The organism is Amycolatopsis sp. NPDC114505, assembly GCF_055633615.1.
Genome location: NZ_JBVKDV010000004.1, coordinates 684,052 through 795,519 on the forward strand (window position 1 = coordinate 684,052; position 111,468 = coordinate 795,519).

At 69.2% G+C, this 111,468-nt stretch carries 114 protein-coding genes, 1 tRNA gene and 1 pseudogene (2 of these 116 cut by a window edge); 43 read left to right on the top strand and 73 right to left on the bottom strand.

The genetic code is table 11. The features are described 5' to 3' along the window. From ACZ7OU_RS40905 to ACZ7OU_RS40935, 7 genes are all read right to left on the bottom strand, one after another. Nucleotides 1–997 carry the 5' end (the start) of a BTAD domain-containing putative transcriptional regulator gene (locus ACZ7OU_RS40905; protein WP_470259409.1) on the bottom strand. It extends 1,448 nt beyond the left edge of the window, so 997 of the gene's 2,445 nt are visible here — the first part of the coding sequence; the start codon lies at nt 995–997; the stop codon falls past the left edge of the window. A 69-nt stretch (nt 998–1,066) separates the two neighbouring features. Next, nucleotides 1,067–1,474, bottom strand: a complete 408-nt coding sequence (locus tag ACZ7OU_RS40910) for a hypothetical protein (protein WP_470259410.1) — start codon at nt 1,472–1,474, stop codon at nt 1,067–1,069. 18 nt (nt 1,475–1,492) lie between these two features. Beyond that, complete coding sequence (locus tag ACZ7OU_RS40915; RefSeq protein WP_470259411.1) at nt 1,493–1,930, bottom strand: pilus assembly protein TadG-related protein; 438 nt, start codon at nt 1,928–1,930, stop codon at nt 1,493–1,495. Beyond that, the gene (locus ACZ7OU_RS40920) at nt 1,930–2,331 is read right to left on the bottom strand and encodes a TadE/TadG family type IV pilus assembly protein (protein WP_470259412.1); all 402 of its coding nucleotides are present in this window, start codon (nt 2,329–2,331) and stop codon (nt 1,930–1,932) included. The genes ACZ7OU_RS40915 and ACZ7OU_RS40920 overlap by 1 nt, the downstream gene beginning before the upstream one ends. A 53-nt stretch (nt 2,332–2,384) precedes the next feature. Then, nucleotides 2,385–3,263: a hypothetical protein gene (locus ACZ7OU_RS40925; RefSeq protein WP_470259413.1), complete on the bottom strand. Its 879-nt coding sequence runs from the start codon at nt 3,261–3,263 to the stop codon at nt 2,385–2,387. A gap of 19 nt (nt 3,264–3,282) precedes the next feature. After that, nucleotides 3,283–3,714 carry a TadE/TadG family type IV pilus assembly protein gene (locus ACZ7OU_RS40930; RefSeq protein ID WP_470259414.1) on the bottom strand — a complete coding sequence of 144 codons (432 nt, stop codon included), beginning with the start codon at nt 3,712–3,714 and terminating at the stop codon, nt 3,283–3,285. Nucleotide 3,715: 1 nt separating this feature from the next. Beyond that, nucleotides 3,716–3,910: a hypothetical protein gene (locus ACZ7OU_RS40935; RefSeq protein WP_395930710.1), complete on the bottom strand. Its 195-nt coding sequence runs from the start codon at nt 3,908–3,910 to the stop codon at nt 3,716–3,718. 190 nt (nt 3,911–4,100) lie between these two features. Here ACZ7OU_RS40935 and ACZ7OU_RS40940 point away from each other — a divergent pair, with 190 nt between their 5' ends. The 3 genes from ACZ7OU_RS40940 (at nt 4,101) to ACZ7OU_RS40950 (ending at nt 7,181) form a co-directional block, all read left to right on the top strand. Next, nucleotides 4,101–5,183, top strand: a complete 1,083-nt coding sequence (locus tag ACZ7OU_RS40940) for a tyrosine-type recombinase/integrase (RefSeq protein WP_470259415.1) — start codon at nt 4,101–4,103, stop codon at nt 5,181–5,183. Nucleotides 5,184–5,187: 4 nt separating this feature from the next. Then, nucleotides 5,188–5,511, top strand: coding sequence for a helix-turn-helix domain-containing protein (locus ACZ7OU_RS40945; protein WP_470259416.1), 324 nt, complete (start codon nt 5,188–5,190; stop codon nt 5,509–5,511). A 302-nt stretch (nt 5,512–5,813) separates the two neighbouring features. After that, entirely contained in the window at nt 5,814–7,181 is a 1,368-nt protein-coding gene (locus ACZ7OU_RS40950) for a hypothetical protein (RefSeq protein ID WP_470259417.1), read from the top strand. A gap of 103 nt (nt 7,182–7,284) precedes the next feature. Here ACZ7OU_RS40950 and ACZ7OU_RS40955 read toward each other — a convergent pair whose 3' ends face one another. From ACZ7OU_RS40955 to ACZ7OU_RS40980, 6 genes are all read right to left on the bottom strand, one after another. Next, nucleotides 7,285–8,172, bottom strand: a complete 888-nt coding sequence (locus tag ACZ7OU_RS40955; RefSeq protein WP_470259418.1) for a type II secretion system F family protein — start codon at nt 8,170–8,172, stop codon at nt 7,285–7,287. Further along, the gene (locus ACZ7OU_RS40960; protein WP_470259419.1) at nt 8,169–9,071 is read right to left on the bottom strand and encodes a type II secretion system F family protein; all 903 of its coding nucleotides are present in this window, start codon (nt 9,069–9,071) and stop codon (nt 8,169–8,171) included. The genes ACZ7OU_RS40955 and ACZ7OU_RS40960 overlap by 4 nt, the downstream gene beginning before the upstream one ends. Then, nucleotides 9,068–10,429 (bottom strand): CpaF family protein, encoded by a 1,362-nt coding sequence (locus ACZ7OU_RS40965; protein WP_470259420.1) that lies wholly within the window; start codon nt 10,427–10,429, stop codon nt 9,068–9,070. The genes ACZ7OU_RS40960 and ACZ7OU_RS40965 overlap by 4 nt, the downstream gene beginning before the upstream one ends. Next, nucleotides 10,426–11,289, bottom strand: coding sequence for a carbon monoxide dehydrogenase maturation protein (locus tag ACZ7OU_RS40970; RefSeq protein ID WP_470259421.1), 864 nt, complete (start codon nt 11,287–11,289; stop codon nt 10,426–10,428). The genes ACZ7OU_RS40965 and ACZ7OU_RS40970 overlap by 4 nt, the downstream gene beginning before the upstream one ends. Then, the gene (locus tag ACZ7OU_RS40975; RefSeq protein ID WP_470259422.1) at nt 11,289–11,987 is read right to left on the bottom strand and encodes an SAF domain-containing protein; all 699 of its coding nucleotides are present in this window, start codon (nt 11,985–11,987) and stop codon (nt 11,289–11,291) included. The genes ACZ7OU_RS40970 and ACZ7OU_RS40975 overlap by 1 nt, the downstream gene beginning before the upstream one ends. Nucleotides 11,988–13,091: 1,104 nt before the next feature. Further along, a complete protein-coding gene (locus ACZ7OU_RS40980) occupies nt 13,092–13,646 on the bottom strand; it encodes a hypothetical protein (protein WP_470259423.1) in 555 nt (184 codons plus the stop codon). 159 nt (nt 13,647–13,805) lie between these two features. Here ACZ7OU_RS40980 and ACZ7OU_RS40985 point away from each other — a divergent pair, with 159 nt between their 5' ends. Further along, nucleotides 13,806–14,426 (top strand): prepilin peptidase, encoded by a 621-nt coding sequence (locus ACZ7OU_RS40985; protein WP_470259424.1) that lies wholly within the window; start codon nt 13,806–13,808, stop codon nt 14,424–14,426. A 93-nt stretch (nt 14,427–14,519) separates the two neighbouring features. Here the strand turns inward: ACZ7OU_RS40985 and ACZ7OU_RS40990 are convergent, their stop codons facing one another. From ACZ7OU_RS40990 to ACZ7OU_RS41000, 3 genes are all read right to left on the bottom strand, one after another. Continuing rightward, nucleotides 14,520–14,858: a DUF6355 family natural product biosynthesis protein gene (locus tag ACZ7OU_RS40990; RefSeq protein ID WP_470259425.1), complete on the bottom strand. Its 339-nt coding sequence runs from the start codon at nt 14,856–14,858 to the stop codon at nt 14,520–14,522. 172 nt (nt 14,859–15,030) lie between these two features. Beyond that, on the bottom strand, nt 15,031–15,771 hold the full coding sequence (locus ACZ7OU_RS40995; protein WP_470259426.1) for a hypothetical protein: 741 nt from the start codon (nt 15,769–15,771) through the stop codon (nt 15,031–15,033). 81 nt (nt 15,772–15,852) lie between these two features. Continuing rightward, nucleotides 15,853–18,144, bottom strand: coding sequence for a tetratricopeptide repeat protein (locus tag ACZ7OU_RS41000; RefSeq protein ID WP_470259427.1), 2,292 nt, complete (start codon nt 18,142–18,144; stop codon nt 15,853–15,855). A 217-nt stretch (nt 18,145–18,361) separates the two neighbouring features. Between ACZ7OU_RS41000 and ACZ7OU_RS41005 the strand changes: the two genes are divergently transcribed. The 5 genes from ACZ7OU_RS41005 to ACZ7OU_RS41025 all read left to right on the top strand — a co-directional run bounded on the left by ACZ7OU_RS41005 (nt 18,362) and on the right by ACZ7OU_RS41025 (nt 22,169). Continuing rightward, on the top strand, nt 18,362–18,784 hold the full coding sequence (locus tag ACZ7OU_RS41005) for a helix-turn-helix domain-containing protein (protein ID WP_470259428.1): 423 nt from the start codon (nt 18,362–18,364) through the stop codon (nt 18,782–18,784). A 160-nt stretch (nt 18,785–18,944) separates the two neighbouring features. Next, nucleotides 18,945–19,769: an alpha/beta fold hydrolase gene (locus ACZ7OU_RS41010; protein WP_470259429.1), complete on the top strand. Its 825-nt coding sequence runs from the start codon at nt 18,945–18,947 to the stop codon at nt 19,767–19,769. 46 nt (nt 19,770–19,815) lie between these two features. Next, on the top strand, nt 19,816–20,304 hold the full coding sequence (locus ACZ7OU_RS41015; protein ID WP_470259430.1) for a hypothetical protein: 489 nt from the start codon (nt 19,816–19,818) through the stop codon (nt 20,302–20,304). Then, on the top strand, nt 20,304–21,413 hold the full coding sequence (locus tag ACZ7OU_RS41020) for an MAB_1171c family putative transporter (protein ID WP_470259431.1): 1,110 nt from the start codon (nt 20,304–20,306) through the stop codon (nt 21,411–21,413). The genes ACZ7OU_RS41015 and ACZ7OU_RS41020 overlap by 1 nt, the downstream gene beginning before the upstream one ends. 198 nt (nt 21,414–21,611) lie before the next feature. After that, nucleotides 21,612–22,169, top strand: coding sequence for an NUDIX hydrolase (locus tag ACZ7OU_RS41025; protein WP_470259432.1), 558 nt, complete (start codon nt 21,612–21,614; stop codon nt 22,167–22,169). On the opposite strand, the gene ACZ7OU_RS41030 is transcribed toward ACZ7OU_RS41025, so the two are convergent. Continuing rightward, nucleotides 22,160–23,608, bottom strand: a complete 1,449-nt coding sequence (locus ACZ7OU_RS41030; RefSeq protein ID WP_470259433.1) for a helix-turn-helix domain-containing protein — start codon at nt 23,606–23,608, stop codon at nt 22,160–22,162. The genes ACZ7OU_RS41025 and ACZ7OU_RS41030 overlap by 10 nt on opposite strands. A gap of 171 nt (nt 23,609–23,779) precedes the next feature. Between ACZ7OU_RS41030 and ACZ7OU_RS41035 the strand changes: the two genes are divergently transcribed. The 7 genes from ACZ7OU_RS41035 (at nt 23,780) to ACZ7OU_RS41065 (ending at nt 28,275) form a co-directional block, all read left to right on the top strand. Continuing rightward, complete coding sequence (locus ACZ7OU_RS41035) at nt 23,780–23,980, top strand: hypothetical protein (RefSeq protein ID WP_470259434.1); 201 nt, start codon at nt 23,780–23,782, stop codon at nt 23,978–23,980. Between the two features lie 72 nt (nt 23,981–24,052). Further along, the gene (locus ACZ7OU_RS41040) at nt 24,053–24,883 is read left to right on the top strand and encodes a Scr1 family TA system antitoxin-like transcriptional regulator (RefSeq protein ID WP_470259435.1); all 831 of its coding nucleotides are present in this window, start codon (nt 24,053–24,055) and stop codon (nt 24,881–24,883) included. Beyond that, a complete protein-coding gene (locus tag ACZ7OU_RS41045) occupies nt 24,880–25,140 on the top strand; it encodes a hypothetical protein (protein WP_470259436.1) in 261 nt (86 codons plus the stop codon). Before ACZ7OU_RS41040 ends, ACZ7OU_RS41045 begins: the two co-directional genes overlap by 4 nt. A 43-nt stretch (nt 25,141–25,183) precedes the next feature. After that, entirely contained in the window at nt 25,184–26,290 is a 1,107-nt protein-coding gene (locus tag ACZ7OU_RS41050) for a radical SAM protein (protein ID WP_470259437.1), read from the top strand. Next, nucleotides 26,287–26,919: a dTMP kinase gene (tmk, locus tag ACZ7OU_RS41055; protein WP_470259438.1), complete on the top strand. Its 633-nt coding sequence runs from the start codon at nt 26,287–26,289 to the stop codon at nt 26,917–26,919. Before ACZ7OU_RS41050 ends, tmk begins: the two co-directional genes overlap by 4 nt. Then, complete coding sequence (locus ACZ7OU_RS41060) at nt 26,910–27,725, top strand: endonuclease/exonuclease/phosphatase family protein (RefSeq protein WP_470259439.1); 816 nt, start codon at nt 26,910–26,912, stop codon at nt 27,723–27,725. The genes tmk and ACZ7OU_RS41060 overlap by 10 nt, the downstream gene beginning before the upstream one ends. A 55-nt stretch (nt 27,726–27,780) precedes the next feature. After that, nucleotides 27,781–28,275 (top strand): NUDIX hydrolase, encoded by a 495-nt coding sequence (locus tag ACZ7OU_RS41065; RefSeq protein WP_470259440.1) that lies wholly within the window; start codon nt 27,781–27,783, stop codon nt 28,273–28,275. On the opposite strand, the gene ACZ7OU_RS41070 is transcribed toward ACZ7OU_RS41065, so the two are convergent. Together ACZ7OU_RS41070 and ACZ7OU_RS41075 are read right to left on the bottom strand one after the other, a co-directional pair. Further along, the gene (locus ACZ7OU_RS41070) at nt 28,265–28,930 is read right to left on the bottom strand and encodes a GNAT family N-acetyltransferase (RefSeq protein ID WP_470259441.1); all 666 of its coding nucleotides are present in this window, start codon (nt 28,928–28,930) and stop codon (nt 28,265–28,267) included. The genes ACZ7OU_RS41065 and ACZ7OU_RS41070 overlap by 11 nt on opposite strands. Nucleotides 28,931–28,943: 13 nt before the next feature. After that, nucleotides 28,944–29,633 (bottom strand): hypothetical protein, encoded by a 690-nt coding sequence (locus ACZ7OU_RS41075; RefSeq protein ID WP_470259442.1) that lies wholly within the window; start codon nt 29,631–29,633, stop codon nt 28,944–28,946. A 285-nt stretch (nt 29,634–29,918) separates the two neighbouring features. On the opposite strand from ACZ7OU_RS41075, the pseudogene ligD reads away from it, so the two are divergent. Beyond that, nucleotides 29,919–31,974: pseudogene (gene ligD, locus ACZ7OU_RS41080) on the top strand (DNA ligase D). A 43-nt stretch (nt 31,975–32,017) separates the two neighbouring features. Here the strand turns inward: ligD and ACZ7OU_RS41085 are convergent. After that, nucleotides 32,018–33,151: a GNAT family N-acetyltransferase gene (locus ACZ7OU_RS41085; protein WP_470259443.1), complete on the bottom strand. Its 1,134-nt coding sequence runs from the start codon at nt 33,149–33,151 to the stop codon at nt 32,018–32,020. Nucleotides 33,152–33,225: 74 nt separating this feature from the next. Then, complete coding sequence (locus tag ACZ7OU_RS41090) at nt 33,226–33,558, bottom strand: ArsR/SmtB family transcription factor (RefSeq protein WP_470259444.1); 333 nt, start codon at nt 33,556–33,558, stop codon at nt 33,226–33,228. A gap of 1,143 nt (nt 33,559–34,701) precedes the next feature. Between ACZ7OU_RS41090 and ACZ7OU_RS41095 the strand changes: the two genes are divergently transcribed. From ACZ7OU_RS41095 to ACZ7OU_RS41110, 4 genes are all read left to right on the top strand, one after another. Then, on the top strand, nt 34,702–35,109 hold the full coding sequence (locus tag ACZ7OU_RS41095) for a hypothetical protein (RefSeq protein WP_470259445.1): 408 nt from the start codon (nt 34,702–34,704) through the stop codon (nt 35,107–35,109). Beyond that, a complete protein-coding gene (locus ACZ7OU_RS41100; protein WP_470259446.1) occupies nt 35,106–36,542 on the top strand; it encodes a sigma-70 family RNA polymerase sigma factor in 1,437 nt (478 codons plus the stop codon). Before ACZ7OU_RS41095 ends, ACZ7OU_RS41100 begins: the two co-directional genes overlap by 4 nt. A 276-nt stretch (nt 36,543–36,818) precedes the next feature. Next, entirely contained in the window at nt 36,819–37,157 is a 339-nt protein-coding gene (locus ACZ7OU_RS41105; RefSeq protein ID WP_470259447.1) for an AbiTii domain-containing protein, read from the top strand. A 212-nt stretch (nt 37,158–37,369) separates the two neighbouring features. After that, a complete protein-coding gene (locus ACZ7OU_RS41110; RefSeq protein WP_470259684.1) occupies nt 37,370–38,371 on the top strand; it encodes an IS481 family transposase in 1,002 nt (333 codons plus the stop codon). Here ACZ7OU_RS41110 and ACZ7OU_RS41115 read toward each other — a convergent pair. Next, nucleotides 38,360–38,539 (bottom strand): hypothetical protein, encoded by a 180-nt coding sequence (locus tag ACZ7OU_RS41115; RefSeq protein WP_470259448.1) that lies wholly within the window; start codon nt 38,537–38,539, stop codon nt 38,360–38,362. The genes ACZ7OU_RS41110 and ACZ7OU_RS41115 overlap by 12 nt on opposite strands. Before the next feature lie 301 nt (nt 38,540–38,840). After that, on the bottom strand, nt 38,841–39,758 hold the full coding sequence (locus ACZ7OU_RS41120; RefSeq protein WP_470259449.1) for an S-4TM family putative pore-forming effector: 918 nt from the start codon (nt 39,756–39,758) through the stop codon (nt 38,841–38,843). 323 nt (nt 39,759–40,081) lie between these two features. Between ACZ7OU_RS41120 and ACZ7OU_RS41125 the strand changes: the two genes are divergently transcribed. Then, entirely contained in the window at nt 40,082–45,304 is a 5,223-nt protein-coding gene (locus tag ACZ7OU_RS41125) for a WD40 domain-containing protein (protein WP_470259450.1), read from the top strand. 1,764 nt (nt 45,305–47,068) lie between these two features. On the opposite strand, the gene ACZ7OU_RS41130 is transcribed toward ACZ7OU_RS41125, so the two are convergent. The 3 genes from ACZ7OU_RS41130 to ACZ7OU_RS41140 all read right to left on the bottom strand — a co-directional run bounded on the left by ACZ7OU_RS41130 (nt 47,069) and on the right by ACZ7OU_RS41140 (nt 50,029). Further along, nucleotides 47,069–48,238, bottom strand: coding sequence for a hypothetical protein (locus ACZ7OU_RS41130; protein ID WP_470259451.1), 1,170 nt, complete (start codon nt 48,236–48,238; stop codon nt 47,069–47,071). An 850-nt stretch (nt 48,239–49,088) separates the two neighbouring features. Continuing rightward, nucleotides 49,089–49,370: a hypothetical protein gene (locus tag ACZ7OU_RS41135; protein ID WP_470259452.1), complete on the bottom strand. Its 282-nt coding sequence runs from the start codon at nt 49,368–49,370 to the stop codon at nt 49,089–49,091. Between the two features lie 586 nt (nt 49,371–49,956). Beyond that, nucleotides 49,957–50,029, bottom strand: a tRNA-Asn gene (locus ACZ7OU_RS41140). A 166-nt stretch (nt 50,030–50,195) separates the two neighbouring features. Here ACZ7OU_RS41140 and ACZ7OU_RS41145 point away from each other — a divergent pair. Further along, complete coding sequence (locus tag ACZ7OU_RS41145; protein WP_166641722.1) at nt 50,196–50,366, top strand: hypothetical protein; 171 nt, start codon at nt 50,196–50,198, stop codon at nt 50,364–50,366. Here ACZ7OU_RS41145 and ACZ7OU_RS41150 read toward each other — a convergent pair. The 3 genes from ACZ7OU_RS41150 to dnaG are packed head-to-tail and all read right to left on the bottom strand — an operon-like array spanning nt 50,363 to nt 53,618. After that, nucleotides 50,363–51,124: a trans-aconitate 2-methyltransferase gene (locus ACZ7OU_RS41150; protein ID WP_470259453.1), complete on the bottom strand. Its 762-nt coding sequence runs from the start codon at nt 51,122–51,124 to the stop codon at nt 50,363–50,365. The two genes, ACZ7OU_RS41145 and ACZ7OU_RS41150, sit on opposite strands and share 4 nt — an antisense overlap. 48 nt (nt 51,125–51,172) lie before the next feature. Then, a complete protein-coding gene (locus ACZ7OU_RS41155) occupies nt 51,173–51,694 on the bottom strand; it encodes a hypothetical protein (protein WP_470259454.1) in 522 nt (173 codons plus the stop codon). Nucleotide 51,695: 1 nt separating this feature from the next. Continuing rightward, nucleotides 51,696–53,618: a DNA primase gene (gene dnaG, locus ACZ7OU_RS41160; protein WP_470246030.1), complete on the bottom strand. Its 1,923-nt coding sequence runs from the start codon at nt 53,616–53,618 to the stop codon at nt 51,696–51,698. Between the two features lie 42 nt (nt 53,619–53,660). Here dnaG and ACZ7OU_RS41165 point away from each other — a divergent pair, with 42 nt between their 5' ends. Next, the gene (locus tag ACZ7OU_RS41165; RefSeq protein WP_470259456.1) at nt 53,661–54,614 is read left to right on the top strand and encodes a sigma-70 family RNA polymerase sigma factor; all 954 of its coding nucleotides are present in this window, start codon (nt 53,661–53,663) and stop codon (nt 54,612–54,614) included. On the opposite strand, the gene ACZ7OU_RS41170 is transcribed toward ACZ7OU_RS41165, so the two are convergent. The 3 genes from ACZ7OU_RS41170 to ACZ7OU_RS41180 all read right to left on the bottom strand — a co-directional run bounded on the left by ACZ7OU_RS41170 (nt 54,586) and on the right by ACZ7OU_RS41180 (nt 57,366). After that, a complete protein-coding gene (locus ACZ7OU_RS41170; protein WP_470259457.1) occupies nt 54,586–55,356 on the bottom strand; it encodes a hypothetical protein in 771 nt (256 codons plus the stop codon). The genes ACZ7OU_RS41165 and ACZ7OU_RS41170 overlap by 29 nt on opposite strands. A 62-nt stretch (nt 55,357–55,418) precedes the next feature. Next, on the bottom strand, nt 55,419–55,985 hold the full coding sequence (locus ACZ7OU_RS41175) for a carboxymuconolactone decarboxylase family protein (RefSeq protein WP_470259458.1): 567 nt from the start codon (nt 55,983–55,985) through the stop codon (nt 55,419–55,421). A 22-nt stretch (nt 55,986–56,007) separates the two neighbouring features. Beyond that, on the bottom strand, nt 56,008–57,366 hold the full coding sequence (locus ACZ7OU_RS41180; protein ID WP_470259459.1) for an MFS transporter: 1,359 nt from the start codon (nt 57,364–57,366) through the stop codon (nt 56,008–56,010). Nucleotides 57,367–57,390: 24 nt separating this feature from the next. On the opposite strand from ACZ7OU_RS41180, the gene ACZ7OU_RS41185 reads away from it, so the two are divergent. Continuing rightward, on the top strand, nt 57,391–57,843 hold the full coding sequence (locus ACZ7OU_RS41185; RefSeq protein WP_470246025.1) for a MarR family winged helix-turn-helix transcriptional regulator: 453 nt from the start codon (nt 57,391–57,393) through the stop codon (nt 57,841–57,843). Here the strand turns inward: ACZ7OU_RS41185 and ACZ7OU_RS41190 are convergent. Next, entirely contained in the window at nt 57,840–58,523 is a 684-nt protein-coding gene (locus ACZ7OU_RS41190) for a carboxymuconolactone decarboxylase family protein (protein ID WP_470259460.1), read from the bottom strand. The two genes, ACZ7OU_RS41185 and ACZ7OU_RS41190, sit on opposite strands and share 4 nt — an antisense overlap. A gap of 103 nt (nt 58,524–58,626) precedes the next feature. Between ACZ7OU_RS41190 and ACZ7OU_RS41195 the strand changes: the two genes are divergently transcribed. The 3 genes from ACZ7OU_RS41195 to ACZ7OU_RS41205 all read left to right on the top strand — a co-directional run bounded on the left by ACZ7OU_RS41195 (nt 58,627) and on the right by ACZ7OU_RS41205 (nt 61,171). Further along, nucleotides 58,627–59,226: a TetR/AcrR family transcriptional regulator gene (locus ACZ7OU_RS41195; RefSeq protein WP_470246023.1), complete on the top strand. Its 600-nt coding sequence runs from the start codon at nt 58,627–58,629 to the stop codon at nt 59,224–59,226. 38 nt (nt 59,227–59,264) lie between these two features. Then, nucleotides 59,265–59,615, top strand: coding sequence for a VOC family protein (locus tag ACZ7OU_RS41200; protein WP_470246022.1), 351 nt, complete (start codon nt 59,265–59,267; stop codon nt 59,613–59,615). A gap of 131 nt (nt 59,616–59,746) precedes the next feature. Beyond that, entirely contained in the window at nt 59,747–61,171 is a 1,425-nt protein-coding gene (locus tag ACZ7OU_RS41205; RefSeq protein WP_470259461.1) for a serine/threonine-protein kinase, read from the top strand. Between the two features lies 1 nt (nt 61,172). On the opposite strand, the gene ACZ7OU_RS41210 is transcribed toward ACZ7OU_RS41205, so the two are convergent. After that, the gene (locus ACZ7OU_RS41210; RefSeq protein WP_470259462.1) at nt 61,173–61,712 is read right to left on the bottom strand and encodes a DinB family protein; all 540 of its coding nucleotides are present in this window, start codon (nt 61,710–61,712) and stop codon (nt 61,173–61,175) included. A gap of 49 nt (nt 61,713–61,761) precedes the next feature. On the opposite strand from ACZ7OU_RS41210, the gene ACZ7OU_RS41215 reads away from it, so the two are divergent. Continuing rightward, complete coding sequence (locus ACZ7OU_RS41215; RefSeq protein ID WP_470259463.1) at nt 61,762–62,448, top strand: alpha/beta fold hydrolase; 687 nt, start codon at nt 61,762–61,764, stop codon at nt 62,446–62,448. Nucleotides 62,449–62,472: 24 nt separating this feature from the next. Here ACZ7OU_RS41215 and ACZ7OU_RS41220 read toward each other — a convergent pair whose 3' ends face one another. From ACZ7OU_RS41220 to ACZ7OU_RS41275, 12 genes are all read right to left on the bottom strand, one after another. Continuing rightward, entirely contained in the window at nt 62,473–64,284 is a 1,812-nt protein-coding gene (locus ACZ7OU_RS41220; RefSeq protein ID WP_470259464.1) for a glycosyl transferase, read from the bottom strand. Beyond that, complete coding sequence (locus ACZ7OU_RS41225) at nt 64,281–65,372, bottom strand: serpin family protein (RefSeq protein ID WP_470259465.1); 1,092 nt, start codon at nt 65,370–65,372, stop codon at nt 64,281–64,283. Before ACZ7OU_RS41225 ends, ACZ7OU_RS41220 begins: the two co-directional genes overlap by 4 nt. 367 nt (nt 65,373–65,739) lie before the next feature. Then, the gene (locus ACZ7OU_RS41230) at nt 65,740–67,014 is read right to left on the bottom strand and encodes a deoxyguanosinetriphosphate triphosphohydrolase (protein WP_470259466.1); all 1,275 of its coding nucleotides are present in this window, start codon (nt 67,012–67,014) and stop codon (nt 65,740–65,742) included. A 34-nt stretch (nt 67,015–67,048) separates the two neighbouring features. Continuing rightward, nucleotides 67,049–67,702, bottom strand: coding sequence for a YdcF family protein (locus ACZ7OU_RS41235; protein ID WP_470259467.1), 654 nt, complete (start codon nt 67,700–67,702; stop codon nt 67,049–67,051). Between the two features lie 32 nt (nt 67,703–67,734). Beyond that, nucleotides 67,735–68,340 carry a response regulator transcription factor gene (locus ACZ7OU_RS41240; RefSeq protein ID WP_470259468.1) on the bottom strand — a complete coding sequence of 202 codons (606 nt, stop codon included), beginning with the start codon at nt 68,338–68,340 and terminating at the stop codon, nt 67,735–67,737. Then, nucleotides 68,337–69,539, bottom strand: a complete 1,203-nt coding sequence (locus ACZ7OU_RS41245; protein ID WP_470259469.1) for a sensor histidine kinase — start codon at nt 69,537–69,539, stop codon at nt 68,337–68,339. The genes ACZ7OU_RS41240 and ACZ7OU_RS41245 overlap by 4 nt, the downstream gene beginning before the upstream one ends. A gap of 29 nt (nt 69,540–69,568) precedes the next feature. Next, nucleotides 69,569–70,309, bottom strand: a complete 741-nt coding sequence (locus ACZ7OU_RS41250) for an ABC transporter permease (protein WP_470259470.1) — start codon at nt 70,307–70,309, stop codon at nt 69,569–69,571. After that, nucleotides 70,306–71,238: an ABC transporter ATP-binding protein gene (locus ACZ7OU_RS41255; protein ID WP_470259471.1), complete on the bottom strand. Its 933-nt coding sequence runs from the start codon at nt 71,236–71,238 to the stop codon at nt 70,306–70,308. The genes ACZ7OU_RS41250 and ACZ7OU_RS41255 overlap by 4 nt, the downstream gene beginning before the upstream one ends. A 94-nt stretch (nt 71,239–71,332) precedes the next feature. Next, a complete protein-coding gene (locus tag ACZ7OU_RS41260; protein WP_470259472.1) occupies nt 71,333–72,721 on the bottom strand; it encodes a glycine--tRNA ligase in 1,389 nt (462 codons plus the stop codon). A gap of 83 nt (nt 72,722–72,804) precedes the next feature. Beyond that, the gene (locus ACZ7OU_RS41265; protein ID WP_470259473.1) at nt 72,805–73,452 is read right to left on the bottom strand and encodes a class F sortase; all 648 of its coding nucleotides are present in this window, start codon (nt 73,450–73,452) and stop codon (nt 72,805–72,807) included. 80 nt (nt 73,453–73,532) lie between these two features. Next, the gene (locus ACZ7OU_RS41270) at nt 73,533–74,171 is read right to left on the bottom strand and encodes a class F sortase (RefSeq protein ID WP_470246008.1); all 639 of its coding nucleotides are present in this window, start codon (nt 74,169–74,171) and stop codon (nt 73,533–73,535) included. Further along, the gene (locus ACZ7OU_RS41275; protein WP_470259474.1) at nt 74,172–75,257 is read right to left on the bottom strand and encodes an LPXTG cell wall anchor domain-containing protein; all 1,086 of its coding nucleotides are present in this window, start codon (nt 75,255–75,257) and stop codon (nt 74,172–74,174) included. It lies immediately after the preceding gene. A gap of 276 nt (nt 75,258–75,533) precedes the next feature. Here ACZ7OU_RS41275 and ACZ7OU_RS41280 point away from each other — a divergent pair, with 276 nt between their 5' ends. After that, a complete protein-coding gene (locus tag ACZ7OU_RS41280; RefSeq protein WP_470246006.1) occupies nt 75,534–75,899 on the top strand; it encodes an ArsR/SmtB family transcription factor in 366 nt (121 codons plus the stop codon). Beyond that, nucleotides 75,899–76,312 (top strand): Fur family transcriptional regulator, encoded by a 414-nt coding sequence (locus tag ACZ7OU_RS41285; RefSeq protein ID WP_470246005.1) that lies wholly within the window; start codon nt 75,899–75,901, stop codon nt 76,310–76,312. Before ACZ7OU_RS41280 ends, ACZ7OU_RS41285 begins: the two co-directional genes overlap by 1 nt. Nucleotides 76,313–77,144: 832 nt before the next feature. On the opposite strand, the gene ACZ7OU_RS41290 is transcribed toward ACZ7OU_RS41285, so the two are convergent. From ACZ7OU_RS41290 to hrcA, 19 genes are all read right to left on the bottom strand, one after another. Continuing rightward, nucleotides 77,145–77,861 carry a TIGR03943 family putative permease subunit gene (locus ACZ7OU_RS41290; protein WP_470259475.1) on the bottom strand — a complete coding sequence of 239 codons (717 nt, stop codon included), beginning with the start codon at nt 77,859–77,861 and terminating at the stop codon, nt 77,145–77,147. Beyond that, a complete protein-coding gene (locus ACZ7OU_RS41295) occupies nt 77,858–78,859 on the bottom strand; it encodes a permease (RefSeq protein ID WP_470259476.1) in 1,002 nt (333 codons plus the stop codon). Before ACZ7OU_RS41295 ends, ACZ7OU_RS41290 begins: the two co-directional genes overlap by 4 nt. A 119-nt stretch (nt 78,860–78,978) precedes the next feature. Then, a complete protein-coding gene (locus tag ACZ7OU_RS41300) occupies nt 78,979–79,404 on the bottom strand; it encodes a YbjN domain-containing protein (protein ID WP_470246002.1) in 426 nt (141 codons plus the stop codon). After that, nucleotides 79,401–80,213: an isoprenyl transferase gene (locus ACZ7OU_RS41305; protein ID WP_470246001.1), complete on the bottom strand. Its 813-nt coding sequence runs from the start codon at nt 80,211–80,213 to the stop codon at nt 79,401–79,403. Before ACZ7OU_RS41305 ends, ACZ7OU_RS41300 begins: the two co-directional genes overlap by 4 nt. 40 nt (nt 80,214–80,253) lie before the next feature. Then, a complete protein-coding gene (gene recO / locus ACZ7OU_RS41310; RefSeq protein WP_470246000.1) occupies nt 80,254–81,015 on the bottom strand; it encodes a DNA repair protein RecO in 762 nt (253 codons plus the stop codon). Nucleotides 81,016–81,067: 52 nt separating this feature from the next. Next, nucleotides 81,068–81,538, bottom strand: coding sequence for a CD225/dispanin family protein (locus tag ACZ7OU_RS41315; RefSeq protein ID WP_470245999.1), 471 nt, complete (start codon nt 81,536–81,538; stop codon nt 81,068–81,070). A gap of 68 nt (nt 81,539–81,606) precedes the next feature. After that, nucleotides 81,607–82,659, bottom strand: a complete 1,053-nt coding sequence (locus ACZ7OU_RS41320) for an RDD family protein (RefSeq protein ID WP_470245998.1) — start codon at nt 82,657–82,659, stop codon at nt 81,607–81,609. Between the two features lie 186 nt (nt 82,660–82,845). Further along, nucleotides 82,846–83,295, bottom strand: coding sequence for a DUF2752 domain-containing protein (locus tag ACZ7OU_RS41325; RefSeq protein WP_470259477.1), 450 nt, complete (start codon nt 83,293–83,295; stop codon nt 82,846–82,848). Then, the gene (locus tag ACZ7OU_RS41330; RefSeq protein WP_470245996.1) at nt 83,292–83,618 is read right to left on the bottom strand and encodes a CD225/dispanin family protein; all 327 of its coding nucleotides are present in this window, start codon (nt 83,616–83,618) and stop codon (nt 83,292–83,294) included. Before ACZ7OU_RS41330 ends, ACZ7OU_RS41325 begins: the two co-directional genes overlap by 4 nt. Before the next feature lie 26 nt (nt 83,619–83,644). Beyond that, entirely contained in the window at nt 83,645–83,950 is a 306-nt protein-coding gene (locus ACZ7OU_RS41335; protein ID WP_470245995.1) for a CD225/dispanin family protein, read from the bottom strand. A 1-nt stretch (nt 83,951) separates the two neighbouring features. Then, the gene (gene era, locus ACZ7OU_RS41340; RefSeq protein ID WP_470245994.1) at nt 83,952–84,848 is read right to left on the bottom strand and encodes a GTPase Era; all 897 of its coding nucleotides are present in this window, start codon (nt 84,846–84,848) and stop codon (nt 83,952–83,954) included. Further along, nucleotides 84,845–85,183 (bottom strand): cytidine deaminase, encoded by a 339-nt coding sequence (locus ACZ7OU_RS41345; protein WP_470259478.1) that lies wholly within the window; start codon nt 85,181–85,183, stop codon nt 84,845–84,847. Before ACZ7OU_RS41345 ends, era begins: the two co-directional genes overlap by 4 nt. Continuing rightward, the gene (locus ACZ7OU_RS41350) at nt 85,176–86,522 is read right to left on the bottom strand and encodes a hemolysin family protein (RefSeq protein ID WP_470259479.1); all 1,347 of its coding nucleotides are present in this window, start codon (nt 86,520–86,522) and stop codon (nt 85,176–85,178) included. The genes ACZ7OU_RS41345 and ACZ7OU_RS41350 overlap by 8 nt, the downstream gene beginning before the upstream one ends. 9 nt (nt 86,523–86,531) lie before the next feature. After that, nucleotides 86,532–87,104: an rRNA maturation RNase YbeY gene (ybeY, locus tag ACZ7OU_RS41355; RefSeq protein ID WP_470259480.1), complete on the bottom strand. Its 573-nt coding sequence runs from the start codon at nt 87,102–87,104 to the stop codon at nt 86,532–86,534. After that, nucleotides 87,101–88,177 (bottom strand): PhoH family protein, encoded by a 1,077-nt coding sequence (locus ACZ7OU_RS41360; protein WP_470259481.1) that lies wholly within the window; start codon nt 88,175–88,177, stop codon nt 87,101–87,103. The genes ybeY and ACZ7OU_RS41360 overlap by 4 nt, the downstream gene beginning before the upstream one ends. A gap of 87 nt (nt 88,178–88,264) precedes the next feature. Further along, entirely contained in the window at nt 88,265–88,627 is a 363-nt protein-coding gene (locus ACZ7OU_RS41365) for a histidine triad nucleotide-binding protein (RefSeq protein ID WP_470259482.1), read from the bottom strand. A 381-nt stretch (nt 88,628–89,008) separates the two neighbouring features. Beyond that, a complete protein-coding gene (locus ACZ7OU_RS41370) occupies nt 89,009–89,761 on the bottom strand; it encodes a 16S rRNA (uracil(1498)-N(3))-methyltransferase (protein WP_470259483.1) in 753 nt (250 codons plus the stop codon). Nucleotides 89,762–89,763: 2 nt separating this feature from the next. After that, entirely contained in the window at nt 89,764–90,933 is a 1,170-nt protein-coding gene (gene dnaJ, locus ACZ7OU_RS41375) for a molecular chaperone DnaJ (RefSeq protein WP_470245987.1), read from the bottom strand. Between the two features lie 31 nt (nt 90,934–90,964). Beyond that, the gene (gene hrcA, locus ACZ7OU_RS41380) at nt 90,965–91,987 is read right to left on the bottom strand and encodes a heat-inducible transcriptional repressor HrcA (RefSeq protein ID WP_470245986.1); all 1,023 of its coding nucleotides are present in this window, start codon (nt 91,985–91,987) and stop codon (nt 90,965–90,967) included. A 218-nt stretch (nt 91,988–92,205) separates the two neighbouring features. Here hrcA and ACZ7OU_RS41385 point away from each other — a divergent pair, with 218 nt between their 5' ends. The 4 genes from ACZ7OU_RS41385 to ACZ7OU_RS41400 are packed head-to-tail and all read left to right on the top strand — an operon-like array spanning nt 92,206 to nt 94,701. Then, entirely contained in the window at nt 92,206–92,694 is a 489-nt protein-coding gene (locus ACZ7OU_RS41385; protein ID WP_470259484.1) for a YbaB/EbfC family nucleoid-associated protein, read from the top strand. After that, entirely contained in the window at nt 92,694–93,020 is a 327-nt protein-coding gene (locus tag ACZ7OU_RS41390) for a type VII secretion target (RefSeq protein ID WP_470245984.1), read from the top strand. Before ACZ7OU_RS41385 ends, ACZ7OU_RS41390 begins: the two co-directional genes overlap by 1 nt. Then, entirely contained in the window at nt 93,017–94,213 is a 1,197-nt protein-coding gene (locus ACZ7OU_RS41395; protein ID WP_470259485.1) for a hypothetical protein, read from the top strand. Before ACZ7OU_RS41390 ends, ACZ7OU_RS41395 begins: the two co-directional genes overlap by 4 nt. After that, nucleotides 94,210–94,701, top strand: a complete 492-nt coding sequence (locus ACZ7OU_RS41400) for a hypothetical protein (RefSeq protein WP_470259486.1) — start codon at nt 94,210–94,212, stop codon at nt 94,699–94,701. The genes ACZ7OU_RS41395 and ACZ7OU_RS41400 overlap by 4 nt, the downstream gene beginning before the upstream one ends. Here the strand turns inward: ACZ7OU_RS41400 and ACZ7OU_RS41405 are convergent. Both ACZ7OU_RS41405 and ACZ7OU_RS41410 read right to left on the bottom strand, forming a co-directional pair. After that, nucleotides 94,698–95,321 carry an aldo/keto reductase gene (locus ACZ7OU_RS41405; protein WP_470259487.1) on the bottom strand — a complete coding sequence of 208 codons (624 nt, stop codon included), beginning with the start codon at nt 95,319–95,321 and terminating at the stop codon, nt 94,698–94,700. The genes ACZ7OU_RS41400 and ACZ7OU_RS41405 overlap by 4 nt on opposite strands. A 245-nt stretch (nt 95,322–95,566) precedes the next feature. After that, nucleotides 95,567–97,063 (bottom strand): CoA-acylating methylmalonate-semialdehyde dehydrogenase, encoded by a 1,497-nt coding sequence (locus tag ACZ7OU_RS41410; RefSeq protein WP_470259488.1) that lies wholly within the window; start codon nt 97,061–97,063, stop codon nt 95,567–95,569. A 133-nt stretch (nt 97,064–97,196) separates the two neighbouring features. Between ACZ7OU_RS41410 and ACZ7OU_RS41415 the strand changes: the two genes are divergently transcribed. Both ACZ7OU_RS41415 and ACZ7OU_RS41420 read left to right on the top strand, forming a co-directional pair. After that, entirely contained in the window at nt 97,197–98,831 is a 1,635-nt protein-coding gene (locus tag ACZ7OU_RS41415) for a PucR family transcriptional regulator (RefSeq protein ID WP_470245980.1), read from the top strand. A gap of 58 nt (nt 98,832–98,889) precedes the next feature. Then, nucleotides 98,890–99,222 carry an SSI family serine proteinase inhibitor gene (locus ACZ7OU_RS41420; protein WP_470246485.1) on the top strand — a complete coding sequence of 111 codons (333 nt, stop codon included), beginning with the start codon at nt 98,890–98,892 and terminating at the stop codon, nt 99,220–99,222. A 93-nt stretch (nt 99,223–99,315) separates the two neighbouring features. Here ACZ7OU_RS41420 and ACZ7OU_RS41425 read toward each other — a convergent pair whose 3' ends face one another. From ACZ7OU_RS41425 to ACZ7OU_RS41435, 3 genes are all read right to left on the bottom strand, one after another. Next, a complete protein-coding gene (locus ACZ7OU_RS41425; protein WP_470259489.1) occupies nt 99,316–100,650 on the bottom strand; it encodes a DUF4153 domain-containing protein in 1,335 nt (444 codons plus the stop codon). A 583-nt stretch (nt 100,651–101,233) separates the two neighbouring features. Further along, nucleotides 101,234–102,250: a sensor histidine kinase gene (locus ACZ7OU_RS41430; RefSeq protein WP_470259490.1), complete on the bottom strand. Its 1,017-nt coding sequence runs from the start codon at nt 102,248–102,250 to the stop codon at nt 101,234–101,236. Next, the gene (locus ACZ7OU_RS41435; RefSeq protein ID WP_470259491.1) at nt 102,247–102,939 is read right to left on the bottom strand and encodes a response regulator transcription factor; all 693 of its coding nucleotides are present in this window, start codon (nt 102,937–102,939) and stop codon (nt 102,247–102,249) included. The genes ACZ7OU_RS41430 and ACZ7OU_RS41435 overlap by 4 nt, the downstream gene beginning before the upstream one ends. Before the next feature lie 220 nt (nt 102,940–103,159). Here ACZ7OU_RS41435 and ACZ7OU_RS41440 point away from each other — a divergent pair, with 220 nt between their 5' ends. From ACZ7OU_RS41440 to ACZ7OU_RS41460, 5 genes are all read left to right on the top strand, one after another. After that, a complete protein-coding gene (locus ACZ7OU_RS41440) occupies nt 103,160–104,713 on the top strand; it encodes an NCS1 family nucleobase:cation symporter-1 (RefSeq protein ID WP_470259492.1) in 1,554 nt (517 codons plus the stop codon). A 10-nt stretch (nt 104,714–104,723) separates the two neighbouring features. Beyond that, a complete protein-coding gene (locus ACZ7OU_RS41445; protein ID WP_470259493.1) occupies nt 104,724–105,506 on the top strand; it encodes a nitrilase-related carbon-nitrogen hydrolase in 783 nt (260 codons plus the stop codon). Next, nucleotides 105,506–106,888 carry a dihydropyrimidinase gene (gene hydA / locus ACZ7OU_RS41450; protein WP_470259494.1) on the top strand — a complete coding sequence of 461 codons (1,383 nt, stop codon included), beginning with the start codon at nt 105,506–105,508 and terminating at the stop codon, nt 106,886–106,888. Before ACZ7OU_RS41445 ends, hydA begins: the two co-directional genes overlap by 1 nt. 7 nt (nt 106,889–106,895) lie before the next feature. Beyond that, entirely contained in the window at nt 106,896–107,894 is a 999-nt protein-coding gene (locus ACZ7OU_RS41455) for a TIGR03842 family LLM class F420-dependent oxidoreductase (protein ID WP_470245974.1), read from the top strand. 72 nt (nt 107,895–107,966) lie between these two features. Continuing rightward, nucleotides 107,967–109,412, top strand: coding sequence for an alpha/beta hydrolase (locus tag ACZ7OU_RS41460; RefSeq protein WP_470259495.1), 1,446 nt, complete (start codon nt 107,967–107,969; stop codon nt 109,410–109,412). Here the strand turns inward: ACZ7OU_RS41460 and ACZ7OU_RS41465 are convergent. Both ACZ7OU_RS41465 and ACZ7OU_RS41470 read right to left on the bottom strand, forming a co-directional pair. After that, the gene (locus ACZ7OU_RS41465) at nt 109,343–109,750 is read right to left on the bottom strand and encodes a hypothetical protein (RefSeq protein WP_470259496.1); all 408 of its coding nucleotides are present in this window, start codon (nt 109,748–109,750) and stop codon (nt 109,343–109,345) included. The two genes, ACZ7OU_RS41460 and ACZ7OU_RS41465, sit on opposite strands and share 70 nt — an antisense overlap. Continuing rightward, a complete protein-coding gene (locus tag ACZ7OU_RS41470) occupies nt 109,732–110,604 on the bottom strand; it encodes a styrene monooxygenase/indole monooxygenase family protein (RefSeq protein WP_470259497.1) in 873 nt (290 codons plus the stop codon). Before ACZ7OU_RS41470 ends, ACZ7OU_RS41465 begins: the two co-directional genes overlap by 19 nt. A gap of 92 nt (nt 110,605–110,696) precedes the next feature. On the opposite strand from ACZ7OU_RS41470, the gene ACZ7OU_RS41475 reads away from it, so the two are divergent. Continuing rightward, nucleotides 110,697–111,263 carry a GNAT family N-acetyltransferase gene (locus tag ACZ7OU_RS41475; protein ID WP_470245971.1) on the top strand — a complete coding sequence of 189 codons (567 nt, stop codon included), beginning with the start codon at nt 110,697–110,699 and terminating at the stop codon, nt 111,261–111,263. Nucleotides 111,264–111,315: 52 nt separating this feature from the next. Here the strand turns inward: ACZ7OU_RS41475 and ACZ7OU_RS41480 are convergent, their stop codons facing one another. After that, nucleotides 111,316–111,468: the end of a restriction endonuclease gene (locus ACZ7OU_RS41480; protein WP_470259498.1), read on the bottom strand. It continues 2,073 nt past the right edge of the window; 153 of the gene's 2,226 nt are visible here — the last part of the coding sequence; its start codon lies beyond the right edge, outside the window; its stop codon occupies nt 111,316–111,318.

Consider the following 111,468-nt stretch of genomic DNA (forward strand, 5'->3'; position numbering starts at 1 on the left):
CGACGACGTCACTCAGCTCAAGCGTCGCATCCGGCTCGGCAACGTCGCCGTCTACTTCCCCGCTGGCCGGATCGGCCTCGTCGAGTCCGGCCTGGGCGTGCTGGTGTGCCAGCTGCAGCTGGTAGACCACTGGGGCGGCGGGCAGGTCGTCGCCGCGCTGACCGCTGCCGGGCCGGTAGCCGGCGCGCTGCCGTCGTCGGGCGACCAGCAGCGCCGTGCTGACCGCGCCCGCCAGCCCGAGACCGACGTACACGCCAGGTCCCCAAGCCGAGCCAGGGCCGGGAGAAGCGGCGGGACTCATAATCGGGCTCGGCGGGGAGACCGTCACGGGCTTCGCCGGAGGCGGTGGTCGCAGTTGCAGTGGTTTCGGCTGGACGGGCCTGGTGGCCGGCGGCAGGCGGACCTGGTCGCCGGGATGAATCAGGCTGGGCGAGGTCAGCTTGCGACCGCCGGGCTGGGTGCGCTGTGTGTTCAAGCGCCAGATCTCCGGCCACCGGTTGCCGTCGTCGAGACGGCGCTGCGCGATCCGGTACAGCGAATCATGAACACCGTCGCGTGGCGGACGCACCAGCTCGACATCCTCCGGCACGCCATCGACAACCGACGCCGCGGTGGCCGACGTAGTCACGCCGGGCTGGACCGCGCTGCTTCCGCCGGATGCGGCGAGGGCGGTGCGGCTGAGGAACGACACCACAACGGTGGTGATGAGCACCGCGGCGATCCGGCGGAGCGGGCTGCCGCGCCGGGCGAGCTCCGGCCGGCCGGCGGCGAGGACGAGCTCCCGTACACACCTGAACAGTTCGACGATGAACGCGCCCCACAGCAGCCACGCGCCGCACGCGAGCACGTGGAGCAGCAGACTCGTCGACAGCGGGCCCGCCAGCACCTCGCCGACCTCTGCCGTCGTCGGCAGATGATCTGGGAGGGGCCAGCCGATGAACCGCGCCAGCACCCACGGCAGCCCGGCACACAGCCCGGACAGCAGCGTGAACGCCACGCCGGCCTGCAGCAGCCGTCGCGCGCCGCGCAGGACCGCACGATGTGTTGGCACCACAGCGTCCCCGGCTCAGCTTCGCTGGCCCTGCGCAATCGGGGGCTGCGTACCCAGCGCTAACGGCCCAGGGCGGGGTTCCGGCGGTGCGGGTGCTGGCGAGGTCCCGGGCTGGGTGTCTGGTTTCGGGCGGCGGCTTCCGGGCGGGCGACCGCGCCGCGCGCGGGGTTTGCCGGCGGTGAGCCACCTGGTGAGGTCGGCAGCCGGCACGTCGGTGAACTCGGCCAGCTCGTCGACGCCGACGACGTCCGCCGCCGCGGCGAGCACGGTGCCGAGCTTCCGTTCGACCTCGGCCAATTCGTCGGCCAGCGTGGCACGGCGGTGTGCGAGCTCGCCGACCTCGCGGGCTGCGGCCGTCCTCCTGGCGCTCTTGTCCGCGTCGGCCTTCTCGACACGGCGCTCGATCTCATCGGTCGTGATCATGCTCTTCTCCTTCGAGGGTTATGGCTCGAGCGCGGTGATGCCGCGCTGGGGGTGGGCGGCGCCGTTGCCGTGGGCGCTGATCGTCGGGATGCCGATGAGTGAGAGCAGCTGCGTGGGCTGGCTGGTTGTGACGGTGACGGTCACGGTGTCGGTCGTGGCCGTCACGGTGCCGGTGGCGCCGATGCCGGCGAGGTACCGGCGGGCGAGTTCGTCGGCGTCTGCTGGTACCAGCCGCAGCGCGCCGGTGGCCCGGTACGCGGCGAGGTCGATCGCCTGTGCGCCGGCGCGGGCGGCGGATTCGGCTTGGCCATGAGCGCGGACTTTGGCGGCGAGCGCGAGGCCGCCGTCCAGCCCGAGACCGGCCAGCGCCAGGAGACCGACCGTCAACACGACGACGAAGGCGGTGACGCGGCCTTCGTCGGCGCGCCACCACGCCGCGCGGCGGCGGGCGTCCATCACGCGCCTCCGGCGGCGGGTTGGGAGCGGTAAGTATCGATGACTTCGCTGGCCGTGGCGCTGAGCGTCCGAGTGCCGGGGACGCCCAAGATCAGTGCTTGGCCGAAGTCGACGGTGCAGCGGACGCTGACGACGACGGTGCTACCCGGGCTCGCCGAGGTGCTCGTGCTGACCGCCGCGTCGCGGCAATCCAGCCCGGCATGTGCCAGCGCCGAGGTGGCGGTCGCGTCCGCCGCGGTGCCGGCGGCCGCTCGGGTGCGCTGCAGGCTCGCCGCCCGTGCGGCCTGGTGTGCGGCGTCGTCCAGCCGCAGCCGTGCGTCGACGCCGCGGTGGACGACCACGGCGACGAACACCAGCAGCATGACCAGCACCGGCGCGACCAGCACTGCTTCGGCAGTCACCGATCCGCACTCGGCTCGCCACCAGCGGGCCGCCCGGCCGGGCTGCGTGGCGGTCACCGGCTCGGCTCCGCGGACACCGGCTCCCACGGGAATGGGCCGGCTCCGGTCAGGTCGCGGGCGGCGGTGACGTACGCGAACACGGACCTCGGCAGCTCCGCCGCGGCGTCGACCGTCGCGCGGAGAGAGGCGGTGTGCAGCTCGGCGTGGACGACGCTGGTGCGCTCGACGAGGTCGGCGTGGCGGAGCTTGGCGTCCCATTCGCGGGTGAGCGTGACGCAGCCCTGGAGGTGGAAGAGCAGCTCGCCGAGCTGGGTGTCGAACTCGGTGATCGCCGTCGCGGTCGCCGACGCGAGGCCGGTCTCCCCCGGTGCCGCCGCGAGCGCGGTGTGCCGACGCGCGGTGCGTGTGCGGGTCAGACGGGTCAGTGCCTCCCAGACGGCTTCGTGGGCTCGGCGGGGCAGGTCGGGGTCCAGCCAGTCGCGTGCGGTGCTGTCGTGGAGTTCGCCGATGAGATCGATCAGAAGGCCGGCCGTCTGGTGAGCCGTGTCGCCGAGGTCGGCGAAATCGTCGCTCCGGTAGAAGAACTTGCCGGGCGAGCGTTCGAGACGGCATCGGTGTCCATGCGGATGCTGGTGATCGGTGGTCAGGCAGGCCGCGGTGATGACCGCATCGCAGAGGCCGCTCAGCAGCAGCGCGATGGCGCTGGCGATCATGAGTGCGCCCGCGAGGGTCCGCGTGACGTCGGTCCCCAGCGCCAAGGCGAGCGTCAGCAGCCCAGCGACGCAACGAATCGAGCAGGACCGGAGGAGGAACTCGCGAACGACCTCGTGTCGCCAGCGTTTCTCCGTGAGTGCGGGATTCCACAGCATGATGTCGGGACCGTCGGCGAAGTCGCCGGCGGCCACCGGATCCGGCTTTTCCAGCAATGGCATGGTTTCTTCCCCTCTTCGGTCAGGCGTCGGGAATGAACCTTTCGACCTCGCCTGCGGTTTCGGCGTGCACGTGCAGGTGCACACCGGGCAGGACGGCGACGATCTCGCCCTGCACGCTCACTGACGCTGAGGTCGCGGTGCGCGTCACCGCGACGTGCGAGGACCGCAGCGGCCCCTGGGCGAGGTCGTCGAGCAGGCGTTGGGCGGCGGCGTGGCCGGCCGCGGCGGTGCCGTCCTGAGTGCGGGCCGCGGCGAGCCCTTCGGCGGACGCGGCTTGGGCGATGTGGGTCGCGTGGGACCAGAGCGCGAACTGGATTATTGCCAGCAGCGCTAGCAGAAGCAGCGGGGTGGCGATCACCAGCTCGACGGTGACTTCCCCCCGCTCCCCCGCCAACGCTCGCCGGACTCGTCGCCGGACCTCGGCGAGACAACCACGTGAAGTGGAGGTCATGTCAGCTGCCGAGGTCGATGCTGTTGGCTTTCGCGGTCAGCTTGGCAGCGATGATCGCGATCAACGCGATGGCCAGCACCGCCATCAACGCAGTGACGATGACCGTGGTGGTGATCTCGCCGCGACTGTTGTCCCTACGCAGCAGCAGGATCCGCGCGGCGAGGATGGTCCAGAGGGTTCGGCAGTAGGTCAGCATGGGTGTCTCCTGTGGACGGTGTGTCTGAACTGCTTCGAGTTCGTTGAGCGCGCCCGCCTGCTGGCAGGGCGTTGTTCCTGGTAGACCCCGGTTCACTCGTTGGCGTGAAGATCTCGACGAAGTGTCCAGATTCCTGACGAACTGCCGATGTTCTCGACGTATCTTGGCGTCGGATGAACCGAGGTATCCAATGGCCTTGACGGTGGTGCGCTCGCTGGGCAGCGCTCGGCGCCCGCGGACTGCGCAAGAGCTGGAAGACTTCGAGCAGGAACTGGTCGACCAGTTCGCACTGGCCCTTGCAGGCTCGGGCGTCAGCGACGGCGTGGTGGCTTCGGACAGGTCGGCGGTCTTCCAGTTCCTCAAGTTTGTCGGGCGTCCACCGTGGACCGTGCAGACCGAGGACGCCGACCGCTTCCTTGCCGCGCAACGGAAGCGCGGCCTCGCCAGATCCACCATCTACCAAAAGGCTGTTCGACTGGCCGTCTTCTTCGACTTCCTGATCACTCGCTATCAGGGCGACATCCACGCTCTGACCGGCTACGTCGTCACACAGCCGATCGACGAGTTCAACCGGCCCAGAAGCACCGAACATGGCATCCTGCGAATCCCGCCGGCCGAGGACGAGGTGGACACCCTGTTCTCGGCATGGCGGGACAGCCTGCCGGAGACCCGCAAGTTCCTGCCCGCAGCCCGAGACTACTTCGCAGCGTCGTTGTGGCGCAGGGTCGGCCTGCGGATCAGCGAGTCCGCGATGCTGGACATCCGCGACTGGCGACCAGATCTCGGCGAACACGGCAAGCTTCACGTGCGCTTCGGCAAAGGCAGCAAAGGCCACGGTCCGAAGACCCGGCTGGTGCCCGCCATCAACTCCGTCGACGCGCTGATCGAGTGGTGGCTGACCGACGTGCGACACCAGTTCGGCGACGACTGGGCAGACCCCGACGCGCCGCTGCTGCCCAGCGAGCGCCGCGACCGCAACACCGGACGGTGTATGCGCGCGGGCCCGAATGCCTTGCGCGCCGGGTTCGTCGACGCCGTGCAACTGTGGTTGCCATCCTGGGTAGGACGTCTGACCCCGCACGTACTGCGGCATTTCTGCGCCTCGGCGCTTTATGCCCGGGGCATGGATCTCAAAGCCATTCAGGAACTGCTCGGGCACGAATGGCTGTCCACCACGACCCGCTACATCCATGTCCATGACGAGCACGTCGAACGAGCGTGGGCGGCCGCCAATGACCGTGTCGCCGCCCGGCTCAACGGTAAGGAGGAATGATCCGATGCGCTGGAACCTGCGCATGAAAGCAGCCGAGGCGGGCATCTGGAAGTCCACAGAGATGCGCCGTCGACTGGCAGAGGCGGGTATGGAGGTCAGCGCCGGGAAGATGTCGGCCCTGTGGACGGGCACACCCACCACCATCCGGCTCGACGACCTCGAGGTCATCTGCTCGGTGCTGGAATGCCAGCCCACGGAGCTGCTCATCTGCGAGCCGGAGAAAGTGGCCGCGCGCAAGCCGAAGAAAGCCGCCGAAACGACCGGGGCGGGCGGGCCACCGGTCATCAAGCCGCGGCTTGGCCGACACCGCAGCATCCCACCGGCATGAGCCGCGTTCGGCGGTGTGAGCACTGCGGCGTCAACCCCATCGCCTATAGCGGACGCCGCTCCTGCTACGTGTGCGTGCCTCGCGTCTGGAAAAGACCGGTTCGGTGCAAGCGATGCGGATCGGACAAGGACTACTTCACCGCGGGCCTGTGCCGGCACTGCCACCGTCAGGCGCCGCTGGTCACGCACTGCCGGGACTGCCTGGCCTGGGGCATCACCCGGTGGCACGGCGGCGTCTGCCAGGCTTGCCGTGGCTGGAATCACCGTTTCTCCACCCCGTCGCGGTGTCCTTCCTGCAGGCGCATGGTGCCGCTGAATGAGCGCGGCTACTGCCGGCTGTGCTGTCGGCAGGCTCACTTCGTCCGCACGCCCCACTACGCGATCGACGTCGTCGAGGCCAACCGGCAAGGTCAGCAACTGTTCATCGCCGACCTGTTCCGGCAGAAACGCCCTACCCCGCCGCCAATCCCGGCCGCGGCATGGCCGAGCCACTACCCGGTCTCGCATAGGCAGCTCACACTGTGCGACCTCGAACGTGACTACACCGCCGTGCGGCCGGCAGAACTCGCCCTGCCGCTGCCCGACCTGGCCGTCGCCATCGACGACGTCCTCACTGACCACGCCAGCCGGCACGGCTGGGGCAAAGGCTTGCACAGCAACACCCGCAACGCGATCCGCATGCTCCTCGCCACTCAGGACACACCCGGCGCACCGATCACCGCCAGCGCTGCCGGGGCCGTCACGACCAGCCGCTCGCTGGACAACCTCAAGTCCGTCCTGGAAATTCTGGACGCCGCCGATCTGCTCGACGACGATCGTGTGCCCACCCTCGACGCCTACGCCGAACGACAGGTCGCCGATCTGCCCGAGCCCATGGCCAATGAGTTTCGTGAGTGGTTCCAGGCGATGCGCGACGGCAGCACCACACCGCCACGCTCGCGACCGCTCAACCCCGCCACCATTCGAGCCCGGATCACTCACGCCGCTCCCGCCATACGCACTTGGGCAACCAGCAATGGCTTTTCCTCGCTGCGAGAGGTCGGTCGAGACGACGTCATCGCGGTCATGCCCGCCCAGGCTTACCGCTACCGCCAGACTCTGACCGCGTTGCGGACGATGTTCCGATTCCTCAAGGCCCGCCGCCTCGTGTTCACGAACCCGACGCTCCGGCTGCGCGGCCCCCAGGTCGGCAACCATCCGTTGCCGATCGACTTGACACCGGTGCGCCATGCGATGCTCAGCACCAAACCCATTCGAGCCGCGCTCGCCGCACTCATCGCGTTCCATGCCCTGCGCCCCAAGGATGTGTGCGTCCTGCTGCTGACGGACGTCCGAGACGGGCACCTTCACATCGACGGACGCGCGATCCTCCTCGCAGAACCTGTCCGCACCAAACTCGCCGCCTGGCTTGAAGAACGTGCAAGGCGCTGGCCGCATTCGATCAACCCGTACCTGTTCATCAACCTGCATACCGCGGTCCGCGCCTGCCGAGTCGACCCGACCTGGATCAGCGCCACCATCGGCTTCTCCGCGCAAGCCATCCGCGAAGACCGCATCCTCCACGAGGCAATCACCACCGGAGACGTCCGGCGACTGTCCGACCTCTTTGGACTCACCATCGGCGGCGCCGAGCGGTACACCCACACCCGGCAGCTCGACACGACCGACTGACACTTGGGTTCGCGAACCCAAGCACTCAACTATGCTGATCACGAGGACCTCCCTTCGGGTTCGTCGCGGAAATTGCTTCAGAAATCGCGAACTCATAAACTTCTCAGAGGCCGTTGAGGACCTGGGTGACGGCGGGGTAGGCGGTGAATCCGAGGAAGCCGAGGAACAGCAGGGTGACCGGGAGCGCCATGCGTTCGGTCGCGGCCTGGGCAGCGGCTTCGGCGTCGGCGACCAGGTGGGTGCGCAGCGCGGCGGCTTTCGCGGCCAGGGAGGTTCTGACTTTGGCGCCTTCGGTGCCCGCGAGAGAGATCGACGCCGCGAGCTCGGCGAGTTCGCTGATGTCCAGCTCGTCGCCGAGCCGGCGCAGGGTGGACCACGGTGCGGTGCGCGTCAGCTGGGCGGCGTCCAGCGCGCGGCGCAGCTGGTCGAACGCGCCACCCCGGCCGACGTTCACGGCGGCCAGGAGTGCCGCTTCGACGCCGGCGCCGCCGGCCAGGGTGATCCAGACGAGGTCGAGGAACGCCGAGAGCGCGGCGCGGAACTCTGCACGTGCACGCGCGGCCTTGGCCCTGACCTCGAGATCGGGTGCGACGAATCCGGCCGCCGCGAGCAGGACCGCGAGCGCCAGGGGCAGTTCGACGCCGAGGTGCACGTCGACGAGGACGAGCAGACCCTGGAGCAGCAGCGGCGTCAGCAGCCCAGCGCAGGCCAGCACGGCTTTCACGGCCAGGTGGGTGTCGGCGCCGCGACCCAGCACCCGCAAGTCCCGGGTCAGCCGGTCTCCCGGGAGGCCGAGGGCGCGCAGGCCCGGGATGAGAGGCCGGGCCAGTGTGGTGGCCCATTGGGTGTCGGTGGCCGCTGCGATCGGGACGAGGTCGACCGTCGCGGTGGCGAGGCGTCCGCGCAGGGTGGCTTGCGGCGGGATCGCCCAAGTCAGGACCAGCCAAAGGCCAAGTCCAGTTCCGGCGCCGGACAGGATCGCGACGATCATGCCTGCTCACCGCCCTGCAACGCCGCGGCCGTGGCCGGGTCGGGTTGAGGAGGGTCGCTCAGCGAAAGGACGCGGGCGGTGGGGCGGCCGGCGGCGATCCGGGTCAGCCAGGCGAACCCTGTACTGAACAGCGCACCGATGACGAGCAGGACGGCTTGGCCGAGCGGGCCGTCGTAGGCGGTGAGGTAGGCGCGGTTGAGGACCACGACGCCGACGGCGAATCCGAGCGTAGTGACCACGATGACCCGCACCGAGGTGCGGGTGCGGGCGCGGCCGGTCTCGACGCGCATCCGCATTGCCGCCTGCACCCGCGCGGTCTCCGCCAGCGAGCCGAGGAGTTCGCCGAGCCGGCGAGCCTGGTGTTCGGCCGCCAGGACCAGGGACGCGATGACCAAGTCGGCGGTCGGGTCGGCCAGCTCCTCGGCCAGGCGCCGCAGGGCGGGGGCGAGCCGGTGTCCGCTGCGCAGCCGCGCGGCGAGGCGGCCGAGGTCGTCGCGGATCGCGGTGGGCGCGAGTGGCGCGGTCGCGAGGATCGCCTGCTCGAGCCCGGCCGCGGCCGCGAGGGTGTCGCGCAGCATCTCCGTCCACGACGCCACCGCTTCGATCCGCGCCACCCGCCGCGCATGCGCACGGTCGGGCCCGACCAACGCCGGCAGGAACCACGCACCCGCGGCGGCCAGCAGCCCGCCGACCACCCAGCCGGTCGTCGCCGCGGCCACCAGGCCGACGCCGAGCGCCGCGCCCGTGCGCAGTGCGTGGGTTCGGTCGGCTCGCCACCGCGTCTGCCGGGCGGGCCGCGTCCGGGACAGCGGTTGCGGCCGGCGAAAGCCGACGAGGGTCAGCAGCAGGCCCGCGGCGGTGCCGAGCCCGGTGATACAGCCGATGAGGATGCTGGTCATGTCGCCCACCACCCCTCGGGCTGGGTTAGGAGGTCGGGATCGAAGCCGGCGTCGACGAGGTCGTTCAGCGTGTCCGCGCGCAGTGCGCCGGCGACCGGGCGCGCTCGAAGATCGGAGCCGGGGCGGTAGACCTCGTTGGAGACGACGGTTCCGCCGTCGGCGTCGACGACCTCGCGGATCGAGGACACGACCCGGGTCGTGCGGTCGGCTGCCTTGGCCAGGTGCACGACGAAGTGCACGCTGGACGCCACCAGCAGCGCGGTCGCTTCCAGCGACAGTCGCTCGGCGCCTTGCGCGGCGTAGGACGCCAGCCGGGTGAAGGCGATCTTCGAGCTGCTCGCGTGCAGCGTCGCCATCGAACCGTCGTTACCTTGGGACATCGCGTTGCACATCGGGATGACCTCAGGCCCGCGGATCTCCCCGACGATCACCCGGTCCGGGGACATCCGCAGCCCCCAGCGGACGAGCTCGGCCTGGCTGATCGCGCCCGCGCCTTCGACATTGGGCTGACGGGCCTGCAGCGCCGTGACGTCGGCGTGCAGGCGCGGATCGAGCCCGAGGCCAAGCTCGAAGGCATCCTCGATGGTGACGATGCGCTCCAGCGGATCCATCTCCGCCGCAATCGCCCGCAGCAACGTCGTCTTGCCGAACCCGGCACCGCCAGTGATCAGGACGTTCTTGCGGGCTCGCACCAGTGCGCGCAGGAACCGTTCGAGGCCGACGTCGAGGGTGCCGCGGCGGCGCAGCTGTGCGAGGCTGGTGGTGAGGTAGCCGTGACGGCGGATCGAGCACGCTGTGACCCCGCCGGCGGTGAGGCCGAGCACGGCGAACAGGCGCTCGCCACCCGGGAGCTGGAGGTTCAGCGCGGGCGAGCCGCGGTCGAAGCGGCGTTCCTCCGAGGAGGCCCGCGCGGCGAGGGTGCGGACGAGGTCGGTCAGCTCGTCGTTCGAGCCCGCGACCGGCGCCACTTGGGCTCGGGTGCCGTTGGAGTACTGGACGAAGACGCGGTCGAAGCTGTTGACGTTGACCGTCTCGACCGTCGGGTCGTCCAGCAGCGGCTGCAGCCCGCCGAGCCCGAAGACCTCGTCGAGCACGGCTTCGACGAGCTGGGCCTCGGTGTCCGGTGTCACCAGCAACCGGCCCGCCTGCAGCTCGGCCTCGCTGTGCGCCGCGCCCGCGCTGCGGAGAACCTCGCGGGCGAGTTCGCGGCGCCGCGTGCCGGTCATTGACTCCGTGCCGGCGCCGGCGCGGCTCGGCAGCTCATCGGCGAGGGTGTGCCTCAAGTACTCCCGCAGGCGTGCCTCGGGACCGGACTCAGCCGCCGGGTCGGGCCGGCGGTGCTCGTCGAGCACGGTCATGGTCGGACGTCCTTCCCGGGAGCGGTGCTGTGGAGGTGGCCGTTGTGCAGGGCCGTCGGTGGCAGCACGCGAACGCCGGACGCTGCTGTGGGCTGGGCAGGTACACCCGGCACCTGCTGCACGACGCTCGGCGATGGCGGTGACGGTTCGCGAGCGGGTTCACCGGAGAGGGCCTCAGCAACGGCGGTCGCGACCCGGGCAAGCCCACCTGCTCGCCGTCGACCAGGCGCCGCTCGCCCGGTGTAGCGCCCGGCGGCAGTCGGGTCGTGGGGAATCCTTGCCATGACCGGTATGCCCAGCTCGCGCGCGACTTCGTGGGTCGCGTGCCCGCGTCCGGCGAGTACCAGGCACGCGCGGGCGGCTGTCCGGCCCAGGTCGTGAACGCGGGTGGCCAGGTGGGCGAGCTCGTCGCTATACGTGCCGGAGATCAACAGCAGGACGTCCGCGTGACGGATCACCGCCTCAGCAGGGGAACCCGGGTCCAGGCGCCCGCAGTCGGCGAACATCGCCACCGCCGGCCGACGGGCAGTGCCGTAGAGCGGTGAGGCCGCCGAGGTCAGAGTGCTCAGCGCGGCCCGAGCCTGATGCCCGCCCGGCGGACCGGCAATGACCTGGACGCCACCCGGAAGCGGCTGGACATGGCTCCAGACGACATCGGGATCCACGGGCTGCCGTGCTGCCGCCGCAAGGCTGAGAAGTCCCGGCGACGCGGCCATACCGAATCGCTGCACCAGGTCCCCACCGGCGGGATCGCACTCGACGACCACACGCCGGACTTCGGTCGGCCAGCTCGCGGCCAGGGCGAGGGCGAAGGTGGTGACGCCCGGCGAGCCCTTCACGCTGGCGAGAGCGATCAACATCAGCGTTCACCGCCCGGGAGCATGACCAGCGCCACCTGGCCGACCGGCACCCGGGCGAGTGCGAATGCGGCGTCGCCCAGGAGTTGCAGGGAGATAACCGTGTTCTGGTCAGTCTCCCCTTTGACCAGCCCCGTCACCGTGGCTGGCCACGTCTGTCCGCTCTCCTGCGCGGCCGACGACGCAACGGCCGAAGGCGTGGCGGTCACGACGAGGACGGGAGCGCCGGGCGCGACCTCGAGCGGGAACTGCCCCGGCTTCAGCGCGACCGCCACGATCGCGTGCCCTGCAGCGGGGATCGTCGCTGGGCCGACGCTGCCCGGGGTGAGCAACGCTCCCGGGTCGAGGCTCGTCGCCATCGGCCGACCAAGCACGGCGGCCGCCTGCTCAACCGGCACTGTCGCGACCACGTCGGCAGCCGAGATCTCGACCTCGTGGACGTCCGTTCGCTCAAGGACGTGTCCGACGCTCACCGGCCGGGCGACGGCCAGCACCGGCACGCGTCCCTGCGCGCTGCTCGACCACCAGAGCGCTCCGCCGACGCACACCACGATCAGCAGGACGCCGACCAGAAGGTGCGGCAAACGCCGGCGTGCCCGGCGTCCTGTCGGCACCGCGGCGAGATGGCCTTTCTTTCCCAGCCACGACTCGGAACCCACTTCGGTTCCGGCGCCGCGTTCGCCGGTGCGGATACTCGTCACGACGTTCCTCCAGGCATGGTTCGACCGCGCCGTACACCTCGTGAAAGCTGGTGCACGGCTCAGAATGGGAATGCGGATGCGCGAAGCGGCTGTCGGCAGCCGGTCCGATTGGTCAGCGGGGCCCGGTACCGAGCGCCTGGACCTCGGCGACCCGGAACGCTGCTGTCGCCGACGTGGTCAGGTCGGGGAAGGTGCCGCTCGCCCCGGCTCCCGACCAGGTCACCGTCCAGTGGATGGTCGCCCCGACCGGGTATTGCTGGCCCGGTGCCGTTGCCGATGATCGGCGGTAGGTATGGCCGCAATCAGGGGACGCCGCCGAGGCGTCTCTCCTGGCCGTGAACGGGGTTCCCGGGCCGGAGCAACTCAAGGTGTTCCCGTCCCCCATCGACCAGGAGACGGACTTCGGCGTCGCGATCGCCGTCACCGAAACCCCGGGAACAGCGGCAGTCGCCTGCTGCGCTCCCCAACTGCTACGGTCCAGCCACAACCAGGTCGGCAGACTCACCAGCTTGTCACCAGCCGGACTGGCCTCGATCCGCGGAGACGGCAAGCGCAGTTGAGCTCGAGCTTGCTCGGCCAACTCTTGCGGAGAGGGCACAGCCGCTTCTGCGGGTACCTCTCCGTCGGGGAGCCAGATCGGCGCCCGGTAAAGACCATCGCGAAAGCCCGCGCCGGTACATCGATAGACGTACCAAGCTCCACCCTGCCGCTGCGCGAGGAGGGTGCTTGCCCGTGAAAGTGACGCGTCGGCGAGAACGATCCGAGGAACAGCTCGGACAGCGTCGTGGAACGCCACAGTCTGCACGCCGTTCGCCGGCGGCTGGAAGTTGCTCCGGACGTACGAGCACTTCGCCGCCGGCGAGTTGTCGCCCATGATCCGGTCACCGGGTGGCGGAGCGACCTGTCCACCGCCGTTCTTCCGACCAGGCTGGTCTGGGACGCGACTGGCACCTCCCGGTGCCTTTCCGGTCTTCCCGGCCCCGAGCTCGCAGTAAGGCGACGATTCTTGGGCGCAGTCAACGGAACCCCAGCCACCCGCCACTGCAGTGGCCGCCGAACTCAGCAGCAGAGTGACGATCATCCCGCCGAGAGCCGGAACTCGCGTCAGCATGTCCCCACGTCCTGGATCGCGAAGTCGACGACCTTCCAGGAGCCGTCCACGGCCTTTTTCACCTTCGCGTCGATGTGGCGACGGCCGCTCGGCCCGTCATCGGCACGCTGGCCGGCATCGACGCGGTACTTGAGCCATGAGCTGTCATCGCCGCAGTCCACGATATTCACCGTCGTCGGAGCAGCCGCGGGCTCGACGGATTCAACCGTCGGATGGTTGATCGGCTTTCCCTTGGTGACGAGGCCGTTGTAGTGGTCGGCGTAGAGGCCGCGCGAAATCCGCGACAGCGCGTCGGCTGTGGCGTTCAGCGCGAGCTTGGACGATTGCCAGTTCGATGTCACCGCGGCGTCGGCCATGTCGCTCCACATGCCGAGGTACGCCGCAACCGCGCGTTCCTTCGCTTGGTCCGCCAGCTGCGGTACCACGCTCGTCGTCGCCGCAGCGCTCGAAGATGTCGGTGGTTGGCTCGGCTCAGTGGAAGTACAGGCGCCGAGCAGAAAGATCAAGGAGGCACCAATGGTGCCACTCGCACCGTGACGCAGATTCATGACGTCCCCTCCCATTGGAATGATCAGCTGACCGTCTTGCGCTGGACACCACCTCCGTGAAAGTTCACTCGTTGGTAGGACGAGCAGTGCGCTCGAGCCGCGATCTGGCCAGCATTGCTTCATGGGGAAAGGCATCAGCGACAGCTCGGTGGCGCGGCGGTGAACGCTTGGCCGGCCATCGTCGGCGCGGCGATGGGCTTCGGTCTCGGGGCCGCGGGAAGCCTGATCACCAAGCGGCTCTCGGACCGACCGACCGGGATCGCGTCGTCGTGGTGGCTTGGCGCGATCGTCACCGCACTGGTGCTCGCGATCCTTGCCTGGCGCATCGGTCACCAAGGCGAGTTTCCGGTCTACGCCTTCGTAGTGACGCTCGGAGTCCCGTTGGCGATCATCGACTGGCTCGAACATCGGTTACCTCGGATCGTCGTCGTGCCCCAGCTGGTGGGCGGCGCTCTTGGTCTCGGATTGCTGTGCGTGGCGCGTTCTGACCCCGGTCCCGGATTTCGAGCGCTGTGGGCGATGCTCGCGGCAGCAGGCTTTTACTTGCTGCTCGCGGTTTTGGTCGAAGGTGGTGTCGGATCCGGAGACGTAGGCCTGGCGGCCGTGGTCGGCTTGATGACCGGCTGGTCCGGCTGGGCCGAGCTGGCCGGTGCGGTCGTGCTCGCCTCACTGGCCGGGCTCGCGCTCGTGCTCATCCCGCGCAACCGCGCAAGCCGCGTTGTGCCGTTCGGGCCGTGTCTCCTCGCGGGGATGACGGCGATGCTCGCGGTCGCTGCCTGATCGTTTGCGCCGACGCGGCGGGCGTCATCGAGGAGGGCGCAAACGCCCGCCGCGTCGACTGGCAGAGGACCGGAGCTGCCCTCGAGTTCTTGTTCAGGCAGGACCTTCGAAGCCCGGACCGCAGCCGACGCCGCCGTTCCACCACGCGCCGGTCACCCTCCATCGGATCACCGGCTGGAGGTCCGTCTTGCCGGGCCCGACGCAGTAGCGGTAGAGGTTGCCCCAGATGTCTTCGACGTCCAGGTCGACGCTCGAGCCGGTGCCGCCGTCGCAGTGCCGGTACTCGCCCCAGCCGAGGTAGCCGCACCCCTCGCGGAACTGGATCTCGGTAGTCGCGCCGGCGGGGCTCGCGACCCCGACGGACACGGCCAGCGCGGTGAGCGGGACGCACATGGCCCGAATGGCCTTGGCGCGCAGAGAGCACGAACTCATCGTTCCTCCAGGGATTCGATTAGAGCCAACGTGATTCGAGAGGCTCTGTTGAATCCACTGTGGACCTGTCGCCGCGTCTAAGGAACTGCCTCATCGACACAGCGTTGTGCTCATTCAGTGCCGAATATGTGCCGATTGAGTCAAGACGCCAATCGTTTTCAGCAAGGCCGCGTCAATGAGGCGGCGTAACGCCCTGCCGGTCCAACGCGGTTTCTGCCGTGCAGGGCAGTTCGCCCGGTTGAACCTGCTGCCATGACGGGCTCCAGACCAACGTTGAGCCGCCGACGCGCGAGCCCAGGAGGCAGTCGATGCCTCCGGTGGACCGGTCACCTGCTCTGTAGGCAACACCAACGTCGTTGCCGCGCAGGGCAACGTCCTGTGTGGGTGGCCGACCTTGCGTTTTCGTTTCGGGGTCGACCGGCGGCGCCGGCATCGAGCGCGACAGGCTCGCGAGCACCTCGTCCCTCGTCGCGGATCTCGACAGGCCGACCAGCACAGACTGCAAGGCGGGGTCGAAGCTCTGCGGCACTTCCCAGACCGGTATCGGAGCTGGGGTCAGAGGAGTCGCATTGGCTGGACAGTCGGTTCGATGCGGAGCGTCGACGAGGCCCCGGGAGTTGAAGCCCACGGTGTAGCAGGCGGTCACCGGGTCTTGAGGGAAGAACTCGTCCTGCGTTCCGGGATGAAACACCCGGAACACGAGATGCGCCGTCGCATCGTTCGGGTTGTCCGACGTGCTGTCGTGCATTTCGACCACGGCGAAGGCTTCCGAGCTGCCATGCGCAGCCTCGATGGCTTTCCACGCGTAGTTCGCCGCAGAGGTCTGCGGTGGCGAGTCGATTTCATCGGCGATCTGCCGTGCTGTCTTGTCGGTCTGCGAATCTCCAGGTGTACACGCGACCAGTCCCGCCATGCACGCCACCGCAAGAAGTCCCACCCTCGCACGCCTCACGGGTCGAGAATACGCGGATCACGAGCCTGAAGAGGCGGATCGTCAAGCAGTGACCGACGCTCCCCGGGGCCACCCCGCGCCCGCGGCGTCCAAGGACGCCAGTCGGGCGCGAACCTCCGATGCCCGCGAATCGCGGATAGCCTCGAGGACTTCCAAGCTCCGGGCGTATGCCTCCCGTGCTTGTTCGAACTCACTGAGCTTGCAAAGGGCCTCGGCGCGTGAGATCAACGTCTCCGCGGCGCCCCAGCGTTGCCAGCTCCGGCCGCGGACGGCCAGCGCCTCGTCGAAGTGCTTCAGGGCGACCCGGTGGTGGTCATGACGCGCAAGCAACGTCCCGATTCGCTGGTGGGCGATGCCGAGGACCGCTTTCGACGTGAACATCTGCGCGCGGTTCAGCGCGTCAAGGGCGTACTCCATCGCCTTGTCCGCCGCGCCCAGCAAGTCGCAGACCTCGGCCAGGGCGGCGCGGTTCACCGCGAGCCCGATCTTGACTCCCGAAGCCGCGAACAAGCGGTCGGCAAGCTCGTGCAGTTCCCGTGCCTCAACCGTCCGCCCGGAGGTCGCGTAGGCCAGGCCAAGACCGTAGGCCGTCCAGGCTCGGGATCGATCGTCGCCGAGCTGTTCATGCCTTCGGAGCGCCTCCTCGAGGTGCGCGATGCCGTCGTCGGTGCGTCCGAGCTCGTGTTCGACCCATCCGAGGGCTTCCAGGCTGCGAGCGATCCCGGGGTCGCTGCCGGCCGCCCGGGCCGCGGCAAGGCCATCGTGGGCCGCGACCAGCCAAGTGTTCCAACTGCGAGTGAGTACGAAGTACGGGAGGAACGCGGTGGGCAACAGCCATAAGGCGTCCTTGGCTCCGTAGGTCCGGGCGTTTCGCGCCACCTGCAGTGCGGTCGCGACCTCCTGTTCACACCAGGCCATGGCCGCGTCGAACCCACCGGCTCGGAACGACATCGGCTCGATCCCGGCGATGTTCTGCGGGGTGATGCCGCTGTCGGCCCAGTTGGGGATCAGCGTGTTGTTCGCCTCCCAGGCCGTCGCGGCGTACCAGCGCAGCGCCCGGTCGTGCGCGCGCTCGACCTCGGCGAGCCGTTCCTCGACCAAAGCGCGCTGGTGCGCGTAGGCCCGGAGCAGCAGGCTCAGGCGATAGCGACCGTCGGGCAACTGCTCCAGCAGATGCGCCTCGACGAGCAGTCGGAGAGCGTCGCTGGCACGTTCGACGTCCAGATCGGCAAGAACTGCGACCGACTCGGCCGTGACGACGTTGGCCGGACCGATGCCGAGATACCGGAACACCCGCCGCGCCATCGGAGGCAGCGCCAGGTACGAGACGTCGACGACGCCGTGGATGTTCACCGCCGGGTCGCTGGACGTGAACAGGTCGAGGCGCGTCTTCTCGGAGTCGAGACGTTCGGCCAGTGCGGTGAACGACGTCTCGCGGTGACGATGGAGGTGCTCGGCCACGATGAGAACCGTCATCGGCAAGCAGCCGCACCGCTCCACCACGAGTTCCGCGGCCGCTGTGCTGGCTTGCACACGTGCCTCCCCGACACGACGGCCGAGCAGGCCGAGCGCTTGCTCAGCCGCCAGCGGCGGAAGCTCGATCACCGTTCCGCCGGTGCGCGCCACGAGGCCGGACTGGCGTTCCCGGCTGGTCGCGAGCACAACGCTGCCCGCGCCGGGGAGCAGCCATTCTGCTTGCCGGCAGTCGGCGACGTTGTCGAGGACCACGATCGCCGGCCGCTCGGCGAGTAACGTCCGATAGCGGGCGATCCTGGCCTGCAGGGTGGTGGTGCCGAGCTCGGCGGAACTCACGCCGAGAGCCAGGAGGAACCCGTCCAGGATCTCTTCCGGATCGGCAGGCGCACCGGGGGCGAGGCCCCGAAGGTCCGCGAACAGGCATCCCCCGGGAAAGCGGGCCAGTACGCCGGCCGCCCAGTGCACCGCGAGAGCGGTCTTGCCGGTCCAGAAGCCGCCTTCGATCACGATGGTGATCGTCGCCCCCGGGCGACCTTGGGCCACCAGTGCGTGATCCATCGCCTGCAGCTGTTCGTCGCGGCCGACGAATTCGGTCGCGGCCGGTGGCAGTTGGACGGGGCGCGCGATCGGACGAGTGTCACCACGCTGTTCCACCGCGATCTTGTCCAGTTCGCCTTCGGCTGCGAGCGCCCTGTCGAGGTCGTGAACGACCGCCGGCAGCAACGGACGATGGCCGTGGAGCAGCTTCGAGAGGTAGCTCGCGCTGTAACCGGCTTTCGCGGCCACCTCGCCGAGCGAAAGCCCACACGACCGCCGTCGGCGATGCACCGCTGCCGCGAAGCTGTCGATCTTCCGCATAGCGCCTCCCCGCGCATCAGACGCACCAGGTGGGCGTCTACTTGGGCGGGGACCCCGATCGAGCGACAGCTGTCTTCAGCAGTTCCCGAAGTACATGCTGCCCGATATGTTGGAATGATCAACACAGACAGTACGAAAAGCTGGACACAGAGTCAAACAAGCCGGATACAACGAGATCAAATTCCAGGAAGTTGGAATCTCGATCGAAGGGGGCGGGGTGTCCGAAGCCAACGATCCGCAGCCGGCCGAGGCCGAGCCGTTCGGCAAGCTGCTCGACCAGCTGATCAGTGTCAAGAAGCACGCGGATGGCCGGTCCTACTCCGTAGCCGAGGTGGCCGACGGCGTCGGAATCTCGAAGAGCCAGCTGTACAACCTGATCAACGGCACGAACGAACCGAAGCTCAGGCTCGCGCAGCAGCTCGCGGCCTACTTCGGAGTGGATCTCGAGTACTTCGGCACCAGTCAGCGGGCTCGCGAGCTTCAGGAGCAGTACGCCCTGCTCGCCAAGCTGTCGGCGCAAGGAGTTCGCGACGTCGCGCTCCGGGCGAGCGCCCTTTCGCCGGACGCCCTGTCCAATGTACGAGCGTTCATCGACTTCCAGGCCAGCAGGCAGAAAGCCGATGATCACACGTCCGAGTGACTTGCGTCGAAAGAATCAAGCCGAGCAACGCCGATCTGTCACCATCGACCGCAGTTGATCACCAACGGGCTGGGAGGACCGTCGTGACAGCTTCGCTCATCAGCGCGGCCACTGCATTCGGTACCGCTCCGCCTCCCGTCGACGAGATCGGGGATGGCCGATGCAGGTAGAGCAGTTCGAAGTCGAGTGCGATGGCGCGCTCCTCTACGTCGAGTCCCGAGGTCACGGCGCACCCGTCTTGGTGATCCAAGGTGGCATCGGCGAAGCCGGCGCGACCGAGCAGCTCGCAGACACCTTGGCAGAGCACTTTTGCGTGATCTCCTACGACCGGCGTGGTCTTTCGCGGAGTGCTGGCTCTCCGGATCCGGCTCCCATCACGATGCACCGTCACGCCGCTGACGCCGGCGCGGTGCTGGCAGCATCCACGTCGGAGCCCGCGCACGTCGTCGGCGCCAGCATCGGAGCACTGATCGGGCTTCACCTGGTCGCTCTGGAGCCATGTCGTGTGGCGACGCTGGTGGCTCACGAGCCGCCGATGAGCGCGGTGGTCCTCGACCCGACCCGAGAAGCGGCACTGGACCAGGTCGCGGCAACGGCCCAGGAAGATGTTCGATCGGCGATCCGCCAGATGGGGTCACTGACGGGCGCGCGCGACTCCCTGGAGGAAGGCGCCCGGCCAGCACCACCGAAGGGGGACCTGATGGCGAACCTTCAGCGCTTCTTCGAGCACGACTTCCCCGCGGTCCGGAGCTCATCCCTGGTCGCCGGGGACCTCGTCGCCGCGACGCAGTCGACGAACATCATCCTCACCGGCGGTGACCTCTCGCGAGGTCAGTGGGAGTACCGCTGCGCCGAGCAGCTCGCCGGCGAACTGGGTGTCCTGTTCACCGAGCTGCCGGGCGGCCACAACGGATTGGTCAGCCACCCGAAGGCGACCGCAGCGGCCCTCACGAGAATCTTCGACCGAGTTGCGCTCACGTCGTAGCCCTGACGGGGGCACCTGGCGCAACGACCTGCAGCTTCGCCGGGGTGTGAAGAAGCTTCTTCGAGATCTGGACGTCGATACTCCCCTTGACGTCCACGACCTGTGTCTGAAGCTGGCCGAACACCGCGGGAGGCCGATCGAGCTCGTGCCGTATCCGCTACCGGTCCCAGGCGCCTTCGGGCTTTGGATCGCCTTCGCGGACGCCGACCGGATCTTGTACCAGCAGCACACCACGGCAGCGCATCAGGACCACATCATCCTGCACGAGATCGGGCACATGATCAGCGATCACAGCGCCGAAGACGGCGCTACCGGTCTGGCTGTCCTGTTCCCCGACATCCCGGCCGAAGTCGTCAGGAACGCGCTACGCCGCGATGGCTACGGACCCGTCGCGGAACGCGAAGCCGAGATGGTGGCCACGGTCATCAAGGAGTGGGCAACCTTGCTCGAAGCTCTGAAGTTCTCACCGGTCGAGAAGAGCAAGTCCGGCCGGCGACTGCACGGAGCCTTCGACGACCATCAGGGCTGGCTGTGATGAGCCTGCCCAACCTCGCGATGTGGGGAGCGGCTGCAGGCGCTTCAAGCTGGAAGATCTCGCAACTCGTTCGAGTTCCGGTCGACCGTGGCCTTCGCGTGATCACCGCGTGCACGTTCCTGGTCTTCCTCGCGCTGACCGCGCAGCTCGCGACGGATTCCGGCTCCGCCCCGCAGACGACCGCGAGTCAACTGCCGAAGCTGTTTCAGAACGTCGTGTTGACGTTCTTCTTTGCGCTGCTGATAGTCCTGTTGGAGTCCATAGTGGATTCCAATCTCGCTGCCTCGCGGGGCCTTATCGAGATCGCGATCGCCGTCGCCGCCAGCTGCGCACTGGCAACCACTTTCGCGATCGCCGACAAGCCGCTCGGCGGCTTCAGTTACGAGGCCGTTGGCTCAGCGACGATGCCGCTGCTCTTCTATCTGATCGGCAACGTCTACATGGCTTACGCCACGGCACGTGGCGCGGCGCAGACCTGGCGGGCCGCGCGCAAGGCTCAGTCGCGAGTACGACTCAGCTTGCGAGTTGCGGGCGCGGGACTTGCCGTCTGCTGCCTCGGAACGCATCTGCCCCGGATCGCCTCGACCGCGAGTCGGCTGGCGTTTCGGCGGGACGCTGTGCCGGGCACCGCCTCTTGGACCGCTCCCCTTCTTGCTCTCGGTATCTCCATCTTCTTCTTCGGCGTCGGCTACCCCGGTGTCCGCGCCGGAATCGTGAAGCTTCGGCTGTGGTTCGTGGACCGCAAGCACTACCGCCAGCTCAGGCCGTTGTGGGCTGCCTTGTGCCGAGCTTTTCCGGACATCTCACTGCTACCGAGAGCTTCGCAAACACGCGAGGCGTTCCGCGTGCGCCACCTGAGGCTGCACTTCTACCGACGGGCCATCGAATGCAGAGATGGCTTGGTCTGTTTGAGCCCCTACCTCGAGCCTGGCGAGGCCACCGACGTCGCATCGACGTTGACCGCAGAACGGTTACGCGAAGCCCTCCTCCAAAGCACCGAAGGCGAGCCGAGGGCTGATGTACACGTCGTTGCTCAACCGGCAGATCCTGGCATGGACGCCGACTTGAAAGAGCTACTCGCACTCTCGCGCGGTCTTGGCGTCTCGTGACCTCGCTGATGTCCGGACTCGACGCCAACAGTTGACGAGGGCTTTCCATGGCACCGCCGACCGGGTGAAGACCTCGCACACCTCTGAGTCGAGGAGCACCTGGTTACTGGCGAACGTCACCCCGCGCGGCGAAGACGCGCAGTGATCCTCGCCCGACAACGCGCGCACCTTCGAGAAGACGCCGTAGCATCTCGTGGTGTGGCCACCGAACCCAACAGGCAAGAGCTGACGCGCTGGAAGATCCACGGCGAGCGGGTCGTCGACGACACACGCCGCCTGCGCCTGAGCATCGCGTCGGTCGAGCTACCCGACGGCGTGAAGTTCGAACAGTACGTGCTCCGCATGCCCAAGGCTGCGATGATGGCGGTTCTCGACAGCCAGGACCGCGTCCTCATGATGTGGCGTCACCGGTTCATCATCGACCGGTGGGTCTGGGAGCTACCCGGCGGTTACGTCGATCCTGGCGAAGACCCCGCGACGACAGCTGTCCGAGAAGTCGAGGAAGAAACCGGCTGGCGGCCGCTGAACGTCGAGCCGCTGGGATCGATGCAGCCCACCGTCGGCAGCGCCGACGCCGAGAACCTCCTGTTCGTGGCCCGCGGAGCGGAGTACGTCGGCGAGCCCGAAGACATCAATGAGGCCGAGCGGGTCGCCTGGATTCCGCTCGACACGGTCCGGGACCGCATCACGAAGGGCGAGATCGTGGGCGCCGCCTCACAGGTCGCACTGCTCCACGTTCTAGCGTTCTACCGCTGAACCGGTGTCGGCACGCCCGCGGCGTCCATCTGCACGTAGAGCGCGCGCACGCGAGGATCGGAGCGGTGAGGAGCCAACCTACGGCCGACGTCGGCGAGGTAGGCGCCGCCACGAATCGACCGGACGTGCTCACTCATGCGCACCGCAGCCGCGGCCTGCACACACGCTTCGTCGACGCGCCCCTGATCGGCCAAGGTCGACGCAAGCAACGCCGTGTTGAACAACCTTCCCCGCTCGTAGCCGTCGTCCATGCCGAGCGACCGGCGAGCGAACTGCTCGGCTTCGGCGGCAGAGCCGAGATCTCGGAACACGTGCGCGAACTTCGCCGACAGGTACGCGCTGTCGAAGTAGTTGAGCCACGACGGTCCGTCTCCAGGTGAGAAGCGCTCGAAGGCTCGTTCTGCTTCGCGGAGGGCCGCGAAGCAGGCAGAGGTGTTTCGCTGGAGCGCGTGGCCGTGAGCTTCGAGCACCGCAGCCTCCGCCTGAAGAGCTGCCAAACCGGACCTCTTCGATGTGCGCCGCGCGGCAAGCGCCATGTCGACGGCGACCTCGGGGGCACCGTTGAAAGCGGCGTGGTGGCTCATGGCTGCCATCATCTCGGCTTCGAGCGCGTCGTCGCCCGCGTCTTGCGACAACTTCAACGCATCGCGCAACCGCCGTTGCCCCTCCGCGGCGTTGCCGACGTCGAAGGCGATCCAACCGGCAACCTGGTGCAGCTCGGCGGCCGCGCCGAGCAGTTCTTCGCGTGCCGCTGCCTTCCTGGTCGTGTCCTTCAACATCGGCGTCACGGTCGATGTCAGGTAGTTCGTGATGGTTGTCGTCGCGCGGCTGTGCCCGCCGCCGAAGCGATTGTCCAGACGCCGAAACGTCGCCGTCATGTCGCGCACGATCTCGACGTCGGTACTTCGTGGTTTCGGGGAGCTGGTCGCGACGGCCGGGCCGGCACCGAGCAATGACGCGCCGATCGCCGTAGCGCCGACACCTGCGGTCCTGAAGAACTGTCGCCTCTGCACCCGTTCGAGACTAATCTCGTCACCTGCACCGACCAATTCATCGGCGGTATGGGAAACGCTGAACCAGAGCAAGCCCGGCGGGATCCGCAGGGCCTTCGCCCATCGTTCGAGGTTCACCAGGTTGCTCGGCGGGCGTGCGTCCGGCGCTTCCAGTCGGCTTACTTGCGCTTGAGTCAGGCCGAGCCAGCGGCCGAGGGCCGCCTGCGACACGTGCGGGCTGGATTCCTTGCGGTAGGCGGCGAACAGGCGACCGAAATGGCGCGCTTTGAGCGCGGCATCAATGCCCTCTGCAGTCCAGAAGGTGTCCGGCTGGGATGGCGCCTCATTCGCGATCAGCAGGCGAAGACAGGGACCGCAGTGGTTGCTGACCCGGTCTCGAGCAAGGCGCGCACCACACTTCTCACACCTTCTTGTCGGCAGCTGCACGCCAGTTCCCCTCCTGCCCATTTTCTAACGCGCAGTGTATTCGACCGAACGCAACATGCGTCAGATTCCATCCGTCCGGCGTATGGAATCCGGCATCACACGACTCCTACCTGCTGAAACTCATACGTCGACGTCGTTTGCGGCCGCAACATCCCGTTGGAAACTCAACCCATGCAAGCGGTAGCACACGGTGATGACCAGATTGCGCCAGAAGGCGACACAAGCCTGGAGGCCGCCTTCCGACAGCTCAAGCGACCACGGGCACGCGGTGAGCAACTGAACGAGGTGGATCACGAGGCGGCGACGATCGTGCTCGACGCCTACTGGCCGAAGTTCGGCGTTGCGCGGCCACTGCCCGAGCGCTGGCGGTGACGACAACAGCGGATCAGCCGTTTCGGCTTTACCTCAGACCCGACGATCAGCAACCTGCAGAGAGATCCAACCATGCCATTGCCAACCGTCCGCCGACCCGCCGTACTGATCGTCAGCGCCTGTCTGCGCGAGGCTCGCGAACAACGAAAAGTGGGATTGCGCCGACTCGCCGAACAGCTCGGCGTATCACCGGCACGCCTGTCCGGATTGGAACTGGCAACTCACATCCCGCGCCCGCCTGACGTTGCCCATATCCTCGGCTTCCTCGGTATCGGCGGCAATGAGCACAAGCAGCTCATAGCGATGGCCGAGCACGTCTACGACGAAAACTTGATCACACAGAACACTACGCAAACGTTCAGTCTGATGTGGACATACGAGCAGATTTCCAATCGGGTCGTGGATTGGGCACCCTACCGCCTTCCCGACCTACTTCGACTTGAACACCCCTTCCAGGGAACGTCCGCTGCGGATGGGGCGTGGCAGTGCCACGGCGAGCTGGAACCACTCGAACGAAGCGTTCGCCAACAAGCCATGCACAGTGGTCCACGCCGCTATGTCTTCCTGATCGGAGAGGAGGCCGTGCGCACGGCACGAGACGGGGTCGGTTCAGGCGAACAGATCCAGCACCTCCGCGCCGCAGCAAGCCTGCATTATGTCAGCGTCCGGATCGTGCCCATGGCGGCAATGGGACTGAACCCGCCCCCGGCCTTCACCCTCTTCGAAGATCGGCCCGCCGCCGTGGCTGTAGCGCTCAAGCACCTGCACTGCACCGCGTACCTGACCGAACGGCCACTGCTCGATGACTACCTGGACACGGCGAAAGCCCTGCAACGTCGGGCACTCAGTGAGTCCGCGACCGCCGATGCGCTGAACGACTCAGCGTGGGACCGAGCATCATGACGGCCGCGGTGATCTACATCGACCCACTCATGATCCATCCGGTGGTGGAGGGTGTGTGGCACCACGCACGCCTCGAGGGAATCCCGGATCCGGGCGAACCGATCACCATGCTTTGCGGTGTCACAGGCGACGCGGCGTTCCTGCCGCTGAACCAGCGACGGCACCGCTCGATCCCCCGCCAGTGCGAAAGCTGCGACGAAGTCGTGCGGCAACAGCGCGGTATCCCGCTGCGGCGCAAAAGGATCGGGCACGGATGACTTCCCAGCCGCACCTATTCCTACCGTCTTTAAGGAGTCAACGATGACCGTCCGTCCGATCGCCATCGACGAGCAGGCGTCGAGCTGCTACTTCCGCACCACCGTCGACACACCGAACCGCAAGGCCCTGGTGCAGATCACGGAGCGGTGCAACCTGCGCTGCGCGCACTGCTTCGTCTCCGCAACCAAACGCGGCAAGGACATGCCGCTGCCAGAGGTGGTCAAGAAGGTCGTGCCCCGCCTCGCTGAAGCCAGGGTCCGGCGCGTCACGCTCACCGGCGGGGAACCGACCGTCCACCCGGACTTCCTCGGCATCGTGCACGCCTTCCGCAACGCCGGAATCGACGTCGGCATCTGCACCAACGCCACCGAGCTCGACGACAAGCTGATCCGGCAACTGGCCACGGCCGGGGTCCACGTCAACGTCTCCCTCGACGGGTTCGCTGCCGATTCCCACGGCTTGTTCCGCGGCGACCGCGCCTCGTTCGACGTGACCGTGGCGAACGTGCGGAAGCTTGCTGCGGCCGGCCTGCTGCAGGGACTGCTGTGCACGCCGAACTCTCTGGCCGCCAACGAGGAGTACGTGCAGCTGTGCGCGTTCGCCCGCGACAATGGCGCCCGCTACGTGCTGCTCAACCCGCTGGGCAGCATGGGCCGCGGTGTGAAGTCCCAGCGCAAACTCGCGAAGACGACCATGCACATGCAGGAGATCTTCGAGCTGACCGCGCCTTTCGACGGCCCCGACCTCGACATCGCTCACATCCGCTTCCCCAACACGGGCCGCAAGCCCCTGGCCGGGTGCGAGGCCGGGACGATCATCTACGTCTTCACTCCGGGCGAGGTCACCGTCTGCCCGTACCTCGTCTTCGCCGCCCGGACCCCGATCTCCCGCCATCCCGACACCGACTTCATCGTCGGCAACGTCTTCACCGATCGCGACATCGCCGCTCGCCTCGACGCGTACCGGTTCCACGAGCGGTTCCAGGTCGGCGCGAACCCGACCTGCACCTCCTGCAGCCTCGGATCCGACTGCGGCAAAGGCTGCCCGGCCGCGGTCGTCGCCGCCGGCGGCCGCATCGGCGACGTCGACGCCGAGCTGTGCCCGGTGACCGCCGAGACCCGCCGTCTGCTGCCTCTGGACGTCGCATGAGCGCGCCGCGCTTGCCGGGCAAGCTGGTGACCTTCGAAGGACCTGGCGGCGTCGGCAAGACGACGATCACTGCGCTGGTCGCCGAGCTCCTCGAAGCCGACGGTGTCCCCGTGCACGCCACCATCCAGCCGTCCCGCTCTCCCCTGGGCGACCTGGCCCGCCATGGCACCGACACCTACCGCGACATGGCCCTAGCCTGCCTCTGCGCGGCCGACCGGCACCACCAGCTGACCATCGAGATCCTCCCAGCACTGGCCGAGGGCAAGATCGTGCTCTCTGACCGGTACGCGGCATCGTCGCTGGTCCTGCAAGGCTTGGACGACATCCCGCTCGATGTCGTCTGGGCGCTCAACCACAGCGTCTACCGACCGGACCTCGTGTGCGCTCTGAGCGCCCCGCCCGCGGACGTTGAACACCGTCTGCGTACGCGCGGCGGGCACAGCCGCTTCGAGCGCACACCCGGGAGCAGCTTTCGCGAAACCTACGGCTACCTCGCGGCGACGACCTTCCTCCACGACCAGGGCTGGCCGATCCAGGTCGTCGACTGCGCCGACGACCCACGGGCGACAGCTGGCACCATCATCGACCTGATCCACCACATCATCGCGGAGACCCCGGCATGCCCCTGACCGTCCTCACCCTCAACGTCGGCAACCCCGCCCTCGAACGGGCACGGCGCCAACGCGACTGGCTCGCCCGCCGCGACGAGGACGTCCTCGTGCTCACCGAGACCGGCTCCGGACCCGGCACCCACCTCATCGCCGACTCCTTCGCCGAGGCTGGCTGGTCGGTCCACTACCCCGACCACCCCGACAAGGAACGCGGCGTCATGCTGCTATCCAAGCTCGAATCGACCGTGGACGCCATCGGCGCCGCGATGACCTACCTGCCCGCTCGGCTGGCCGGCATCGTGGTGCGCACCAAACACGGGCCGGTGCGCATCCTCGGTGCCTACGTTCCCTCTCGGGATGCCACCGAAGTGAAAACCACCCGCAAACGCACCTGGATCGAGGCCTTTCACGCGGCCTACGAAGCCACCGCGGACGACGCCCCCGTTCTCCTGCTGGGCGACCTCAACGTCCTCGAGCCCGGGCACGTGCCTCCGCATCCCAGCCAGTTCGCGCCGTTCGAGACCGCGTTCTACATTGAGCTGACCCACCGGCACGGCCTCGCTGACGCCTTCCGCGCGCTGCACCCGACCGCCGTCGAGCACAGCTGGGCTCGCCGTGCCGAACTCGGCTACCGCTACGACCACGCCCACGCCTCCACCGCGCTGCTCGAGCGCGTAACGCACTGCTCCTACATCCACGACACCCGTTCCGGGGACCCCGCGCTCACCGACCATTCGGGACTCGCCGTCGCGCTGACACTGACCGCGACCGCGCCGCTGATAACGTCCGACCCGGCCGCGGACCGCGAGGCAACACTGTTCTGAGCAGGGGTACTCGTGCCCGGCCGCCACCCGAGCCGCCGAGCACGAGGACCACCGGATGACCGTCGCCAGCGAACCGGCCCTGCGGGTCGGCGCACGCGTCCTGCTCCTCAACCGCGACGACGAGGTCCTGCTCATCCACGCCCGCGACCCCGACGACCCCGGTCACGCCTGGTGGGAGCTCCCCGGCGGCGGCCAAGAGCCCGGCGAGAAGCTTGAGGACACCGCGCGGCGCGAGATCGCCGAGGAAACCGGGCTCGTCTTGGACGAGATCGGCCGCAAGCTCTGGACCCGTGAAAGCCGCTTCATCTACCGCGGGCGTGAGCATCACCGTCTCGACCACGTCTACCTCGCCCGCACCGACCGGACCGCGCCTCAGGTCGCCCTCCGGCACACCGACAACGAGCGCGCCGGCCTGATCGAGCGCCGCTGGTGGTCGGTCGCCGCGCTGGTCGAGTGCGCGGACAAGGTGCTGCCGGCCGAGCTGCCGGATCTGCTCGAGACGTTCCTCGATGGCCGGTTCCCCAGCACTCCCCTGGCACTTACCGCCTGAAGTCGCCGTCGCCGCGGTGCACGCACGGGGGTCCAGCGCGGCGCATGGTGACGCGCGCCCGGAACGACTGAGCCACCGGCCCGTCGGGCAGCGGAGCCGTCCACCGGTAACCGGGCGCGCGGGCTACCGCGGCCGCGACGAGCGTGCGGCCGTAGCCCAGGCGCCGATAACTCGCCACGACGTGGACGTAGTCGAGGGTGGCGGTCCGGCACGGGACGCAAATGCTGAGCGTTGCGGTGGCGACCTGGGCGCCGTCGAGGTGGAGGTCGACTTGGCCGGCCAACGTCCCTGGCACCGGCGGACGGACGAGAAGAACCAAGCCCTCATCGACCGCTGCGTCAGCGGGTCGCTTACTCGCGACGTCGAGGTGAGCCCACTCAGCGAGACGCCGCTCGGACGAATCGCAGGCCTCCAGCGCGCGACACACCTCGCACAACGTGGCGTGCAACCGATAGCGGTGGCTGTACGGCGCGAGCTTGCCGTAGAGGTCAAGGTCGAGCCAGTGACCGCGCAGGCAGACGGTGGCTCGACCGGCCGCCGGCCGAACCGGAAGCAACTCGCCGAACTCCCGGCGCGCGCCTGATCGGACCGCACTGTCGGGCTGATCGCCGACGTGCTGCTGGACGGCAGCGGTCGGCTGGGCCGAGGGGTTCATCCTGCGGCCTCGGTCAGGCCGCGCCGGGCGAGCGGGCGGCCCGCAGCGGCCGCACCGCCCGGGCCGGCAGCTGCAGCGCGACCGTGTGCGGGCGAGCTGCCGCGCCGCGGCCTCGGCTGGTCGCGACGACGTCGCGATACTCCAGGTGACCGAACCCGTCCTCGGTCAGGCCGCGCCACTTGCGGTGAGAGACGCGGAGCTCGAGGTCGACACCGGGCCAGGCACCGGCGGTGATCAGCACCGCACCCCGGTTGCGAACGCGCCCGGCAAGCCGGCGGGCCAGCTGCGGCTGGACTCCCCGGGCGGCGACCGGGCCGAGCACGACCAGGTCGAACCCGTCGATCAACGCGGATACCACCGCGACCACTTCGGCTCCAGGATGGGGTACCAGCGCGAACCGCTCCAGGTCGACGCCCAGCTCGGCGGCCGCGGCGACGCCCAGTTCCGGCAGGCCGGTAACCGCAGCCCACGAGCCCTGCTGCGTGGCCTCGGCGAGCAGGGCGAGGACCAACGCGGTCGAACCCGAGACCGACACGGTGCTGCCGCGCCGCAGCCCACCACCCGGCAGCAGCTCGGCCAGCGCAGGCGTCACAGGAAGCAATCCGGCCGCGGCAGGCGTCTCCGCGGTCGGCTGCTTCAGCTGGGCGGCCGTCCGGAGGCCAGGGATCGCCGCGAGCCCGGCCACCGCCTCCGGCACCGCCACCACGCACCTCCAGCACCACGAACACGCACCGGAGACACCCGCGTGGGGAAGCCACGAGCGCACCCGAACTCATCGAACACTTGTTCGGATACTGCGAGACGGTGGCCGCGCTGTCAAGTCAAGCACCTCAACATCACTCCACACGGCGGCGTCCGCCGCGTTGAGCGTTCGTCTTGCCACTTGCCGTCACCGGATAGGGCGTTGACCAGCGCAGACTCGGCGAAGCTGAGCCAACCGGGTTACCGTCGAAATTCGGTGTTGCACTGCGAGGACGGGAGGCTGGGCATGCCTGCACGCCGCTCGTCCGGCGTCCCGGAGTGGATCGAGCCGATGCTGGCCAAGGCGGACGGCGGTCGGCTGCGGGAGGGCTCGGAGTGGGCGTATGAGTACAAGCTGGACGGCTACCGGGCCTGCATGCAGATCGCCGCCGATGGCACCACCGTGCTCACCAGCCGCAACGGCATCGACTTCACTCACGAGTTCGCAGACCTCGCCGGCGTCCTCACACCCGCTCTCGACGGCCAGCCCGCGGTACTCGACGGCGAGATTGTCGTCTACAACGAAGCCGGGCAGATCGACTTCGGGTTGCTGCAGGAACGTCGCGGCCGCTACCAGACTCACCGCAGCTCCCCTCGCCGTGACGAGCCCTTCGAGGACGCGCCCGTCCGGTTCCTCGCTTTCGACCTGCTCCAGCTCGGGGAGAAGTCGTTGCTGCGGGAGCCGTACGAGGAGCGCCGCGGTCTGCTGGCCGGGTTGGCGATGCCGGATCCGTACCGGATCTCGGTCGTGCGTGGGTTCACCTTCACCGAGCTGTCCGCGGATCGGCGGACACCGAAGGACTTGCTCGATCACGTCGCCGCAACCGGGCACGAGGGCCTGGTGGCCAAGCTGCGCCGCTCCCCCTATGCCCCTGGCAAACGCCCGGACTACTGGTGCAAGCACGCGCTGATCCAGACCACCGAGGTCATCGTCTGCGGCTGGCGCCCGGGCCAGAACCGGCTCAACGGCAGCCTCGGCGGGCTGCTGCTCGGAGGCCACGACCCCGAGACCGGCGAACTGGTCTACATCGGCGACGTCGGCACCGGCTTCACCGAGGCCGACCGCGCTCGCCTACTTACACGGCTCGAAAAGCTGGAACGGCGCAAACACCCCTTCGCAGTGACCCCGCCGCGTGAGGACGTTGCCCGCGCGCACTGGACGGAGCCCGAACTGGTCGGCGAGGTGGTGTTCCGGCAGTTCACCCGCGGCGACGGCAGGCTGCGCCACACCGCCTGGCGCGGCCTGCGCGACGATCGCACGCCCGCTGAGGTTCTCGCTCCCCGCGCCCGCGAGCGGGTCGCCGCCGAAACGGCGCCTGCGCCGAGCAGACAGCCGGCCGCCCGCAAGAAGCCCGCGCTGCCCGCTGACGCCGCGCCGCTCGGACCGAAAGTGACGGTGCAGGCCGGAAACCGTCGGCTAACGCTGTCCAATCTGGACAAGCAGCTCTACCCGGATGGCTTCACCAAAGGCGAGGTCATCAACTACTACTCCCACATCGCTGAGGTGCTCCTGCCGCACCTCGCGGGCCGGCCGGTCACATTCATCCGGTTCCCTGACGGCTTCGGCGGGCAGCAGTTCTTCGAAAAGAACGCGCCCAAGGGCGCGCCGAGCTGGCTGCCCACGGTCCGGCTGCCCAGCACGGGCTCGCGTTCCGGCCGCGGCGAAGGCGAGATCGAGTATGCGCTGCTCGACGAGCTGCCCGCACTGGTGTGGGCCGGCGAACATGGCCGCCCTGGAACTTCACGTCCCGCAGTGGCAGGTCGACGCCGAAGGCCGGCGGCTTCCGCCGGACCGGTTGGTGTTCGACCTGGACCCCGGGCCGGGGACGTCGATCGTGCAGTGCTGCCGCGTCGCCGAACGGCTACGCGACCTCCTGGTCGATGACGGCCTGACACCGTATGCGAAGACGTCGGGCTCGAAGGGGATGCAGCTCTACGCTGCGATCGAGACATCAGATCCTGCCGCGCCCTCGGCGTATGCGAAGAAGCTCGCGCAGCGGCTTGCCCGCGAAACCCCGGACAGGGTGACCGCGGTTATGGCCAAAGCCCAGCGCACCAACCGGGTGTTCATCGACTGGTCCCAGAACAACCCCGCTAAAACCACCGTCGCGCCCTACTCCCTGCGTGGCCGCGACCACCCGACCGTGGCCACCCCGATCACCTGGGAGGAAGTCGAAGCGTGCAGCCACGTGGCCCAATTGACCTTCACCGCCGAGGACGCCGCACTGGTCACCCCGGCGACATGCTGCACGCCAGACGCCGAGACCGGCGCGACGGCCAAGCCGGAGGGCTGCTGCAACTGAAGGCCCGGAGCCGGTGCGCAATCGAGGGGCGCACCGGCTCCGGTCAGGTTCCGACGCGCGGGCTGCGGCGTTCGATCATGACGACGTCTCGCCACACGCCGCGGTGCTGGCCGACGCGTTCGCGAACGCCGATCTCCCGGAACCCGGCCCGGCGGTGCAGTTCCCGGCTCGCGGTGTTCTCAGGGAACACGCCACTCTGGATCGTCCAGATGCCCGCGTTCTCGGTCGAGTCGATCAGCGCGACCAGCAGGGCTCGCCCAACACCACGCCCTTGCGCCGCCGGATCGACGTAGACACTGTGCTCGACAACCCCGGCGTAGACGCACCGCGAAGACACCGGGGTGACCGCGGTCCAGCCGATGACCCGCCCGGCCGGATCGAGCGCGACCAGCCGGTGATCCGGGAGATGGGCGGCGTCCCAGGTCTTCCAGCCGGGCGCGGTGGTCTCGAAGCTCGCATGTCCGGTGTCGAGCCCGGCTTGGTAGATCGCCAGTACCCGATCCGCGTGCTCGGAGGTCATCGCCGCGACCGGGATCGGTTTGGTGGCGCGGATGATCGCGGAATGGAGCTGGTCACCGACCTCGTGGGTCAGCTCGATCTCGACATCGGCGAGGCCGGCGTCGCGCAGCAGCGTCCGGTAGCGCTCGGCGGTGAGCGCGCCGCCGAGGCACTCGACCGCACCGGCCCGCGCCGCGCGTTCGGCATCGGTGAGCGTGTCGTCGGCCAGGATGTCGGTGACGCCGAGGCGGCCACCGGCGCGCAGGACGCGGGCGATGCCGGCGAAAACGGCGGGCTTGTCGGGCGAGAGCGCGATGACGCAGTTGGAGATGACGACGTCGACCGAGGCGTCCGGCAGCGGAATCTGCTCGATCGTGCCCTTGAGGAACTCGGCATTGGTGACGCCCGCCTGCTCGGCGTGCCGGCGGGCGAGGGTGAGCATGTCGTCGGTCATATCCAGGCCGAGGGCCCGTCCGCCCGGTCCGACACGGCGAGCGGAGAGGAGCACGTCCAGCCCGCCGCCGGAGCCGAGATCGAGCACGGTCTCGCCGAGCTTCAGCTCAGCGACAGCGAGCGGGTTGCCGCAGCCGAGGCTCGTGGCGGTTACCTCGACGGAAAGCTCCGCGCCGGCGTAGTGGACGGCACTGAGCCGGTCGGCATCTCGGTCGTCGGCAAGCATTTCGATCCCCTTTCCGGCAAGCGCCTGCCTGGCAGCGGCGGCATAGCGGTCGCGGACGGCGTCGCGGTCGGGTTTCACTGAGCCTCCTGGTCGACGGCCTCGGCGAACGACCGGACACCCCGGCCCATTACGACATCCGCAGCACTCGGGAAGCACGACACGCACTCCTCGTTGACCCGGTAGAGCCGAGCCGTCCCCCGCGGCTCGACCAGCACGAACCCTGTCTCGGCGAGGACCTTCAGGTGCGCGGAGACGGTCGACTGCCCCACGCTGACCCGCTCGACGACCTCTCCCACCGTCATCGGCGTGCCGGTCTCGGCGAGGAGATTGAGGATCTGCACCCGCGTCGGGTCCGCGAGCGTCCGGAACCACTCGGCGTAGGTCTTCGCTACTTCGCGATCGAGCACCTCAACCCCCCTTAATCGTTAATCGACGATATACGATCAAGGTTCAACAAGGAAGTCGGAGCAGCCCAAGGGCAACACTCAAACAGGCGCTATAACCATGAGTAATCAATGATCACAAAGAGCGACAGCTCGCTACGCCGTATGTAGCAACATCACCACGCAAAGTGGCCGTCACTGTGGTGACCGTAATCACATTGACTGAAATTAATAAGACTGCTTGATACTGCTTCCTATTTATGCACAAAGCGCACGGAAGCATCTAGCCTAATTTGCGCAAATGAATAGGCTACCTACAGCCAGTTCATGTCAGCCGACCCGCGCGTAGTCGGCTACCACTTAGAGTGACACGCCTACTGTCACTCTTATGGTTTCCTCAGTCACACAAGGTGACAGTGTCTACTATTTGTCCAGTTAGCGCGAACTTCAGCCCCGAGAACTCGCGCACACCCGCTGACCTGCGAGAACAGACTAATACAGCTGGTGAGTTCAGTGACAACTTCCGGACACCCGCAGCCAAGCGACATCACGGTGGGGCAACTCGCGCACGGCAAGTTGCTCGCGTCGACCACTGCCCGCTACGTTGCCTCCCCAGTACCTGCTGCCTGCAGGTATAGGACAGGCCCGCCATCGGACCTATCACTCGGGCGGAGCGACGATGGCGGGCCTGTCTGACACAACATTCGACGCCCCGAAGATGGAGCGCCCTAATGCGACGCTGATTATGTCGATGTGAAACAGCTAGCCGGTACAAGATCACGCTTGATGTGAGCTTACTCACATCAAGCCGTCAACTCTTGCGTACCCGCCAGTAGTGGCACACCAGTCGTCGCAATGTCGACGATACGCTTCCGGTCGACATGGCCACGTCGGCACCAGGGCGCGACTGTGGCCCACCTCACTAACAGGCCTGTCAAGTAGACACGCCGTGGTCTGCATCTTCCTCATCACTCCTCGTGACGGAGAGTCACTCGCCGTTGCACAACGTTTATGCGCAGCTCCGAGGACGCGCGGTGTGAACTCGGACATGCCAGGCGAGTACCTTCAGGACAGCGCGCGGTACCGGATCTCTGGGCGGAGCGAAGGCGTCACGTGCAGCAACACCACTGACACAACATTCGACGCACCCGAGAGGAATCCTCACCGATGACGCTGCAGAGCACTGCCTTGCCTTCCGGCGGGCAGCCCGAGGGCGACCCGGAACGCCGCGGCCGCCGCGGCGTGCGAGCGCTGATCGCCGGCACCAACGCGACCACAGTCCTGCTCATGGGCATCCTGGTCCTCACGTGGTACGTGCCGGCCCTGCATGAGATGGACAACCTGGATAGCTTCCGGGAACACCTCGCCTGGACCGCGCTCAGCGCCGCATTGCCCGGCTCCATCCGGTTCCTGTGGGCCACCGTCACGCCGTGGCTCAAGGAGTCTTGGCTGAAGACGGTGGCCGCCGCGTACAAGTACGCGCAGACGGCGGCCGAGAAGAAGAACTCCCCCGGCTCGGCGGGCACCAACTCGGACGACGAGGACGACAAGGACGACGCAGGGACCCGGCCGTGAGGCGGGCGGCGTTCGGCGCGGCGCTCCGGGCCCGACGGACCAGCCGCAAGCTCTCCCTGGCCGAGCTCGCCGAGCTGATCGGATACTCGCGCGGGCTCATCAGCAGAGTCGAGACCGGCGCCGTGGCCCCGTCGCCAGGCTTCACCGCGGCGTGCTGCCAGGTGCTCGGCGACGACCTCGACTGGACGGTGTCTGACAGCTCCGGTGTGGCCTCCGCTGAGGCCACACCGGAGCGAGAGGAACCTGTGGAGCCGTTCGAGTCGTTCTACGCGCGCCAGTTCGGGCCATTGAGAAACTTCGTCCGTTCGAACGGTGTCGTCGGCGAGGCTGCGGAGTCGATCGTGCAGGACACGTTGCTGGCGTGCTTCACCCGATGGTCGACGATCACGAGGCCGGACGCGTTCGCGCACGCTGTGGCCCGCAACCAGATCCGCGAGCACTGGCGACGCGAGGAGCGCCGCCGCGCCGAACTCGCGGAGCAGGACATGAGCGAGCTCGCGGCACGGATGACCACGCCGTCCGCGGAGACGATCGCGTTGTCCAACGTGAACTGGCGCACCTACTTCGAGCCGCTGTCGGAGCAGCAGCGGTTCGTGGTGAGAAGCACGGTCGCCGGGATGACCACCGCCGAGATCGCGGAAGAGGCCGCGATGTCGCCGGCTGCGGTGAGCGCGGCGATGAAGCGCGCTCGAACACGACTCCGGCTGGCAGCTGAGCTCGAGTCGGCGAAGACGAAACACGACATCGGCGACCGGCGCGGTGAAGGCCGCACCCTCGACAGCGTGAGCGCCAGGCTGCTGCGCGAGCAGCGGGAAGGAGAGGCGCTGCGGACGCTGCAGCAGGCTGCAGACGCCTACCAGGACGCCAGCATGTCGGTCGACGCCGGGCACGCGCTGGTCAAGATCGGCGTGATGATGCTCGCGAAGGGCCAGGCAACCAAGTCGACCACCGTATTCCGCGCGGCGGTGAACGCATTCAAAAAGGCCCAGGACGGACCGCGGCTTGGGCATGCGCTTATGCACCTGGGCCACGCACACCGTGCGACCAGCCGTCTTTCAGCAGCCGTGCAAGCCTACGAAGCCGCTGCCTCGGCATTCGAAGAAGCCAACGACTGGGTCAACAGCGAGGCAGCTCGAGCGGGTGTCCGCGCAGTGGAGACCCTCCAGTCGCACCGCAGCAAGCCGCGAACCAGGCAGGCGACACCCCCGAGTGATCGGCCGCGCGCCAGGCCGCCTATCACCACCCCTTCACCGCGTGACGAGTGGCTTCTCACGATAGAACAGGCTCGGAACGAGCATGTGTCTGAGTGCACCCACGTCCGGGACTATCTCACCCGTCTCCGTGGCTCACGGCGAGATATCGCCGATGGGGTCAACACCGGCATCCTCGTCTTATGGCACGAGTTCGAACCGCACAGTGAGGCCACCGGATAGTGCCCAGGACGATCACCACGGCGACGGTCATCCGCGCCAGACCCCACGACGGATAGCGGACGAACCGGGGCAGCAGCGCCGCGCTTGCAGCCCACGCCGGTACTGGCCAGCACCTGCCGCTGAGACACCCGCCCTGCCTCATCGGTATCACGGTTGACATCCGTCCACTCCGGGCAAGTCAACCCACATCGCACCGACAGGGCCCGCAACCCGCACACGGCGTGACACGACCTGGGCCTTCAGGAAGTTCGCCGGCCGAGGTGCGACCATTAGCGGATGGCGACCAAACCATCCAAAGGGCTGCTCGCGGCGCTCGAAGCGGGAGTCCATGACGACACGGTCAGCCTGTCCTCGCTGTTGCAGAAGTGCATCCTCCTGGGCAAGCGGTCCGGTTCGGCGGAGCTACGCGATTGGGCAAGCCGCGAACTGAACGGCTACCGCGGACAAGAGCTTCCTGACTACCGGAAGGCTCGCGCGGCAGCTTTCCTGGTGATCACGAATCGCGCGGGCTATAACCCGATAACTCAGCGTCTCCACGATCACAACATCCCGGACTGGCTACCCGAACAGGACTTTGACCTGGAAGAGGTCAGCGACATTCAACAACAGCGTTAACGCGCTCGCCACCAGCAGTAGGCGCCGCGCCGGCCGCAAGACGGCGTCATCGGCCCCAGGGAGAGCCAAATGTCGTGTACCGACGAGCAGCCCTAGCTGTTGCGGGTCATGACGTTGGTGTCGGCTGACAGGGCCTGAGACTGAGGGACGGGTCTTTCGACGGCAGGATGAGAAGTGCGACCCACTCGTCCGCCAAGCAGAAAGACCCGTCCATGCACCACCGTAATGCCCCGCTGTCCGTGGAAGGCCGTCGCCGGCTCGTCGCGCGTTGCCAGACCCGCCCGATCGCCCACGTCGCCGCCGAGATGGGCATCTCACGCCAATGCGCCAGCAAGTGGGTCAACCGCTACCGACGCCACGGCGAGACCGGCTTGCTCGACCACCCCAGCGTCCCGCACCACCAGCCCACCGCCACTCCCGCCGAGGTCGTGGCCCGGATCGAGCAGCTGCGCCGGCAGCGGAAGTACTCCGCCCGCCGCATCGCCACCGAACTGGCCGCCGAAGGCATCACGATCTCCGTCCGCACCGTCAGCCGCCATCTGCTCCACCTCGGCCTGAATCGGCGCCGCTTCATCGACCCCACTGGCGCCACCAACCGGCAACCACGGCCGATCATCGCGCGCTGGCCTGAGCACATGGTCCACCTGGACGTGAAGAAGACCGGCCAGATCCCCGACGAAGGCGGCTGGCGGATCCACGGCAAAGGCAGTACCCAGGACAAACGCGCCCGCCGCGGCAAACGTCGTGGCGAGCGGGCCCGCTACACCTACCTGCACTCCGCCGTCGACGGCTACTCCCGGCTGGCCTACACCGAAGCCCTGCCCGACGAGAAAGCCGCCACCGCGATCGGGTTCGTCCACCGGGCACGGGCGTTCTTCGCAGCCCACGGCATCATCCACATCCACCGCCTGGTCACCGACAACGGTGCCTGCTACCGCGCGAACGACTTCGCCACCGTCCTACGCGGCGCCCGCCACCAGCGGATCACGCCCTACACCCCGCGCCACAACGGCAAAGTCGAACGCTACAACCGGATCCTGGCCGAAGAGTTCCTCTATGCCCACGTCTGGACCAGCGAACAGCACCGCACCGAGGCCCTGGCGGTCTGGAACGTGCATTACAACTATCATCGACCCCACACTGCCGTTGGAGATCAGCCACCAGCATCCCGGCTCGACACCGGCGTCACCAACGTCATGGCCTCATACACCTAGCACCGTCAAGTCGACGGCCGGCGCGACCGGCGGCGCCACGAGCGCCGGCACCTGCAGCTTCCAGGCCAGGCTCAACACGTTGCCGAAACCAAAGAGAAACGTCAGTCCGATGACCAGCCCCATCGTCGCCGTGACGAGCCGGGCAACCACCTGCGAGTCGGCACTCATGACGGGCTCTCGCTGAGCCCCGGAAGCTCGAAACTACCCTCCACCACTAACGTGCCGACGTAAAATCCCTGGTCAGACCCGTTCCCATCCTTTGGTAGTCCTGCCGAGGGCCCCAACCTGCGCCGCACCCGGCCGTCCAAATCGTGCGAGATCACTGGACATCAACGCCCTTGTGGCGACGTCGAGCGATCCGGACAGTCGCGGAAAGTCGCAGCTCACGATGGGCGCGGTCTCGTGCGGATGCTGTGCGTGCCCCCGAACGGGCTGAGCAGAAGCAAGGCTTCAGACAATTGCCTTCAGACTATTGACTCTTTCGGCCGCTTAACGTCGACACCAACTCATCCATCGCCGCCCGAAAGTCAGCACGATCGCTCGAACGGAACCACATAAAGAACCAGTCCGGGATCCGAGGAACGCGTGCCCGGGAAAGAAACAAGATGTCCTGCGAGTGCCGAGCCAAGGCCATGAGCTCCTCGACCTGGGTCGCCAAGCTCGCTTGGCCGGAAACAGCAGCGGATATGCGCGCCCGAGTTAAGGCAAGTACCCGGTCGCGTTCCGCAGCCACGTCTCGCTGCCCCCGAAAGGTATCCAGACCGAGCAAGAACATTCCAAGGGACGGCACGTACCAACGCAACAACAGCTGCGGAACCGTTAGGCTTGCAACGACTCCGATCGCCAGACCCAAGCCGGCCGATACGGAAATTGACGCAAGGATCGTATGCGCGTATCGCCGCCGAACCCGAGACCCCCAGCCCAAATTCTGCTGTTGGCAGGCAAGCACGTCATATGGATGCGGAAGATTTGGAATCTCGTAGTAGTCGCACAGAGTGTCATCGCGAGCGCGACATCGCTTGCTGAACCGGCTGACCTCCTGAGCACTAATCCGCTCCCCCGCAAGCACGGCGTTCCACTCCATGCGAAAGAGACGCACATCAAACATTTCCTGCAGTAGGGCAGCGTGACGCAACTCCTTTTTTGTCCACGAAACCAAACCAGTCGAATAGGCCGTAGCCCACGCCGCACCGATCAGCGCAATCACGTTGGCGCCAGCGGTCGTGAACGAAGCGATCAGGCCGGAGACCGCGATCAGCACGGACAGGATCATGCGGAGGTCTTCAAGCCGTTGAGCACGAGCGTGCGATGCAGACATGGCCCTCAGCAAGGTGAGCATCGGCTCATCGTTCTGATCCTGCAGGATTGACGACCTTTGATCAGACATGTGACGCCTCCGTCAGCCGCGTGGACCTCGACGTCCCACTGTCGTACCGTGGCGGCTCGCATGTCCAGCTCATCCCAGCGCGCCCTGAAAGACTCGGTTAGAATGCTGCGCTGGCCGGGCCGCAGCATGCTCCTGCCCGAGGATGGGATCGGTTGATCATGACACCGCCAAATCGTTCTACGCAGGACCTGGCAGCTTGCTTCGACGAGGCCGTTTGCGCCGCTATCGCCGAATGGGCAGCAGGCACCGCCAGATCACTCCGGCTACCCAGCCGGCGCTGGCAGCGGCGGGGGCACACAGGCTCCGAACTAGTAGCAGTCGTCGTGAGTCGCATCAGAGGATCACAACGACAGGGTGGCAACAAACTAATTGTCAAGGTGTGCCCGGCTGGAGGGTTCGCAGCAGAGGCCAGCCGCCACGAGGAGGCTCGGGCGGCCAACGAGCAATTTGCCGAACAATATTTCGTGCGACAGCATTTCGGCCGCTATCCCGTTGGCGATGGCCGTTTTCTCATGTTCCAGGAGATCGCTGGAAACCTGTCCGAGATCAGGACACTCAGCGAGCTTCCCGACGATCAGCGGCCGGCAGCACTCCGACGCGCCGTACACCTTATACTAACCGAGTGGAACAGAGCATTGCAGGAACCACGCACTACCACCGTGGCGTCATACCTGCAAATGGAGATTAGAAACGCACTCGAGGAGGGCCGTTCCGCTCATCAATGGGTCAACGAGGCCGGCCTAATTGATTCATCAAGCGACTGGATCACCATTGATGAGGATTGCAAATTCGGCCCACTTCCAAATCCAGTTCGCATGACAAATAGCTCCTCCGTTGTCGGCAAAGTTACGATCGACTATATCGTTGGCTACGCGCACGGTGATCTACATTTAGACAACGTGCTGATCCCAGCACCAAAGGGACGACCCGCTAGGCCAGCACAGATGCGATTCATTGACCTCTCGGCGTTCGACGCCGAGGCACCGATTACGCGAGACCCCGTCACACTGATACTTTCGGCCCTTCTCCATGCTATCCCCGGTCTACCCGATGACCAGGCTGAGGCACTACTGTCGTACGTCGTCTCACCTGAAGCGCAGGCCCCACCCCGCGTCTCCCGTGTTCTAGCCGAGATGGTATGGGCGATTTACCAAACCGCAGAGATAGCATCCGGGGCGTGGCACGACGAATGGCGAGCACAGTATCTTTTGTCTCTCCAGGCCCACTCGCTCCTGTACACCTCTTACGACAACGCGCAGACGAGAGGCCGGTGGTGGTACTTCCGCCTGGCGGCGCGGGCTGGCCTGGCGTTCCTGGATGAGCTCGACGACAGACCTGTTCCTGTGGATCCTCGGCGTATCGGGCCGCCGGAAGAACCGACCAAGAGGACCTTAGACGGCAACCATGCGCGAGCTCTCGACAACATCGGCGAGAGACCACTCAGCAACCTTCCACCCCGGCTCCAACCGCTCGTCGATCGGCCGATCCTAACGGAACGAGTGATGGGCCTAATCAGAGACCAGGGAACCCGCGCGACAGAATTCGGGATCTCACTTGAAGGAGCCGGCGGTTTCGGCAAGACCATTCTTGCGCAGGAAATCGGACGCAGCAAGGATGCGCATGCCCTATTCCCGGACGGCGTGCTTTACACAACTGTCGGCGAGCACGTCGATGGTGCCGAACTGGCTGACAAACTCAATGACCTTTCTGAATTCGTATCAGGGACCCGTCCGACCACTTCGGTGCCAGATGTCGCCGGCGATCTGCTCGGAAAGTTGATCCGCGATCGATCGATGTTGTTGATAGTCGACGACGTCTGGACGCGATCGCAGGTGCTGCCGTTCCTTCTGGGAGCGCCGAGATGCGTTCGCCTGGCGACAACTAGGCGCCGAGAAATCATGCCCGAAAAGCTATTATCCATCGACATTGGTCCCATGGATCACACCGAGGCGAATAGGCTCCTCCACGCCGGCATGCTCACCATGCCCGGCCGTCAGCGTGACCGACTGCTGCAGGCTACTGGCGGCTGGCCACTCCTACTGGCTCTGGTGAATCGTGCAATCCGCAGCGGCATCCGGGGAGGTCTGTCTGGCGCAGCCTCAGCCGCGGACGTGGCCCGACGACTGGAGGCCAGTGGACCGACATCGTTGGACTTGCGAGATCCCAATGAGCGCGCGACCGCCGTCAGCGCGACGATGCGCGCGAGCATGAGCCGGCTCGGCGATGACACCAAGGATCGCTACATCGAGCTAGCCATCTTTCCTGAAGACACCGACATTCCCGTTAAGGCCTTGAGCCGCTATTGGCAAGTCACCGATGGCATGAGCACGCTCGATGCCGAACAGCTCTGCAGGAATCTCGAAGAACTCAGTCTTCTGACCCTCCATGGTAAAGGGTCGACAACAAGTGTTCGGTTGCATGACGTTATTCGCGAATATCTACGAAACGAGTGCGGCACTGTTGGCCTGCGCATGCTCAACAATGCGTTCCTCAACGCCATGCGACCAGATAATGGCACCTGGAGGTCAGTGCCGACGGAAGACATCTACCTATGGAAGCACCTGACGTACCACCTAGAGGAATCTCGCCAGCAGAAGCAATTGCAACTGCTACTCTCAGACTTTCCTTACATCGCAACAAAGCTGAGCATTCTCGGACCAGTACCAGTGGAAGCAGACCTCACCCTCGCGTCATCTCCGATAACACAGGAGCTGCTACTGGGCCTACAGCGCTCCGCAAACCTGCTGGCACCCACCACGCCAGACACAGCCGTAGTCGACATCCTGCTTAGCCGACTTAGCAGGTCAACTGTGTCGCCCGAAATGATCAATTCATACCATCAAGCGGCGCCAGGTTGGCGGATGTCGGCTGCACGCGCTCTGCCGGACGCTCCACACCCAGCCGTACACAGACGTCTCCATGGTCACCCTGCGCCAATTGGTCGCTGCGCGATCAGTCCGGACAGTTCAACGTTGTTAACGGCAAGCGATGACGGCACGCTTGGTGTTTGGGAGCACCGGACCGGGCAGCGAATCAGAACACTCCGAGGGCACGACGGCCCCGTACTTGATTGCGTGGTAGGCCCAGACGGCACCTGGGCGGTAAGCGGAAGCGACGATAGCACGGTACGTCTGTGGGATCTGTCGACCGGAGAACCGCTGGCAGTGCTACAAGGACACACTGCTGTGGTACGTCGGTGCGCTGTCGCACCGGATGGCACCTGGCTCGTAAGCGCCAGCGACGACCAGACAGCACGCGTGTGGGACGTATCCGCCGGAACAACGCGGACTACCCTTAAGGGCCACAATGGAACAGTGCGCGGCTGCGCGATAAGCGAGGACGGCCGCTGGGCAGTGACGGCGGGCGGTGACGGGACAATACGCCTCTGGGCTACCGAAACCTGGGCACAAATCCGCGTATTCGAAGGACATACGGGCGCAGTCCGTGGTTGCGCGATCACAGCGGACGGCAAGCTTCTAGCGAGTGCTGGGGGTGACGGGACACTCCGATTATGGGATGTCGAGCGAGGCATCTTGCAGGCTGTACTCGACGGCCACAACGGATCGGTCCGAGCGTGCGCGTTCAGCCTCGATCATGTTTATGTTGCAAGCGGTGGCGGCGACGGGACTGTACGTGTCTGGGAAACAGCGACCGGACGGATGCATACCGTACTGACCGGCCACGACGGCGCAGTTCGGAGTTGCTCCTTCAGCGCAGACGGCGCATGGCTCATAACCGCCAGCGAAGATCACACAGTCATTACCTGGGACGTCAGCCGCGTAGTCGCTCGTCCAACGACAAGCGAACATACGCGTTCGGCGGTACGGGCATGTGCCGCACCTTCAGATGGGGATTGGCTCGTGGCCGGCGGCAACGATCACACGGCACGGATCTGGGAAGTGCCGACCGGGCGACTGCGAGCGATCATGGAAGACCACAGCGGCACCGTGCGGACCTGTGCCGTTAGTCCGAACGCCAGCCTAGTTGCTACTGGCGCCGACGACCGCACAGTGAAGATCTGGGAGGCTGAAACGGGCCACGTCGTTGCCACATTCAGAGGCCACAACTCCGCAGTGCGCGCATGCGCATTCAACCCGGACGGATCATGGTTGGCTTCGGCTACAGCCGACGGGATGGTTCATCTATGGGACATCGCAAGCCGTCGGATACTTCGCCAGTTCGGACGTCCTGGACCAGCAATCTGGGCCTGCGCGGTCTCTCCAGACGGAACCTGGGTGGCGACTGCTGGCGACGACCGCATCGTGCGAATTTGGGACTCAACCACAGGCGCACTGCGGAGCGAACTACACGGACACACGTCCGCGATCTGGGCCTGTCCGATTGCTCCAGACGGCAAGTGGATAGCTACGGTAGGAAATGACCACACCGTACGCGTATGGTCCGATGAGTTCGACGGAAATCACACCGTCCACGATGGCCACACTGCATGGCTCACATCTTGCTGCGTAAGCCCTAACGCACGATGGCTAGCATCCGCGGGCTATGACCGAACGATCAGAGTATGGCCGACTGACCAGACAGATCACAGTCAGGTGTTAACGGGACATAAGTCGATCGTCTGGGCGGTAACAGCCGGTGGTTCCGGCCAGTGGCTAGCGAGCGGCGGCGACGACGAAACCATTCGGATTTGGGATTCGTCGACATGGACGTGCCAAACCGTAATCGATGTCAATCCGACATCACTGCGCTCCTGTGCTTCCACTCCGGACGGCACAAGGATACTGGCTGTTGGTGGTAGCGGGCAAATATGGCGAATTGCTGCCGATACCGGCACGCAAGATATTTCGACGACCAGCCCCATCGGGTACAACTGCTGCACAGTAACGCCAGATGGCCACGTCCTCGTTATAGTTGGCGACGATGGAGTGGTAAGGGCGTGGGACATAGGCACTGGCACCGTCATCGATACGGGCATGGTCCATCCCGGACGCTGCTTGGATTGCGCGGTTGCCCCTGACGGCTCGTGGTTGGCTACTACCGGCGGCGCTGGCACCGCTCACATCTGGGATCTGCGACGCCGCACACTGCTTACGGCATTGGAGGGCCACATGGGCTCGGTGCATGGTTGCGCCGTGAGCCCAGACGGTTCATGGCTGGTGACCGCCAGCGATGACGGCGTGCGCGTGTGGAGTATCCCGAGCGGCCGACAACGATTCCTGCTCCGATCTGCCGGCGCAGCCCTGCGATCCAAATGCTGCGCTGTCGCACCCGACGGTTCGTGGCTTGCTGCGGCTGGCGACGACTCGGCAGTCCGGCTGTGGCGACCGGACGACGGGCGACTTATTGCCACCTTGAATCATTCCGATGGGTCAATTCTATCATGCGCGATCTCGGATGATGCCCGATTACTTGCGACCGTTGCAGATAGCAAAACGATCCGAATCTGGGATTTAGCAAATCCGACCAACTGTGCAGCCATGATGCGGGTAGCCCAACACATTCGACATTGCGAATGGACATCCGGCACTCATCGACTTTGCGTCGTCGGGGACGCCGGCGCCTACCTATTTGATGTGATCAAGTGAGCGCGCTGATACCTGACTTCGATCCACTGTTGATCTTTCACAACGACGTGGCCGGTCGACAAGAGTCGAAGACGTCGCGCAAATTCCAGCTCCTGACGGAGCTCTCTAAAGGTGGCGCTGGTGCGGGTTTCGTGGTCCGGTAACCGGCTGTGGGCGTGTCGGCCGTGCGCCGGTTCTACCGCCAGCACATCATCTGCCCTCCTAGCCCACCGCGCATGTTGGCTATTACGGTTACGTCTTTTAGTCCACACTCCTACGACCTCCGCAGTTGCAGGCTAATCGACACGTCGCGCAGACGGCGGCGAAGCTGAATGTTCGTTAACCGATCCTTGTTTCGCGGTTCGATCCGGCAAATCCGGCGCCGACCGACCATAGTCAAGCGCGGAAATCGGCGCGATTGCCTCAGATAGCGTGGTCCCTACGACGTACCCAAGCGTTCGCATGCAGGCAACAAGAATAGATCGATGCTCGATCGTGAACAAATGGTTAAATGCAGGAGCCTTGTAAGCATCGTCATTCAATAGGGCATCGAAGCAGGCGAGTTCGATTGTCTGCGGGAGCTGCCGTGCGATCGCAGGATTCGCTCGCATCCGCTTCACGAGGTCGAGGTATCGGTCAACCCAGTCAGGCGGCGTCGCGACGATTTGCCGCAGGCTCGGAGGGGGGAGAGTTATCCGGTCTGCCCCCTGATCTATATACGCTCGATGCAGGCCGTCTATTACGCGGCCCATGACCTGGTCTGCCCGACTAAGTACGGACAGCACGTGGTCATCGTTTGGACTACCGACAGTGAGCGCAAGTTCGACGCGCCGCCTCAGCTGCAGCTCAGGAATTGTGTCGAGCAGAGCTGCGTCCTGGAGGGCAGCAACCGCCAGACCCAGTAGGGCATGCCCGGCCAGGACGGACCGCGTAGGTGTCGGAAGTACTCCACCGTCCTCTATTGCCCCGCGGAGCGATACCAATGCAGCGAGGATGCGGTAGCTCGGCGCGAGCAGCGACTGGTGCCGCAAGAAGGCAACCAACTTGGCGGGTATATGGCCGAGGCCGCGCAGTTGCGTATCTGTACGCGCTTCCGCGGCACTGCACGCCGGACCATCGATATGAGCGAAGCGATCAGGCAGCCACGCATGTGCCGTCTCACGTTGTGACAGCGTTGGCGTATCAAGAATCTGCAGTCCCAGTGCAGTCGCGAGAGCTCTTCCTCGTCGAGTGATCGTCTGCCGAACGAGCACAGCCCTGTCGACTTCAAGAAGAGTGCGCAGCCCAGACAGCCACAACAGTCGGTCACCCTCACCGGACTGCCCGCGACCGCTCTTGCATTCAAGCGTAGAGCGCGACAGCCGCAGCCTGTTGTCAAAATCAAGCGAGAGCACATCGAGATCAGTCAATATTTCACGGCCGACCTCGGCGTCAACAAAGACCGGGACTCGGCATCGAGACAGCGCTCCTTCCGCAAATTCTAGCCGCGCAACTCGCCTTTCCAGATCCGCGCCCTCTGTAGCAGGCCCGGCAGATATTCTCTCCTGTCGTTGGCGTCGTACTCCTCGTCCAGCGGAGCGCTTGGACTCGCTGCTAGGGGTGGCCGTCTTCGGTTTAGCTTCACGGGAAGCAGACTCCTGGTCGCTATAACCTGCTCCTTGCAGTGCGACTGGTTCTTCTTGCTCCCCTGACACATCAAAAAGGCCGGGTTCATGCGACTGTCGCGCATTATCATCGGATGGCTCAACGCCACTAGGATTCGTTGATCCGTCGCCAGGGGTGATGTCAGAACCCACCGAAACTCCTGCGGGCAGTGGTGTCGCGGAGCGCATCAATCATGCGACGCGTGTCGGCATCATCGCCGACTGCTTGTTGCGCGAGCCTTGCGCGTTCCTGTTCAAGATGGGTGTAAGATCGTTGATCACCCAGAGCGGAAGCCGTCTCGGTGCTTGGTATGCGGGTCTGCCCTCGTGAGTCGAGAATGCTGAGCGCCTCCTCTGCGACGTCGGCCTGCAGCAGTTCCATCTGGAAACTGTTGGTCCAGGTGCCCGGGATCACGCGGATCGTGCCTGCTGTCTCAAGCATCGGATAGTCTTGACCGATCTCCGGAACGTTGCCGGCGACACCGTCGCGTATCAAGGTATAAAGGAACGCGCCGGGACTTCGCAGTTTCCAAGTTGCGAATGTAGCAGCGTAAATCATGCTCCCGACAAGCTGGCGGACGTGCCCGGAAGGATCGGCAGACGTCGTGCCGAACGGGTCTCGGTTCAAGTGCGGGCTGAAGAGGAAGCGTTTTTCGTCGCCGCCGGAGGTCTGTACAACCGAGCGCTGGATCATGCCCATGCGAACGGCAAAGTCGATCCACCTTTGTTCGGTGCTGGTCACGTGAGCTTCGGGGATCCCCGGTGATTGAGCGACTTCCTCGAGTAGCGCCCCGACGTGGGCGCGGGCTCCGGCATCCTCAGCAGCCAAAGCAGCGCGGGTCAGCTCTTCGTCTCCGCCAGGCCATACGTTCGGGTTGAATACTACGCCCCTTCCGTCGTCACCCCGGGTTTGCCGGACCAGCTGGATGGAACCAAGGTGGCGCAGGGCTTCAACCGCGGCTTCATCGCCGAACCCGGAGGCTTGTTGGAGCGCGGCCGACTCCTCCAACGGTTGCAGCGATGTGGCGCGCAGCAGGGCGAGCGCGGCCCGCTGTACCGGAGTCGCCATGACGATGTTGAGCAGGGCGGGAACGCCAGCGATCAGATCATTGTCCGGCGGGATAAACGCGTCAACGCTGACCAATTCGTTATTCCCGTTGTGATGGCACTCGACCCAGCCGAGCTGTTGCAACGTGGGGAGCACCTCGCGCAACAGCTGCCGCCGGCCGATCGCTGCCTCTTGAGCGATCGCTTCGACTCGACCGGCGGAGGACAGCGGCGCATTCCGCAGCCGCCAGGCCAGCTCGTACACCTGTCCAGCGAACTGCAGTGACTCAAGAGCAGCGTGCGCGGGCGAGACTACGTAGGTTGACAAGTGCCGAGACACCCCGAGCAGAAGTTCGGAATCATCAAGCACGGATCCTCCCTCAGACTGATGCGCCCGCTCAGACTCTAGCCGACAGGCGTCTGGGCGGCTGGCAAGCAGATGCCGCGGCGAGATTCCCTCAGCCCTTGCCCTGCACGACAATGACCGGGATCAAGATTGCGAGGACGGCCGCGGTAATAACACCCCATTGGGTAGGCCAGCTCTGAAGCGGTCTGGCCCTGCTCGATGAACGACCCTCTTTAGTCGCCGCCGCTCGCGCTGTGCGTGGGCACTGTTGCTGTCTCCAACGACCTGAGACAGCAATTCGATCAGGCCAACTCTGGCTGTGTGCTGGTCATGCCTACTGACGCGTTCGCACAACGTACCACTGCCACGAGCGCCCGCGAGGTTGCCGCACCCACGCGGAGCTCCTTCCGCAGGGTCTCCGCGGATATGGGTCGCCGGTGTCGCCGCCAATGGTCAATGTCCGCTCGACGCGCTCGCTCGACGAGTTCATCGTCAAGGTCACCGGCCCCGCGGGTTGCTACTCTCGGCTGCATGTCACGCTGCCGGTTTGCCGAATCCGGCGACTCTGACGAGCCCTCTTGCAGACTGCCATCCATCGGTTCCGCAGACGAATACAGGGACGGCTGCTTTGGACCGGGACTGGCATTCACTGCGCTCAACGCGCCAAGGAGACCGGGGCCCGCGTCGGCCCACCCAATCAGCAGGAGCGGTCCGACCGAGTCGAAGGCTGCCTTGCCCCACTGACCAGCGCAGACCGGGTCAGCGACGTTCAACAGCAGGGTGACGACACTCGCCGCCAGCAGCAAGTGTCGTGTAGGTCGCGCAACACATCGTCACCGGCTCCGGACATAGCCAGATGCCGGGTACCAACCAGGAGCCCGAGCACTGTCAGATCCACGGCTGGCGCCACCAGCGGCGCTACGAACACGGGCACCTGCAGCTTCAGCGCCAGGTTCAACACGTTGCCGAAGCCGAATAGGAAGGTCAGGCCGATGACCAGACCCATCGTGATCGTGACGAACCGAGCAACTGTCTGCGAGTTGGCGTTCATAACTTGCCACCGCCCGAGCCCGTAAGCTCGTAGGGCGCCTCGACCATCGACCTGCCACTGCAAAATGCCTGGTCAGCCTGGCTCTCACCCTTGCGCAACTTTGCTAAGGGCATCAGGCCGCACCACGACCGGGTGCTCGAAACCAGCGAGATCATCGGGCATCACTGCCCTTGTGACGACGTCGAGCAATCCGGACAGTCGCGGAAAGCCGCAGCTCATGAAGGGTGCGGTCTTGTGAGGATGCAGTACGTGCCCCCGACGAGGCTCGAACCCGCACCTTCGCCTTCGCTGGCGCCGATAGACGACGCAGAATCGGTATGCAGGCGGCCGCCGGACAGTGCAGCCGACGAGCCGTCAGTGCGCCGCTGGAGTCAGCGGACGGTGCCGGGAGCGACAGGTCAGCGCCCGGCTGGGCTTGCCGCCGCACGCAGCCGAAGCCCGCCATCCGTCGGAGACAGCCACCGGCTGGCCCGACAGCGACGCCACGGCCGACCAGGCCGCCATGTTTGGACGATCGTCAAGATAGACACTAAATCGCCCCTACTCACAGGTAGCAAAAAAGCCCAGGTCTGTGACCTGGGCTTTGCTCCCCCGCTTGGACTCGAACCAAGAACCCTCCGGTTAACAGCCGAATGCTCTGCCAGTTGAGCTACAGGGGAATGTCGCTCACTTCCGGTGCCGGTCTCTCCGACCGACAAGAGAAACTTTAGCCCATGCCCGCACACCCTCCGCACCCACCCCCCACTTGGCGCAACCGCCCCCTCGCGGCCGTTTTCCTGGACAATGGACAGTCGGACGACCTACCGATGGAAGGCGTGGACGCGGATGAAGAAGTTCCTGCTGGGGGCTGGCCTGGGGTACGTGCTGGGCGCCAAGGCAGGCCGGGGGCGGTACGAGCAGCTTGTGCGCACCTACCGCCGGGTCGTCGACCATCCGATGGTTCAAGGCGCCGCCGGGGTTGCTCGGGCCAAGATCAGTGAGAAGGTGCGTCGCTAGACCTGGGCCACGAAAAACACCCGGCGGAACTCGAACCACGTCGTGCCGTCGGGCCTGGTCGGGTACGCCGCCGCCAGCCGGGGGGCCAGCTCCGTGCGGAACTGCTCCCACTCGGTGTCGGGCAGGGCCGCGCGGATCGGGCGCAATGCCGTTCCGGTGATCCACTCCAGCACCGGTGACGGCCCCCGCAGCGGCTGCACGTACGTCGTCTCCCAGGCGTCGACTCCGCAGCCCGCGTCGGCCAGGAGGTTCGCGTACTCCTGGGGGCTCGAGACCGCGTCGTCCTCGCGGAGGACCACCTCGGCCAGCCGGGACGACCACTCCGAGGACGCCGCCAGTTCCCTGGTCAGCGCGTGCGAAGGCGCGTTGAAGTTGCCCGGCACCTGGATCGCCAGCCAAGCACCCGAGGGCAGCGAGGACACCCAGCGGCGCAGCAACGCGGAGTGGTCCGGCACCCACTGCAGGACGGCGTTCGACACCACGACGTCGGTGTCCGGCGCCGGCGTCCAGTCGCGGACGTCCAGCAGCGACGCCCCGAGGCCGCGGGCACGTGCCGCAGCCACCATTTCGGGTGAACTATCGCCGCACTCCAGCGCCGCCGAGGGCCACCGGGAGCGCAGCGACACAGTCAGGTTGCCCGGGCCGCAGCCGAGGTCGACTACGCGGCGGGGCGCCGTCGCGCCGATGCGTGAGACCAGGTCGTAGAACGGCCGGGCCCGCAGGTCGGCGTAGTCGAGGTACTTCTCCGGATCCCACACGGCCGCCTCCCAGCAAGCAGTACGCTTGTACTGAGTACGAGCGTACTGCTACTCGACCGGGTTGACCAGCTTCGCGGCGGCCTGCTCGGCGATCGCCGCCACCAGGTCGGCGTCGGTGCCCGGGTCGGGCCGGACCTGCAGGACGCTGCCGTCGCGGCCGGGCACCTTGCGCTGCACGAACCACGCTCCCCCGGACCCGATCTCCTGCCGGTGCCGCGAGCGGATCGAACCCTCGACGCGCTGGTAGGCCTCGCGCGGCACCTTGCCCGGTGCGGCCAGCCGGTAGCGGACCGGCGGCAGGTCGGCCAGCAGAACCGCGGCGCCCGCCGTGCCGGCTTCGGCCGACTCGGTCAGCGTGAACACGCCGTCCGCCCAGGCCGCCTTGCCCACGAGGTGCCAGCCGACGCGCCGCGCCCCGCCTTCGGCCGGGACCCACAGCCCGAGCTGCGTCACCACGAGGTACCCGCCGCCCTCGACCGGGGCGCTGTCGACGACGTCTTCCCCGGGCGAAAGCGAACCCGCGAAGTCCGGAGGCGTGCGGTCACCCAGCAACCGGCGCAGGAAGCTCATCTCAGCCCCACGCGCCGGCGGCGGCCTGCTCGCCCAGCGACTTCTTGTACTGCTCCAGCGCGACGAGGTCGCCGAACAGCGCGCGGTAGTCGTCCGGCGCTTCGACCGGCGAGAGCCGCTGCAGCTTGCCCTTGATCTCCGCGATCTGCCGGCCGACGAGGCCCTCCTGCAGCCGGGCGAGGATCGACGAGATGTAGCGCGAGTCGACTTCGTCCTTGGCCTGCAACGGTTCCACGGCCAGCTCGGACAGCACGCGCCGGACCGTCCCTTCCGGACAGTGCGGGGCGGCCGCGTCCAGCAGCGACGGCCCGGTCAGGCCCGAACCCGCGCCGCCCGCCTTGAGCACGGCTTCGTGCACCGCGACGTACACCGGGTGCGTGAACGCCTCCAGCGGCAGCGCGTCGTACTCGGGCCCGGCGATCGCGGGCTGCTGCAGCGCCGCCTTCAGCGCCTCACGCTGGACGGCGAACCGCGGGTCCTTGGGCGCCGGGCGGGCCAGGTCCGGCGTCGCCGAAGCGGCCGGGGCCTCCTGGGCGCCGACGCGGGCCGGTTGCTTGAGGGGCGCGCCGCCGCGCCGGTCGGTCGCGCCCGAGCTGCCGCGGACCCGGTTGACCACCTGTGCGACGTCCTGCCAGCCGACCCACCAGGCGAGCTTCGACGCGTAGCCGTCGCGGGCCGCGCGGTCCTTGATCGACGCGACCATCGGCACGGTCTTCTGCAGCGCCGCGACCTGGCCGTCGACCGAGTCGAGGTCGTAGTTCTTGAGCGTGCTCCGGATGACGAACTCGAACAACGGGGTCCGCCGCGCGACCAGGTCCTTGACCGCGCTGTCGCCCTTGGCCAGGCGCAGCTCGCACGGGTCCATGCCGTCCGGCGCCACCGCGATGTACGTCTGGCCGGCGAACGTCTGGTCGCCTTCGAACGCCTTCAACGCGGCCTTCTGGCCGGCTTCGTCGCCGTCGAAGGTGAAGATCACCTCACCGCGGAAGGCGTCGTCGTCCATCATCAGCCGGCGCAGCACCTTCATGTGGTCCTCGCCGAACGCCGTGCCGGACGACGCGACCGCCGTCGGCACGCCGGCCGCGTGCATCGCCATCACGTCGGTGTAGCCCTCGACCACGACGACCTGGTGCCGCTTCGCGATCTCGCGCTTGGCCAGGTCGAGGCCGAACATGACCTGGGACTTCTTGTAGATCGGCGACTCGGCGGTGTTGAGGTACTTCGCCGAGATCCGGTCGTCGTCGAACAGCCGCCGCGCGCCGAAGCCGACGACCTCGTTGCCGACGTCGCGGATCGGCCAGACCAGGCGCCGGTGGAAGCGGTCCATCGGGCCGCGCTGGCCCTCCTTGGACAGCCCCGCCGTCAGCAGCTCCTTGACCTCGAAACCGCGCGTGAGCAGGTGCTTGGTCAGCTTGTCCCAGCCGCCGGGGGCGTAGCCGCAGCCGAACGTCTTCGCCGCGGAGGCGTCGAACCCGCGCTCGGACAGGAAGTCCCGCGCGGTGCGCGCCTCGTCGGTGCCCAGCTGCTCGGCGTAGAACTCCTGGGCCGCGCGGTGCGCCTCGATCAGCCGGCTGCGGCTGCCGCGGTCACGCTGGATCGTCGCGCCGCCACCTTCGTAGGTGAGCCGGAAGCCGATCCGGTCGGCCAGCCGCTCGACGGCCTCCACGAAGGTGATCAGGTCGATCTTCTGGACGAACTTGATCACGTCGCCGCCCTCGCCACAGCCGAAGCAGTGGAAGGTGCCGTGCGTCGGGCGGACGTTGAACGACGGGGTCTTCTCGTTGTGGAACGGGCAGAGGCCCTTCAGGCTGCCCCCACCGGCGCGGCGCAGCGCCACGTACTCCCCGACGACCTCGTCGATCCGGTTCCGCTCGCGCACCTCCGCGATGTCGCTCTCCCGAATCCGTCCTGCCACGCCACCCACTCTAGGCCTTCACCTCTTCACCCCATACGGCACACTCGGGGCATGGCCTCCACGCCCACCGCCCAGGACACCCTCGCCGCGGAGTTCGCCGCGCACCGCGGTCACCTGATCGGCGTCGCCTACCGGCTGACCGGCACGCGCGCCGACGCCGAGGACGCGGTCCAGGAGTCCTGGCTGCGCCTGGCCGGGCTGGACGACGCCGGCCGCGCGGCGATCCGCGACCTGCGGGGCTGGCTCACCACGGTGGTCGGCCGGATCTGCCTGGACCGGCTGAAGTCGGCCGCCGCGCAGCGCGAGCGGTACGTCGGCCAGTGGCTGCCGGAGCCGGTCGTCACGCCGTTCGGGCAGCCGGTGAGCGAGGACCCCCTGGACATCGCGGTCCGTGACGACGGCCTGCGGATGGCCGCGCTGGTCGTGCTCGACAAGCTGACGCCGGAGCAGCGCGTCGCGTTCGTGCTGCACGACGCCTTCTCAGTGCCGTTCGCGGAGATCGCCGACGCGCTCGGCGTCTCGGTCGAGGCCGCCCGCCAGCACGCGTCCCGGGGGCGCAAGGCGCTCGCCGACGCCGACCCGGCACCCCGCGTACCGCTCGACGACCAGGCGCAGATCCTCGAGAAGTTCGTCGGCGCGCTCCTGGCCGGGGACATCCAGGCGATGACCGAACTGCTCGCCCCGGACGTCGTGCTCATCGGCGACTCGGACGGCAAGGGCCGCACCACCCGCCAGCTCATCCTGGGCCCGGACAAGATCGCCCGGTTCTTCATCGGCCTCATGCGCAAGTACGAGCCGGGGGTGGTCGAGCGCGGCGCGCCGGTGCTGGTCAACGGCGACCTGGGGATGTACCTGCCGCCGATGCCGGGTCGCGAGGGCTTCCTGGCCCTCGACGAGCACGTGCAGTCGGTCAGCGTCCGCGACGGCAAGATCGTGGCCATCTACGACATGGTCAACCCGGACAAGCTGACCCGCATCACGCGTCCCGCCGCCGCGCAAGGGTGATCCCGGCGGACAGCAACACGGCGGCGAAAGCGCCGAAGTAGGCCAGCGCCCAGCCCGGGCTCAGCGGCGAGTCCGACAGGACGGCCGCGTTCCCGCCGTCCCTGCCGGCGTTGGCCTCCCCGCTACCGCTGAGGAACTTCGTGACGGCGTTCAGCGGCATCCACCGGTGGATCGCCGGCCCCACCCGGGGGATGAGCGTGACGACGTTCTCCGCCATGAGCGGGTAGGCGACGAGCAGCGCGACCGTGCCGGCGGTGTGGCGCACGAGCAGGCCGACGCCGACCCCGCAGACGGCGGCCAGCGCGAACACCGGACCGGTGCCCGCGACGATCGTCCAGTCCGCGACGCTGTCCAGCGCCAGGTCGGCGTCCGGGGCGAGGACCCGCGCGACCAGCCAGGCCGTGAACGCGGCGGCCTCGCCGAGCAAGAAGGCGAACCCGGCGACGACCACCGCCTTCGCGAGCAAGGCCGGCCACCGGCTCGGCACGGCCTGGAAGGTGCCGTGGATCGTGCCGGAGTGGTACTCGCTGGTCACGGCGAGCGCGGCCGCCAGCAGGACGGCGACCATCCCCAGCTGGTAGCCGAACTGGGTGCTCGCGACGGTGGGCGGCAGCCGCGACTCGGTCGCCGTGAGGGCGGTGAGCGCGGCCGGGGCGGCCAGCGCGACGAGCGCGAAGACGCCGCACACCCAGGGCGTGGCGATGCTGAAGAGCTTGATCCGTTCACTGGCGACGAGGTGCATGCCGGAACGGTCCCGCGGCGGACCCCGGTTCCGCGTCCGACCGGGGTCCGATTCCCGGGGTCCTACGGGAGCGGGACGCGGCAGGCGTCGCCCGAGGTGAAGCCCTGGTCGACGATGCCGAGCGCGCTGTTCATCCGGGCGCGCGAGTTCTCCAGCGCGACCTGGTAGGTCAGCTCGACGACGCCCTCGCGGCCGAACTCGCGCTCGAGCTCGGCGACCTGCTCGTCGGTGACGGTGACCTGCTCGCCGGACATCGCGTCGGCGTAGGCGATCGCGAGCCGTTCCTGGCGGCTGAACGCGGGCGACGTCGCGTAGTCGTCGATCTTCTTCAGCCGCTCGATGTCGAGGCCGTCGTGCTTCTGCAGCATCGTGCCGAAGTCGACGCACCACGAGCAGCCGATCCGGGTCGCGACGCGGTAGACGGCGAGCTCGCGCACGTTCGCCGGCACCTTCTTCGAGGCCCGCTCCACCATCAGCTCGTGCACGGCATTGGCCCGCAGCAGGCCGGCGTGGTGCGCGGCGACGGCCATCGGCTCGGGCACCGCGCCGTAGCGCCGGCCCGCGAAGCGGTACATCAGCTTGAGCACCAGGCCGGCTTCGGACGTCTTCTTCGCGGGGATGCGAGGCATCTGCGTTCTCCTTCGTTCGCGGTCACGAGGGGGACGAGACCGCTTCCGAAGACGTGACAGCGGGCGCGGTGACGCAGGCCACGAGCATGATCGCGGCCGCCGAGCCGAACACGACGGTGAGGCCGGCGGCGCCGAGCCCGCCGGTCGTGGCCAGCGCGAGCCAGCCGAACACCGCGGCGCCGGCCAGCCCGCCGGCCTGCCGGGCGAAGGTCAGCGAGCCCAGCGTGACGCCCATCAGGTCGCGGCGGGCGCGGGTCTGGCCCAGGACGGTGTACGCGGACGTGCAGACGGCGAAGGCCGCGCCGACCGCGAACAGCCCCGGTACGAGCAGCCACGGAGTGCCGCCCAGAGCGGCCGCGATGGCGACCGCGGCGAGCCCGCCCGTGCCGAGCAGGCAGCCGAACCGGCCCCACGCCGCCATTTCCGGACGTCGGCGGGCCAGCGCGGCGAAGGACGCGGACAGGGCGAGCTGCCCGGCGGTCATCGCGACGAGCAGCGCGCCGGTCCCGGCCGCGGCCGCCGTCAAGGCCGCGACCAGCGCGACGTAGGTGAAGGTGCCGTAGAGCGCGGCGCCGGCGAGGCCGTTGACCACCACCGCGCGCGCCAGGACGGCGTCCGCGAAGACCTTCGGCGAGATCAGCGGGCTCTTGGTGCGACGCTGCCGTCGCACGAACAGGAACCCGGCTCCCCCGGCGATTCCGGCCAGGATCGGCGTCCACAGTGGACTTCGGGCGAGGTCGTCGACCGTGCCGAGCGCGACGACCGCCGACCCCGCGGCCACGAGCAGTGCACTGCTCACGACGTCGAACTTTTCCTTGGTGCGATTCGGTTTCGCGGGCAGCCCGCGCAGGCCGAGCACCAGGGCGGGCACGCAGAGCGGGAGGTTGACCAGGAAGATCCACCGCCAGCCCGGGCCCGCGGCGAGCAGCCCGCCCAGCGGTGGACCGCCGAGGGTGGCGGCCGCGAAGACCGCCGTCTGCCAGCCCTGGCGGCGCAGCAGCTCGTCGCGCTCGAACAGCTCGCCGAGCGCACTCATCGCCGTGACGATCAGGCCGCTCCCGCCCAGGCCCTGCAACGCGCGGGCGGCGATCAGCGAGCCGAGGTCGGGCGCGGCGGCACACCACGCCGAGGCCGCCGCGAACACGAGAACCGAGCAGGCGAACGAGATCCGGCGGCCGTGGAGGTCGCCGAGCCGGCCGTGCAACGGCGTCGCGACAGTGAGGGTGAGCAGGCCGGCGGCGGTCACCGCGACGAGGCCGGTGCGGGCGTGCAGTTCTTCGCCGATCGAGGGCAGGGCCGCGGTGACGATCAGGCCGTCGAGCTGGGCCATGGCCATGCCGAGCAGCAGACCCGCGAAAGCGAGGTTCCGAGATGCGTGCATAAAGCACACGTTATAACGTGCCTTATGCACGCATCAAGCTCCGACGGTGGCCCCGCCCTCTTCCGGCTGGTCCGGCACTGGTCGCGCCAGTGGGCCCCGGACGTCGTCGAGCGCTTCGACTCCGACGCCCCGGCCGCGTGGACGGTGCCGAACCTGCTGGTCATCCAGGCCGTCGACGGCGCCACGGCGGACGAGGTGACGGTCGCCGACGTGGCCCACCAGCTGGGCATCGACCGCTCGGTGGCCAGCCGGATGGTCGGCGAAGCCGGGCGAGACGGCTTCGTGGTGCGCTCGACGTCGGCCCGGGACGCGCGCCGCGCGGTGCTGACGCTCACCGAAGCGGCGAAGGAGTTCCTCGCGGCTTCGCAGGCCCACCAGCGCCAGGCGTTCGAGACGCTGGTGGGCGACTGGCCGCGCGAGGACCGCGAACGCTTCGCCGGCTACTTGACCCGGCTCGCGGACGAAGTCCTCGGTTAGCCCAGGATTTCGTTCAGCACTTCCCACGCCTGCCAGGCGCGCGTGACGCCGAACTGGGCATTGAACCGCAGGGCCGCGCGCACGTCTTCCGGCGACGCGCCACCCCGGAGCGCGCGTCCGACGTGGATGCGGAACGTGTCGGCCAGCGTCTGGTAATGCACGTCGACGCTGAGGCTGACCAGGCCGCGCTCGCGTTCGCTCAGCGTGCCCGGCCCGTGCCCGGCGCGCATCCGCGACTGCAGGTCGAAGTACCCGGTGAAGTGCGCGTCCAGCTCGTCCAGCCGCGCCCGCACTTCGGCCGGCAGCGGACTGGGCCCGTCGGGCAGGGGTTCGGGGGCCACCCGCTCCGGCTCGATGCCCAGTTCCGTTTCGAGCTCGGCGATCCGCTCGATGCCCGCCGTCGCGGCGTGGTAACCGCAGTCGTAGGCGACGAACCGCAGCAGCTCCCGGATGTCCGAAGTGGACACTCCGGCGGCCAGCCCGGCCCGCACGTGGGCGCTGAACGCCAGGCCCAGGCTCGCCTGGCAGACGTCGGCCGTGACGCACAGGAACGTCTTTTCCCGGTCGGTCAGCTCCGGGATCGCCCGGACGTACTTCGCGGTGGCGCCGACCAGCTGGGCGAACGCCGGATCGAGTGCGGCCAGCCGCTCGAGGCTCGTCGGTGGTGCGGTGGTGGTCAAAGTCGAGCTCCCTCAGTGTGGTGAACATTCGTAGCGCTACAGCTGTAGTGCGAGTGACGCTACACCTGTAGCGCAATAGGTGTCCAGCTACACTGGGCCGACCATGACCGAGACCCGCCGCCGTCCCAACGCCCGTGGCCAGGGCGAGCTGCTGCGCGAAGAGATCGTCACGGCCGCCGTGCGGATGCTCGACGAGCTGGCCGACGACGAAGCACTGTCCCTGCGGGCCGTCGCGCGCGCGGTGTCGATCGCGGCGACGTCGGTCTACCTGCACTTCCCGGACCGCGACGCGCTCGTGCTGGCCGCGATGCAACGCTGTCACGAGGAGCTCGTCGGCACCGGCGACGCCGCGGCCGCGGAAGCTCCGGACCCGGCGAGCGCGCTGCGGGCCCGGATCCTGACGCAGGCGGCGTGGGCGCGTGAGCACCCCGGGCTCTACAAGGTGCTGCACGAGAGCAAGGTCCACCGGCGGCTCGGCATGCCGTTCAAGGAGGTCATGGTCGCGCGCACGGTCGAGGCGGTCCAGGCGTGCATGGACGCGGGCCTGGCCCCGGCCGGCGACGCCGCGACCGTCGCGATCGACCTGCGGACCGCCGTCAACGGCATGCTGGCGCAGCGGATCAACGAGCCCGACCTGCCGTGGCCGCCCGCCGTCGAACAAGTCGACCGGTTCCTGGTGAAGCTGGTCGGCCTGCGGCTGTGACTTGTGCTCCCGGCCGCGAGCGGCTTGGGTGGGCCGGTATGACCCCGGGTTTCCAGACGGTGATCCCGCGGATGGTGGTGAGCGATCTCGTCGCCGCCGTCGCGTTCCTGCGCTCGGTCTTCGGCGCGACCGGAGAAGTCGAAAGCGGCCGGCCCGCCGAGATCCGCATCGGCGGCTCGCTCGTGATGCTGTCGGCCGAAGGCGAGCGCGAGCTGTTCCCCGCGTTCCTCCACGTGTACGTCCCCGACGCGGACGCGACGTACCGCCGAGCCCTCGACTGCGGCGCGACGAGCCTGGAGGCCCCGGCGAACATGCCCTACGGCGACCGGCGAGCGATGGTCCGCGACCCGTTCGGCAACGTCTTCCAGATCGCGCACCGCCGTGGGTGAAGGACCGAGCGCCCGCCCTGTTCGACGGCAGGTTTCGCCGTAACCCGAACGGGTTCCGGGACTGCCGACGTGTAACGCGCTGTCGGTCGCGCCGCGACTTCGCAAGGGTAATCCGCCTGCGAAGGAGCCACGTGAACCCGGAATTCGGGCCGTACCGGATCGAGCGGCCGATCGCGCGCGGCGGCATGGGCGAAGTCCTGCGCGCCCGCGACACCCGGCTCGACCGGGTCGTGGCGTTGAAGGTGCTGCCGCCCCACCTCGCCGCCGACGAAGAGTTCCGCGAACGCTTCCGCCGCGAAGCGCACGCGGCGGCCCGGCTGCGCGAGCCGCACATCGTGCCGATTCACGCGTTCGGGGAAATCGACGGCCGCCTCTACCTGGACATGCAGCTCGTCGAAGGCGAAGACCTGGCGACGAGGCTGAGCAAGCACGGACCGATGGACCCGGGCGAAGCCGTCGACGTGGTCGGCCAGATCGCCCAGGCCCTCACCGCCGCGCACGCCGAGGGCCTGGTCCACCGGGACGTCAAGCCGTCGAACATCCTGATCAACGGAACCGGGTTCGCCTACCTGGTGGACTTCGGGATCGCGCGGTCGCAGGAGTCGGCGACCGGACTGACCGGTGCCGGCGCGGCGATCGGCACGCTCGACTACATGGCTCCCGAACGGTTCACCGGTGCGCGGCCCGACCAGCGCGTCGACGTCTACGCCTTGGCGTGTGTGCTGCACCAGTGCCTGACCGCCACCAAACCGTTCGCCGCGACGACGGCCGCGTCCCTCCTCAACGCCCACCTGAACCAGGCGCCGCCGCGCCCGAGCAGGCTGCGCCCGGGCATCCCCGGGGCGCTCGACGGCGTCGTGGCCCGGGGCATGGCGAAGAGCCCGGACGACCGGTACCCCACCGCCGCGGCACTGGCGGCGGGTGCGAGCGCGGCACTCGACGGACCGCGGGCTCGTCCCGGCTTCGCGGCCCCGCCCGCCGCGACCCGGGCCTTCACCAGGGTCGAACCGGATGCCGTGCCACCGCGCAAGACGGGCCTCCTGGTCGCGCTCACGATCGTCACGGTCCTGCTGCTCGGCGGGGTGGGTGCGCTGATCGCGCTGCCCGCCCTGCTGTCGCGGACGCCGGCCGGGACACCGACCTCGCCGCCCCTCGCCGCACCGGTACCGATTCCGGTGCGCACGAGCACCCCGGCGGCGGAGACGACCGTCCCCGTCGCGGTGACCACGGCCAGTTCGAGCCGGCCGTCCACCGGCGACCTCGCCGGCTTTGTCGTCCACTACTACGGGCTGATGCCGGACACCGACTCCGGCTGGGAGCTGATCGGCCCGAACCTGCGGCTGCGGACGCGGGACAGCTACGACAAGTTCTGGAGCAAGTTCAGTGGCGCCGAGGTTCTCGGGACGCCCGCGGTCGAGGGCAGCACGGTGACCGCGCGGATCCGGCTGCACTACCGCGACGGCCGCCCGGACAGCACCGAAACGCACGTCCTCGGGATAGCCATGCGGGACGGCAGCCTGTGCATCGACTCCGACGCGGTCGCCAAGAGCCGCTGAGCTACTCGCCCGTGCTGCCGTCGATCGACTCGCGGATGAGGTCGGCGTGGCCGTTGTGGCGGCTGTACTCCTCGACCAGGTGGACCAGGATCCAGCGCAGGCTCGGCGAAGTGCCGTCGCGCCGGGTGTGCTTCGACGCCTGCGAAAGGTCGCCGTTCGTCAACGCCTCCGCGTACAGCTCGCGCGACCGCGTCACCGCTGCCTGCCAGAGCTCGCGGAGCTGCTCCGGGGTGTCCTGCGCGGCGGAATCCCAGTCCCAGTCCGGGTTTTCGCGCCAGTCGACGGTGTTCCACGGGGCCGCCGGCTCGCGGTCGAACAAGACGCAGGAGAACCAGTAGTCCTCGACGTACGCGAGGTGCTTGAGCAGGCCCCCCAGCGTCAACGTGGCCGGTAGGTGCGTCGCGCGCAGGCCCGCTTCGTCCAGCCCGGCGCACTTCCAGGCCAGGGTTTCGCGGTGGAAGTCGAGGAAGCCGAGCAGGATCGCGGCTTCGTCGCCGTCGACGGGCGGTTCGGTCCGGCCCTGGTCGTCCACTGAGGTCACGGGCGCCGACTCTACCGAAATTGTCGGACCCCTCCACTAGGTTTCCGGCATGGCTGAATTCGTACTGGTGGCAGGCGCTTGGCTCGGTTCGTGGGCATGGGACGACGTCGTCCCGGGGCTGCGCGAAGCGGGTCACGGCGCACACGCGGTGACGCTGTCCGGCGTCGCCGAAAAACGCGACGAGCCCGGCGGGCAGCAAAAGCACGTGCAGGACATCGTCGACGTCGTCTCGCAAGGCGATCTGCGGGACGTCGTGGTGGTCGGGCACAGCTACTCCGGCATCCCGGTCGGGCAGGCGGCCGAGCGGATCGGCGACCGGCTGAAGCGCGTGGTGTTCGTCGACTCGAACGTGCCCACCGACGGGGAGTCGTTCACGTCCGTCTGGTCCGAGGCACAGGTCGCGGCGCTCACCGAGCGCGGCTTCTGGCCCACGCTGACCGCGGAAGACTTTGCGGAGCAAGGGCTTTCGGACGCCGAGATCGCCCGGCTCGTCGAGGGCTCGACCCCGCACCCGGCCGCGTCGCTCACCGAACCCGCGGTGCTTTCCCGGCCGCTGGGCGAGCTGCCGACCACCTACATCAAGTGCCTGCTCGACGGTGACACGCCCAGCCCCGACGTCGTCGAGCTGCTGAAGAGCGACCGCTGGGAGCTGGTGGAGATGACCACCGGGCACTGGCCGATGTTCTCGCAACCGAAGGAGCTGACCGCGATCCTGCTCGACGCCGCGAAGGCCTGACCGACGCGTGCGCCCGGGCGCCGGTCACGGCGTCAGGGGCCGCACGTCCCAGATCCACACCCCGCCGACGAACTCCGCCGGCTTGCGCAGGAGGAGCTCCACAGTGGACTTCAGTGCTTCCTGGTTCTGCCGGGGGCCGACCACCAGCACGTCCGCGTTCCAGGCGCGCAGGTCGGCCAGCGCCTGGGTGCGGTCGGCTTCGGTGACGTCCGCGGCCTGCCCCGTCTTCTCGACCTCGGCGAACAGGTCCGAGGTCGGCAGCGGCACCGCGCCGTAGCGGCCGCGGCGGTCGTCCGGCGAGGTCGGGCCGACGAAGTAGCCCTCGGGCATCGGGTAGCCGAGGCCCGCGTCGACCTGCCAGTGCAGCGGCTCGGCCTCGCCGGTGCTCGGCAGCGGGACGGGTACGAGCGAGCCGCCGGGGGCGACGTACTGGCGCCAGATCCCGTCGGCGAAGAAAGGAGGTGAGAGCGGGCGTTCGTGCGTCACCAGCTCCGTCGGCGCGATCGGCAGCAGCACCGCCACCACCGCGCCGATCCAGATCATGCGCAGCGGGAAGACGGGCTTGCCGTCCAGGGGTTCCGGTTGCTCGGCCGCCGCCGTCCAGACGCGGTGCGTCGCGATCGCCAGGAGCGCGCCGACCACCGGGATGCAGCCCATCGCGAGCCGGGATTCGAGCAGCGAGTCCAGGAGCGGCAGCTGGCCCAGCCACTTCCACGGGCCCGGGATGCCGGTGTCGTCGTGCGCCACCGTGATCTCGATGCCGAGGGAAAGGAGGGCCATCACGTACATCGTGATCGCGAGCGCGCGCGACACGACGTCACGCCACAGCCAGATCGTGAGCACGACCATGAGCACGATCAGCGGCCAGCCGAAGAACGCGTTCTCCTCGGTGCGGTTCATCGACACGTCCGCGGCCGCTTCCGGCGCGCCGGCGATCGACTGCGTCGCGAAACGCGTGAACGCCGCCGTGTCGTTGCCCGCCGAACCGTGCAGCAGCGAGTGGAAGCTCTGCGGGCCGAAGAACTGCCAGTACAACGGGAATCCGGCGATCAGCAGCGCGACGACCGCGCCGATGCCGATCCCCTTGCCCAGCGGCGCCAGCATGCCGCGGATCTCCGCGCGGTGCGGGATCAGGTACGCGACGGCGAACACGATGAAGGTCAGCGCGAAGATCATCAGCGGCTCTTCGCCCAGCAGGATCTGCCACGCGACGAGCAGCCCGAGCACGATCCCGTTGCGCACCGGACGTTCGCCGTGCGCGAGCTGGATCGTCTTGAGCGCGATGAACGGCAGCACGAACAGCACGACGAAGTTCGGGTGCGCGTTGCCGTGCGAGATCATCGGCGGGGCGAAGCCGCAGAACGCGCCGCCGATCGCGGCCGCGGTGCGGTTCGGCACCAGGTGGCGGGAGAACACCCAGTACCAGCCGGTCGCGGTGCCGGCGAGCCCGGCGGTGAGCACGATCGCCCACGTCAGCGTCGCGCCGAAGGTCAGCGTGATCGGGGCGAGCGGGATGTTGAGGCCGAACATCGCCGCGTTCGCCGCCATGTTGACGCCGAGCGGGTAGTTCTGGAGGTCCGTGGTGAACGGGTTCTGGAAGTGCAGGACGGACTTCGCGACGACCGTCGAGTACCACTCCCACTGGCTCTGGTCGGCGGCACCGTTCCAGAGGTAGCCGCGCTTGAGGTCGAACCAGAGCCCGTTGTAGAGCAGGATCGTGAACAGCAGGAACCCGCCGGTGATGGCGGAGTCCTGCCACGCCCAGCGCTTCGGGCCTTCGGGTGGTTCGGGGGTGGGCGGGACGAGGTCGGGGACGGCTTCGGACTTCAAGCTCACGGTTCGACCACCCTGGCGAGGAAGTGGAGGGCCCCGGTGCCGGCGTGCCGGACCAGCAGCAGGAACGGCCGGTCGACCGTGACGGTGACCGGGTCGTCGATGATCATCGAGGTGAGGCGCATGGTCAGCGCGGTCGCCGCGGCCCCCTCGAAGCCCTGTTCGTCCACCCGCAGCACGGCCTGGTGCAGCACCTCGGACACGGTCAGCCGCGGGTCCGGGGAGAGTCCGCTCAGGTCGGCCTCGTCGGTGAACATCGTGCGGACGCCGAGGCCGCGCAGCACGCCGGTGAGCGAGCTGGGGACGTCCAGTGAGATCTTCGGCAGCGCGAGCTCGACGGCTTTCGCGCCGATGCCGTCGAGCAAGCTCGTCAGGGTCGGCTGGTCGAGGGCCGCTTCGGCGTCGGCGAGGTCGCCGTCGGGCAGCAGCACCACGGCCTGCAGGCCGCCCGCCGCGACCAGCTGCACGGCCTGCCAGCCGGCGGCGTGCGCGTACCCGACGCGCTCGCTGAGCCACATGGTCGGGACGTCGCGAGTGCCGGACGGCGCGTGGAACGGCGCGTCGCTGGTGTTCGCCTCGCGGAACGGCAGCTTCCACGCGGCCTTGAGGTAGAGGGCGTTGACCAGCACGGCCGCGACGTCCCGGTCGATCGAGCCGGGCGGCAGCAGCTGCGGGATGAGGCCGCGCGTGGTGCGCCCGACGTCATCGTTGATCAGGGCGCGCGCGGCTTCGGGCCGGCTCTCGAAGGGCGCGCTCGCGACGGCGGCGCCGGGCCACTCGGCCAGCTCGGCCTTGAGGGAGTCTTCGAGCGGGAGCCGGTCGTCGGCCCACAGCGTGTTCGAGACGGCGAGCTCGGCTTGCTCACCCCGGGCCTCGTCGACGAGCTGCGCGGCGTCCCGCAGCAAAGTCGTCTGCTCACCGGGATCACCGAGCAGGGCGACGAGCTCGTCGCGGGTCTCCCCCCGCGCGGCCAAGGCGGCCAGAGTCAGCGCGCTGGCCACCGAATACGGCGAGAAACAGGAGTTCCCGCCCTCGGCACCGAGGGCCGCGTGGACGCCGAGGGCGAACCGGAGGTGGCTGTCCGTGGCCATGCGGGCGAGACTACCGGAACGGTTCACCCCACCGGGCGGCCACGCGGAACTCCGCCCACGGGTGACAAATCCCCCACGCGGAAGGCCACCCCCGCATGCCAGGACCACCCCGCGCCCAGGTCCGCACCGCCACCTCCCCAGCTCGCGTGCCGGAAGGGGCATCACACGTGATTGGCGGGGAATCTCGCGTGATCAGGAAGGCATCACGCGTGATTGAAGGGGCATCACGCGTGATTAGAGGGTCGACACGGCATCAGGCTCGAGCCGCGCCGTGTCGACCCGCCAATAACGCGTGATGCCCCTCCAGACACACGTGATGCCTCTCCAGACTCGGGTGATGCCTCGCCGGACACGCGGGGCGGGACCGTCAGCGGTGGTGGCGGGTTACGTGCCAGGAGTACCACGTGTGGGCTTGGGCGTCGGTCAGGGAGGCGACCTGGTCGATCACCACCCGGAGCAGACCCGCGTCGTCGCGGGCCGCGTTCCAGGCCGGGACGAACAGCGGGTCCAGGGACTCCGGCGCGCGGCGGGCCAGCGCGTGGACCAGCTCCACCAGCAGCTCGCGCTGGCCCTCCTGCATCGCCAGCCGGCGGTGGTCGCTCATCACGTACCGCAGCGCCAGCGCCTTCAGCAGCGCCACCTCCGCCGCGACCTGCTCCGGGACGCACAGCCGCGCCCGGTACCGCCCCAGCGGCCCCTCGCCGAACTCCGCGCGGGTGCCCGTGACCGCCGCCGTCGTGAAGCGGCCGACCAGCTCGCTCGTCAACCGCTTCAACGCCACCTGGGCTCCCGGTGAGCCGTCCGGCTCCGACGACGTCAGCGCCGCCACCACCGGCAGTGCCAGCAGCTCCGCCGCCGCATCCTCCAAAGTGGACACCGACTGGGCCGAGAAGTGCTTGGCCGCGGCCTCCGCGACGGCCGCGCGCTCGTCCGGGTGGGCGAGCACGCGCAGCTTGATCCGGCCGGCCAGCACGCCGTCCTCGACGTCGTGGACCGAGTACGCGACGTCGTCCGCCCAGTCCATGATCTGCGCTTCGAGGCAGGTCTGCTCCGACGGCGCCCCGGAACGGACCCAGTCGAACACCGGCACATCGTCGGCGTACACGCCGTACTTCACCTGTCCCGGCTTGCGCGACCACGGGTACTTCGTGGTCGCGTCCAGGCACGCGCGGGTCAGGTTGAGCCCGACCGGATCACCGTCATCGGAGAGCAGTTTCGGCTCCAGCCGGGTGAGGATGCGCAACGTCTGCGCGTTGCCCTCGAACCCGCCGCACGCGGCCGCCACCGAATCGAGCGCTCGCTCGCCGTTGTGCCCGAACGGCGGGTGCCCGATGTCGTGCGCCAGCCCGGCGGTGTCCACGAGATCCGGGTCCGCACCCAGCTCCTCGGCGATGCCCCGCCCGATCTGCGCGACCTCCAGCGAGTGCGTCAGCCGGGTGCGCGGGACGCCGGTGACCTCGGCGCCCTCCCCCGGCCCGACCACCTGGGTCTTGCCGGCGAGCCGCCGCAGCGCCGCCGAGTGCAGCACGCGGGCCCGGTCGCGGGAGAACGCGCTGCGCCCGTCCGCGCGCGTGCCGGGCAGCGCCGCGCCCTTCGCCGGTTCCGGCAGCAGGCGGGCGGTGTCGTGCTCCGTGTAGTCCACCCGACCAGCCTAAACGGCGGGACCGACAAAAATCTCAGCCCAGGAACGTGGCGAAGAGGTCGTCGGCCGGGGTCTTCGTCAGCCGGTAGTACAGCAGCGCGCCGGTCTCGCGGACGATGTAGCGCACCTGGGTGACGCGCTCCTGCACGATCGGCCCGCTGTGCGTCGGCGCGGTCCAGGCGTCCAGCCCCAGGTCGTCGGCCATGGTCCGGGCCCGGAACGAGTGCCACGGGTCGCTGACGAGCACCGCCGTGTGCCAGCCGCGTCCCTGGACCTCGTCCGCGACCGCCCGGAGGCTGCGCAGCGTGTCGCTGCCCTCCCCGACGGCCAGCGTCGCGGTGGACGGAACGCCGTGCCGCGTCAGCCAGAGCTGACCGGCGCGAGCCTCGGTGAAGTTGTCCTCGGCCTTCTTGCCGCCCGCGGTGACGATCGTCTTCGCGACGCCCGCGTCGTAGAGCTGCTTCGCCTTGACCAGCCGCGCCGCGTAGATGTCCGACGGCTTGCCGTTGTACTGCGCCGCGCCCAGCACCACGATGACGTCGGCGTGCGTGCGGTCGTTCTCGCGCGCGACCTGCCAGACTCGGAACGCCGTGCCGCCGACGAGCGCGAGCAGCATGAGGACCGTGCCGAAGGCGATCCGGCGCGCCCAGCTCGCGCGCGTCGGCTTCGTACGTTCAGCGGTACCCACCCGCCCCATCTTGTCAGACGGCCGCGCGCCGCTCAGAGCCAGCCGCGCTCCTCGGAGACGCGGACCGCTTCGGCCCGCGTCCGGGCACCCGTCTTGCCGATCGCGGCGGACAGGTGGTTGCGCACGGTCCCTTCCGACAGGTGCAGGGCCCGCGCGACGTCGGCCACCGTGCTGCCGTCCTTGGCTTCCCGCAACACGTCCCGCTCGCGCCCGGTGAGCGGGCTGGCGCCGGTGGCCAACGACTCGGCGGCCAGCGCCGGGTCGACCACCCGCAGTCCACTGTGGACTCGACGGACGGCCTCGACGAGCTGCTCGGGCGGGGCGTCCTTGACGACGAACCCGGCCGCGCCCGCCGCCATCGCGCGGGCCAGGTAGCCGGGCCGGCCGAACGTGGTGCAGATGATCACCCGGCACGACGGCAGCGCGGCCCGCAGGTCGGCGGCCGCCTCCAGGCCGTCCTTGCCCGGCATCTGCACGTCGAGCAGGGCGACGTCGGGCTTGGTCTCCCGCGCGGCGGCGACCACCTCGTCGCCGGAGCCGACCTGCCCGACCACCTCGATGTCCGGTTCGAGGCCGAGCACGGTCGCCAGCGCGCCGCGCACCATGGCCTGGTCGTCGGCCAGCAACACCCGGATCAAACGAGTCCTCCCGCGGGTTCGGCGCGCACGGCCGGGGCCGCCGCGCGAGGTTCCGGCAGCGGGATCTCCGCCCGCACCAGCAATCCTCCCCCGGGCCGCGCCGACGTCCGCAACGTCCCCCCGACGGCGGCGAGCCGCTCCCGGAGCCCGCGCAGGCCGTTGCCCGCGACGACCTCGGTGGCGGTGCCGTCGTCCTCGATCTCCAGCCAGGTGTCCCCGAGCTTCACCTTGACCAGCTTGGCCCCGGAATGCCGCAGCACGTTCGTCACGGCTTCGCGCAGCACGTATCCGAAGACACTTTGGAACTCCGGCCGCACGTTGTCGACCGCGTGCGGCAGGTCGGCATCGATCTCCGCGGCCCGCAACGCCGCCCGGGCGCCGACGATCTCCGCCGACAAGGACACCTCCCGGTACTCCGACACGGTGGCGCGGACGTCGGACAGCGCGCTGCGGGTGAGGCTCTCGACCTCGCGGATCTCCTCGACCGCCCGCGGGATGTCGCCGGCGCTCTCCAGCACCCGCCGGGCCAGCCCGGCCTTGACGGTGATCGTGGTGAGGCTGTGCCCGAGCAGGTCGTGCAGGTCGCGGGCGACGCGCTCGCGTTCGTTCGCCACGGCGAGCGTGGCGATCTCCTCGTTGGCCAGCTGCAGCCGCCGGACCGCGCGGACCAGGCTGGACATGAAGAACATCGCCATCGTCACCGACCCCACGGTGACCAGGTCGCCCCAGTTGTCGGCGAAGCGGCCGTTCACCAGCAGGATCACCGCCGCGACCAGCAGCGCGGCGCCGTCGAGGAGCACCACCCAGGCCAGCGGCAGCAGGAACACCAGCGCGGCGGTGCCGTAGAGCAGGACGAACGGGTTGGTGTGCGTCACGGCGACCACCGTCAGGCCCAGGGCGAGCATCCAGACGCTGTAGGCGAAGCGGAACGGGCGGCCGCGGTCGAACGCGATCGGGAAGAGCGCGTAGGACACCGCGACGCCGTAGACGAGCACCCACAGCGCCACCACGCCGAAGGTCACCCGGTCCACGGCCAGCAGCGTCTTCGTCACGGGGATGAGGTAGGGCAGGGTGAACACGATCGACAGGAACGGCCACCGGAACTTGTCCGGCCCGCTCTTGCCCCGGTTGGGCGGCGGGTCCTCCCACCACGTGGCGTGGTTGCCCAGCCCGTACTGCTGCGATTCGTCCTTGGCCATCGCCGTTCCCATTCCCCTGTCCCCGGCCCTCAGACCCGGGCGCTGTCCTTACGGTAACGCCTGATCACCAGCGCTCCGAGCACGACCGTCCACGCCCCGAGCACGCCGGCGGCCTGCGGCAGCGAGACCACCATGTCGCTGGTCACGGCGGGTCGCGCGACCTGCAGCACCCAGTACGTCGGCATGAGCTGCGCGACGTCGTGCATCCAGCCCGGCATGGTCTCGATCGGGATCCACAGGCCGCCGAGGAAACCCATGCCGAGGGTGACGATCATGTTGACCGGCTGCATGGAATCGGGCGTGCCGAACTGGCCGAGCAGCAGCCCGAGCAGGACCAGCGGGATCGTGCCGAGCCAGATCCCGGCGAAGATCCGCACCCAGCCCGCGGCGTCGAGGTGCACGCCCTCGGCCGTCACGGCCAGCAGGGGCACGAGGATCAGCGCGGGCAGCCCCACGAGCATCCCCGAGATGCCCTTGCCCGCCAGGTAGCCGGTGCCGGTCAGCGGGGTCAGGCGCAGCTGCCGCTGCCAGCCGAGCGCGCGTTCCAGGGCGAGCCGGGCGCCGCTGTTCGTCGCCGCGGCGAACGTCCCGAACGTCATCATGTTGATCATGATCGCGGCGGCGATCGCGGCGTGGTCCGGCGCGTCCGCTTTCGTGAAGACGTTGGCCTGCAACAGGAACATCAGCACCGGGAACGCGACGACGAAGATCAGGAACCGCGGCGCCCGGAAGTTCCGGCGGATCTCGGTGAGCAGGTAGGCGGCGTTCATCGCACGGACTCCGGGGTCTCGTCGGCGGTCAGGGAGAGGAAGGCGCCTTCGAGGCCGACGGCGCTGATCTCGACGTCGTGGACGGCGGGCACCACGGCCTTGAGCGCCCACAGCGTCGCGTCGGAATCGCCGGTGGAGATCGCGACGCGGTCGCCGCGCAGCTCGAACTCCTTGACGCCGGGCAGCGCCGCGATCGCGGCTTCGGTGGCGCCCGGGACGGCGGCCCGCAGCGTGCGGCCGCCGGCCAGCGCGCGGACCTCGGCGACCGACCCGTCGGCGACGACGCGGCCGCGGCGCATCAGCACCACGCGGTCGGCGAACTCCTCGGCTTCTTCGAGGTAGTGCGTGGCGAACAGGACCGTGCGGCCGGACTCGGTGAACGAGTACATCGACTGCCAGAACTCGCGGCGAGTCCCGACGTCCATCGCGGCGGTCGGCTCGTCGAGGATCAGCAGGTCCGGGTTGCTCACCAGCGCGACGGCGAAGCGCACGCGCTGCTTCTGCCCGCCGGAGAGCTTGTTGGCGCGGCGGCCGGCCAGCTCTTCGACGCCGGCGGCGCGCAGGGCTTCGGCCACCGGCATCGGCCGGCGGTGCAGGGCCGCGACCATGCCGACGGTCTCGCCGACGGTCAGGTCGTCCATCAGGGCGCCGCCCTGCAGCATCGCGCCGATCAGGCCGGCGCGGACCGCGTCGACCGGCTTGCGGCCGAACACGCGCACGTCGCCCGCGTCCGGCGTGGTCAGGCCGAGGATCATGTCGACGGTGGTGGACTTGCCCGCGCCGTTGGGGCCGAGCAGGGCGACCACCTCGCCCGGGGCGATCGTGAGGTCGACGCCGTCGACCGCGTGGACGTCACCGTAGTGCTTGCGCAGGCCGGCGAGGTGGACCGCGGCCCCCGCCGCCACCGCCTGGATGTCTTTTTCTCGCATGCCCCCAGGCTGCCGCCCGGGAGGCCCGGGTCCCCGGATCGTGCGTCACGGATTGACCGTGACAGGTGTCAGGGGTGCCCGGGCTCCGGGTGGTTCAGCAGCCGATCAGGCGGCCGGCCAGGTACGACTCCAGCTTGTCGATCGCGACGCGTTCCTGCGCCATGGTGTCGCGGTCGCGGACCGTGACGGCGTTGTCCTCGAGGCTGTCGAAGTCGACCGTCACGCAGTACGGCGTGCCGATCTCTTCCTGACGGCGGTAGCGCTTGCCGATCGACCCGGCGTCGTCGAAGTCGATGTTCCAGTGCTTGCGCAGCAGGTCGGCGACGGCCTTCGCCTTCGGGGTCAGGTCGGCGTTGCGCGACAGCGGCAGCACCGCGGCCTTGTACGGCGCGAGCCGCGGGTCGAGCTTCAGGACCACGCGCTTTTCGGTGCCGCCCTTGGCGTTCGGCACCTCGTCCTCGTGGTAGGCGTCGATCAGGAACGCCATCATCGACCGGCCGACACCGGCCGCCGGCTCGATCACGAACGGCCGGAACCGCTGCTTCGAGGTGGGGTCGAAGTACGACAGGTCCACGCCCGAGTGGTTCGAGTGCGTGGTCAGGTCGAAGTCGGTGCGGTTGGCGATGCCCTCGAGCTCACCCCACTCCTGACCGGCGTTGAACGAGAACCGGTACTCGATGTCGACGGTCCGCTTCGCGTAGTGCGAAAGCTTTTCCTTCGGGTGCTCGAAGTGGCGCAGGTTCTCGGCGCTGATGCCGAGATCCGTGTACCACTTCGTGCGCTCGTCGATCCAGTACTGGTGCCAGGTCTCGTCTTCGCCCGGCTCGACGAAGAACTCCATCTCCATCTGCTCGAACTCGCGCGTCCGGAAGATGAAGTTGCCCGGCGTGATCTCGTTGCGGAACGACTTGCCGATCTGGCCGATGCCGAACGGCGGCTTCTTGCGGGCCGTCGTCTGCACGTTGAGGTAGTTGACGAAGATGCCCTGCGCGGTCTCCGGGCGGAGGTAGTGCAGGCCCTCTTCGGACTCCACCGGGCCGAGGTAGGTCTTCAGCATCATGTTGAAGTCCCGCGGCGCGGTGTACTTGCCGCGGGTGCCGCAGTTCGGGCAGGGCACGTCGGACAGGTCGTCCTCGGTGGTCTCCTTGCCGGTGCGGCCGGCGTACTCCTCGGCGAGCTGATCGGCGCGGAACCGCTTGTGGCACGAGAGGCACTCGATCAGCGGGTCGGTGAACACGTTGACGTGCCCCGAAGCCACCCACACCTGGCGCGGCAGGATGACCGAGGAGTCGAGGCCGACGACGTCGTCGCGGCCCTGGACCACGGTCTTCCACCACTGGCGCTTGATGTTGTCCTTGAGCTCGACCCCGAGCGGCCCGTAGTCCCACGCCGAGCGGGTACCGCCGTAGATCTCTCCGCTGGCGAAGACGAAACCACGGCGCTTGCACAGGCTGACTACGGTATCGATGGTGTTCGTGGGCACTCCACGCTCCGGAAGCATGCGGGGACGGTTATCGGACTTGAACGTCCAGGGTATCCGCCGGGGCCGAGTCCTTTTCGCGCAGGCTACGGCCGGGTCACCAGCGACGCCGTCACGACGCGGTTGTCCTCGTATCCCTCGGTCCCGCCGACGTACTCGCCACCGCAGGTGACCAGGAGCAGCTTGTGCGGGCCGTCGGGGTCGAACAGCTGCGCCGAGCGGCCGGCCAGCTCGGACTTGTGGATGGTCTCGGTCGCGTCGACCCGGTAGACCCAGGCACCGCCGGCGGCGTCGGTCAGCTTGACCTCCTGCCCCTGCTTGACCTGCCAGAGCTCGTTGAACGGGCCTTTCTTCCCCTTCCAGTTCACGTGCCCGGACAGCAGCGCGACCCCGTGGTCGGCGCCCAGCTTCGCGCCCCACCAGGCGGCTTCGTCGAGCCCCTCGGGGATCTTGAGGGCGCCCGCGTCGTCGAGGTCCTCTTGGACGAGCTTCGCGGCGCCGCCACCGGGGAGAGACAGCTGCGAGGGCGTCTGGCCGGTGTCCTGCTTGGTCTGCTGGCCAGCGGGCTGCTCCGCGACGGGCGTGGTCGTGCCGTTCGCGCCGGCGGGTTCATCCTTTCCGGTGAAGATGAGCAGCGTGGCGACGAGCGCCGCGACCACGAACGCGCCGGCGACGCCGACGATCCACCAGCGGCCGAGGCCCTTCTTCGGTTCCGCCGGGTTCTGCTCCTGCATGCGCCTGTGCTCCTTCGCTGGTCGTGCCGTTGCGAAGACACACATGCGCCGACGGGCGCGGGAGGTTGCACCGAACTCGATCAGCCGGCGGGGCGCGTCACCAGCTTGGCCGTGACCAGGCGGTTCTCGTCGTAGCCCTCGGTGCCGCCGACGTAGTCGCCGCCGCACGTCACCAGGACCAGGCGGTGCGGGCCGTCCTGGCCGAACCACTTCGCGGCCTGCTCCGGCAGCGTCTCCTTCGGGAGCGTCACCACGCTGTCGACGCGGTAGACCCAACGGCCGCCGCGCGCGTCGGCCACGCTGACCTCGTCGCCCTCGCGCATGCGCCAGAGCTCGTCGAACGGGCCCCGGTGCCCTTCCCAGTTCACGTGCCCGGACAGCAGCGCCGCACCCTGGGCCGCGCCCAGCTTGGCGCCCCACCAGGCGGCGTCGCCCAGGCCGCGCGGGATCGGGAGCACGCCGCGGTCGGTGAGCTCCGTGCGGACCAGGCGGGCGGTGGCGCCGTCGGGCAGGCGGACCGTGCCCGGGCGCTGCTGCGCGGCGGACTCGCTGTCCGCGGGCAGCACGGCCGGGGCCGCGTTCTCCCCCGGCAGCGAGCCGGGCGGTGGCGCGGCGAGCGCCGTCGGCTCGGGCGGCAGCCAGGTCAGCAGGATGACGCCGGCCGCGAAGGCGGCCACGGCCAGCGCCGCCGAGACGGCGGCCAGCCCGGTGCGCAGCACCTAGTCCGTCCCGGACTTGCGCCGCCTGCCGAGCAGCAGCGCGACGGCCCCGAAGAACACCCCGCCGAAGAGCAGGCCGATGCCGAGCGGGACGCGCGAGCCGTCGCTGCCGGTGTCGGGCTCGGCCGCGCCGAGGTACCCGGCCGGGACCTGGGTCGGCACCGCGGCCTGCGTCGCGCTCGTGCCGCCGCCGGTGGCGCCCGCGGCCTTCGCGACGAAGCCCTTCGGCACCGAGCAGCTGACCCCGCCGAGCACGATGTTCGTCTGCACGTCCTGCAGCGCGGTGCCCGCGGCGTCCTTGACGTGGGTGGTGATCTCGACGTGCCAGCCGGCGACGGCGGTGTAGTCGCCCCCGCGCCAGCCGTCCTGGCGGATCAGCTGGTCGAACGCGGCGACGCGGGTCAGCCTGAGGTCGGAGACCGTGGTGTCCTTGCTCGCGTTCGCGATGTCGCCGGGCGGGCCGAGCCGCAGGTTCTTCAGCTCGAGGCCCGCGGTGCCGCCGGGCATCGGGACGATGCCGAGCCCGCCGTCCTGGCGCACCCACAGCCGGCTCACCGACGACGTGCCGGTCAGCTTCGACGGCGCGGTGCAGTCCACCGACGTCTTCGCGCCTTCGAGCACGAGCACGGTGTCGTCGAGCGCCTTCGCGCCGCCCTGCCAGGAGTCGCGCAGCGCGTAGTTGGTCTCGGCGACGGCGGTGGGCACGGTGGTCGCCTGCAGCGCGGCGACGACGTTGTGGTCGCGGCTCGCGACGCCCGCCGGGTACGGGTTGCCGTCGCTGTAGCGGCCGAGGTCGATCCGGTAGTGCCCGCCGAACGTCGCGCGCTCGCCGTCGTCCTTGGGCACCGTGACGCGGTCCGTGCCGAGCTTCGACTGGCCGGGCAGCAGCGGCGAGCGCTGGGTCTCGGTGATGAGGGCGCCGCCCTTCTGGCCCTCGGTGCCGATCCGGACCGACGCGATGTTCGCGAACGAGACCGGCCCGGTCTTCTCGTCGACGGCCTGGCTCTGCGCCCCGGCGACCCCGGCTCCGACCAGCGGGAAGAGGACGACCGTCACCGCGGCTGCCTTGGTTGCGAAACGGATCATGTCTCCCCACTGCTCTGCTCGGGCGGGTCGCCAGCGTACGAGAAGCGACGAAACGCTCCGCGACAACCTTGCACCGTCGGCCACGACATGCGAAGCCGAAGAGGCAATTACCCACGAACTCACCCGAATGGAGTACTACGACCGGCCGTAATCCGCAAGGCGCGATCACGGAGCGGGTGATATCGCGGGGAACACTAGGATGGGTGGTGCCGTTATCGGCAATGACTACGGAATTCATGGTCGCCGGCGGCGATGACGAGCAGCGTGGAGGCGGGAATGGCGACAGTCACCGGGGGTGGCGCCCAGCCGGGCCTCGCTGAGTGCGCTCCTGCGGCGGCCCAGGCGCCGGCGCACCCGCCCGCGTCGGTCCTCAACGACGCGGGCGACCTGTTGCGCGCGCTGGCGGCCCCGGTCCGGATCGCGATCGTGCTGCAGCTGCGCGCGGCCGACCGGTGCGTCCACGAGCTGGTGGACGCCCTCGACGTCGCCCAGCCGCTGATCAGCCAGCACCTGCGGGTGCTGAAGACGGCCGGGGTGGTCCAGGGCGAGCGGCGCGGCCGCGAGGTCGTCTACCGGCTCGCCGACGACCACCTGGCGCACATCGTCGTCGACGCCGTCGCCCACGTGCAGGAAGGAAAGTGATGAACGCCGTCGTACCGCGCGGCCAGGCCCCGGTGCCCGGGCGCCGATCGACCCGCCAGCGCGCGGCGGTCGTCGAGCTGCTGAGCACCGTCGACGACTTCCGGTCGGCCCAGGAACTGCACGACGAGCTGCGCAAACGCGGCGACGGCATCGGCCTGACGACGGTCTACCGCACGCTGCAGTCGCTGTCGGAGGCCGGCGAGATCGACGTGCTGAGGACGGACTCGGGCGAGGCGATCTACCGCCGCTGCTCGGCGCACCACCACCATCACCTGGTGTGCCGCCTGTGCGGCCGCACGGTGGAGGTCGAGGGGCCGGCGGTGGAGCGCTGGGCGGAGAAGATCGCGGCCGAGCACGGCTTTTCGGAGATCTCGCACACGGTGGAGATCACCGGCACCTGCGCGGAGCACTGACCCGCCCGGCCACGCGAGGTCGCGGATGACTCACTCGCGACATGCCCAGCCTCGCGCCGGCATCCGCGCCGATCCGCCGCGCGGTGGCCGGCGGCCGCGGATGTGGCGACGGCGGGCCGGCCCGGGTCCGGCGAGCTGGGCCAGCCGGCCTGAGACCGGTTGAGATGCTGAACAGCGATGGCCGGGCCGCGTTGCCGGACGGCCCCGCCCGAGCCAAGCTCCGCCCGGTCAAGCCGAGCGCCGGGACGAGCGCCGGGCGACGGGGCAGCCGGCGGACCGATGCGCTGGCCACGAGGGGCTCACTCGAGACCCCCGCCACTCGGTGAACCGAGCCCACACGGCCCGGCCCGCCGCCGGCGGCGGCCCGGCGGGCGCCAGTGGCCCTGCCGGGAAACGAGCCGACCCCGGGACAACTCGACCTCAAGCCGCGGCCCAGCCCACCGCCAGCGGCGGCCCCGCGGGCGCCAGCGGCCCTGCCGGGAAACGAGCCGACCCCGGGACAACCCGACCTCAAGCCGCGGCCCAGCCCACCGCCAGCGGCGGCCCCGCGGGCGCCAGCGGCCCTGCCGGGAAACGAACCGCCCCCGGGACAACCCGACCTCAAGCCGCGGCCCAGCCCACCGCCAGCGGCGGCCCCGCGGGCGCCAGCGGCCCCGCCGGGAAACGAACCGCCCCCGGGACAACCCGACCTCAAGCCGCGGCCCGGGCGGTCCTGCCCGGCCGGCTCCAGGCCGGGCCGGGTGCGTCCGGCGGGGACCCAGCGCGGCCGCGCTCGGCACACCCCCGTGCCGCACGCCTGCGGCCACGGCGGGCGATCGCGCGACCAGCTTCGTCAGTACTCGTACGGGTCCTTCGGGGCCGGGACCGTCGTCATCGAAGCCAAGGTGAAGTCGGGCGTGTAGCTGTTGTCCTTCGTCGCCGTGCCGGGGACGGCCTGGCCCGTCACCTGGATCCACGCGTCGCTCGCGAGGTGGTCGGCTTCGCCGCCGCGGAGGTGGACCGTCACCGGGAACGCGTCCGCCGCGCAGCAGCTGATCACCAGGCGGGCCAGGAGCGTGCGGCCGCCGGTGTGCACCACGAAGCCGGTCAGCGAGATCGTGCGGTGGTCGAGCGTGCCCGACGCGTCCCAGCCCGCCCGGCTGACGAACTCGTTCACCGACAGCGGCACCACGTTCCCCGCGGGCAACGGCGGGAAGGCGGCCGCGTTGGCGGCGGCCGCGCTCGCCGGGACCCGGGACTCGGTGCGGATCACCGAGTCCGCGCCCAGTGCGGGCGGTGCCACCAGGAAGACCGCCAGCACCGGCACCAGCAACAGCCACGCGGGCCGCGCCGAGTGCGAATGACCATCGTGCTCGACGGCTTTCGCCCGCGCGGCAACGAGGTCGCGCACGATCGCGACGGCCCCGAGCAGCACCATGACCGCCCCGCCGGCGATGATCCATGGCTGCTGTGCCGGCTTGACGTAGCGCAGGTAGTCGCCGTTGACCGCGATCTTGACCAGCGCGCCGCCGAGCAGGATCAGCAGGATGTTCTGCGTTTCGCGCCTCATGCCAGCCCCACCACCGATCCGGCCACCACCGCACACGCCGCCGCGACCACGAACGTCACCGGGGCGAACCGCACCGCGAACGACTTGCCGAACGTGCCCGCCTGCAGCGCGAACAGCTTCACGTCCACCGCCGGCCCCACCACCAGGAACACCAGCTTCGGCAGCATCGGCATCGCCGTCAGCGACGCCGCCACGAACGCGTCCGCCTCGCTGCACAGCGCCAGCACCACCGCCAGCACCGCCATCACCACGATGCCCAGCACCACCTGCTCGCCCAGCACCCCGAACCAGCGAGCCGGCACCAGCACGTTCAGCGCCGACGAGATCAGCGCCCCCAGCACCAGGAAGCCACCCGCCTCGACCAGGTCCGTGCGGGCCGTCTCGGCGAACACCCGCCAGCGGTGGCCGCTCGGGACGTCGGGCAGGCGCCGCAACGCGCGTTCGGTGATCCACTCCAGCTTGCCCCAGCGGGCCCACAGCCAGCCCATCACCATCGCCGTCGCCAGCGAACCCGCGAAGCGCGCCAGCACCATCTCGGGCTTGCCCGGGAACGCCACCGCCGTCGCGACCAGCACCACCGGGTTCACCGCCGGCGCCGCCAGCAGGAACGTCAACGCCGCTGCCGGCGCCACGCCCTGCCCCATCAGCCGGCGCGCCACCGGCACCGACGCGCATTCACAGCCCGGCAGCGCGACCCCCGCCAGCCCGGCGACACCGACCGCCGCACCGGCCCGCTTCGGCAGCACCTTTTCCAGCACCCGGGCAGGCACGAACGCCGCGATGGCCCCGCTGATCAGCACGCCCAGCACGAGGAACGGCAGGGCCTGCACGCAGACCGCGACGAACACGGTCGAGCCGGTGCGCAGCGCGGGCACGTCAAACGCCTGCTGCAGCCAGCCCTGGGCGAGGATCGCGACCAGCAGGATCGCGCACAGCACCTCGACGGAGCTGATGCGGAACCGGCGGGTGCGCCGGGCCGAGTCGGAAACGATGTTCACGAAGGCGATGATGCCAGCCCGGTCCGACAGCCCGGGCGCCGCACAGCCGCGAACGGTCGGGAAGTGCCGGTTTCCGACCGGAATTCGCCGTTCGCGGCGGAAACAACGCCCCGAGTGGGTTACTCGCCGGGCACGATTCCCGGCAAATCGGTCCGCAGCTGCGAAGCCGTCGACACCACCAGCATCAGCAACGTCCCGAGCGCCGCCTCGTCCAGGCCCGCCGCCGGGAACGCGTACCGCAGCGTCACGTCCACGCCGTTGTCGGAGTGCCCGACGCCCAGCGTCCCGAACAGTCCCTGCCCCGCCCGCTCGGCGACGGCGACCGACAGCTCCGGCCCGTCCGCGAGGTCCCAGCCGACCACGCAGGTCAGCGACAGCACGGTGAGGCCTTCGCCGAGCCGGGTCGCCTGGATCACGCACGGGACGTCGCCGTGGGAGAACGTCAGCGCACCGTCGTCGTCGACGTGCACCTCGAGGTAGCGCTCGAGGGATTCCTTCGCCTGCGTAAGCAGTTCCGCGGTCTCGGCCGCTTCGGTCGCGCTCATGACGACGCCTGGTCGACAGCGCCGCCGAAGCGGCGATCCCGCTTCGCGAACTCCAGGCACGCGCGCCACAGGTGCGTCCGGTCGAAGTCCGGGAACAGCGTGTCCTGGTAGACCATCTCGGCGTAGGCCGACTGCCACAGCAGGAAGTTCGACGTCCGCTGCTCGCCCGAGGGCCGCAGGAACAGGTCCACGTCCGGCATGTCCGGCTGGTACAGGTACTTGCCGATGGTCTTCTCGGTGACCTTGCCGGGATCGAGCTTGCCGTCGGCGACGTCCCGCGCGATCCGCTGCATCGCGTCACCGAGCTCGGCACGGCCGCCGTAGTTGACGCACATCGTCATGTTCAGCGCCGTGTTGTCCTTGGTCTTCTCCTCGGCCGCCTGCAGCTCCTTGATGACCGACGCCCACAGCTTCGGCCGCCGTCCGGCCCAGCGGATGCGCACGCCGATCGAGCCGAGGTAGTCGACCTGGCGGCGGATCGTGTCGCGGTTGAAGCCCATCAGGAACCGCACCTCTTCGGGGCTGCGCTTCCAGTTCTCCGTCGAGAACGCATACACCGAGAGCCACTTGACGCCGATCTCGACCGCGCCGGCGGCCACGTCGATCATCACCGCTTCGCCGCGCTTGTGGCCTTCGATCCGCGGCAGGCCGCGCTGGTTGGCCCAGCGGCCGTTGCCGTCCATGACCAGCGCGACGTGCTTCGGGACCAGCTCGCGCGGGATCTCCGGCGGCTTCGCGCCGGACGGGTGCGGATCCGGGGCTCGCAGCTCGTACCGCGACGCCTTGTTCTCGCGTCCCCTGCGCAGCACTGCGAGCCTCCCTGGATGGTGAAACCGATCAGGGCCGACCCTACTGCCCGGGCACGACCGTCTCCCGAGCGCGTCGCTCGACCAGGGGAAGGGACCGGAGCTGACGCTCCAGATGCCACTGCAGGTGGGCCGCGACCAGGCCGCTCGCGTCGCGGCGGGTGCCCGGCAGGGTCGACTCGGCCATCGGCCATTCGCCGTGGAGGAGGGCGGTGAGCAGGTCCAGGACCTCGGGCGCGGGGTGCACCGATCCCGGGACGCGGCAGTCCTGGCACATCGAGCCGCCGGCCGCGACGCTGAACGCGACGTGCGGGCCGGGCAGGCCGCAGCGGGCGCACTCGGTGAGCGCGGGCGCCCAGCCGGCGTAGGACATCGCGCGGAGGAAGAACGCGTCGAGCACGAGGGACGCGTCACGCTCCCCGGCGGCGAGGGAACGCAGGGCGCCGCAGACGAGGAGGTAGAGCTTGAGCACCGGTTCGCCCTCTTCGGCCGAGAGCCGGTCCGCGGTTTCGGCGATCGCGCTGGCCGCGGTGTAGCGCTGGTAGTCGGCGACCAGCGGCAGCGCGAACGCGTCGACGGTTTCGACCTGGGTGATCACGTCGAGCGTGCGCCCGGTGTAGAACTGCACGTCGACGTGGCCGAACGGCTCCAGCCGGGCCCCGAACCGCGAAGACGTCCGCCGCACACCCTTCGCGACGGCGCGGACCTTGCCGTGCCGGCGCGTGAGCAGGGTGATGATCCGGTCGGCCTCACCCAGCTTGTGCGTGCGCAACACCACCCCGGTGTCGCGGTAGAGGTTCACCACCCCGACATCGTCCCACTCTCGGGCGATGCCGGGGTGGAGCGCCCCGCGGAAGTCAGCAGTAGTAGCCGTAGCAGGTGCTGACGGCGACCGCCGAGGCGATGATCACGATGATCGCCACGACGCAGCCGATGCTGCCCAGGATGGTGGAGATCAGGCAGAGCGTCTTGGTGGTGCGCGACGCCTGCTCCGCCATCATGTAGTTGCCCTGCATCTTGTACGTGCCGACCTCGTTCGACTTCATGATCGCGAAGATGCCGAGGATCAGGCCGCCCAGGAAGAGCGAGGCGATCGCCCAGCCCTTGTAGTCCTTGATGGCGTTGATGTCGCCGCCACCGCCGGGCATGCCGTAGCCGGGGGCGCCGAAGCCGCCGGACGGGGGCTGGCCGTACGGCGCGGGCTGGCCGTAGGCGGGCATCCCGCCCGACGGCGTGCCGTAGGGCTGCTGCGGCTGCTGCTGCGGGAAACCGCCGGACTGCGGCTGCTGACCGTAAGGCGGCTGCTGCTGGCCGTAGGGATTGGTCATGAACGTCTACCCCAATTACTCGTGAACGTCCCGCCGGGTCACCCCGGCGGTGGTGCGGGAAAAGTGCCTCAGTGCTGCGGCGGCTGGTCGTTCGGCGGCTGGCCGAACTGGCCCGGCTGGAGCTTCTGCGTCGCTTCGGGTCCGCCCTGACCTTCGGGGCGGAGCATCTGCGTCCGCTCCGCCTCCTCGTCGAACGGAGACGCGCCGCCGGGGCGGAGCATCTGGGTCCGCTCGGCCTGCTCGTCGAACGCGGACGACGGCTGCTGGCCGGGGGGCGGCGCCAGCGGCTGGCCGAACCCACCGGACTGCGGCTGGTCGAACCCGCCCGGCTGCGGCTGCTGCCCGAAGCCGCCCGGCGCGGGCTGCTGCGGGAAACCACCCGGCTGCGGCTGGTCGAAGCCGCCGGACGGGGGCTGCTGCGGGAAGCCGCCGGGCTGCTGGCCGAACTGACCCGGCTGCTGACCGGCCGGCGGGTAGCCGCCGAACGGCTGCGCACCGGGCTGGCCCGCGCCGGGCTGCCCGTAGGCGCCGTTGTCGTCGGCGTTGACGACGACCGTGCCGACGATCTTGTCGGCGAGGGTCTGGGACTTGTCGTCCCACAGCGGCCACAGCCAGCCGACGTAGCAGATGACGCCGTCGACGAAGTGGGCGAGGTCGCGCAGGAACGCCATGCCGGCGCCGATCGGCTGCCCGGTGGCCTCGCTGACCAGCTTGATCTTCGCGACGCGCTTGCCGAGCGACTGACCGGTGTTGCCCTGCTGGATCCAGCGGTTGAAGACCGCCCAGCCGATCCAGGCGAGCGTGCCGAGGATGACGACGATCTGCAGGATGCCGATCTTCCCCATCAGCGCCACGATGATGAAGATCAGGTACAGCAGGGCCAGCGGGCCCATGTCGATGAGCCAGCCGAGTGCGCGCTGGCCCCAGTTCGCGTAGTTTTGTGGTGCACCGAAGGGATTCCCCGGCTGGCCGAACGGCGCCTGCTGCCCGTATGGTGCCGGCTGCCCGAAGGGCGCGGGCTGACCGTACGGCGGCGGCGCCTGACCGGGCGGCGGTTGTCCGAACGGCTGCTGGCCCCCGGGCTGCTGCCCGAACGGCTGCTGACCGTAGGGATCGGTCATCTGGGTCTCCCCCTCGCTGGTCACTCCACCGCACGTTTCGCGCGGAACCGGTGCGAATGTACGGCACTGGTCCGCGGGAGCGTACTCGGTTCACCTGCGGCCGCGCTGCCCAGGCATCCACTGTCCGGGTGAACCGGACGAGCCTCCGACGCGGTGCGTGGCGAAGCGGTTCCCGTGCGTCGAAAGTCAGACCCGCAGGCCGGTGAACGGGGCGAACGGGAGGTTGCGAATGACGAACCAGACGGCGAACACGACGCCGACGGTCAGCGGCGTCCACCGCCAGTGCAGCCAGCTGTTCACCCAGCGGCCGCGCAGCCGCCCGACCGTCCAGGCGGCCGTGCTCCAGACGAACAAGAGGATGAAGACGAGCGACACGGCGTTGTAGTGCAGGGCCGCGGGGAGATCGCCGTGCATCAGGCTGTACGCCATCCGCATACCGCCGCAGCCCGGGCAGTCGATGCCGAACAGCGCCTTGGTCGGGCAGACGGGGAGCCAGCCGCCGGGGGTGGTCGGGTCGCCGATGAGGACCGCCGCGCAGCACACGCCGAGCCCGCCGACGACGGCCATCGGGGCGCCGAGCGCGCGCAACGTGGCCCTGGCGCCGCGGGCCGGGTATCCCGTGTAGACGGTCGTCATGGCACCAACGACCAGAACGAGACGCCGACGAGGGCGAACATGACCAGGACGAACGCGAGGTAGAGCACGACCAGCGCCGCGGACGCGATCGCCGACCACATCGCCCACTTGCGGGCTTCGTCGGCGGCTCGGTGCGCTTCGGCGTGGAAGCCCTGGAACCACAGGGAGTTGACCTGACTCGCCTTCACGATGGCGACGATACCCAACGGCAGGCAGCACATCACCGTCGACAGGATCGCCCAGACCAGGTTGTTGTCCGGCGGCGGCCCGTAGTTCGGCACCCAGCCGGGCGGCGGCGGGTACTGCGGGTAGGGCTGGGTCACCGGGATCGCCTCCTGCTGCGTCGTCGTCAGTTCGACGCGGCGTCGTCGGTGAGCGTTCCGAAGAGCAGGACGATCGTCACGATCGCGGCGACCCACAGGACGGCGCCGGCGACGGCGGCGACGACCGCCCACCGCCGGGCGTCGCGAGCCGACGCCAGTGCCGCGTCCTGCTCGCCCTGCGCCCAGAGCTTTTCGACCTTGGCGGCCTGGTAGATCGAGAGGACGCCGAACGGCAGGCAGCACAGGACGGCGCTGACGATCCCCCAGACCAGGTTGGTCGCGGGCGGGGGCCCGGGGTTGTAGTCGGCGGGCGGCCGCGGCTGCTCGGCCACGTCAGAACCCGAGCCGGCGCAGCTGACGGGGGTCGCGCTGCCACTCCTTGGCCACCTTGACGTGCAGGTCGAGGTAGACCTTGGAGCCGAGCAGCGCCTCGATGTTCTTGCGCGCGGTGGCCCCGACCTCGCGCAGCCGCTCGCCCTTGTGCCCGAGGATGATGCCCTTCTGGCTGGGCCTTTCCACGTACAGGAACGCGTGGACGTCGATGAGGTCGTCGCGGCCTTCGCGCGCCAGCATCTCCTCGACGGTGACGGCGATCGAGTGCGGCAGCTCGTCGCGGACGCCTTCGAGCGCCGCCTCGCGGATCAGCTCGGCGACCAGCGTCTGCTCGGGCTCGTCGGTGAGCTCGCCGCCCGGGTAGAGCTGCGGCCCCTCCGGGAGCTTGCCGACGAGGAGGTCCGCGAGCGCGCCGACCTGGAAGCCGTCCACGGCGGACACCGGGATCAGCTCCGCGAAGTCCATGACCTCCTGCAGCGCGAGGAGCTGCTCGGCGACCTGCTGCGGCTGGACGAGGTCGGTCTTGGTGACGATGCCGATCACCGGCGTGCGCTTGGCGATCTTCTGCAGCTCGGCGGCGATGAACCGGTCGCCGGGCCCGACCTTCTCGTTCGCCGGCACGCACAGGCCGACGACGTCCACTTCGGACCACGTCGTGTGCACGATGTCGTTGAGCCGCTCGCCGAGCAGGGTGCGGGGGCGGTGCAGGCCGGGGGTGTCGATGAGGACGAGCTGGGCGTCCTCGCGGTGCACGATGCCGCGGATCGCGTGGCGCGTGGTCTGCGGCTTGCTGGAGGTGATCGCGACCTTGCTGCCGACGAGGGCGTTGGTCAGCGTCGACTTGCCCGCGTTGGGCCGCCCGACGAAGCAGGCGAACCCGGACCGGTGTTCCGTCATCGCTCCAGCACCTCGAGAACCGTGCCGTCCGGGGCGGCGAGGATGATCGGCGCGTACTTCGCCAGGTCGCGGACCGCGTGCACGGACGCGCCCTTGAGCAGCCCTTCTTCGCTGACGACGGCGGCGGCTTCGATGCCTTCGGCGCCGCTGGACAGCGCCGCGGCGACGGCGGCCTGGAGCGCGGTGAGCTTGAACGACGGCTGGTCGACCGTGCCCGCGGCGTAGGTGCGGCCGTCGGTGTCGCGGACCGCGGCGCCTTCGGGGGCCTGGATGCGGGCGCGTGAGGACTTGGCCAGCGTCACCAGTTTCTGGTCCTCGGCCTCGAGGTCAGGCATGTTCGACGCTCCTGTCGCGTTCATCGGGGTTGGGCAGGCGCGTGCGGCGCCGGGTGGTGCGGTCGGCCGGGTCGGTCATCGCATCGGCGGTGGCCGGGTGCACGACCACCGAGGTGATCCGCATGCGGCCGCGCCGGTCCTTGCCGCCTTCGGCGAACAGCCGAAGGCCGGCGACCTCGGCTTCGGCCCCCGGCAGCGGGACCCTACCCAGTCGCTCCGCGAGCAGCCCGCCCACGGTCTCCACGTCGTGGTCTTCGAGGTCGATGCCGAAGAGCTCGCCCAGGTCGTCGACGCTCATCCGGGACGACACGCGGACGGCGCCGCCGGCGAGCTCCTCGACCTCGGGGCGCTCGTCGGCGTCCGACTCGTCGGTGATCTCGCCGACGATCTCTTCGAGGACGTCCTCGATGGTGAGCAGGCCGGCGGTGCCGCCGTACTCGTCGACGGCGATCGCCATGTGGTGGTGCGAGCGCTGCATCTCCTTGAGGAGCTCGTCGAGGCGCTTCGAGTCGGGGACGAAGGAGGCTTCGTTCATCAGCGTGTCGACGACCGTGCTCGACCCGTCCGGGTCCATGTACGCCGACATCAGGTCCTTGATGTTGACGACGCCGACGATGTCGTCGACCGAGTCGTCGATCACCGGGAGCCGGGTGAAGCCGGTGCGCAGGGCGAGGGCGATGGCCTGGCGGACGGTCTTGGTGCGCTCGATCCAGACGATCTCGGTGCGCGGCACCATGACCTCGCGGGCGACGGTGTCGCCGAGCTCGAACACCGAGTGGATCATCTCGCGCTCGGAGTCCTCGACGACGCCGCGTTCCTGCGCGAGGTCGACGAGCTCGCGCAGCTCGACTTCGGAGGTGAACGGGCCCTCGCGGAAGCCCTGACCGGGGGTGATGGCGTTACCGATGAGGATGAGCAGCCGGGACAGCGGGCCGAGGATCGAGCCGAGGACGCGGACCGGCCCGGCGACGTACCGGCCGACGCGGTAGGGGTGCTGGCGACCGAGGGTGCGGGGGCCGACGCCGATGAGGACGTAGCTGACCACGACCATGACGACCGCGGCGACGAGCACGGCGAGACCCAGCGGCCGGAGCCGGGTGCCGACGAAGACCGTGACGAGCACGGTGGCGGTGAGCTCGCAGCCGAGGCGCAGCAGGAGCAGCAGGTTGATGTGCCGCCGGCGTTCGGCCACGACGGCGGCGAGCTGACGGGCGCCGGGCAGCCCGAGCCGGGCAAGGCCTTCGGCCCGGGCTTGCGACACGGTGCTGATGGCGGCGTCGGCCGCCGCGAACACGCCCGCGAGGAGCACGAGCGCGATCGCGAAGAGGAGCTGGACCATGGCTGGCGCCTAGGGCGTTTCCCCGGTGGCCGGTTCGCCCGCCGGCGCGGCGCCCGTGTCGAGTCCGGCGATGCCGAGTACGCGGTCGTCGGTGTTGCGCTGGGCGTCGCGCTTCTCCAGTGCGGAGACGGCGTCCTGGTACTCGCCGAGGATCCGCTTCTGGAGGGCGAACATCTCGCGTTCCTCGGCGGGTTCGGCGTGGTCGTAGCCGAGGAGGTGGAGGCAGCCGTGCACGGTGAGCAGGTGCAGCTCGTCGATCAGGCCGTGGCCCGCGGTCTTGGCCTGGTCCTTGGCGAACGCCGGGCAGAGCACGATGTCCCCGAGCAGCGCCGGCGACGCGTCGGGCGCGTCCGGGCGGCGGGAGGAGTCGAGCTCGTCCATCGGGAAGGCCATGACGTCGGTGGGGCCGGGGAGGTCCATCCAGCGTTCGTGCAGGTCTTCCATGACTTCGAGGGTGACGAGCAGGATGGACAGCTCGGCGAGCGGGCTGACCTCCATCTTGTCGAGGGCGTAGCGGGCGGCCGAGACGATGGACGTCTCGTCGACGTCGACGCCGGACTCGTTGGCGATCTCGATGCTCACCGCCGGTTGCCCTTCCAGGCGTTGCCCTGCTGCTGGTCCTGCGCGTCCTGCACGGCCTGCCACTTCTCGTAGGCGTCGACGATGTCGCCGACGAGCTTGTGCCGGACGACGTCCTGGCTGGTCAGTTCGGCGAAGTGGAGTCCTTCGACGCCGCCGAGGATGTCGCGCACGACGCGGAGGCCGCTGCGCTGCCCGTTGGGGAGGTCGACCTGGGTGACGTCGCCGGTGACGACGATCTTGGAGCCCTGGCCGAGGCGGGTGAGGAACATCTTCATCTGCTCGGGCGTGGTGTTCTGGGCCTCGTCGAGGATGATGAAGGCGTCGTTGAGCGTGCGGCCGCGCATGTAGGCGAGCGGCGCGATCTCGATGGTGCCGGCCTGCATGAGCCGCGGGATGGACTCGGGTTCGACCATGTCGTGCAGCGCGTCGTAGAGCGGCCGCAGGTAGGGGTCGATCTTCTCGTTGAGCGTGCCGGGCAGGTAGCCGAGGCGCTCGCCGGCTTCGACGGCGGGGCGGGTCAGCACGATGCGGGTGACCTGCTTGGCCTGGAGGGCCTGGACGGCCTTCGCCATGGCGAGGTAGGTCTTGCCGGTGCCGGCGGGGCCGATGCCGAAGACGACGGTGTGCTTGTCGATGGCGTCGACGTAGCGCTTCTGGTTGAGCGTCTTGGGCCGGATGGTCTTGCCGCGGCGGGAGACGATGTTGAGGCTGAGGACCTCGGCGGGCGACGCGTCGCCGCTGGAGAGCATGCCGATGGTGCGCCGGACGGTGTCCGGGCCGACCTGCTGCCCGCCGGTGGCCAGCGTGACGAGGTCGGCGAAGACGCGCTCGGCGAAGGCGACGTCGGCGGGGGTGCCGGTGAGGGTGACCTCGTTGCCGCGGACGTGCACGTCGGCGGCGAGGAGTTCCTCGGCGACACGCAGGTTCTCGTCGCGGGAGCCGAGCAGGCTGAGCGCGGCGGCGTCGGGAATGGGGAACCGGGACTGGGCCGCCTGCACGGCGGCATCCTCGGTCTTGGCGACGTCCCCGGGGACATCGGGTCGGGCGGCGCCACCCGGTACGGTTCCGGCCACGTGGCCTCAGGCCTGCTTTCTCGGTGAGGGAGAACGGACCCCACCAACGATACTGGCACCCACCGACAGAACGCAGACGGGTTTGGGCTAGTCCTGCTCAGGAGCCCCGAAGAGCCCCAGAGGCTCACCCCCCAGGACATGGGCATGAACATGAAAAACAGTCTGCCCAGCATCAGAGTCAGTGTTGAAGACAACCCGATACCCGGACTCGGCAACACCCTCAAGCTCAGCAACCTTCCGAGCAGTGAGAGCAACCTGAGCAAGCAACTGAGGATCCCCAGCAGCAAGCTCCCCCAGGTTCCGATACCGAACCTTGGGCACGACCAGCACATGAACCTTCGCCTGAGGCCGAATATCCCGAAAGGCAAAGGTGACATCGTCCTGATAGACAACATCAGCAGGGATCTGACCAGCAATGATCCGCTCGAAGAGAGTCTCATCCTCACTCATGGAAGACACCCTATCGACCCCAGCCGCCAACAAGACCGGCACCGAGCGGGGGGTCCGGGGGGAACCCCCGGCTGGGGGTCTGGGGGTTTGACCCCCAGAAGACACAACGAACGCGAAGCGGCCCAACGACCGAAGCGAAGCGAGGAAGGGGGCCGCGGAGCGGTAGACCCTGGGGGTCGATCTACCGCTGCCGCGGCGGCCGCCGGACCGAGGGGGGAGGTGCCCGGCGGAGCTTTGTAACTTCCCAGTGGCGCGGCACCCGGTTCGGGCCGTGACGGTCCGGAACGGTGCGTGCTGCGTTAGTAAACGAGAGTAACGGGTCGGAGTGTGATCGCGCCATAACTGGGCGCAAAATCGGGGTTCTTTTTTCCGGTGATCTTTTCACCGCCACCGGGCGGTGAGGGCGCCCAGCGCGCCGAGTGCGACGGCCGCGGCGGTGGAGGTGCGCAGCACTGTCGTCCCGAGGCGGACGGCTCGAGCGCCGGCTTCGCGCAGGGTGTGGAGCTCGTCGTCGGTGATGCCGCCTTCGGGGCCGACGACCAGGAGGATGTCGCCGGTGTCGGGCAGGTCGAGGTCGGTGAGGCGGTCGGGGACGTCGGACTCGAGCACGATCGTCAGGGAGGTGGTGGCGATCAGTCCGGCGAGCTCGTGGGTGCCGGCGGGTTCGGTGACGTCGGGGATGTGGGCGCGCCGGGCTTGTTTGGCGGCGGAGCGGGCGGTGGCCCGCCAGCGGGCGAGGGCTTTGTCGCCGCGTCCGCCGTCGTCCCACTTGGCGACGCTGCGGGCGGCGCGCCAGGGGACGATCGCGTCGATGCCGGCTTCGGTGGCGAGCTCGACGGCGAGCTCGCCGCGGTCGCCTTTGGCGAGGGCTTGGGCGAGGACGACGCGCAGGGCGGGCGGTTCCTCGGTCCAGCTCTCCTCGACCGTGAGCGTCAGGACGGCGTCGCGGCCGGGCTGGACGGCTTCGACGACGCAGCGGGCCATGGTGCCCGCGCCGTCGGAGAGGACCAGCCGCTCCCCCGCGCGCAGGCGGCGGACGGTGGCCGCGTGCCGGGCTTCCTCGCCGTCGAGGACCGCGTGCCCGCTCTTGGGCACCGAGGCGGCGAGGAAGACCGGCAGGGTGGTGTCGGGCACGGTCAGCGGTGGTTCTTGGCGCGCAGCTTGGAGAACAGGCCGCCGTGCTTGGTGCCGTTTGACGCCAGGGTCGGGACTTCTTCGCCGCGCTGCCGGGCGAGCTCGACGAGGAGCTCGCTCTGGGCCTCGTCGAGCTTCGTCGGGACCACGACGTCGATGTGGACGTGGAGGTCGCCGCGGCCGTCGACGCGGCCGGAGGACCGCAGGCGGGGCATGCCCTTGCCGGTGAGGACGAGCTCGGCGTTGGGCTGGGTGCCGGCTTCGACGTCGAGCTCGTAGTCGCCGTCGATGAGCGTCGAGATGGGCACCGTGGCGCCGAGGGCGGCGGTGGTCATCGGGATGCGGAAGTTGCAGTGCAGGTCGTGGCCCTGCCGGACGAAGACCTCGTGCGGGGTCTCGTCGATCTCGACGTAGAGGTCGCCGGCCGGGCCGCCGCCGGGGCCGACCTCGCCCTGGCCGGAGAGGCGGATGCGCATGCCGTCGCCGACGCCCGGCGGGATCTTCGCGGTGACGTTGCGGCGGGCGCGGATGCGGCCGTCGCCGCCGCACTGGCGGCAGGGGTCGGGGATGACCTCGCCGAAGCCGCGGCAGACCGGGCACGGGCGGGCCGTGACGACCTGGCCGAGGAAGGACCGCTGGACGGACTGGACCTCGCCGGCGCCGCCGCAGGTGTCGCAGGTCTTGACGCCGGTGCCTTCGGTGGTGCCGGCGCCGCGGCAGAGGTCGCAGACGATCGCGGTGTCGACGGCGATCTCCTTGTCGACGCCGGTGGCGCAGTCCTCGAGGGACAGGCCGAGCCGGATCAGCGCGTCGGAGCCGGGCTGGACGCGGCTGCGGGGTCCTCGCCCGCGTCCGCCGCCGCCGCCCCCGGCCGCGCCGAAGAAGGCGTCCATGATGTCGCCGAGGCCGCCGAACCCGGCGAACGGGTCGCCGCCGCCCCCGCCGCGCGCGCCACCGTCCATCGGGTCGCCGCCGAGGTCGACGATCTTGCGCTTCTGCGGGTCGGACAGCACCTCGTAGGCCGTCGTCACCTCGCCGAACTTGTGCTGCGCGTCTTCCGACGGGTTGACGTCGGGGTGCAGCTCCCTGGCCAGCTTCCGGTACGCGCGCTTGATGTCCTGATCGCTCGCGTTCTTGGCCACCCCGAGGATGCCGTAGTAGTCCCTCGCCACCGTCTCTGCTTCTCCTTCTGCTCTGCCCGGCTCAGCGGCCGGCCAGGATCTGCCCCACGTAGTTGGCGACCGCGCGCACCGCGGCGATCGTGCCGGGGTAGTCCATCCGGGTCGGGCCGACCACCCCCATGCCGCCGAGCACCATGTCCTGGCCGTATCCGATCGAGACGACCGAGGTGCTGCGCATCTGCTCGTCCTCATTTTCCTCACCGATGCGCACGGTGATCGCACCGGGGTTGCGCGCGGCGGCCAGGAGCTTCAGCACGACCACCTGCTCCTCGAGGGCTTCGAGGACCTGGCGCAGCGAACCCGGGAAGTCGGCGACGTTCCGCGTGAGGTTCGCGGTGCCGCCGAGGACCAGGCGTTCTTCGGGGTGTTCGGCCAGCGACTCGACCAGGACCGTGGTGACGCGGATGAGCGCGTCCCGCAGCTCGCCTGGCGCCTTGTCGGGCAGCTCGGCGACGCGCGCGGCGGCCTCGTTGAGCCGGCGGCCGGACATGGCCGTGTTGAGCACCGAGCGCAGCCGCGCCACGTCCTCTTCGGTGACGACGTCGCCGAGGTCGACCGTGCGCTGGTCGACGCGGCCGTTGTCGGCGATCAGCACCAGCATCAGCCGCGCCGGGGTGAGCGGCACCACCTCGAGGTGGCGCACCTTGGCGTTGGTCAGCATCGGGTACTGGACGACGGCGACCTGCCGGGTCAGCTGCGCGAGCAGCCGGACCGAGCGGCGGAGGACGTCGTCGAGGTCGGTGCCGCTGTCGAGGAAGGTGGTGATGGCCCGCCGCTCGGCCGCGCTCAGGGGCTTGATCTCCGAGAGCCGGTCGACGAAGAGCCGGTAGCCCTTGTCGGTCGGCACCCGCCCCGCGCTGGTGTGCGGCTGGGTGATGTAGCCCTCTTCCTCGAGAGTGGCCATGTCGTTGCGCACGGTGGCGCTCGACACGCCCAGGTTGTGCCGTTCGACGATCGCCTTGGAGCCGACGGGTTCCTGGTTGGACACGTAGTCGGCGACGATCGCGCGCAGCACGTCGAAGCGGCGCTCGTCCGCGTTGGCCACCGTTCCTCACCTACTTCGCTCGCTGCTCACCTTGAGTTTACGGAAGCCTGAGCCGGTCGTGCTCAACCCCGGGGGTGCGCGTCGGGTAAAGAGCGGACAAACGAATTCCCATGCATTCTTCTCGAAATGAATTTCCGGCTTGAAGCGGGAACCGAAAAGCGGTTGGCTGCCTCTGATGCGCATGCCCTCCCCCGACTCGGACCGACTACGAGGTCGCTGTGAACCGAATTGAACCCGCTTCGGCCGGAATGCCCGATATCGCCCGGCGCGCGGCCGAGGCGAAAGCCCGGCTCGAGCGCGTCTCGGCGACCGCCACGAGCGCCGACGGGTCCGTCACGGTCACCGTCAACACCAGCGGTGCGCTGCAGGAACTCACGTTCGGACCGCGCGCGGACGAGCTGCCGCGGGCCCGGCTCGCCCAGGCCGTCCTCGCGGCCGCCAAACGCGCGCAGGTCGACGCCGCCCAGCAGCTGACCGCGATCATGGCGCCGGTGATCGGCGCCGACAGCGACGCGATGGAATTCCTCCGGGAACAGATCCCGGCGCCCGAAGTTCCGGAAGAAGAACCGGCGTCGCCGCGCTGGGAATTCGCCGAAAAGCCACGGGAAACCCCGCCGCAAACCCCGCCGCCGCCGGTGCGCCCGGCCCGGCCGCGCCCGGACGACGACGAGGACTTCGGCGGCCCGATCCTGCGCCGGGGGCTGTGATGGCGGGCGAAGCGATGAAGGTCGACTTCGACGTCCTCGGCGGCCACGAGGACGAGATCCGGGAGATCGCCGACCGGGTGCAGCAGGCGGTCGAGGCCGCGGGCACGGCCGGCGCGCTCGACTTCGACGCGTTCGGGCTGGTCGGACAGGTGTTCGCGCTGCCGATCCAGGCGTGGGTGGACACCGCCGACAGCTTCCTGAACGACGCCGTCGCGGCCGGCCACGAGGTCGCGGACCGGGTGAAGACCGCGCACACGGCGTTCCGCGACCACGAAGACAAGACGAAGTGCCTGATCGAGGGCATCGGCAAGGAGCTCCCGGCATGACCGAGAACGCACTCGTCGCCACGGCCGAGTCGCCGGGCGGCTTCTGGAGTGGCATGGGCGACGGCTCGAAGGGCGAGCTGGACAACGTCAACGCCCAGACCGGCGGCGCGGGCATCTTCAGCGACGCGGCGTCGACGCTCACCGACGCCCGCAACGGCGACTGGGGCAACCTCGCCATGGACGTCGGCACCGACGCCCTCGACCTGCTCGGCGCGGCGATGGACCCGCTCGGCACCCTGGCCAGCGCCGGGGTCGGCTGGCTGATCGAGCACATCAGCTTCCTCAAGGACGGGCTCGACAAGCTCGCCGGCAAGCCCGAAGCCGTCACCGCCAAGGCCGTGACCTGGACGAACATCGCCAAGTCGCTCACCGAGACGGCCGAGAGCTACGAGCAGCAGGCCAAGAAGGTCCAGCAGTCGTTCAGCGACTGCGGGTCGGCCGAGGCGTACCAGAAGACGGCGGAGAGCTACGTCGGCGTGCTGCGCGGAGCGGCTTCGCACGCCGGAGACGCGTCGACGGCCATGAACGTCGGCGCGGCACTGGTCGGCACCGAGCGCGGGCTGATCCGCGACATGATCTCGTCGTTCGTGGGCGAGCTGATCGTCAAGGCCCTGGCCGCGCTGGCCGCGTCCTGGTGCACGTTCGGCGGCACGATCGCGGCGTTCATCGCCGACACGGTCATCGAGGGCGGCGTGCTCGCGGAGAAGATCAGCACGAGGATCGCGAAGATCGTCGAGAAGCTGGAGAGCCTGGCGAAGGGCGCGGGCAAGTCGAAAGCGGCCCTGGAAGGCGCGGCGAACGCGCTCAAGAAGGCCGGCAAGGCGGCCGACAGGATCGTGGACAAGTCGGTCGACACCGCCGCGGGCATCGAGCGGAAGGCCAACGAGCTCAAGCAGGCGGGCAAGGAGGCCAAGTCCGCCGAGGAGACGGCGAAGGGCTGGAACGAAGCCGCCGAGTCTCATGTCCCCGGCCGCGAAAAGGTCGAAGGCCTCGGCGACAAGTACTCCGAGGACGGCCGCAGCGCGCTCAAGCCGGCGGAGTGGCAGAAGGTCGGCGGCTATCCGGGGTGGAGCACCGCGGACACCGTCGGTGTCGTGACCGAGGGCCGCCGTCAGGAGAACGAACAGATCGACCGCTACCACGAGGGCCGAGAGGCCTACGAGAAGGAACACCCCGAAGGCGAGGCCGAGTGATCGAGCAGGCCGAGGTGGAGCTGGCCAACCGCCACGGCCGGCTTCACCCCTCGCAACGGGGAAAGCTGCTCGACCTCAACTTCTGGGTCGCGGCCGTCCTGGCCATCGCGGGCCTCGTGGTGGCGGTGCTGCTCGCCGTCGTGGCGGAGACCGCCGCCGAAGTCCTCGGCACCCTCGTCCCGATCCTGGCGATCACCGCCTGGCTCGCGTTCGTCTGCCTGCGCCGGCTGGCGGACGTGCGAAGCGGTCAGCTGGTCGCGACCACGGGCTGGACCCACGACTTCGGCAGGCAACGACCCGGCGACGACCACCCGATCGCGCTCTCCACCCGGCTCAGCCAGGGTCACAACGAGCACTACTACCTGAAGACGGGCGGCCGGACCTACCCGCTGGAGCGCAAGCTCCGCGAGCGGATCCGGCCGGAGCGGGTCAACACCGTGCTGATCGCCCCGCGCAGCAAGCTGCTGATCAACGTCCTGCCGGCTTAGACCGCCTCGGTCCGAGCGTCGAACTCGGCGTCGGTCAGCTCGATGTCCGCGGCGGCGACGTTGTCCTCGAGGTGTGCGACCGACGACGTCCCCGGAATCGGCAGCACGACGGGCGACCGCTTGAGCAGCCAGGCGAGCGCGAGCTGCGACGGCGAGGCGTCGTGCTCCTTGGCGAACGTGGTCAGCGGGCTGTCCGCGCCGGCGAGGGCGCCGGTGGCGAGCGGGAACCACGGGATGAAGGCGATGCCGTGCTCGGTGGCGTGGTCGAGGAGCGGTTCGGCGTCGCGCTTGGCCAGGTTGAACAGGTTCTGCACCGACACGATCTCGGCGGTCTTCTGCGCTTCCTTCAGCTCGTCCACGCTGATCTCGGACAGGCCGATGTGCCGGATCTTGCCGTCGTCCTGAAGGCTCTTCAGCTCGCCGACCTGCTCGGCGAGCGGCACCTTCGGGTCGATCCGGTGCAGCTGGAGCAGGTCGATCCGGTCGACGCCGAGGTGACGCAGGCTCAGCTCGACCTGCTGCCGCAGGTACTCGGGCCGCCCGACCGGGATCCACTGGTTCGGCCCCTGGCGGGTGAAGCCGGCCTTGGTGGCGACGCACGGTCGCCCAGTGACGGACAAGCACCCGTTTGGCGGGGCCGCCGCCGCCCGGCCAGGCCCCCACCCTCTCCGGGGGGCGTCCCTGGTCCAGTCTATCGGCGGCCACCGACGATCCCGAGCCGATGGACCGGATCGGGCCGAGTTGTCCACAATGCCCGCCTGCTGTGGACAGGCAGCGGGCGCCAGGGGGCGTCGCCGGAACGGCAGTCCCGTGTTCTCGCCGCCGGGGGACACCGCCAGGGTCCCCCTCGGCCGGACCGCGAACCTCAGGAGTTGCGCGGGAAGCCCAGGTTCACCCCGGCGTGCGACCGGTCCGGCCACCGCGACGTCACGACCTTCGTCCGGGTGAAGAAGTGGAACCCCTCCGGCCCGTACGCGTGGCTGTCGCCGAACAGCGAGTCCTTCCAGCCGCCGAACGAGTAGTACGCCACCGGGACCGGGATCGGGACGTTCACCCCGACCATGCCGACCTCGACCTCGTTCTGGAAGCGCCGCGCCGACGAGCCGTCGCCGGTGAAGATCGCCACGCCGTTGCCGTACGGGTTCGCGTTGATCAGGTCCAGGGCGTCGTCGTAGGACGCCGTGCGCGCCACCGACAGCACCGGGCCGAAGATCTCGTCGGTGTAGATCGACATCTCCGGGCGGACGTGGTCGAACAGCGTCGGGCCGAGCCAGAAGCCGTCCGGGGCACCGGAAACCTCGATGCCGCGCCCGTCCACCACCAGCGACGCGCCCGCCGACACCCCGGCGTCCACATAGGACGAAACCCGCGCGTGGTGGGCCGACGTCACCAGGGGGCCCATCTCGGACGACGGGTCACGACCGTCTCCGACGCGCAGCACCGACATCCGCTCGGTGATCTTGCGCACCAGCTCGTCGCCGATCGGGTCGACCGCGACGACCACCGACACCGCCATGCAGCGCTCGCCCGCCGAGCCGAACCCGGCCGACACCGCGGCGTCCGCGGCCAGGTCGAGGTCCGCGTCCGGCAGCACGACCATGTGGTTCTTCGCGCCGCCGAGCGCCTGCACGCGCTTGCCGTGCCCGGTGCCGGTTTCGTAGACGTAGCGCGCGATCGGCGTCGACCCGACGAACGAGATCGCCTTGACGTCGGCGTGCGTCAGCAGGCCGTCCACCGCCACCTTGTCGCCGTGCAGCACGTTCAGCACGCCCGCGGGCAGCCCGGCTTCGGCGAACAGCTCGGCGATGAACAGCGCGGCGGACGGGTCCTTCTCACTCGGCTTGAGCACGACGGTGTTGCCGCAGGCCAGCGCGTTCGGGACGAACCAGAGCGGCACCATCGCCGGGAAGTTGAACGGCGAGATCACCCCGACCACGCCGAGCGGCTGCGCGATCGAGTAGACGTCGACGCCGGTGGACGCGTTCTCGCTGAACCCGCCCTTGAGCAGCTGGGCCGCGCCGCACGCGTACTCGACGTTCTCGATCGCGCGCGCGACCTCGCCCGCCGCGTCGGACTCGACCTTGCCGTGCTCGCTCGTGACGATCTTCGCCAGCTCGTGCTTGCGCGCCACCAGGAGCTCGCGGAAGGCGAACAGCACCCGCGTCCGGCCGGCCAGTGACGTCCCGCGCCAGCCCGGCAGCGCCGCCTTGGCCGCGGCGACGGCCGCTTCGACCTCGGCGTCGCCGGCGAAGTCGACGTGCGCCCGGACCTGCCCGGTGGCGGGGTCGAACACCTCGCCCGAACGCCCGGCGGTCCCGGTGAACGGCTTGCCGTCGATCCAGTGGCTGATGCGGTCGGTCACGGCGGGCACTCCTCGGCTCGGGGACGTCTTCTGCGAGTCTCCGGTCGGGCGCCACGCCACCGCCATCGACAACGTGTACGGAGTCACCGTCCCGGCCGTACAGTCTGTCCCTGCCGATCAGACCCGAGGAGCCATGTACCCGACCGTCGCCGAGGTGCTCGCGCTGCCGGTGCTGCGCCAGGGCCGCCCGCACGTCGTCGCCGGCTCGTCCGGGCTCGACGCCCCGGTGCGCTGGGCGCACGTCGCCGAGGTCGCCGACATCGCGCACCTGCTGCGCGGCGGCGAGCTGGTGCTGACGACCGGCGTCGCGCTGCCCGACGACGGCCCGGCGCTGGCCCGGTACGTCGCCGACCTGGCCGGGGTCGGCGCCGCCGGCCTGGTGATCGAACTGGTCCGGCACTGGAGCGACAAGCTGCCCGCCGCGCTGGTCGAGTCGGCGGAGAAGCACGGCCTGCCGCTGGTGACGCTCTCGCGCGAGACCCGGTACGTGAGCGTCACCGAGGCGGTGAACGGCCAGATCGTCGACGCCCAGGTCGCCGAGCTGCGCGCCGCCGAGCGCGTGCACGAGACGTTCACCGCGCTGACGGTCGCGGGCGCCGAACCCGGCGTCGTCCTGGGCGAAGTCGCCCGGTTGACCGAGCAGCCGGTGGTGCTGGAGACGCTGTCGCACGAGGTCCTCGCCTACGACGCGGCGGGCGCCGACCCGGCCGAGCTGCTCACCGGCTGGCCGGCCCGGTCGCGGGTGGTCCAGGTCGGCGAGCGGACCGGCTACCACCCCGGCTCGGGCTGGCTGGTGACCGTCGTCGGCGCGCGCGGGCACGACTGGGGACGCCTCGTGGTCGTCTGCGCCGACCAGCCGCCGCGCCGCCACCAGGTGGTCGCCGAGCGGGCCGCGTCGGCGCTGGCCGTGCACCGGCTCGTGGCCAAGGACTCCGACAGCCTGGAGCGCCAAGCCCATCGGGCCGTGCTGCACGAGCTGCTCGCGTCGCCGGCCCCGACGGCGGAGCTGCTGGCGCGGGCCTCGGCACTGGCCGTGCCGCTGACCGGGCGGCAGCTGGTCGGGCTCGCGGTCCGGCCTCGGCTGGTCGGCAGCCGTCCCGCTCTTTCGACGCCGCCGGTGCTGCGCGAACTCGCCGAGGCGACGGTGCTCGCGGCCCGCCGCGCGAAGGTGTCGGCGCTGGTGGCGACCGACGACCTCGGCGTGCGCGCGCTGATCGCGCTGTCGCCGGAGGCGAACGCCGACACCGTGCTGCACCGGCTCGCCACCGACGTCCACGAGGCCAGGGGCAGCGCGCCCGGCGTGCTCGCGGTCGGCACGACGGTGTCGTCGCCCGCCGAAGCGGGCCGGACGCTGCTGGAGGCCGGCCAGGTCGCGGCGGCGGCGTTGGGCGCGGGCGCCGAGCGCGTGCTGCACCGGCTGTCGGACGTCCGCCTGCGCGGCCTGCTGCACCTGCTTTCGGGCGACGAGCGCGTGACGGCGTTCGCGGTGCGGGAGCTCGGGCCGCTGCTCCAGCGCGACGCGGCGTCCGGCAGCCGGCTGGTGCAGGCGCTGCGGCACTACTGCGAGCAGGGCGGCAACAAGTCGGCGGCCGCGGCGGCGGCGCACACCTCGCGGACGGCGTACTACCAGCAGCTCGCCCGGATCGAGCAGGTCCTCGGCGTCCGGCTGGAGGACCCGGAGTCGATGCTCTCGCTCTACGTGGCGTTGCTGTCGCTGGACCTCACCCGGCCGAGGGAAGAAGACTCACCCGGACGGGGAGCACAGTGATCGACCTCGGGCTGCCGATGGAACCGATATGGCCCTACTCCCCTTCGCTGCCTGCCTGATGAGCCTGAGCTGCCTCGCGCCGGCGCAGCCGCCGGCGTCGACGTTGCAGCTGACCAGCCACGACACCGCCAACCGGATCGGCTCGGTGGTGCTGACGTGCGACCCGACCGGCGGCACGCACCCCAAGCGCGACAAGGCGTGCGACGTGCTTTCGGGCGTCGGCGGCGACTTCTCGCGGATCACCGCGAAGCACCAGGCGTGCACGCTGATCTACGCCCCGGTCGACGTGACGGTCGTCGGCACCTGGCGGGGAAAGCCGGTGTCGTACCGGACGTCGTTCCCGAACCGCTGCGCCGCGGACCGCGACTCGGACGACGTCTTCGCCTTCTGAGGGCTTGGCGCGCGGAAGCCGCCGGGCCGCCCCCACGACGGCCCGGTGGCTCCCGCGCAATGCTTTTAACTACGCACAGCCCGCGCCGGCGGTTCAGCAGTTGCCGAGAGTCACGTCGCGGGCCGCCGAGCGGCTGAGGTTCCAGGCGGGCCAGCCGTCGGGGGTGTCGCCGGCGAGGACCTGGCGCAGTACGCAGCTGCGGAGCGGTTCCGGCAGCCGGGCCGACACCACCGGGACGACGTCGGCGGAGAACCCGGCCAGGTAGCGGTGGTCAAGGGGTTTCCCGGCGGCCGCGCGGTCGAGGTTGGCGTCGGCGATGAGGCGTTCCGGGTCGAGCACGGCGAGCACCAGCAGCGCCGCGGCGGCGGTGCCGATCGCCGCGCGCGGCAGCCACGCCGAGCGAAGCTTGAGCAGCGACGCCGCCACCAGCACGAACACGGCACCGAACCAGAGTTCGCAGACCTCGACCAGCAGCCGCAGGACGGTGAAGCCGTAGGCCTCCTGGTAGGTCCACATGCGACTCAGCGCCGACCCGACGAGCACCAGGCTCAACGCGCTCAGGGCGCCCAGCAGGACGCGCTGGCGGAGCCGGTCGGCCTTCGTGACGTTCGGCGCCCAGCGCAAGGCCGCGGCGACGATGGCCAGCGTCAGCACGGTGACGGCGCACAGCTGCCAGAAGCCGCCGCGGGCGTATTCGGCGGAGGTGAGGTTGCTGGTGCGCAGGACGTACCCGGTCCCGCCGAAGAGGACGACCAGCCGAACGCCGACGAACACGCTGAACAGCAGGACGAGGACGGTCAGCGGGAGTGTCCACTCCAGACCGTACTTGGTCCGGTATGGACGGTCTGTTTCCGCGCGATGCGCTGGTGCGGCGAGGAAGTAGCAGGCCCCGGCGACGAGCAGCGCCACGACGAGGAACACACAGCACCACCGCACGAGGACGTCGAGACTGAGATCGGGGACGACGGCGTTGACCACGGCGGCGAAGGCGGCATCGGCACTGGCGAGCAGCGGCACGAAGACGGCGACGAGCGCGGCGGTGGCGAGCACGGCGAGCCCGATCCGCCGGGCGACACCGTCCCGGCGGGCGGCGAACCGGCCGACCCCGCGCCCGGCCCAGGGAACGGCGCGCAGGGCTTCGAGCGGGACGGCGAGCATGTCGTAGACGATGGAGTTGACGGTCCGCTTCCCGACGACGGCGAGCGACCCGGTGACGAAGGCGCCGAGCACACAGAGGACGAACAGCCACCCGGAGGCCCGCACGGCGCCCATCCCGAGCAGGGCGAGGGTGAGGAAGGCCCAGCCGGCGCTGCCCCAGGTGAAGGACCCGGAGCCGTCCGCCGAGCGCCGATCGGCGAGGAAGACGGCGAGGGTGACGGCCACTCCGGCGAGCAGCCATCCGACGCCGGGCCGGTCGACGGGGAGCACGAGAGCGGCAGCGACCCCGGCTAGCCCGGCGGCGGGGAGAACGGCGGGCGGGAGCGGGACGACGGCGGACTTGGGAGGCGGGATCGGCCGCATGAGAACGGGAGGAGCCGCGACGGCGACACCGCCGGTCCAGGCTTCCCCAGCTGTGGGTTCGAATGAAGCCCCGCCGCCTGCCGCACCTGCGGGACCGGCCGAGCCACCCCCAGCAACTCGGCCGACCCGCGCCCCGCTTCCTGCCGCACCAGCGGATCCAGCCGAGCCACCCCCAGCGACTCGGCCGGCCCGCGCCCCGCCTCTTGCCGCCTGCGCGGATCCGGCCGGATCGCCCGGCTCGCCACCGCCCGCTGCCTCCAATGCGGCTCGGACCGAGGATGCCCTCGCGAACCGACCGGACGGCGCCTCCCCCGCCGACCCCGGCTCGGGTGAAGCCACCCCCGCCGATCGCTTGCCCCGCGGCACCCGCTTGTCCGCGCCCGGCTCGTCGGGCTCACCGATCCTGCTCTTCGGCATGTTCCTCAACTCTCGTTCGCGTTCGCAAATGTCATGGCCCGCACGGCCCTCTCAGTCAGTCCCCAAGAGAACGTCAGCCCGTCGGCAACGTCACCCGGATCCGGCTTCCGACCCCGGCTTCGGGCGAAACCACCCCGATCGTCCCGCCGTGCAGCTCCACCGCCCACCGCGCGATCGCCAGCCCCAGCCCCGTCCCGCCGCCGGATGGCCGCTCGCCGCGCGTGAACCGCTCGAACACCCTCAGGCGGTCCGCCGGGGCTATCCCCGGACCCTCGTCGCACACGTCTATCCGGATCTCGCCCGGCCGGACCTCGGCCAGCACCCGCACCGAGCCGCCCGCCGGGCCGTGGCGGGCCGCGTTCTCCAGCAGGTTCGCCACCACCTGGAACAGCCGGCCGCGGTCCGCCGTCACCTCCGCGTCCGGTGGGGAAACCGCCACCGAGAACGTCACCCCGCGCACCAGCGCCGCCTCCGACACCGCTTCGGAAAGCAGCACCGAAAGGCAAAACGACGTCTTGTGCAACGGAATCGCCCCCGCGTCGAGGCGAGACAAATCCAGCAGCTCGTCCACCAGCGTCGCCAGTCGTTCGGTCTGCTGCAGCGCCGTCTTCAACGTGGCGGGATCGGGATCTTCGACGCCGTCGACCAGGTTCTCCAGCACTCCGCTCAACGCCGTGATCGGCGTCCGCAGCTCGTGCGACACGTTCGCGATCAGCTCGCGGCGCTGCCGATCCGCGTCGCCGAGGTCGCCCGCCATCAGGTTGAACGCCTGCGCCAGCTCGCCCACCTCGTCCCGCGTGGTGGCCCGGACGCGACGCGTGTAGTCGCCCTTCGCCATCGCCCGCACCGCGCCCGTCATCTCGCGCAGCGGCCGGGTCATCCCGTGGGCCAGCACCTGCGACAACACCAGCGCCAGCACCATCGCCGTGATCGTCGTCCTGGGTGGCAGCCAGCCGATCTGCCAGTTGAAGAACGCGAACGCGACCCCGCCGGACGCGACCATCAGGATCGCCAGCTTCAGCTTGATCGACCGGACGCCGTCCAGCGGCCGCGGCAGCAGCTCGACCACCCTGACCAGCAGCGCCTTCACGATCCCGCCTCCAGCGCGTACCCGACGCCGTGCACCGTCCGGATGAGGTCGGCGCCGAGCTTCCGCCGCAGCGCCTTGATGTGGCTGTCGACCGCCCGGGTGCCCGCGGACGTGCTGTGGACGTCCCAGTCCCACACCTCCGACAACAGCCGTTCGCGCGGCTGCACCACCCGCGGCCGCCGCGCGAAGTGCACCAGCAGGTCGAACTCGATCGGCGTCAGCTGCGCCGCCACGCCGGCCCGCGCGACGCGCCGCTGGTCGACGTCGATCTCGAGATCGCCGAGCACGATCCGCGTGCCCATGACCGAAGACGAGCGCTCGACCCGCCGCAGCAGCGCGTGCACCCGGGCCGTCAGCACCCGCATCGAGAACGGCTTCGTGAGGTAGTCGTCGGCGCCGACCCCCAGCCCGACCAGCATGTCCGTCTCGTCGGCGCGCGCGGTCAGCATGAGCACCGGCACCGGCCGCCGCCCCTGGATCCGGCGGCAGACCTCCAGGCCGTCGAAGCCCGGGAGCATGACGTCCAGCACCACGAGATCCGGCTCCACGGCCGTGTCCGCTTCGACCGCGGCCGGCCCGTCGTGGGCGACGTCGACGCTGAACCCCTCGGCCCGCAGCCGGGCCGCGATCGACGCGGCGATCGTGACGTCGTCCTCGACGACGAGCACCCGCCGCACTCCTGCTTCCATGGGGACGACCTTAGGGATCGGCGGTGGAGAGGGTCCGCGCGAAGTGTGAAGATCCTGTGGAGACGTTTCACCCGCTTTGCCGGTTCGTGACGGCGAGATGTGTGACGCAGGTCATGCACCCCGGCGCCCGTTCGCGCAATCGACAGTCTGCACTCCTGATCAGGGAAGAGTGAACAGTCTGCCGTTGCCCCGGCCACAACGCGGCGCGCAGGATTCCGCAATGGCGCCGACACCCGCAGACCAGCGCGTGCACGACGACGGCCGGGTCGAGCTCGACCCCGCCGACGTCGGGTCTCTCGAAGGCAGCCGGTTCTTCAACGAAGAGCTGGCCCCCGTCCCCGTCGCAAAACGGACCTGGACCACCTACAACTACTTCGCGCTCTGGATGGGGATGGCCCACAACATCCCCAGCTACGCACTGGCCGCGTCGCTGATCGCGCTCGGCATGAACTGGGTGCAGGCGCTGATCACGATCACCATCGGCAACCTCGTCGTGCTCGCGCCGATGCTGCTCAACAGCCACGCCGGCACGAAGTACGGCATCCCGTTCCCGGTGTTCGCCCGCGCGTTCTACGGCCTGCGCGGCGCCAACCTGGCCGCGCTGCTGCGCGCGTTCATCGCGTGCGGCTGGTTCGGCATCCAGACGTGGGTCGGCGGTGAAGCCATCTACGTCATCCTCGGGCGCCTGCTCGGCTCGTGGTGGCGGGACGCGCCGATGGTCGCCGGGCAGCACTGGACGCTCTGGCTGTCGTTCGTCGTCTTCTGGATCGGCCAGATGCTGATCATCTGGCGCGGCATGGAGGCCGTCCGCCGGTTCGAGAACTGGACGGCGCCGCTGGTGTCGGTCGGCTTCCTGATCATGCTCGGGTACGTGCTGGTCAAGGCGGGCGGGCTCGGCCCGATCCTGTCCGACGGCGGCAAGCTCGGCTGGGGCCCGGACTTCTGGAAGGTGTTCGCGCCGTCGCTGATGGCGATGATCGCGTTCTGGTCGACGCTGTCGCTCAACATGCCGGACTTCACGCGCTTCGGCGGCAGCCAGCGCAAGCAGGTCCGCGGCCAGATCCTCGGCCTGCCGACGACCATGACGTTCATCGCGATCGTCGCCATCCTGACGACGTCGGGCGGGCACGTCCTCTACGGCGAGGACATCTGGGACCCGGCGCAGCTGGCCGACAAGTTCGCCAGCCCGGTCGTGGTCGTCGTGGCGCTGGTCGCGCTGGTGCTGGCGACGATCTCGGCTAACCTCGCGGCCAACGTCGTCAGCCCGTCCTACGACTTCTCGAACGCCTTCCCGAAGAAGATCACGTTCGCGATCGGCGGCGGCATCACCGGTGTCATCGGCGTCCTGATCCAGCCGTGGCGGCTCTACTCCGACCCGAACATCTACATCTTCGCGTGGCTCGGCTTCTACGGCGGCCTGCTCGGCGCGGTCGCCGGGGTGCTCGTCGCGGGCTACTGGGTGATCGCCCGCACCAAGCTGCGTCTCAAGGACCTGTACACACCCGATGGGGTGTATTGGTTCAGCGGCGGCTGGAACTGGCGCGCGCTGGTCGCGACGCTGGTGGGAGCCCTGCTCGCGGTCGGCGGCGCCTACGGCGGACCGTTCCCCACCGGCGGGCTCATCCCGTTCCTCAAGCCGCTTTACGACTACAACTGGGTGGTCGGCTTCGTCGGCGCGTTCGTCGTCTTCGCCGCCCTGTCCGCATCGTCCAACAAGGAGGAAGCCAGTGAGCGTGGTCCGAGCCGGATTGATCCAGCAGCGGTGGACGGGTGACAAGGAGTCCATGACCAAGGCGGCGGTCGACCACATCGCCACCGCCGCCTCGCAGGGCGCCCAGGTCGTCTGCCTGCAGGAACTGTTCTACGGACCCTACTTCTGCCAGGTGCAGGACACCGAGTTCTACTCCTACACCGAGGGCATCCCGGACGGGCCGACGACCAAGCTCATGCAGGAGGTCGCCGAGCGCCACGGCGTGGTGCTGATCGTGCCGATGTACGAGGTCGAGCAGCCGGGCGTCTACTACAACACCGCCGCGGTGATCGACGCCGACGGCACGTACCTCGGCAAGCACCGCAAGAACCACATCCCGCAGGTCAAGGGCTTCTGGGAGAAGTTCTACTTCCGGCCCGGGAACATGGGCTACCCGGTGTTCGACACCGCCGTGGGCCGCATCGGCGTCTACATCTGCTACGAGCGGCACTTCCCGGAGGGCTGGCGCGCGCTGGGCCTGGCCGGGGCGAAGATCGTGTTCAACCCGTCGGCGACCAGCCGCGGCCTGTCGCAGTACCTGTGGAAGCTGGAGCAGCCGGCGGCCGCGGTGGCCAACGAGTACTTCGTCGGCGCGATCAACCGCGTCGGCGTGGAACCGCTGGGCGACAACGACTTCTACGGCCAGACGTACTTCGCCGACCCGCGCGGGCAGCTGATCGGCGACGCCGCGTCCGACACCGACGACGAGGTCGTCATCCGCGACCTCGACATGACGCTGCTCGACGAGGTCCGGGACCTGTGGGCGTTCTACCGCGACCGCCGGCCGGACACCTACGGCCCCCTCACGGAGGCCTGATGACCACGCTCATCACGGGCGGCCAGGTCGTCTCACCGTCCGGAGCGATCTCCGCGGACGTCCTCGTCGACGGCGAGACCATCGCCGCCGTCGGGGCACCCGGGACGCTTTCCGGCGACGAGACGATCGACGCCACCGGAAAGTACGTGCTGCCCGGCGGCATCGACGCGCACACGCACATGGAGATGCCGTTCGGCGGCACGCACTCCGTCGACTCGTTCTCGACCGGCACCACGGCGGCGGCCTGGGGCGGCACGACGACGATCATCGACTTCGCCGTGCAGGCCAAGGGAACCTCGCTGCTGTCCACACTGGACAAGTGGCACACCAAGGCCGACGGCAACTGCGCCATCGACTACGGCTTCCACATGATCGTCTCCGACGTCAACGACCAGTCGCTGAAGGAGATGGAGGCCTGCGTCGGCGCCGGGGTCGGCAGTTTCAAGATGTTCATGGCCTACCCGGGCGTGTTCTACTCGACCGACGGCGAAATCCTGCTGGCCATGCAGAAGGCGCGCGAGATCGGCGCCACGATCATGATGCACGCGGAGAACGGCATCGCGATCGACCAGCTGGCCGCGCAGGCCGTGGCCGCGGGCAACACCGACCCGGTGCAGCACGGCCTCACGCGTCCGCCGGAGCTGGAAGGCGAGGCGACGTCGCGGGCGATCCAGCTCGCGAAGGTCACCGGTTCGCCGCTGTACATCGTGCACCTTTCGGCGTCGCAAGCGCTTGCGGCGGTCGCGGAGGCACGCAATGACGGTCAGAACGTCTTCGCCGAGACGTGTCCGCAGTACCTGTATCTGTCCATTGAGGACCTGGCCAAGCCGGACTTCGAAGGCGCCAAGTACGTCGCGTCGCCGCCGCTGCGGGAGAAGTCGCACCAGGCCGACCTGTGGCGCGGCTTGCGGACGAACGACCTGTCCGTGGTGTCGACCGACCACTGCCCGTTCTGCTTCAAGGACCAGAAGGAGCTGGGCCGCGGCGACTTCCGGGCGATCCCGAACGGCATGCCGGGGGTCGAGCACCGGATGGACCTGCTGCACCAGGGCGTCGTCGCGGGTGAGCTGACGCTCGGGCGCTGGGTCGAGACGTGTTCGGCGACGCCGGCGCGGATGTTCGGGCTGTACCCGCGCAAGGGCGTCATCGCGGCGGGTTCGGACGCGGACATCGTCATCTACGACCCGACGGCGACCCAGACGTTGTCCGCCGAGACGCACCACATGAACGTGGACTACTCGGCGTACGAGGGTTTTGAGCTGACCGGCCGGGTGCACACCGTGCTGTCGCGCGGGCGCGTCGTGGTGTCGCCGGACGGGTTCACCGGGTCGACGTCGCACGGGAAGTTCCTCTCGCGCGACCTGAACCAGTACTTGAACTGAGGGAGTCATGGACTTCGGGATCGTGCTGCAGACGGACCCGCCCGCGCGGGACGTCGTGCGGCTGATGAAGGACGCCGAGGACGCCGGGTTCCGCTACGGCTGGACGTTCGACTCCTGCGTGCTGTGGCAGGAACCGTTCGTCATCTACTCGGCGATCCTCGCGGCGACGTCGTCGCTGGTCGTGGGGCCGATGGTGACCAGCCCCGGGACGCGCGACTGGTCGGTGATGGCGTCGACGTTCGCCACGCTCAACGACATGTACGGCAACCGGACCGTCTGCGGGATCGGCCGCGGCGACTCGGCGCACCGGGTCGTCGGGAAGCCACCGTCCACTTTGGCCACCGTCCGCGACTGCATGCGCGTGGTGAAGGACCTCGCCGAAGGCCGTGCGGTGGAGATGAACGAGACGACCGTGCAGATCCCGTGGATCCGCAACGGCAGGCTCGAGATGTGGATGGCCGGGTACGGGCCGAAGGCGCTGAAGACCGTCGGCGAACACGCCGACGGCTTCATCCTCCAGTGCGCGGACCCGGCGATCGCGCGCTGGACGATCGGCGCGGTCCGTGACGCGGCCCGCGCGGCCGGGCGCGATCCCGGCGGCATCACGATCTGCGTCGCGGCCCCGGCGTACGTCGGCGACGACCTGGCGCACCAGCGCGAACAGCTGCGCTGGTTCGGCGGGATGGTCGGCAACCACGTCGCCGACCTGGTGGCGCGCTACGGCTCGTCGGGTGCGGTGCCGAAGGAGCTGACCGACTACATCCGCGAGCGCGAGGGGTACGACTACAGCCACCACGGCAAGGCGGGCAACCCGTCGACGGAGTTCGTCCCGGACGAGATCGTCGACCGGTTCTGCCTGCTGGGCCCGGCATCGGCCCACGTCGAGCGGTTGCAGGAGCTGGCGGAGCTGGGCGTGGACCAGTTCTCGCTGTACCTGATGCACGACGACCGCGAGGCGACGCTGGCGTCCTACGGCTCGCAGATCATCCCGAAGCTCACCGCGTAGGGCTCGCCCTACCCCGGTTCCGGGGGTGCGCACCAGCGCGCCCCCGGTCCCGGTGGCGGGACGATCGGGCCCATGAATTCTCCGAAACTCCGTGCTGCGCTGGCTCTGGGGGCCGTCGCGGGTGTGGTCGCCTTGAGTGCGCCCGCGGCCGCGGCGAGCCCCGCCGGAATCGTCTGGGAAGACTCGTGCGCCGCCGGATACCAGTGTGGCCACCTCGACGTCCCACTGTCCTATCAGGACCCGTCCGCCGGTACGGTGTCCATCGCCGTCGGCCGGTTGCCCGCCACCGACCAGGCTCACAAACTGGGCACCATCTTCTACAACCCCGGCGGCCCCGGCTCGTCCGGCCGGTTCGCCCCGGCGCTCACCCCACAGCTGCACGCGCGCTTCGACATCGTCGGGTTCGACCCGCGCGGCGTCGGGGCCAGCTCGAAGATCCACTGCTTCACCGACCCGTCGCAGCTCGAAGTGTTGCAGCGGGCGCTCGGCACTTTTCCGTTGACGCGCGCGGCCGAGCAGCAGCAGATCGCGGACACGCAGACCGTCACCGACCTGTGTGAGCAGAACGCGGGCCCGCTGGCGAACCACCTCTCGACCGGCACGATCGCCCGTGACCTCGACCGTCTGCGGGCGGCGTTCGGCGAGCAGAAGCTGCGGTACTACGGCAAGTCGTACGGCACCTACCTCGGCGAGACCTACGCCAACCTGTTCCCCGGCCGCGTCGGCTCGCTCGCGCTCGACGCCGTCGACGACCCGGTGCGCTGGTCGACCGGCACCGGTCCGATGAGCTACCGGCTCCGGGGCTACGAAGACGGACCGCGCGCGCTTCAGTCCTTTTTGGACGCCTGCGCGTCGCGCTGCCCGTTCGACTACGACGCGATCCTGGACCGGCTCGAAGCCGGCCCGGTCACGGTGACCGACACGGCCGGGAAGCAGGTCGCCGTCACCTACCAGAGCGCAATCGCCACGATCCACGACTACCTGACCGACGCGCAGGCCGCGCCGCGGCTGGCGGCGTTCCTGCAGGCGCTGGCGGATCCGGCGTCGCGCGCCCCGGCCGCGGCGGGCGGCCCGCCGGACGTCGACTCCCTGCTGGGCGGCGGCGCGACGCTGTGCTCGGACGCGGCGAACCCGCGTGATCCGGCCGTGTGGTGGGACTACGCCCGGCGCGCGGACCAGGTCGGACGTGGTTTCGGCGCGTACGACGTCTACAAGACGCTCCCCTGCGCCACGTGGGACGTCTCGGACACCGGCCGCTACGCGGGTCCGTGGAACCGGCCGACGGCGCCGATCCTGCTCCTCGCCAACCGTCAGGGTGACCTGGAGACGCCGTACGCCGGAGCCCAGCGGACCGAGAAGCTGCTGGCGAACGCGCGCCTGCTGACCCTCGACACGTACGGCCACGGTTCGCGCGGCAAGAGCGCGTGCGTCGACGCCTCGCTCGACCGCTACTTCGTCGCCGGTTCGGTGCCCGCCCGGGGTGCGCTCTGCGCTCCGGACCGGGGTCCCTTCGACTGAAGGTACGCCATCGCCGCTTCGGGATCGCCCAGCCAGCCTGCGTAGTCGGCCGGGTTCTCGAAGAGGTGCGCGAAGCGGTGCGCCACTTCGGGAACGCGTTGCGCGGTGTCCAAAGTGGCCAGTACGTGGGGCGGGGGCGGGGCCAGGAGGTCGTTGTTGAAGCGCGCCGCGTGCCGGGCGTGCTGCCAGTAGCGGGCGAAGGCGTCGTGCATGAACTCCTCGTCGAACGGCCGGTCGGCGCGTTCGACGATGGCCTCCTGGTACGCCCGCGCCGCGCGGGCGGCCATGTTGGCGCCCTGGCCGCCGACCGGGTCGTTGGTCACCGCGGTGTCACCCATCGCGAGGACCTTCGCCCCGGACGGCAGGGCGCCGACCGGGTGCCGCACGATCGGCGTGATCCGGCCGTGCAGCATCTCGGTCGGCGCCACGGGACGGGCGTTGTCGAGCAGCTCCGCCTGCCACGGGTAGTGCGTGCGCAGCAGCTTCCGCGCGGTCTCGTAGTGCTGGCCGACGTCGGTGACCCGTCCCAGACGTCCATCGGGCCGCCGGGCAGGCCGAAGAAGCCGATGCCGTGCACCGGGCCGTGGACCGAAAGCACGGGCAGCAGGAAGAACTCGCCGACCGGCGCCATGCCGAAGGTGAGCCCCGGCACGGCGTCGAGCGCGCCGGCGACGTAGCAGATGCCGATCGCGCGCTGCGGCTCGCGGTAGGGCGAGCGTTCGTCGTCACGCGGGAAGAGCGCGTCGAACTGCGGGCCCCGCCCGGCCGCGACGATGAGCAGCTCGAACTCGCGGGCGCAGTCGTCGAGGTCGGCCGGGGTGGCGCGGCGGAGGCGGAGGTCGCCGCCGAGGCGGTCGAACTCGGTCATCCAGTCGGCGACCTTGACGCGCTGGTCGACCGACTGCGCGGGCCGGTCGAGCCCGACGCGCCACGAGATGGCGGGCTCGGAGCCCTCACCGGCGGCGGCGAAGGCGACTTCGCGGATGGGCGGCGCCTCCCAGAAGTCGATGCCGAGGGCGCGTTCCCGTTCGAGGGCGGGGTGGAAGAGGCACTGGTTGGAGACGAGACGCCCGTCGCGCACGGCTTCGGCGGGGCGTTCGGCGAAGATCGTGACGTCGTAACCGCGTTGCCGCAGCCCGATGCCGAGGACGAGCCCCGCTTGCCCCGCTCCGACGATCCCGATCCGCCGCATGGCCGCCCCTCCCCTGGAAACCCTTTGCTGCCAACGTACTCGTTTTTCGGGAACCGGCCCCCGCCCGATCGGGCGGCCGCTAGGGTGGTTCGGTGACGCAGCCGCCGCCGGGTTTCGACCGCACACTCCTCCTCCGGGACGGCCGCCGGGTGTGGGTCCGCCCGCTGACACCCCAGGACGCACCGGAGCTGGGCGAAGCGATCCGGAACGCGGACCCGGAGACGCTTCGCCGCCGGTTCTGCGGCTCGGCTCCGCGCGTGACGCCCCAGCTGCTGGAGCGCCTGACGGTGCTGGACTACGAGCGCCGGTTCGCCCTGGTGGCCAGGTCAGCGGAGGGCCCGGGGGTGGCGGTGGCCCGCTACGAGGCAACGGGCCGGCGGATGGCGGAGGTGGCGATAGCGGTGGCCCCGGCATGGCGCCGGGTGGGGCTGGCCTCGGCGTTGCTGCACATGCTGGGGCTGGCGGCGTTGGAGCGCGGGTTCGAGCGGTTCACGGCGGTGTATTCGGCGGACAACCGTCCGGTGGCGGAGCTGCTGGACTACGCACGGGGGCGCCGGGTGATCGCTGAGGGGGTCGCGGAGGCGGAGGTACAGCTTCGGGATCATCCCGAGGCGCCGGTGTCGAGGCCGGGGTTTTCGTTCTTTCAGCGGAATCCGTAACAGACCACGTGATCGCACCGATCCAGGCCGGGCACCTCGTTCCTTGGCATGCTCAGGTCTGGCCTCGTCCGGACTTACGGCGCAGCTTTTTCAAGTCTCGGATCGTGAAGAACAGCAAGACCACAAAGGGCAATCCGTAGAAAAGATCCCCGCCCAGCGCGTTGCCGAAAGAGTGATCCGGCCAGCCGTCTGTCACGGTGAGTTC

What these genes read in the sequence shown, in the direction of transcription:
- ACZ7OU_RS41275 (WP_470259474.1), bottom strand. Translation starts at nt 75,257, where the DNA reads ATGATCCGTTTCGCAACCAAGGCAGCCGCGGTGACGGTCGTCCTCTTC.
- ACZ7OU_RS41320 (WP_470245998.1), bottom strand. Translation starts at nt 82,659, where the DNA reads ATGACCGATCCCTACGGTCAGCAGCCGTTCGGGCAGCAGCCCGGGGGC.
- ACZ7OU_RS40915 (WP_470259411.1), bottom strand. Translation starts at nt 1,930, where the DNA reads ATGGACGCCCGCCGCCGCGCGGCGTGGTGGCGCGCCGACGAAGGCCGC.
- ACZ7OU_RS41155 (WP_470259454.1), bottom strand. Translation starts at nt 51,694, where the DNA reads ATGAGCTTCCTGCGCCGGTTGCTGGGTGACCGCACGCCTCCGGACTTC.
- ACZ7OU_RS41390 (WP_470245984.1), top strand. Translation starts at nt 92,694, where the DNA reads ATGGCGGGCGAAGCGATGAAGGTCGACTTCGACGTCCTCGGCGGCCAC.
- ACZ7OU_RS41435 (WP_470259491.1), bottom strand. Translation starts at nt 102,939, where the DNA reads ATGGAAGCAGGAGTGCGGCGGGTGCTCGTCGTCGAGGACGACGTCACG.
- ACZ7OU_RS41085 (WP_470259443.1), bottom strand. Translation starts at nt 33,151, where the DNA reads ATGCTTGCCGACGACCGAGATGCCGACCGGCTCAGTGCCGTCCACTAC.
- ACZ7OU_RS40960 (WP_470259419.1), bottom strand. Translation starts at nt 9,071, where the DNA reads ATGACCAGCATCCTCATCGGCTGTATCACCGGGCTCGGCACCGCCGCG.
- ACZ7OU_RS41105 (WP_470259447.1), top strand. Translation starts at nt 36,819, where the DNA reads ATGGCGACCAAACCATCCAAAGGGCTGCTCGCGGCGCTCGAAGCGGGA.
- ACZ7OU_RS41050 (WP_470259437.1), top strand. Translation starts at nt 25,184, where the DNA reads ATGACCGTCCGTCCGATCGCCATCGACGAGCAGGCGTCGAGCTGCTAC.
- ACZ7OU_RS41285 (WP_470246005.1), top strand. Translation starts at nt 75,899, where the DNA reads ATGAACGCCGTCGTACCGCGCGGCCAGGCCCCGGTGCCCGGGCGCCGA.
- ACZ7OU_RS40950 (WP_470259417.1), top strand. Translation starts at nt 5,814, where the DNA reads ATGGTGCCGCTGAATGAGCGCGGCTACTGCCGGCTGTGCTGTCGGCAG.
- ACZ7OU_RS41315 (WP_470245999.1), bottom strand. Translation starts at nt 81,538, where the DNA reads ATGACCAATCCCTACGGCCAGCAGCAGCCGCCTTACGGTCAGCAGCCG.
- ACZ7OU_RS41040 (WP_470259435.1), top strand. Translation starts at nt 24,053, where the DNA reads ATGCCATTGCCAACCGTCCGCCGACCCGCCGTACTGATCGTCAGCGCC.
- ACZ7OU_RS41195 (WP_470246023.1), top strand. Translation starts at nt 58,627, where the DNA reads ATGACCGAGACCCGCCGCCGTCCCAACGCCCGTGGCCAGGGCGAGCTG.
- ACZ7OU_RS41020 (WP_470259431.1), top strand. Translation starts at nt 20,304, where the DNA reads ATGAGCCTGCCCAACCTCGCGATGTGGGGAGCGGCTGCAGGCGCTTCA.
- ACZ7OU_RS41300 (WP_470246002.1), bottom strand. Translation starts at nt 79,404, where the DNA reads ATGAGCGCGACCGAAGCGGCCGAGACCGCGGAACTGCTTACGCAGGCG.
- ACZ7OU_RS41215 (WP_470259463.1), top strand. Translation starts at nt 61,762, where the DNA reads ATGGCTGAATTCGTACTGGTGGCAGGCGCTTGGCTCGGTTCGTGGGCA.
- ACZ7OU_RS41045 (WP_470259436.1), top strand. Translation starts at nt 24,880, where the DNA reads ATGACGGCCGCGGTGATCTACATCGACCCACTCATGATCCATCCGGTG.
- ACZ7OU_RS41170 (WP_470259457.1), bottom strand. Translation starts at nt 55,356, where the DNA reads ATGCACCTCGTCGCCAGTGAACGGATCAAGCTCTTCAGCATCGCCACG.
- ACZ7OU_RS40965 (WP_470259420.1), bottom strand. Translation starts at nt 10,429, where the DNA reads ATGACCGTGCTCGACGAGCACCGCCGGCCCGACCCGGCGGCTGAGTCC.
- hydA (WP_470259494.1), top strand. Translation starts at nt 105,506, where the DNA reads ATGACCACGCTCATCACGGGCGGCCAGGTCGTCTCACCGTCCGGAGCG.
- ACZ7OU_RS41250 (WP_470259470.1), bottom strand. Translation starts at nt 70,309, where the DNA reads ATGAACGCCGCCTACCTGCTCACCGAGATCCGCCGGAACTTCCGGGCG.
- ACZ7OU_RS41420 (WP_470246485.1), top strand. Translation starts at nt 98,890, where the DNA reads ATGAGCCTGAGCTGCCTCGCGCCGGCGCAGCCGCCGGCGTCGACGTTG.
- ACZ7OU_RS41110 (WP_470259684.1), top strand. Translation starts at nt 37,370, where the DNA reads ATGCACCACCGTAATGCCCCGCTGTCCGTGGAAGGCCGTCGCCGGCTC.
- ACZ7OU_RS41060 (WP_470259439.1), top strand. Translation starts at nt 26,910, where the DNA reads ATGCCCCTGACCGTCCTCACCCTCAACGTCGGCAACCCCGCCCTCGAA.
- ACZ7OU_RS41280 (WP_470246006.1), top strand. Translation starts at nt 75,534, where the DNA reads ATGGCGACAGTCACCGGGGGTGGCGCCCAGCCGGGCCTCGCTGAGTGC.
- ACZ7OU_RS40940 (WP_470259415.1), top strand. Translation starts at nt 4,101, where the DNA reads ATGGCCTTGACGGTGGTGCGCTCGCTGGGCAGCGCTCGGCGCCCGCGG.
- ACZ7OU_RS41070 (WP_470259441.1), bottom strand. Translation starts at nt 28,930, where the DNA reads ATGAACCCCTCGGCCCAGCCGACCGCTGCCGTCCAGCAGCACGTCGGC.
- ACZ7OU_RS41135 (WP_470259452.1), bottom strand. Translation starts at nt 49,370, where the DNA reads ATGAACGCCAACTCGCAGACAGTTGCTCGGTTCGTCACGATCACGATG.
- ACZ7OU_RS41345 (WP_470259478.1), bottom strand. Translation starts at nt 85,183, where the DNA reads ATGCCTGACCTCGAGGCCGAGGACCAGAAACTGGTGACGCTGGCCAAG.
- ACZ7OU_RS41115 (WP_470259448.1), bottom strand. Translation starts at nt 38,539, where the DNA reads ATGAGTGCCGACTCGCAGGTGGTTGCCCGGCTCGTCACGGCGACGATG.
- ACZ7OU_RS41175 (WP_470259458.1), bottom strand. Translation starts at nt 55,985, where the DNA reads ATGCCTCGCATCCCCGCGAAGAAGACGTCCGAAGCCGGCCTGGTGCTC.
- ACZ7OU_RS41325 (WP_470259477.1), bottom strand. Translation starts at nt 83,295, where the DNA reads ATGACGACCGTCTACACGGGATACCCGGCCCGCGGCGCCAGGGCCACG.
- ACZ7OU_RS40990 (WP_470259425.1), bottom strand. Translation starts at nt 14,858, where the DNA reads ATGAGTTCGTGCTCTCTGCGCGCCAAGGCCATTCGGGCCATGTGCGTC.
- ACZ7OU_RS41460 (WP_470259495.1), top strand. Translation starts at nt 107,967, where the DNA reads ATGAATTCTCCGAAACTCCGTGCTGCGCTGGCTCTGGGGGCCGTCGCG.
- ACZ7OU_RS41035 (WP_470259434.1), top strand. Translation starts at nt 23,780, where the DNA reads ATGCAAGCGGTAGCACACGGTGATGACCAGATTGCGCCAGAAGGCGAC.
- ACZ7OU_RS41185 (WP_470246025.1), top strand. Translation starts at nt 57,391, where the DNA reads ATGCACGCATCAAGCTCCGACGGTGGCCCCGCCCTCTTCCGGCTGGTC.
- tmk (WP_470259438.1), top strand. Translation starts at nt 26,287, where the DNA reads ATGAGCGCGCCGCGCTTGCCGGGCAAGCTGGTGACCTTCGAAGGACCT.
- ACZ7OU_RS41225 (WP_470259465.1), bottom strand. Translation starts at nt 65,372, where the DNA reads ATGGCCACGGACAGCCACCTCCGGTTCGCCCTCGGCGTCCACGCGGCC.
- era (WP_470245994.1), bottom strand. Translation starts at nt 84,848, where the DNA reads ATGACGGAACACCGGTCCGGGTTCGCCTGCTTCGTCGGGCGGCCCAAC.
- ACZ7OU_RS41470 (WP_470259497.1), bottom strand. Translation starts at nt 110,604, where the DNA reads ATGCGGCGGATCGGGATCGTCGGAGCGGGGCAAGCGGGGCTCGTCCTC.
- ACZ7OU_RS41145 (WP_166641722.1), top strand. Translation starts at nt 50,196, where the DNA reads ATGAAGAAGTTCCTGCTGGGGGCTGGCCTGGGGTACGTGCTGGGCGCC.
- ACZ7OU_RS41010 (WP_470259429.1), top strand. Translation starts at nt 18,945, where the DNA reads ATGCAGGTAGAGCAGTTCGAAGTCGAGTGCGATGGCGCGCTCCTCTAC.
- ACZ7OU_RS41065 (WP_470259440.1), top strand. Translation starts at nt 27,781, where the DNA reads ATGACCGTCGCCAGCGAACCGGCCCTGCGGGTCGGCGCACGCGTCCTG.
- ACZ7OU_RS41395 (WP_470259485.1), top strand. Translation starts at nt 93,017, where the DNA reads ATGACCGAGAACGCACTCGTCGCCACGGCCGAGTCGCCGGGCGGCTTC.
- ACZ7OU_RS41365 (WP_470259482.1), bottom strand. Translation starts at nt 88,627, where the DNA reads ATGAGTGAGGATGAGACTCTCTTCGAGCGGATCATTGCTGGTCAGATC.
- ACZ7OU_RS40945 (WP_470259416.1), top strand. Translation starts at nt 5,188, where the DNA reads ATGCGCTGGAACCTGCGCATGAAAGCAGCCGAGGCGGGCATCTGGAAG.
- ACZ7OU_RS40930 (WP_470259414.1), bottom strand. Translation starts at nt 3,714, where the DNA reads ATGACCTCCACTTCACGTGGTTGTCTCGCCGAGGTCCGGCGACGAGTC.
- ACZ7OU_RS41440 (WP_470259492.1), top strand. Translation starts at nt 103,160, where the DNA reads ATGGCGCCGACACCCGCAGACCAGCGCGTGCACGACGACGGCCGGGTC.
- ACZ7OU_RS40980 (WP_470259423.1), bottom strand. Translation starts at nt 13,646, where the DNA reads ATGAATCTGCGTCACGGTGCGAGTGGCACCATTGGTGCCTCCTTGATC.
- ACZ7OU_RS41165 (WP_470259456.1), top strand. Translation starts at nt 53,661, where the DNA reads ATGGCCTCCACGCCCACCGCCCAGGACACCCTCGCCGCGGAGTTCGCC.
- ACZ7OU_RS41000 (WP_470259427.1), bottom strand. Translation starts at nt 18,144, where the DNA reads ATGCGGAAGATCGACAGCTTCGCGGCAGCGGTGCATCGCCGACGGCGG.
- ACZ7OU_RS41180 (WP_470259459.1), bottom strand. Translation starts at nt 57,366, where the DNA reads ATGCACGCATCTCGGAACCTCGCTTTCGCGGGTCTGCTGCTCGGCATG.
- ACZ7OU_RS41445 (WP_470259493.1), top strand. Translation starts at nt 104,724, where the DNA reads ATGACCAAGGCGGCGGTCGACCACATCGCCACCGCCGCCTCGCAGGGC.
- ACZ7OU_RS41465 (WP_470259496.1), bottom strand. Translation starts at nt 109,750, where the DNA reads ATGGGTGACACCGCGGTGACCAACGACCCGGTCGGCGGCCAGGGCGCC.
- ACZ7OU_RS41120 (WP_470259449.1), bottom strand. Translation starts at nt 39,758, where the DNA reads ATGTCTGATCAAAGGTCGTCAATCCTGCAGGATCAGAACGATGAGCCG.
- ACZ7OU_RS41245 (WP_470259469.1), bottom strand. Translation starts at nt 69,539, where the DNA reads ATGGCCAAGGACGAATCGCAGCAGTACGGGCTGGGCAACCACGCCACG.
- ACZ7OU_RS40925 (WP_470259413.1), bottom strand. Translation starts at nt 3,263, where the DNA reads ATGCCATTGCTGGAAAAGCCGGATCCGGTGGCCGCCGGCGACTTCGCC.
- ACZ7OU_RS40955 (WP_470259418.1), bottom strand. Translation starts at nt 8,172, where the DNA reads ATGATCGTCGCGATCCTGTCCGGCGCCGGAACTGGACTTGGCCTTTGG.
- ACZ7OU_RS41200 (WP_470246022.1), top strand. Translation starts at nt 59,265, where the DNA reads ATGACCCCGGGTTTCCAGACGGTGATCCCGCGGATGGTGGTGAGCGAT.
- ACZ7OU_RS40995 (WP_470259426.1), bottom strand. Translation starts at nt 15,771, where the DNA reads ATGGCGGGACTGGTCGCGTGTACACCTGGAGATTCGCAGACCGACAAG.
- ACZ7OU_RS40970 (WP_470259421.1), bottom strand. Translation starts at nt 11,289, where the DNA reads ATGTTGATCGCTCTCGCCAGCGTGAAGGGCTCGCCGGGCGTCACCACC.
- ACZ7OU_RS41415 (WP_470245980.1), top strand. Translation starts at nt 97,197, where the DNA reads ATGTACCCGACCGTCGCCGAGGTGCTCGCGCTGCCGGTGCTGCGCCAG.
- ACZ7OU_RS41255 (WP_470259471.1), bottom strand. Translation starts at nt 71,238, where the DNA reads ATGCGAGAAAAAGACATCCAGGCGGTGGCGGCGGGGGCCGCGGTCCAC.
- ACZ7OU_RS41095 (WP_470259445.1), top strand. Translation starts at nt 34,702, where the DNA reads ATGACGCTGCAGAGCACTGCCTTGCCTTCCGGCGGGCAGCCCGAGGGC.
- ACZ7OU_RS40910 (WP_470259410.1), bottom strand. Translation starts at nt 1,474, where the DNA reads ATGATCACGACCGATGAGATCGAGCGCCGTGTCGAGAAGGCCGACGCG.
- ACZ7OU_RS41265 (WP_470259473.1), bottom strand. Translation starts at nt 73,452, where the DNA reads ATGCAGGAGCAGAACCCGGCGGAACCGAAGAAGGGCCTCGGCCGCTGG.
- ACZ7OU_RS41290 (WP_470259475.1), bottom strand. Translation starts at nt 77,861, where the DNA reads ATGAGGCGCGAAACGCAGAACATCCTGCTGATCCTGCTCGGCGGCGCG.
- ACZ7OU_RS41455 (WP_470245974.1), top strand. Translation starts at nt 106,896, where the DNA reads ATGGACTTCGGGATCGTGCTGCAGACGGACCCGCCCGCGCGGGACGTC.
- ACZ7OU_RS40935 (WP_395930710.1), bottom strand. Translation starts at nt 3,910, where the DNA reads ATGCTGACCTACTGCCGAACCCTCTGGACCATCCTCGCCGCGCGGATC.
- ACZ7OU_RS41350 (WP_470259479.1), bottom strand. Translation starts at nt 86,522, where the DNA reads ATGGTCCAGCTCCTCTTCGCGATCGCGCTCGTGCTCCTCGCGGGCGTG.